The 112876-nt window shown below is 70.5% G+C and carries 107 protein-coding genes (2 of these 107 only partly in view); 73 read left to right on the top strand and 34 right to left on the bottom strand.

The annotated features are described in order from the left end of the window. On the bottom strand, positions 1–822 hold the 5' portion of the coding sequence (locus tag AQI70_RS17480) for a pyridoxal phosphate-dependent aminotransferase (protein ID WP_062150552.1). Its footprint begins 390 nt before the window's first position; 822 of the gene's 1212 nt are visible here — the first part of the coding sequence; the start codon lies at positions 820–822; its stop codon lies beyond the left edge, outside the window. A gap of 126 nt (positions 823–948) precedes the next feature. Here AQI70_RS17480 and AQI70_RS17475 point away from each other — a divergent pair, with 126 nt between their 5' ends. After that, positions 949–1845, top strand: coding sequence for a hypothetical protein (locus AQI70_RS17475; protein ID WP_244181701.1), 897 nt, complete (start codon positions 949–951; stop codon positions 1843–1845). 249 nt (positions 1846–2094) lie between these two features. Further along, complete coding sequence (locus tag AQI70_RS17470; RefSeq protein WP_062150548.1) at positions 2095–3024, top strand: S1 family peptidase; 930 nt, start codon at positions 2095–2097, stop codon at positions 3022–3024. Between the two features lie 4 nt (positions 3025–3028). Here the strand turns inward: AQI70_RS17470 and AQI70_RS17465 are convergent, their stop codons facing one another. After that, positions 3029–4651, bottom strand: a complete 1623-nt coding sequence (locus tag AQI70_RS17465; RefSeq protein ID WP_062150545.1) for an N-acyl-D-amino-acid deacylase family protein — start codon at positions 4649–4651, stop codon at positions 3029–3031. An 11-nt stretch (positions 4652–4662) separates the two neighbouring features. Then, a complete protein-coding gene (locus AQI70_RS17460) occupies positions 4663–5937 on the bottom strand; it encodes an amino acid deaminase (RefSeq protein WP_062150542.1) in 1275 nt (424 codons plus the stop codon). 135 nt (positions 5938–6072) lie between these two features. Here AQI70_RS17460 and AQI70_RS17455 point away from each other — a divergent pair, with 135 nt between their 5' ends. From AQI70_RS17455 to AQI70_RS17435, 5 genes are all read left to right on the top strand, one after another. Continuing rightward, a complete protein-coding gene (locus AQI70_RS17455) occupies positions 6073–7188 on the top strand; it encodes a sugar kinase (protein ID WP_062150539.1) in 1116 nt (371 codons plus the stop codon). Beyond that, positions 7185–7946: an IclR family transcriptional regulator gene (locus AQI70_RS17450; RefSeq protein WP_062150537.1), complete on the top strand. Its 762-nt coding sequence runs from the start codon at positions 7185–7187 to the stop codon at positions 7944–7946. The genes AQI70_RS17455 and AQI70_RS17450 overlap by 4 nt, the downstream gene beginning before the upstream one ends. Next, positions 7943–8353, top strand: a complete 411-nt coding sequence (locus AQI70_RS17445; RefSeq protein WP_003998317.1) for a RidA family protein — start codon at positions 7943–7945, stop codon at positions 8351–8353. Before AQI70_RS17450 ends, AQI70_RS17445 begins: the two co-directional genes overlap by 4 nt. 106 nt (positions 8354–8459) lie before the next feature. Then, a complete protein-coding gene (locus AQI70_RS17440) occupies positions 8460–9938 on the top strand; it encodes a GntP family permease (protein WP_062150534.1) in 1479 nt (492 codons plus the stop codon). 54 nt (positions 9939–9992) lie between these two features. Beyond that, positions 9993–10574, top strand: coding sequence for a hypothetical protein (locus AQI70_RS17435; protein ID WP_062150531.1), 582 nt, complete (start codon positions 9993–9995; stop codon positions 10572–10574). Here the strand turns inward: AQI70_RS17435 and AQI70_RS17430 are convergent, their stop codons facing one another. Further along, positions 10575–11927, bottom strand: coding sequence for a M14 family metallopeptidase (locus tag AQI70_RS17430; protein ID WP_062150528.1), 1353 nt, complete (start codon positions 11925–11927; stop codon positions 10575–10577). Between the two features lie 355 nt (positions 11928–12282). Here AQI70_RS17430 and AQI70_RS17425 point away from each other — a divergent pair, with 355 nt between their 5' ends. From AQI70_RS17425 to AQI70_RS17410, 4 genes are all read left to right on the top strand, one after another. Beyond that, positions 12283–14937 (top strand): ATP-binding protein, encoded by a 2655-nt coding sequence (locus tag AQI70_RS17425; protein ID WP_062150525.1) that lies wholly within the window; start codon positions 12283–12285, stop codon positions 14935–14937. An 84-nt stretch (positions 14938–15021) separates the two neighbouring features. Then, positions 15022–15936, top strand: coding sequence for an MEDS domain-containing protein (locus AQI70_RS17420; RefSeq protein WP_062150522.1), 915 nt, complete (start codon positions 15022–15024; stop codon positions 15934–15936). 168 nt (positions 15937–16104) lie between these two features. Beyond that, complete coding sequence (locus AQI70_RS17415) at positions 16105–16518, top strand: ATP-binding protein (RefSeq protein WP_003998311.1); 414 nt, start codon at positions 16105–16107, stop codon at positions 16516–16518. A 178-nt stretch (positions 16519–16696) separates the two neighbouring features. Further along, positions 16697–18016 carry an Nramp family divalent metal transporter gene (locus AQI70_RS17410; RefSeq protein ID WP_062150519.1) on the top strand — a complete coding sequence of 440 codons (1320 nt, stop codon included), beginning with the start codon at positions 16697–16699 and terminating at the stop codon, positions 18014–18016. Here the strand turns inward: AQI70_RS17410 and AQI70_RS17405 are convergent. Together AQI70_RS17405 and AQI70_RS17400 are read right to left on the bottom strand one after the other, a co-directional pair. After that, complete coding sequence (locus AQI70_RS17405) at positions 18013–19263, bottom strand: hypothetical protein (RefSeq protein ID WP_062150516.1); 1251 nt, start codon at positions 19261–19263, stop codon at positions 18013–18015. The two genes, AQI70_RS17410 and AQI70_RS17405, sit on opposite strands and share 4 nt — an antisense overlap. A gap of 55 nt (positions 19264–19318) precedes the next feature. After that, positions 19319–19834 carry a SigE family RNA polymerase sigma factor gene (locus AQI70_RS17400; protein WP_062150513.1) on the bottom strand — a complete coding sequence of 172 codons (516 nt, stop codon included), beginning with the start codon at positions 19832–19834 and terminating at the stop codon, positions 19319–19321. A 148-nt stretch (positions 19835–19982) separates the two neighbouring features. On the opposite strand from AQI70_RS17400, the gene AQI70_RS17395 reads away from it, so the two are divergent. Next, entirely contained in the window at positions 19983–20393 is a 411-nt protein-coding gene (locus AQI70_RS17395; RefSeq protein ID WP_062150510.1) for a hypothetical protein, read from the top strand. Positions 20394–20405: 12 nt separating this feature from the next. Here AQI70_RS17395 and AQI70_RS17390 read toward each other — a convergent pair whose 3' ends face one another. Beyond that, the gene (locus AQI70_RS17390; protein ID WP_062150507.1) at positions 20406–22109 is read right to left on the bottom strand and encodes a chitinase; all 1704 of its coding nucleotides are present in this window, start codon (positions 22107–22109) and stop codon (positions 20406–20408) included. A 288-nt stretch (positions 22110–22397) separates the two neighbouring features. Between AQI70_RS17390 and AQI70_RS17385 the strand changes: the two genes are divergently transcribed. Next, positions 22398–23207 carry a hypothetical protein gene (locus AQI70_RS17385; protein ID WP_244181733.1) on the top strand — a complete coding sequence of 270 codons (810 nt, stop codon included), beginning with the start codon at positions 22398–22400 and terminating at the stop codon, positions 23205–23207. A gap of 106 nt (positions 23208–23313) precedes the next feature. Here the strand turns inward: AQI70_RS17385 and AQI70_RS17380 are convergent, their stop codons facing one another. Then, complete coding sequence (locus AQI70_RS17380) at positions 23314–24258, bottom strand: RNA-guided endonuclease InsQ/TnpB family protein (protein WP_062150502.1); 945 nt, start codon at positions 24256–24258, stop codon at positions 23314–23316. A gap of 155 nt (positions 24259–24413) precedes the next feature. Here AQI70_RS17380 and cpaB point away from each other — a divergent pair, with 155 nt between their 5' ends. The 13 genes from cpaB to AQI70_RS17315 all read left to right on the top strand — a co-directional run bounded on the left by cpaB (position 24414) and on the right by AQI70_RS17315 (position 34779). Further along, a complete protein-coding gene (gene cpaB, locus AQI70_RS17375) occupies positions 24414–25121 on the top strand; it encodes a Flp pilus assembly protein CpaB (protein ID WP_062150499.1) in 708 nt (235 codons plus the stop codon). Between the two features lie 9 nt (positions 25122–25130). Beyond that, positions 25131–26393 (top strand): CpaE/TadZ family protein, encoded by a 1263-nt coding sequence (locus AQI70_RS17370; protein ID WP_062150496.1) that lies wholly within the window; start codon positions 25131–25133, stop codon positions 26391–26393. A 50-nt stretch (positions 26394–26443) separates the two neighbouring features. Then, positions 26444–26764 (top strand): septum formation initiator, encoded by a 321-nt coding sequence (locus AQI70_RS17365; RefSeq protein WP_062151902.1) that lies wholly within the window; start codon positions 26444–26446, stop codon positions 26762–26764. Position 26765: 1 nt separating this feature from the next. Then, positions 26766–27116 (top strand): TadE/TadG family type IV pilus assembly protein, encoded by a 351-nt coding sequence (locus tag AQI70_RS17360; RefSeq protein WP_062150493.1) that lies wholly within the window; start codon positions 26766–26768, stop codon positions 27114–27116. Positions 27117–27128: 12 nt separating this feature from the next. Then, positions 27129–28466, top strand: a complete 1338-nt coding sequence (locus AQI70_RS17355; protein ID WP_062150490.1) for a TadA family conjugal transfer-associated ATPase — start codon at positions 27129–27131, stop codon at positions 28464–28466. Positions 28467–28471: 5 nt separating this feature from the next. Then, complete coding sequence (locus tag AQI70_RS17350) at positions 28472–29419, top strand: type II secretion system F family protein (RefSeq protein ID WP_062150488.1); 948 nt, start codon at positions 28472–28474, stop codon at positions 29417–29419. A 21-nt stretch (positions 29420–29440) separates the two neighbouring features. Further along, positions 29441–30334: a DUF5936 domain-containing protein gene (locus AQI70_RS17345; protein ID WP_062150486.1), complete on the top strand. Its 894-nt coding sequence runs from the start codon at positions 29441–29443 to the stop codon at positions 30332–30334. 22 nt (positions 30335–30356) lie between these two features. Next, positions 30357–31796: a sensor histidine kinase gene (locus tag AQI70_RS17340; protein WP_079051379.1), complete on the top strand. Its 1440-nt coding sequence runs from the start codon at positions 30357–30359 to the stop codon at positions 31794–31796. After that, positions 31793–32539 (top strand): response regulator, encoded by a 747-nt coding sequence (locus tag AQI70_RS17335; RefSeq protein ID WP_062150483.1) that lies wholly within the window; start codon positions 31793–31795, stop codon positions 32537–32539. The genes AQI70_RS17340 and AQI70_RS17335 overlap by 4 nt, the downstream gene beginning before the upstream one ends. 147 nt (positions 32540–32686) lie before the next feature. Continuing rightward, positions 32687–32881, top strand: a complete 195-nt coding sequence (locus AQI70_RS17330; RefSeq protein ID WP_062150479.1) for a hypothetical protein — start codon at positions 32687–32689, stop codon at positions 32879–32881. After that, positions 32878–33546 (top strand): pilus assembly protein TadG-related protein, encoded by a 669-nt coding sequence (locus tag AQI70_RS17325; RefSeq protein ID WP_062151895.1) that lies wholly within the window; start codon positions 32878–32880, stop codon positions 33544–33546. The genes AQI70_RS17330 and AQI70_RS17325 overlap by 4 nt, the downstream gene beginning before the upstream one ends. Before the next feature lie 16 nt (positions 33547–33562). Continuing rightward, positions 33563–34141, top strand: a complete 579-nt coding sequence (locus AQI70_RS17320; protein WP_062150476.1) for a hypothetical protein — start codon at positions 33563–33565, stop codon at positions 34139–34141. Positions 34142–34149: 8 nt separating this feature from the next. Further along, positions 34150–34779, top strand: a complete 630-nt coding sequence (locus AQI70_RS17315; RefSeq protein WP_062150472.1) for an OmpA family protein — start codon at positions 34150–34152, stop codon at positions 34777–34779. A 17-nt stretch (positions 34780–34796) separates the two neighbouring features. Here the strand turns inward: AQI70_RS17315 and AQI70_RS17310 are convergent, their stop codons facing one another. Further along, the gene (locus AQI70_RS17310; RefSeq protein ID WP_062150469.1) at positions 34797–35162 is read right to left on the bottom strand and encodes a DUF192 domain-containing protein; all 366 of its coding nucleotides are present in this window, start codon (positions 35160–35162) and stop codon (positions 34797–34799) included. Between the two features lie 79 nt (positions 35163–35241). Here AQI70_RS17310 and AQI70_RS17305 point away from each other — a divergent pair, with 79 nt between their 5' ends. Further along, positions 35242–36120 (top strand): LLM class flavin-dependent oxidoreductase, encoded by an 879-nt coding sequence (locus AQI70_RS17305; protein ID WP_062150466.1) that lies wholly within the window; start codon positions 35242–35244, stop codon positions 36118–36120. A gap of 82 nt (positions 36121–36202) precedes the next feature. Here AQI70_RS17305 and AQI70_RS17300 read toward each other — a convergent pair whose 3' ends face one another. After that, complete coding sequence (locus AQI70_RS17300; protein WP_062150462.1) at positions 36203–36691, bottom strand: DinB family protein; 489 nt, start codon at positions 36689–36691, stop codon at positions 36203–36205. Positions 36692–36802: 111 nt separating this feature from the next. Between AQI70_RS17300 and AQI70_RS17295 the strand changes: the two genes are divergently transcribed. Continuing rightward, on the top strand, positions 36803–37597 hold the full coding sequence (locus tag AQI70_RS17295) for a methyltransferase domain-containing protein (RefSeq protein ID WP_062150459.1): 795 nt from the start codon (positions 36803–36805) through the stop codon (positions 37595–37597). 36 nt (positions 37598–37633) lie between these two features. Here AQI70_RS17295 and AQI70_RS17290 read toward each other — a convergent pair whose 3' ends face one another. After that, positions 37634–38845, bottom strand: coding sequence for a winged helix DNA-binding domain-containing protein (locus AQI70_RS17290; protein WP_062150456.1), 1212 nt, complete (start codon positions 38843–38845; stop codon positions 37634–37636). Positions 38846–39820: 975 nt separating this feature from the next. Here AQI70_RS17290 and AQI70_RS17285 point away from each other — a divergent pair. From AQI70_RS17285 to AQI70_RS17265, 5 genes are all read left to right on the top strand, one after another. After that, on the top strand, positions 39821–40159 hold the full coding sequence (locus AQI70_RS17285; protein WP_159042678.1) for a hypothetical protein: 339 nt from the start codon (positions 39821–39823) through the stop codon (positions 40157–40159). A 186-nt stretch (positions 40160–40345) separates the two neighbouring features. Then, positions 40346–41119, top strand: coding sequence for an isoprenyl transferase (locus AQI70_RS17280; RefSeq protein WP_062150451.1), 774 nt, complete (start codon positions 40346–40348; stop codon positions 41117–41119). 342 nt (positions 41120–41461) lie between these two features. Next, on the top strand, positions 41462–42787 hold the full coding sequence (locus AQI70_RS17275) for an RNA 5'-3' helicase PhoH2 (protein WP_062150449.1): 1326 nt from the start codon (positions 41462–41464) through the stop codon (positions 42785–42787). A 417-nt stretch (positions 42788–43204) separates the two neighbouring features. After that, on the top strand, positions 43205–43891 hold the full coding sequence (locus AQI70_RS17270; RefSeq protein WP_079051341.1) for an aggregation-promoting factor C-terminal-like domain-containing protein: 687 nt from the start codon (positions 43205–43207) through the stop codon (positions 43889–43891). A gap of 138 nt (positions 43892–44029) precedes the next feature. Then, positions 44030–45415, top strand: a complete 1386-nt coding sequence (locus tag AQI70_RS17265; protein ID WP_062150443.1) for an AI-2E family transporter — start codon at positions 44030–44032, stop codon at positions 45413–45415. 54 nt (positions 45416–45469) lie between these two features. On the opposite strand, the gene AQI70_RS17260 is transcribed toward AQI70_RS17265, so the two are convergent. Together AQI70_RS17260 and AQI70_RS17255 are read right to left on the bottom strand one after the other, a co-directional pair. Beyond that, positions 45470–46003 (bottom strand): alkyl hydroperoxide reductase, encoded by a 534-nt coding sequence (locus tag AQI70_RS17260; RefSeq protein ID WP_062150440.1) that lies wholly within the window; start codon positions 46001–46003, stop codon positions 45470–45472. A 5-nt stretch (positions 46004–46008) separates the two neighbouring features. Further along, positions 46009–46563, bottom strand: coding sequence for a peroxiredoxin (locus AQI70_RS17255; protein WP_062150437.1), 555 nt, complete (start codon positions 46561–46563; stop codon positions 46009–46011). Between the two features lie 152 nt (positions 46564–46715). On the opposite strand from AQI70_RS17255, the gene AQI70_RS17250 reads away from it, so the two are divergent. Next, the gene (locus AQI70_RS17250) at positions 46716–47663 is read left to right on the top strand and encodes a LysR substrate-binding domain-containing protein (protein ID WP_062150434.1); all 948 of its coding nucleotides are present in this window, start codon (positions 46716–46718) and stop codon (positions 47661–47663) included. A gap of 727 nt (positions 47664–48390) precedes the next feature. Here the strand turns inward: AQI70_RS17250 and AQI70_RS17245 are convergent. From AQI70_RS17245 to AQI70_RS17225, 5 genes are all read right to left on the bottom strand, one after another. After that, positions 48391–50724, bottom strand: coding sequence for an ABC transporter permease (locus tag AQI70_RS17245; protein ID WP_062150431.1), 2334 nt, complete (start codon positions 50722–50724; stop codon positions 48391–48393). After that, on the bottom strand, positions 50721–51410 hold the full coding sequence (locus tag AQI70_RS17240) for an ABC transporter ATP-binding protein (RefSeq protein ID WP_062150428.1): 690 nt from the start codon (positions 51408–51410) through the stop codon (positions 50721–50723). Before AQI70_RS17240 ends, AQI70_RS17245 begins: the two co-directional genes overlap by 4 nt. Then, positions 51407–51931, bottom strand: a complete 525-nt coding sequence (locus AQI70_RS17235; RefSeq protein WP_062150424.1) for a PadR family transcriptional regulator — start codon at positions 51929–51931, stop codon at positions 51407–51409. Before AQI70_RS17235 ends, AQI70_RS17240 begins: the two co-directional genes overlap by 4 nt. 105 nt (positions 51932–52036) lie before the next feature. Continuing rightward, complete coding sequence (locus AQI70_RS17230; protein WP_003998274.1) at positions 52037–52285, bottom strand: type II toxin-antitoxin system antitoxin; 249 nt, start codon at positions 52283–52285, stop codon at positions 52037–52039. After that, positions 52282–53217 (bottom strand): SPFH domain-containing protein, encoded by a 936-nt coding sequence (locus tag AQI70_RS17225; RefSeq protein WP_062150421.1) that lies wholly within the window; start codon positions 53215–53217, stop codon positions 52282–52284. Before AQI70_RS17225 ends, AQI70_RS17230 begins: the two co-directional genes overlap by 4 nt. 331 nt (positions 53218–53548) lie before the next feature. On the opposite strand from AQI70_RS17225, the gene AQI70_RS17220 reads away from it, so the two are divergent. Continuing rightward, positions 53549–55942, top strand: coding sequence for a transglycosylase domain-containing protein (locus AQI70_RS17220; RefSeq protein ID WP_062150419.1), 2394 nt, complete (start codon positions 53549–53551; stop codon positions 55940–55942). A gap of 83 nt (positions 55943–56025) precedes the next feature. Beyond that, positions 56026–56448 (top strand): hypothetical protein, encoded by a 423-nt coding sequence (locus AQI70_RS17215; RefSeq protein WP_062150416.1) that lies wholly within the window; start codon positions 56026–56028, stop codon positions 56446–56448. Between the two features lie 74 nt (positions 56449–56522). On the opposite strand, the gene AQI70_RS17210 is transcribed toward AQI70_RS17215, so the two are convergent. The 4 genes from AQI70_RS17210 to AQI70_RS17195 form a co-directional block, all read right to left on the bottom strand. Beyond that, entirely contained in the window at positions 56523–58649 is a 2127-nt protein-coding gene (locus AQI70_RS17210) for an ATP-binding SpoIIE family protein phosphatase (RefSeq protein WP_208607386.1), read from the bottom strand. Between the two features lie 277 nt (positions 58650–58926). Continuing rightward, on the bottom strand, positions 58927–59622 hold the full coding sequence (fomD, locus tag AQI70_RS17205) for a cytidylyl-2-hydroxypropylphosphonate hydrolase (RefSeq protein WP_062150408.1): 696 nt from the start codon (positions 59620–59622) through the stop codon (positions 58927–58929). Positions 59623–59705: 83 nt separating this feature from the next. Beyond that, complete coding sequence (locus tag AQI70_RS17200) at positions 59706–61091, bottom strand: class II fumarate hydratase (protein WP_062150405.1); 1386 nt, start codon at positions 61089–61091, stop codon at positions 59706–59708. A 304-nt stretch (positions 61092–61395) separates the two neighbouring features. Further along, a complete protein-coding gene (locus AQI70_RS17195) occupies positions 61396–63072 on the bottom strand; it encodes a fumarate hydratase (protein ID WP_107117016.1) in 1677 nt (558 codons plus the stop codon). 162 nt (positions 63073–63234) lie between these two features. Between AQI70_RS17195 and AQI70_RS17190 the strand changes: the two genes are divergently transcribed. Continuing rightward, complete coding sequence (locus AQI70_RS17190) at positions 63235–63915, top strand: DUF1707 SHOCT-like domain-containing protein (RefSeq protein ID WP_062150402.1); 681 nt, start codon at positions 63235–63237, stop codon at positions 63913–63915. A gap of 175 nt (positions 63916–64090) precedes the next feature. Continuing rightward, positions 64091–64468 carry a WhiB family transcriptional regulator gene (locus tag AQI70_RS17185; protein ID WP_078504059.1) on the top strand — a complete coding sequence of 126 codons (378 nt, stop codon included), beginning with the start codon at positions 64091–64093 and terminating at the stop codon, positions 64466–64468. Positions 64469–64540: 72 nt separating this feature from the next. Here AQI70_RS17185 and glpX read toward each other — a convergent pair whose 3' ends face one another. After that, positions 64541–65575 (bottom strand): class II fructose-bisphosphatase, encoded by a 1035-nt coding sequence (glpX, locus tag AQI70_RS17180; protein ID WP_062150399.1) that lies wholly within the window; start codon positions 65573–65575, stop codon positions 64541–64543. A gap of 127 nt (positions 65576–65702) precedes the next feature. Here glpX and AQI70_RS17175 point away from each other — a divergent pair, with 127 nt between their 5' ends. Continuing rightward, positions 65703–66224 carry a DUF4245 domain-containing protein gene (locus tag AQI70_RS17175; RefSeq protein ID WP_062150397.1) on the top strand — a complete coding sequence of 174 codons (522 nt, stop codon included), beginning with the start codon at positions 65703–65705 and terminating at the stop codon, positions 66222–66224. 67 nt (positions 66225–66291) lie between these two features. Here AQI70_RS17175 and AQI70_RS17170 read toward each other — a convergent pair whose 3' ends face one another. The 3 genes from AQI70_RS17170 to xseA form a co-directional block, all read right to left on the bottom strand. After that, positions 66292–66882, bottom strand: coding sequence for a malonic semialdehyde reductase (locus AQI70_RS17170; protein ID WP_003998261.1), 591 nt, complete (start codon positions 66880–66882; stop codon positions 66292–66294). 149 nt (positions 66883–67031) lie between these two features. Continuing rightward, a complete protein-coding gene (locus AQI70_RS17165) occupies positions 67032–67277 on the bottom strand; it encodes an exodeoxyribonuclease VII small subunit (protein ID WP_062150394.1) in 246 nt (81 codons plus the stop codon). Positions 67278–67286: 9 nt separating this feature from the next. Continuing rightward, positions 67287–68507, bottom strand: a complete 1221-nt coding sequence (xseA, locus tag AQI70_RS17160; RefSeq protein WP_062150387.1) for an exodeoxyribonuclease VII large subunit — start codon at positions 68505–68507, stop codon at positions 67287–67289. A gap of 156 nt (positions 68508–68663) precedes the next feature. Here xseA and AQI70_RS17155 point away from each other — a divergent pair, with 156 nt between their 5' ends. Then, positions 68664–69671: a 4-hydroxy-3-methylbut-2-enyl diphosphate reductase gene (locus AQI70_RS17155; RefSeq protein WP_107117015.1), complete on the top strand. Its 1008-nt coding sequence runs from the start codon at positions 68664–68666 to the stop codon at positions 69669–69671. 62 nt (positions 69672–69733) lie between these two features. After that, on the top strand, positions 69734–70483 hold the full coding sequence (gene ppgK / locus AQI70_RS17150; protein ID WP_062150381.1) for a polyphosphate--glucose phosphotransferase: 750 nt from the start codon (positions 69734–69736) through the stop codon (positions 70481–70483). 46 nt (positions 70484–70529) lie between these two features. Here ppgK and AQI70_RS37525 read toward each other — a convergent pair whose 3' ends face one another. Then, positions 70530–71177, bottom strand: a complete 648-nt coding sequence (locus AQI70_RS37525; RefSeq protein WP_079051340.1) for a DUF6542 domain-containing protein — start codon at positions 71175–71177, stop codon at positions 70530–70532. A gap of 356 nt (positions 71178–71533) precedes the next feature. Between AQI70_RS37525 and ychF the strand changes: the two genes are divergently transcribed. After that, positions 71534–72622: a redox-regulated ATPase YchF gene (gene ychF / locus AQI70_RS17140; protein ID WP_062150378.1), complete on the top strand. Its 1089-nt coding sequence runs from the start codon at positions 71534–71536 to the stop codon at positions 72620–72622. A 206-nt stretch (positions 72623–72828) separates the two neighbouring features. After that, positions 72829–73668 carry an RNA methyltransferase gene (locus AQI70_RS17135; protein WP_062150375.1) on the top strand — a complete coding sequence of 280 codons (840 nt, stop codon included), beginning with the start codon at positions 72829–72831 and terminating at the stop codon, positions 73666–73668. Here AQI70_RS17135 and AQI70_RS17130 read toward each other — a convergent pair. Together AQI70_RS17130 and AQI70_RS17125 are read right to left on the bottom strand one after the other, a co-directional pair. After that, on the bottom strand, positions 73640–74674 hold the full coding sequence (locus tag AQI70_RS17130) for a CgeB family protein (protein WP_107117014.1): 1035 nt from the start codon (positions 74672–74674) through the stop codon (positions 73640–73642). The two genes, AQI70_RS17135 and AQI70_RS17130, sit on opposite strands and share 29 nt — an antisense overlap. Before the next feature lie 115 nt (positions 74675–74789). Further along, on the bottom strand, positions 74790–75542 hold the full coding sequence (locus tag AQI70_RS17125) for an rRNA methyltransferase (protein ID WP_062150368.1): 753 nt from the start codon (positions 75540–75542) through the stop codon (positions 74790–74792). Between the two features lie 250 nt (positions 75543–75792). Between AQI70_RS17125 and AQI70_RS17120 the strand changes: the two genes are divergently transcribed. Then, positions 75793–76761 (top strand): NAD-dependent epimerase/dehydratase family protein, encoded by a 969-nt coding sequence (locus AQI70_RS17120; RefSeq protein ID WP_062150366.1) that lies wholly within the window; start codon positions 75793–75795, stop codon positions 76759–76761. Between the two features lies 1 nt (position 76762). Here the strand turns inward: AQI70_RS17120 and AQI70_RS17115 are convergent, their stop codons facing one another. Next, a complete protein-coding gene (locus tag AQI70_RS17115) occupies positions 76763–77596 on the bottom strand; it encodes a glycosyltransferase family A protein (protein ID WP_062150363.1) in 834 nt (277 codons plus the stop codon). 219 nt (positions 77597–77815) lie between these two features. Here AQI70_RS17115 and AQI70_RS17110 point away from each other — a divergent pair, with 219 nt between their 5' ends. Next, positions 77816–78883, top strand: a complete 1068-nt coding sequence (locus AQI70_RS17110; protein ID WP_244181699.1) for a GDSL-type esterase/lipase family protein — start codon at positions 77816–77818, stop codon at positions 78881–78883. 33 nt (positions 78884–78916) lie between these two features. Here AQI70_RS17110 and AQI70_RS39205 read toward each other — a convergent pair whose 3' ends face one another. Continuing rightward, the gene (locus AQI70_RS39205; RefSeq protein WP_062150356.1) at positions 78917–79168 is read right to left on the bottom strand and encodes a response regulator transcription factor; all 252 of its coding nucleotides are present in this window, start codon (positions 79166–79168) and stop codon (positions 78917–78919) included. 641 nt (positions 79169–79809) lie between these two features. Further along, positions 79810–80061, bottom strand: a complete 252-nt coding sequence (locus AQI70_RS17100) for a LuxR C-terminal-related transcriptional regulator (RefSeq protein WP_003998241.1) — start codon at positions 80059–80061, stop codon at positions 79810–79812. 482 nt (positions 80062–80543) lie between these two features. On the opposite strand from AQI70_RS17100, the gene AQI70_RS17095 reads away from it, so the two are divergent. The 25 genes from AQI70_RS17095 to AQI70_RS16975 all read left to right on the top strand — a co-directional run bounded on the left by AQI70_RS17095 (position 80544) and on the right by AQI70_RS16975 (position 107828). Beyond that, entirely contained in the window at positions 80544–80954 is a 411-nt protein-coding gene (locus AQI70_RS17095; RefSeq protein WP_062150353.1) for a cupin domain-containing protein, read from the top strand. Further along, entirely contained in the window at positions 80951–81646 is a 696-nt protein-coding gene (locus AQI70_RS17090) for an NAD-dependent epimerase/dehydratase family protein (protein WP_003998239.1), read from the top strand. The genes AQI70_RS17095 and AQI70_RS17090 overlap by 4 nt, the downstream gene beginning before the upstream one ends. Next, entirely contained in the window at positions 81643–82866 is a 1224-nt protein-coding gene (locus tag AQI70_RS17085; RefSeq protein ID WP_062150350.1) for a class I SAM-dependent methyltransferase, read from the top strand. The genes AQI70_RS17090 and AQI70_RS17085 overlap by 4 nt, the downstream gene beginning before the upstream one ends. 37 nt (positions 82867–82903) lie before the next feature. After that, positions 82904–84301: a cation:proton antiporter gene (locus AQI70_RS17080; RefSeq protein ID WP_244181698.1), complete on the top strand. Its 1398-nt coding sequence runs from the start codon at positions 82904–82906 to the stop codon at positions 84299–84301. Between the two features lie 150 nt (positions 84302–84451). Next, positions 84452–85486: a ketoacyl-ACP synthase III family protein gene (locus tag AQI70_RS17075; RefSeq protein WP_062150341.1), complete on the top strand. Its 1035-nt coding sequence runs from the start codon at positions 84452–84454 to the stop codon at positions 85484–85486. Next, positions 85483–89337 (top strand): type I polyketide synthase, encoded by a 3855-nt coding sequence (locus AQI70_RS17070; RefSeq protein ID WP_079051338.1) that lies wholly within the window; start codon positions 85483–85485, stop codon positions 89335–89337. Before AQI70_RS17075 ends, AQI70_RS17070 begins: the two co-directional genes overlap by 4 nt. Before the next feature lie 189 nt (positions 89338–89526). Continuing rightward, a complete protein-coding gene (locus tag AQI70_RS17065) occupies positions 89527–90594 on the top strand; it encodes a glucose-1-phosphate thymidylyltransferase (protein ID WP_062150338.1) in 1068 nt (355 codons plus the stop codon). A gap of 50 nt (positions 90595–90644) precedes the next feature. Next, positions 90645–91679, top strand: coding sequence for a dTDP-glucose 4,6-dehydratase (rfbB, locus tag AQI70_RS17060; RefSeq protein ID WP_062151887.1), 1035 nt, complete (start codon positions 90645–90647; stop codon positions 91677–91679). Between the two features lie 72 nt (positions 91680–91751). Then, positions 91752–92780, top strand: a complete 1029-nt coding sequence (locus AQI70_RS17055) for an NAD-dependent epimerase/dehydratase family protein (protein ID WP_062150335.1) — start codon at positions 91752–91754, stop codon at positions 92778–92780. Positions 92781–92886: 106 nt separating this feature from the next. Further along, complete coding sequence (locus tag AQI70_RS17050) at positions 92887–93555, top strand: class I SAM-dependent methyltransferase (protein WP_244181696.1); 669 nt, start codon at positions 92887–92889, stop codon at positions 93553–93555. Positions 93556–93589: 34 nt separating this feature from the next. After that, positions 93590–94261, top strand: coding sequence for a phytanoyl-CoA dioxygenase family protein (locus AQI70_RS17045; RefSeq protein ID WP_062150330.1), 672 nt, complete (start codon positions 93590–93592; stop codon positions 94259–94261). A 57-nt stretch (positions 94262–94318) separates the two neighbouring features. Further along, positions 94319–95611, top strand: coding sequence for a nucleotide disphospho-sugar-binding domain-containing protein (locus AQI70_RS17040; RefSeq protein ID WP_244181695.1), 1293 nt, complete (start codon positions 94319–94321; stop codon positions 95609–95611). After that, on the top strand, positions 95608–96621 hold the full coding sequence (locus AQI70_RS17035) for an NAD-dependent epimerase/dehydratase family protein (RefSeq protein ID WP_063801601.1): 1014 nt from the start codon (positions 95608–95610) through the stop codon (positions 96619–96621). The genes AQI70_RS17040 and AQI70_RS17035 overlap by 4 nt, the downstream gene beginning before the upstream one ends. After that, on the top strand, positions 96618–97340 hold the full coding sequence (locus AQI70_RS17030) for a class I SAM-dependent methyltransferase (RefSeq protein ID WP_062150324.1): 723 nt from the start codon (positions 96618–96620) through the stop codon (positions 97338–97340). Before AQI70_RS17035 ends, AQI70_RS17030 begins: the two co-directional genes overlap by 4 nt. Beyond that, positions 97337–98329 (top strand): aldo/keto reductase, encoded by a 993-nt coding sequence (locus AQI70_RS17025; protein ID WP_062150321.1) that lies wholly within the window; start codon positions 97337–97339, stop codon positions 98327–98329. Before AQI70_RS17030 ends, AQI70_RS17025 begins: the two co-directional genes overlap by 4 nt. 13 nt (positions 98330–98342) lie before the next feature. Next, positions 98343–99062, top strand: coding sequence for an FkbM family methyltransferase (locus AQI70_RS17020; protein ID WP_244181693.1), 720 nt, complete (start codon positions 98343–98345; stop codon positions 99060–99062). Further along, on the top strand, positions 99059–100003 hold the full coding sequence (locus tag AQI70_RS17015; protein WP_062150316.1) for a phytanoyl-CoA dioxygenase family protein: 945 nt from the start codon (positions 99059–99061) through the stop codon (positions 100001–100003). The genes AQI70_RS17020 and AQI70_RS17015 overlap by 4 nt, the downstream gene beginning before the upstream one ends. Next, complete coding sequence (locus AQI70_RS17010; RefSeq protein ID WP_062150302.1) at positions 99997–100833, top strand: class I SAM-dependent methyltransferase; 837 nt, start codon at positions 99997–99999, stop codon at positions 100831–100833. Before AQI70_RS17015 ends, AQI70_RS17010 begins: the two co-directional genes overlap by 7 nt. Then, on the top strand, positions 100830–102020 hold the full coding sequence (locus tag AQI70_RS17005) for a twitch domain-containing radical SAM protein (protein ID WP_062150299.1): 1191 nt from the start codon (positions 100830–100832) through the stop codon (positions 102018–102020). The genes AQI70_RS17010 and AQI70_RS17005 overlap by 4 nt, the downstream gene beginning before the upstream one ends. Then, positions 102017–102988: an ATP-binding cassette domain-containing protein gene (locus tag AQI70_RS17000; RefSeq protein ID WP_062150297.1), complete on the top strand. Its 972-nt coding sequence runs from the start codon at positions 102017–102019 to the stop codon at positions 102986–102988. The genes AQI70_RS17005 and AQI70_RS17000 overlap by 4 nt, the downstream gene beginning before the upstream one ends. Next, complete coding sequence (locus AQI70_RS16995; RefSeq protein ID WP_062150294.1) at positions 102985–103782, top strand: ABC transporter permease; 798 nt, start codon at positions 102985–102987, stop codon at positions 103780–103782. The genes AQI70_RS17000 and AQI70_RS16995 overlap by 4 nt, the downstream gene beginning before the upstream one ends. Continuing rightward, positions 103779–104783 (top strand): thiamine pyrophosphate-dependent dehydrogenase E1 component subunit alpha, encoded by a 1005-nt coding sequence (locus tag AQI70_RS16990; RefSeq protein WP_208607385.1) that lies wholly within the window; start codon positions 103779–103781, stop codon positions 104781–104783. The genes AQI70_RS16995 and AQI70_RS16990 overlap by 4 nt, the downstream gene beginning before the upstream one ends. Beyond that, positions 104783–105745, top strand: coding sequence for an alpha-ketoacid dehydrogenase subunit beta (locus tag AQI70_RS16985; protein ID WP_062150288.1), 963 nt, complete (start codon positions 104783–104785; stop codon positions 105743–105745). Before AQI70_RS16990 ends, AQI70_RS16985 begins: the two co-directional genes overlap by 1 nt. A gap of 38 nt (positions 105746–105783) precedes the next feature. Next, positions 105784–106803, top strand: coding sequence for a glycosyltransferase family 2 protein (locus tag AQI70_RS16980; protein WP_062150286.1), 1020 nt, complete (start codon positions 105784–105786; stop codon positions 106801–106803). Next, on the top strand, positions 106800–107828 hold the full coding sequence (locus AQI70_RS16975; RefSeq protein ID WP_244181691.1) for a glycosyltransferase family protein: 1029 nt from the start codon (positions 106800–106802) through the stop codon (positions 107826–107828). Before AQI70_RS16980 ends, AQI70_RS16975 begins: the two co-directional genes overlap by 4 nt. A 47-nt stretch (positions 107829–107875) precedes the next feature. Here the strand turns inward: AQI70_RS16975 and AQI70_RS16970 are convergent, their stop codons facing one another. Beyond that, positions 107876–108628 (bottom strand): phytanoyl-CoA dioxygenase family protein, encoded by a 753-nt coding sequence (locus AQI70_RS16970; protein WP_062150280.1) that lies wholly within the window; start codon positions 108626–108628, stop codon positions 107876–107878. 198 nt (positions 108629–108826) lie between these two features. Between AQI70_RS16970 and AQI70_RS40660 the strand changes: the two genes are divergently transcribed. Together AQI70_RS40660 and AQI70_RS16960 are read left to right on the top strand one after the other, a co-directional pair. Continuing rightward, on the top strand, positions 108827–109549 hold the full coding sequence (locus tag AQI70_RS40660) for an HAD family hydrolase (RefSeq protein WP_279616757.1): 723 nt from the start codon (positions 108827–108829) through the stop codon (positions 109547–109549). Further along, positions 109546–110478: an NAD-dependent epimerase/dehydratase family protein gene (locus AQI70_RS16960; protein ID WP_062150272.1), complete on the top strand. Its 933-nt coding sequence runs from the start codon at positions 109546–109548 to the stop codon at positions 110476–110478. The genes AQI70_RS40660 and AQI70_RS16960 overlap by 4 nt, the downstream gene beginning before the upstream one ends. Positions 110479–110555: 77 nt before the next feature. On the opposite strand, the gene AQI70_RS16955 is transcribed toward AQI70_RS16960, so the two are convergent. After that, entirely contained in the window at positions 110556–112013 is a 1458-nt protein-coding gene (locus AQI70_RS16955; protein WP_062150269.1) for an NAD(P)/FAD-dependent oxidoreductase, read from the bottom strand. 203 nt (positions 112014–112216) lie between these two features. Here AQI70_RS16955 and AQI70_RS16950 point away from each other — a divergent pair, with 203 nt between their 5' ends. Then, positions 112217–112876, top strand: the 5' portion of a protein-coding gene (locus tag AQI70_RS16950) for a phytanoyl-CoA dioxygenase family protein (protein WP_062150266.1). It continues 192 nt past the right edge of the window; 660 of the gene's 852 nt are visible here — the first part of the coding sequence; the start codon lies at positions 112217–112219; the stop codon falls past the right edge of the window.

Below are 112876 nucleotides of genomic sequence, written 5' to 3'. Positions count from 1 at the left end.
CAGCCGCATGTTCGCGAGGATGGTGAGGCCCTCGATGTAGGAGTCGGCGTGGGCGCGGGGGCCCGAGATCGACATCCATCCCACCCGGTACCCGGCGACCCGGTAGGCCTTGGACATGCCGTTGAAGGTGAGGGTGAGCAGGTCGGGCGCGACGGCGGCGGTCGGGGTGTGCGTGGCGCCGTCGTAGAGGATCTTGTCGTAGATCTCGTCCGAGCAGACCAGCAGATTGTGCCGCCGGGCGATGTCGGTGAGCCCGCGGAGCATGGCCTCGTCGTACACGGCCCCCGTCGGATTGTTGGGGTTGATGATGACGATGGCCTTGGTGCGATCGGTGACCTTGCGCTCGATGTCGGCGAGGTCGGGCATCCAGTCGGCCTGCTCGTCGCACCGGTAGTGCACGGCGGTGCCGCCGGACAGGGACACGGCGGCGGTCCACAGGGGGTAGTCGGGCGCGGGTACGAGGACCTCGTCCCCGTCGTCCAGCAGTCCCTGCATCGCCATGACGATCAGCTCGGAGACGCCGTTGCCGATGAAGACGTGCTCGACGTCGGTCTCGATGCCGAGGGTCTGGTTGTGCATGACGACGGCCCGGCGCGCGGCGAGCAGCCCCTTCGCGTCGCCGTACCCATGGGCCGACGACACATTGCGGAGGATGTCCTCCAGGATCTCGGGCGGGCACTCGAAGCCGAACGCGGCCGGATTTCCGGTGTTCAGCTTGAGGATCCGATGCCCCGCCGACTCGAGCCGCATCGCCTCCTCGAGCACCGGGCCCCGGATCTCGTAACAGACGTTGGCGAGCTTGGTCGACTGGATCACCTGCATGTCAAGGAGCTTAGGGCCCGGTAACGCACCTTGGGCCGTGTTTTCCGCCACGTGAGACGCGGGGGTTTGGGGTGATATCGCCGACGGCTGCCCCAGGAGCCTCTCCCGTCCCTACAATGCGCGCTCATGTCCAGGCCGCCTGAGCAGGAAAACGGCACTTACGGCGCAGACGGTGCGAACGGGGTGCGGGGTGTAAACGACGTCCACGGCGGAAACCGGCCGACCGGCGGGGCCGGCCTGCCGCCGAACGTGTACCACCCGCAGCCGACGGCGCCCCCTGCGTACGAGGGGTACGCGGACCCGGCGAGCGCGCACGGCTGGCAGAACGCGTACGACGAGACGGTGCAGCTGCCGCCGGTGGCGGACGCGGGCCCTGGGGCGGCCGACGGGGCGGCCTACGGCGGGGGTGGCGGGGCGAGCGCGACTGACGGCTACGGCTACGGCGCGGGCTCGGCTGGCGGCTACGACTACAGCTACAGCTACGGCGCGGACGACGACTACGGCTTCGGTGAGGAACGCGGTCGGCGGGCCGGCGGTGCCGGCCGGGGTTCGCGGCGCAAGCCCACCGCTTGGCGCCGAGGTCGTGTGGCGATGGTGGCCGGGGCGGTGGGGGCGGTGTCGGTGGCGGCGCTGATAGCCGGCTTCTCCCTCTCCGGCTCGTCGTCGGCGGGTGACCCGCAGAGCGAGCAGGACCGCACGAGCTCGACGGCGGAGGACTCGGCGACCGACTTCCCGGGAGGCGGCCCGGCCACGTCCCGCTCGCCGGAGCCGTCCCGCACGGAGACTCCGGACGCCACGGGGAGCCCCTCCGCGTCCGCCACCCCCACGGAGGGCGGCGCGGACGACAGACCCACGTCGACCCCCTCCACCACGAGCGCGGCCCCCTCCGTCACGAGCGTGGCCCCCTCCACCGCGAACGCGACCCCTTCGGCACCGACCACCACGGCGAGCGCGACGGCACCGGGCGGCGACGGCGACGACAAGCCGGGGCGAGGGCAGGGGAACACAAAGGGCCCCAGGTAGCCGGAGCCTGAATGCCCGAGGTGGTCGGAGCCTGAATGCCCGGCTGTGGTGATCTCATCGCCCTCTCGTGAACGTCCTGCGCCGCCACCCCGGCATCTCGATTCCCCGTGATAGGGAAACCCCTACGGCCCGAACTCGCCGGTAAGCAAGTCCTTGTCCCCACCCCCCTCTTGCGTGACAATGCGCATGACAAAAGTGCGGGTGACCGGAGATTCTTCGGTCACCTTCTTCGTATGAGGGGACCCCCACATGAGAAAACCTCTCGGCGCCGCCCTCCTCGCCCTGGCGATAGCCGGGGCCGGCGCCGCACCCGCGGTCGCGGCTCCTGTGGACACGGCCGGCTCGTTCGGCAAGAGCGTGGACGCGGACACGGCCCTGTCCACCGTCAGGGACGCCGTCACGTCCACCACAGAGAGCCTCAATCGCGCCCTGAACCCCTCGGTTCAGGCCGTGAACTTCGCGGGTACCGTCTCGCTCAGCAACTGCTCCGGCTCCGTCGTCCGCTTCCCGGACTCGGAGGACAACGACCCGGCGCTGGTGATGTCCAACGGCCACTGTCTGGAGACCGGCATGCCGGGGCCCGGTGAGGTCGTCGTCGACCGTGCCTCCAGCCGGACCTTCGGGCTCCTCAACGCGTCCGGTTCCCGGATCGGCACGCTGCGCGCCAACAAGATCGCCTACGGGACGATGACCGACACGGACGTGGCGATCTATCAGCTCACCACGACCTACGCCGAGATCAAGAGCAGGTACGGCATCAGCGCCCTCACCATGGCCGACACCCACCCGGCCGCCGGCACCGCCATCACCGTCGCCTCCGGCTACTGGAAGCGGCTGTACAACTGCAACATCGACGGGTTCGCGTACCGCCTCAAGGAAGGCGACTGGACCTTCAAGGACTCCGTCCGCTACACCTCCGCCTGCAACACCATCGGCGGCACCTCCGGCTCCCCCGTCATCGACCAGGCCACGAACCAGGTCGTCGCCGTCAACAACACCGGCAACGAGGACGGCCAGCGCTGCACGGTCAACAACCCGTGCGAGGTCGACGAGAGCGGCAACGTCACCGTCCGCCAGGGCATCAACTACGCCCAGCAGACCTACCAGATCCCCGCCTGCTTCGGCGTCGACAGCAAGCTCGACCTGAGCGCGAGCGGCTGCGTGCTGCCCAAGCCGTAACCGGCTAGGGGGTTCTGCGGATCGCCCGTCCCGCCAGCACGTCCGTCCGGTGGCCGTCCTCGATCACGAAACGGCCGTCGATCAGGACGTGCGGGATGCCCGTCGGTAGCGTGCGCGGCTCCTCGAACGTGGAGCCCGCCGCTACCGTCTCGGGGTCGAACAGCACCAGGTCCGCCCGATGGCCCTCACGGACCAGCCCCCGGTCAGGCAGCCGCAGCCGCGCCGCCGGGCGCGAGGTCAGATGGGCCACGCACTCCTCCAGGGACAGCACTCCCAACTCCCGCACGTACCGGCCGAGGTAGTGCGGAAACGTGCCGTACGCCCTCGGGTGCGGCTTCTCGCCCCGCAGGATGCCGTCCGAACCGCCCGTGTGGACGCGGTGCCGCATGATCGCCTGCACGTTCTCCTCGTGGCCGACGTGCTGGAGGATCGTCGAACCGAGCCGGTCCCGCAGGAGCAGGCGCCGAGCGGTCACCCAAGGGGCCTCGCCGCGTGCGTCCGCCGACTGCTGGACCGTACGGCCCACGAAATCCGCCAGAGAAGCGTCGCTCACGCCCGAGATCTCGATCGTGTCCCACTCGACCGGCACGCCGTGGCAGCCGTCCGCGCCGATGACCTCCATGTGGTGGCGGATGCGTTCGGCCGTCCCGTCGTCCGACAGCCGGGCCAGGACCGCCTCGGGGCCGCCCTCGCTCGCCCAACTCGGCAGCAGGGCCACGAGAGTGGTGCAGCCGGGGATGTAGGGATAGGTGTCGAGGGTGATGTCGGCACCCGACTCCAGCGCCTTGTCCAGGAGTGCCAGCAGCTCCGGTGCCCTGCCCTTGTTCACGCCGAAGTTCATGGTGGCGTGGGCCAGGTGGAGGGGGCAGCCCGCCTCCCTCGTCAGGGCCACCATCTCCTCGTACGCCTCCAGGGCCCCGGCCCCGTACGAGCGGTGGTGCGGGCAGTAGTAGCCGCCGTACGACGCCACCACCCGGCACAGCTCCGTCAGTTCCGCGTCCTCGGCGTACATGCCGGGCGTGTACGTCAGCCCGGACGACATGCCGACCGCGCCCTGCGCCATGCCCTCCGCGACCAACCGCCGCATCCGCTCCAGCTCGTCCGGCGTCGCCGCCCGGTCCTCCCAGCCGACGACGAGCGCGCGGACCGTCCCCTGCGGGATGAGGTAGGCCGCGTTCACGGCGATGCCCCGGCCTTCGAAACCGGCGTCGAGGCGGTCCAGGTACTCGCCCACCGTGCGCCAGTCGAAGTCGATGTCGTCACCGGAGCCGTTCCAGCCGGTGATCGCGCGGCGGACCTCCGCCAGGGTGCGGTCGTCGACGGGGGCGTACGACAGGCCGTCCTGGCCGATGACCTCCAGCGTCACGCCCTGCGCCGCCTTCGCGCTGTGGTCGGGGTCGCGCAGCAGCGCCAGGTCGCTGTGGGCGTGCATGTCGATGAAGCCGGGGGCCAGGACGAGGCCCTCCGCGTCCAGCTCCCGGCGCGCCTTGGGGCGTTGGCAGCCCGCCGCGGCGGCCTCCTTGACGATCGACACGATCCTGCCGCCAGCCACGACGACATCGGCGCGGTACGAGGGCTCACCGCTGCCGTCCACGACCTCCGCGTCCCGAATGACCAGGTCCTCCACGGCCGTACCTCCTAGAAGAACGTGCGGATGTAGTCGACGACCGTCCCGTCCGCCTCCGCGACCGGAATCAGCTGCCACTTGTCGAACGACGTGCACGGGTGGGACAGGCCCATGCCGAGCCAGTCCCCGACCTCCAGGTCCGCCTCCTCCGTCGTACGCAGCCAGGCGTGCTGGTCCGACAGGGCGGTCACCGAGATGCCGGTCGCCGGGCGTTCCGCACCGCCCTCCCGGCGGACCACCTGGGCGAACGGCAGGTCGAGGTCGTACGCCGCGTCCCGCTTGCCCGCGTTGACGAAGGCCTGGTCGGGGCAGGGCCGGGAGACCACCTGGGCCCAGAGGCGGAAGGCGGGTTCGAGGGCGCCCTCCTGCGGGACCCGGTTGAAGGGGGTCAGCTTGCGGTAGTGGCCGTCGTCGTGCGAGACGTACGCCCCCGAGCGCAGCAACTTCAGCACCGGCAGGGAGAGTTCGGGGATCTCGGCGAACACGTCCGCCACCGCGTCGAACCACGCGCTGCCGCCCGCGCTGACGACGATCTCCTCCAGCCCCGCGAAACGCCCCGCCTTGTCGAGGTCGACGGCGAGCGAGACCAGTCGGCGCAGCCATGCGTGCACCCGCTCGGAGTCGGCCTGCGGGACCTCGCCCTCGTACCCCGCGACCCCGACGAGCCGCAGCGTCGGCACGGCCGCCACCGCGTCCGCGACCGCCGCGCACTCCGCCTCCGTACGAACGCCGGTGCGGGCGCCTTCGCCGGCCGCCAGCTCGATCACGACGTCCAGCGGACGGACGGCCCCGGCGCTCCGCAGGGCCGCGTCCATGAGCTCCACGCCGCGCACGGAGTCGACGTAGCAGAGGAGACGGAAGGCGGGGTCGGCGGCCAGCTCGCCGGCGATCCAGCGCAGGGCAGCCGGATCCACCAGCTCGTTGGCGAGGAAGACCCGCTGGATGCCGTACGCGCGCGCCACCCGCACCTGGTGCGGGACCGCGAGCGTGATGCCCCAGGCGCCGTGTTCGATCTGCCGCCAGAACAGCTGGGGTGCCATGGAGGTCTTGCCGTGCGGGGCGAAGGCGAGGCCGTGCCGGACGGCGTAGGCCTCCATGAGGTCGAGGTTGTGCTCCAGGCGCTCGGCGGAGAGGGCCAGGACCGGGGTGGCGAAGCCGTCGGTGAAGAGGTTGCGGCGCTGGGCGGCCAGCTCGGCCACGGTCAGGCCGTCGGCGTCCGGGGGGAGGCCCTTGAAGCGGTGGTCGACACGTTCCTCGGCCAGGCGGGCGAGCGCCTCGTTGCTCATGGAACCTCCCTGATCTCGGTCGTTGCATGTCATGCAACGTCCATTGCGTATATCGCTTACGGCTGTCTAACATCTCGGCCAATCGCGGGTCAACGGAGCCGCGTTCCGCGAAACCGCCGAGGAGTTACGACGATCGTGACCATCACCGGACCCCGCAATGCCCCCGACGTCGTGGACGTCGTCGCGCTCGGCGAGTCCATGGTCACGTTCCTGCCGTCGCGACCGGGGCGCCTCGCCGATGTGCCGTCGTTCGAGCGGGGGATCGGGGGCGCGGAGTCCAATGTCGTGTGCGGGCTCGCCGCCGCGGGGCACGCGGTGCGGTGGGTGAGCCGGGTCGGGGCGGACGGGTTCGGGGATCACCTGGTCGGGGCGATCGGTTCCTGCGGCGTCGACGTGGCTTCCGTACGGCGGGATCCGGCGCGGCCGACGGGGGTGTACTTCCGCACGGCCGGCGACCGGGGGACGGACGCGCACGAGGTCGCCTACTACCGGGCGGGGTCGGCGGCGTCGGCGATGTCGGTGGCGAACGTGGACCTGACGGTGGTGCGGGCGGGGCGGGTGCTGCATCTGTCGGGGATCACGGCCGCCCTGTCACCGGAATGCCGGGGGCTGATGCGGGAGCTCGTCGCGCGCCGGCCGGGCGGTCCGCTCGTCTCCTTCGACGTCAACCACCGGCCCGGTCTGTGGCGGGACACCGACGGCCCGCAAGTGCTGCTGGAACTGGCGCGCCACTGCGACCTGGTCTTCGTGGGCACCGACGAGGCCGAGGCGGCCTGGGGGGTCACCGGGGGGCCGGAGGCGGTCCGTGCGTGGTTGCCGGAGCCGAGGGTGCTGGTGGTGAAGGACGGCGCGAAGGGAGCGACGGTCTACCAGCGGGGGAAGGGCGAGCCGTGTCGTCCGGCTGCGGGTGGTGGTGGGCCGGTCGCTCTCCCTGGGCCGGCGTCGCCGTCCGTCACCTTCGTGCCGGCGCCGAGCGTGACCGTCGTGGCCTCGACGGGCGCCGGTGACGCCTTCGCCGCCGGCTTCCTCTCCGCCACCCTCCGCGGGCTCCCCGCCCGCGACCGCCTCCGTCACGCCCACCTCTTCGCCGCCGCCACCCTCACCGCCCCCGGCGACCTCGCCCCGCCCCCCGCCCGCGGCCACGCCGACCGTCTGGCCGCCCTCGACGAGGCCGCGTGGGGGAGACTTCGACTCGGCCCCGGCTGGACGCAGGCCGCAGGAAGGGCCGACGAGGAGGTACGTACGCCATGAGCCAGACCGTCGACCGGGCGCTCAGCATCCTGCCGCTGCTCGCCGAGGGGCCCGCCGACCTCGGGCAGGTCGCCGACCGCCTCGGCGTCCACAAGTCCACGGCCCTGCGCCTCCTGCGCACCCTGCACGAGCACGGCATGGTCTACCGCCAGTCCGACCAGCGCTACCGCCTCGGCGCCCGCCTCATCGCCCTCGCCCAGGAGGCGATGGAGAACCTCGACATCCGCGAGATCGCCCACCCCCACCTCGTACGCCTCAACGAACAGTGCGGGCACACCGTGCACCTCGCCGTGTACGAGGAGGACGAGGTGCTGTACATCGACAAGGTGGAGAGCCGGTACCCGGTGCGGATGTACTCGCGGATCGGCAAGCCGGTCGCCATCACCGTCGCCGCCGTCGCGAAGCTGCTGCTCGCCGATCTGCCCGAGCACGAGCGCCGCGCGCTGGCGGACAAGCTCGACTATCCCCTGTACACGGCCCGTTCCACCCCCAACGCCCCGGCCTTCCTGCGGGAGTTGGAGAAGGTGCGCGAACAGGGCTGGGCCACCGACCTCGGTGGCCACGAGGAGTCCATCAACTGCGTCGCCGCGCCGATCCGCGGTGCCGACGGGCGGGTCGTCGCCGCGATGTCGGTCTCCGCGCCGAACGTCGTCGTCACCGCCGACGAACTCCTCAGTCTGCTCCCGCTGGTGCGCCGCACCGCCGACGACATCAGCGGCGAGTACTCCGGCAGAACCTCAGCGAAAGGCACCGTATGACCGAGAAGATCGCGCTCACCCCGAAGACCCACACGGCCCCTCCGGCGAAGTTCTCCCACGGTGTGAAGAAGGGGAACATCCTCCAGGTCGCGGGGCAGGTCGGCTTCCTCCCCGCGGTCGAGGGGCAGCCCCCGACGCCCGCCGGACCGACCCTGCGTGAGCAGACCCTCCAGACCCTCGCCAACGTCAAGGCGATCCTTGAGGAGGGCGGCGCCTCCTGGGAGGACGTCATGATGATCCGCGTCTATCTGACCGACGTCGCCCACTTCGCCGAGATGAACGAGATCTACAACGCCTACTTCGAGGCGCAGGGCCTGACCCAGCCGCCCGCCGCACGGACGACGGTCTACGTCGGTCTGCCCGCGGGCCTCCTCATCGAGATCGACGCGCTCGCCGTACTGGGCTGATCTCCTCTCGACTCCCGCACACCGTCAACGGTTCGGCGCCCGCCGGGGCGCCGTGCCGCGATCCCCCCTGCCCGAAAGCTCGATGTACTTACCCAGAGGACCCCCGATGCCCCATCCGCTCGCCGCGGCCGCCGCCCCCGAGACCCCACCCCACACCGGCGGCCTGCTCCTCCTGATCGACGGTACGGCCGGACTGCTGACCGTCGCCGCCATCGGCATCGCACTGCTCCTGTTCCTGATCATCAAGGCCCGCCTCCAGCCCTTCGTGGCCCTCCTCGCGGTCTCCACAGCCGTCGGCCTGATGGCCGGCCTCTCGGTCACCGAGCTCTTCGGCACGGTCCAGCGAAGCGACGCCGTGTCGACCATCGAGTCCGGCATGGGCGGCATCCTCGGTCATGTCGCGATCATCATCGGCCTGGGCACCATGCTCGGCGCGATCCTCGAAGTCAGCGGCGGGGCGGAGGTGCTGGCGTCGCGGCTGCTGAACCTCTTCGGCGAGCGGCGCGCCCCGCTCGCCATGGGCCTGACCGGCCTGATCTTCGGCATACCGGTCTTCTTCGACGTCGGCATCTTCGTCCTCGCGCCGATCGTGTACGCCGCCGCCAAGCGCTCGGGGAAGTCCATCCTCCTGTACTGCCTGCCCCTGCTCGCGGGCCTGTCGATGACCCATGCCTTCCTGCCCCCGCACCCGGGCCCGGTGGCGGCGGCCGGCCTGCTCCACGTGGACCTGGGCTGGGTCATCCTCATGGGCGTCGTCTGCGGCATCCCGGCGGTGCTGGCCGCGTGGGCGTTCTCGGCGTGGATCGGCCGCCGTGTCTTCGTGGCGGTCCCGCAGGACATGGTCGAGGCGGCGGCCGAGGCGAAGCTGGCCGTGGCCGAGGAGCAGCGCGGCGCCGGGGTCGAACCCCAGGAGAAGCCCGTTCCCCTCGGCACGGTCCTCGGCATCATCGGTACGCCGCTGGTGCTGATCCTCGCCGCCACCTTCTCCTCGATCGCCCTGGACCCCTCCACCACCCGCTCGGTGATCGAGTTCTTCGGCCACCCGTTCGTCGCCCTGACGATCGCCCTGCTCCTGGCGTACTACCTGCTGGGCATCCGGCGAGGCTGGTCCCGCAAGTCCCTGGAGACGGTGTCGACTTCCTCGCTCAAGCCCGTCGGCAACATCCTCCTGGTCGTCGGCGCGGGCGGTGTCTTCGGTGCCGTCCTCAAGGCCAGCGGCGTCGCCCAGGCCCTCTCCGACACCTTCAACGACGTCGGCCTGCCCGTGATCGTCCTCTCCTACCTGATCTCCGTGGTCCTCCGCGTCGCCCAGGGCTCGGCGACGGTGGCCATCGTCACGACAGCCGGCATCGTCGCCCCGCTCCTCGCCGCGGGCGACCACTCCCAGGCGTTCATCGCCCTGGTCATCATGGCCATTTCGGCAGGCTCGATCTTCGCCTCGCACGTCAACGACGGAGGCTTCTGGATCGTCGCCAAGTACTTCGGGATCAGCGAGCGGGACACGTTGAAGACGTGGACCGTGCTGGAAAGCGTCCTGTCGGTGGCCGGGTTCGCGGTGGCCGCGGTGTTGAGCGTGATCGTGTAACGATGCGGGGGCTGGTTGTGCGGGACACAGGGTTGTCGACCATACTGCTCCGCTGTGGAGCAGCGCATAGGTTCAGGCAGCCGGCCCCTGGAGGGCGCCGGATTCGACCCGGCTTTCATCCCCGGGCTCACCTCGCCCGCGTCCGTCGCGCCGGAGGACGTGAAGAAGGAGGACGCGGCCGAGGAGGCCGTCTCCGAGGAGGCCGTCTCGGAGAAGGCAGTCTCCGAGAAGACGGTCCTGGAGGCCGCCAGCGACGAGACCTCCGACGAGGCCGAGACGGAGGCCGATGAGGAGGCGCCCGTCGACGGTCCCGTGTTCGAGGCCGCCGACCGGCGGGCCCGTATCGTCGCCGACCACAAGGGCGTACGGCTCTCCCTGGACGACCAGGAGTGCGAGTTCCGCTGGGACGAGATCGGCGCCGTCGAGACGGAGACCGCGAGGTTCGGGAAGCGTTACACCGTCACGGTGCACACTCCTGACCGCCGCTGGTACCCGATCGAGATCGAGGCGACGGCCAGGAGCCGCTTCAAGGAGTGGGACGAGCAGCTGGACGCGGTCCTCGACGCCTACTTCGAAGACGGCGCCGAAGAAGCGGACGCCGAAGCGGCGGACACCGAGGAAGCCGACGTCAAGTAACTACCGGCAGTACTGGGCTTCCTTGCCGATGGACCGGTACATGCAGTCGGCGTTCTCCAGCAACTGCAGAACGGCATCCCGGTTCCGGGACGTCTCCCGCTCGATCACCTCGTCGGGCGGGTAGAAGCCCCCGCCCGAACTGGACCTCGGGTACATCTCGAAGGTGTACCCGAAGATCTTCTGGCTGCCCCACAGCCAGTCGTCGATCGACCCGTCGGTGATGTACAGGTCGCTGGACTGCTCCGCCGTATAGCCGTTGCTCGCGGCCATCTTCTGCCCGACCGCGGCGAAGGCGTTGCGGTCGTCGGCGGTCATCCCGGTCGTGGTGTCGGAGTAGGTGTAGCCGAAGGGCCACAGCACCAGCTCGCTGTAGGTGTGGAAGTCGACCCCGGCCTTGATCTGCTGCACGCCGCCCACGACCCGGCTGCGCACGAAGTTCGCGACCACCTTGACCTCGGGCGCGGACTCCGCGGACGCACCCCGGTACGTGTCCGAGGACGGCGAACCCGACGAGCCGCCGCAGCAGCCCCACCGGTAGTTCCAGTTCCGGTTCAGGTCGGTCCCGACGTACGAGGAACCGGAGTTGGGCTGCCGGTTCTTGCGCCACGACCGGTAGGAGCCTGTGGCGATGTCGTACTCGCCGCCGTCCGGGTTGAGGTCGGGGATGATCCAGATCTCGCGGTTGTTCACCATGTTGGTGACCCGGGAGTCGCTGCCGTAGTCGGAGGTCAGCTCGCGCAGCAGATAGAGCGCCATCTCGACGGTGAGGTGCTCACGGGCGTGCTGGTGGTGGGTGAAGAGGACCTCCGGCTCGGACTCGTCGGTCGCCACGTTGTCGCTGATCTTGATGGCGACGATGTTCCGGCCCTGGTACGACTGGCCGATCACGCGCTGGCTCGCGATGGAGGAGTTGGCCGAGACGAGCGTATTGATCTCGCTCGTCATCTCCGCGTAGTTGTGGTAGCGCGAGTCGCCGGACGGGAAGTCGTGGATGCGGATGTCGTCCTCGCCGGCCGACCGGTCGGGGACCGCGCCGAGCCGGGTGACGTCGTAGCCGAGGGCTCGCAGCTTCTTGATCTGGTCCGCGCGGCCGGAGACGACGACACCGTGGCCGTGGACCTCGTCCACGGTCACCCCCGTCTGCTGAAGTGCCGTGCGGTCCTTGGCGGTCGAGTGCATATGGATCTCGTACTGCCGGACGTCGTCGGCCGAAGGGGCGGCCTTGGCCGCGCTGTCGGCGTTCGCGGACTCGTTCCCGGTGAGGGGTGCCGCGAGGGTGAGGGCGAGCAGGGCGGCGAGGGCGGCGGTTCGTCTGCCGCCGCGGGCGCCTGAGCCGCGTATGCGAAGTCGCATGAAGTCTCCTTGTGGGAGTGGGGGGTGGGGTTCAGTGCGACGTACTTGGTGCGGGTGCGGCGCTCATGGTGCGGCCATGGCATGAACCGGTCAAGGGTGGGGGGACGGTTGATGGCGTGAACCATTCGAAAATCAGCCGCGCAGTGTACGCGGGCGGCCTTCGTGCGGAGCGGTCGCCGGAGAAGTCCACCCGGGGGTGTGACCCCGGCGTGCGGGCCGGTGCGGGGCCGGGGGAGGGTGAGGGTCCGCGCAAGGGGGGAGCGGTGGGAGCGGCGGGAGTGGCGGGGAACGGCGCGCCCTCCGGCTCCCCGGCTCCTCGTCTCCTTTCGACAACACCCCAGAGGAACGGCTGATCATGGGCGGATCAGCGCCACGCCGGGATCATCAGCTGCCGGTCGAGACGACCAGCTTCGTCGACCGGCGCGGCGAACTCGCCGTGGGCCGCGAGCTGTTGGCCCGAGCACGGCTGGTCACGCTGACCGGGCCCGGCGGGGTCGGCAAGACCCGCCTCGCCGCACGTATCGCGGCCGGCGCGCGGCGCGCCTTCCCGGACGGTGTGCGGATGGTGCACCTCTCCGGCCTGGACGACCCGGCGCTCGTCCCGCTCGCCGCCGCCGACGCGCTCGACCTGCACGACCACTCCGCGCGGCCGCCGCTGCGGGCGCTGGTGGAACAGGTGCGGGACCGTCGGCTGCTCCTGCTGATCGACAACTGCGAACACCTGCTGCCGGCCTGCGCCGAACTCGCCGCGGCCCTGCTGCACGGCACGACCGGCGTACGGATCCTCGCCACCAGCCGCCACCGGCTGGGCCTCACCGAGGAACACCTCCTGGACGTACGGCCGCTGCCGGTCCCCGACCCGGACGGCGACCTCTCCGCTCCCGAGGGCTACCCGGCCCTGGCCCTGTTCGCGGACCGGGCCGCCGCCGTGGTCCCCGGCTTCCGGCTGACCGCCGCCAACCGCGCGTCCGTCGCCCGCCTCTGCCGTCGCCTCGACGGCCTCCCCCTCGCCATCGAACTCGCCGCCGTCCGCATGCGCGTCCTCGACGTCACCCAGCTCCTCGACCGCCTCGACGACCGCTACCGCCTCCTCAGCGGCGGGAGCCCCGCGGCCCTGCCCCGCCACCAGACCCTGCGGGCCGCAGTCGACTGGAGCCATGAACTGTGCACCGAGCGGGAGCAGTTGGTGTGGGCGCGGCTGTCGGTGCTGGCGGGGAGCTTTGATCTGGAGACGGCGGAGGCGGTGTGCGCGGACGGGGCTTCTTGGACTGCGGAGGCGGTGTGCGCGGGCGGGGCTTCTTGGACTGCGGAGGCTGTGTGCGCGGGCGGGGCTTCCTGGCCGACCGAGGTGAGAGGCGAGTCGGGCCTCTTGGCCGACCGAGTCGGGTGGTGGGTGGGCGAGGACGGGGGTCTGGGGGCGGAGCCCCCAGCGGGGTCCAGGGGCGGAGCCCCTGGCGGGGCCGAAGGGGCAGCGCCCCTGGAGGACGGGACGGGTAGGGGCGGCGGGGGCGAGAAAACCCGGGCGGCCACCACCCCTCGCCTCCACCCCGACGACGTCCTCGACGCCATCACCGGCCTCATCGACAAATCCGTACTGTCCCGCGAGGACGGCCCCGACGGCATCCGCTACCGCCTCCTCGACACCCTCCGCCACTACGGCCTGGACCGGCTGCGCCGGCAACCCGGCGAGGAGCCCGCGGCCCGCCGCCGCCAGCGGGACTGGATGCTGCGGCGCGCCGCCGCCTGCGAGCGGGCCTGGTTCGGGCCGGGCCAGCGCGAGATCGTCGCCCGCCTGCGCGCCGACCAGGACAACCTGCGCACCGCCCTCGACTTCAGCCTCACCGCCCCCGACGAACGCCTCGCCGGCCTGCGCCTCGCCGGCACCCTGTGGTTCTACTGGCACGCCTGCGGCGCCCCCCGCGAGGGCCGCTACTGGCTCGACCGCGCCCTGGCCGCCAACCCGGAGCCGACCCGGGAACGCGCCCGCGGCCTGTGGATCGCGGGACTCCTCGCAGCCGCCACCCATGACCTCACCGAAGGCCTCGCCCGCGCCCGCGACGCCCACGCCCTGGCCCGTGACCTCGGCGACGAGGCGGAGGCGGCCCATGCCGAGTACGTCATCGGCGTCATCACCCTGTTCCTGAACGACCTGCCGACCGCGCTGCGGCACTTCGAGGCCAGCGTCGCCCGCGGCCCCGTCCCCGGCCAGCACCTCAGCCTGCACGGCCTCGACCAGGTCGAACTCGCCTGCGCCCTGGGCTTCCTGGGCGAGGCCGAGCGCGCCGTAGAGGTCTGCGAGCGGGCGCGCCGGATGTGCGAACGGCACGGCGAGGAGTGGGTGCACTCGTACGTCCTGCGGATGCTCGCCCTCGCCCACACCGTGCAGCGCGACTGGCGCCGGGCAGAGCACCACGCCCGGCACGCCCTGCGTCTCAAACTCGCCGTCCACGACGTCACCGGCATCGCCCTCACCCTCGACCTGCTGGCCCGCATCGCCACGGAGACCGGCGACCACGAACGCGCGGCCGTCCTGCTCGGCGCCGCCGACCGCACCTGGGCCGGCATCGACCGCGACCGCTGGGGCTCGAAGGCCCTCAACTCGACCCGCCACGACAGCGAGACCAGCGCGCGTGAGGCCCTGCCCCGCCCCGACTACCAACGGGCGTACGAACGCGGCGCCGGACTCGGCCTCGCGGAGACCGTCGACTACGCCGTCCACGACGGCAGACAGCCCCAACGCCCCACCACCGCACGGAAGCCGAACGGCCGCCCCCGCCCCGCGCACCCCACGACGGGCGTCCGCCTCACCGCATCCGCGACCGGCGTGCGCCTCACCCGCCGCGAGAACGAGGTCGCCGAACTCGTCGCCCAGGGACTCGCCAACCAGCAGATCGCCGATCGCCTGGTCATCGCCCGCCGCACCGCCGAAGGCCACGTCGAACGCATCCTCGGCAAGCTCGGCTTCAGCAACCGCAGCCAGATCGCGGCCTGGGTCGCGGCCCAACGCTGAGGCCTCCGGCGGTGGGGCTCCCCCCACCCCGACAACCCGCCCAGACCCACCGCCCACCACCCACCGCCAAGGAGACCCACCCCCATGACCCCCCAACCCGCCCCACCCGACACCCCCTTCGACCACCGCATGACCGTCTTCGCCAGCGACGACGAGTTCCTCGCCACCGCCCTGCCCTTCCTCACCGAAGCCCTCGCCGCCCCCGGTGAACCCCCGCCCGTCGTCATCGCCGCGCCCGGCAACCTGGACCTCCTGCGGGACGCCCTCGGTGTCGACGCCAAGGACGTCGGTCTCGTTCCGCACACCGAGTGGTACACCGGCTCCGCGGCCAACGCGATCGCCCAGGGCGCCGGTTATCTCGCGGCGCACGGCGGTCCCGGCGGTCGTATCCATCTGCTCATGGAACCCGTCTGGGGCGGCCGGGCGGGCCGCTCGCCGCGGGAGACCGCCGAGTGGATCCGTTACGAGGCCCTCGCCAACCTCCTCTTCGCCCCGCTCGCGACGACGGCCCTGTGCGCCTACGACTCCCGCGTCGCGGGCCCCGCGATCGTCGCCGCCGCCCGCCGTGCCCACCCCGGCACCGGTGTGTACGAGGACCCCGTCCGTCTCGCCGCGGAACTCGACGCCGTACCGCTGCCCCCGCAGCCCGCCGACGCCGTGCGCCTTCCCGGCCCGGTCCCCGCCGCCGAGGCCGTGCGCGGCTGGGCGGCCGACCGGGGACTGCCGGCCGCGGACGCGGAGCTGTTCGCCATGGCCGTCACCGAGGCGGCCGCCGCCCTCGGCCCGCTCGACGGTGTGCGGCTGTGGGGCGAGGCCCCGGCCTGCGTGTGCGAACTGCGTGCCGCGCAGCGCCTCGACGACCCGCTGGCGGGCTTCGTACCGCCGCCGAGCACGGAACTGGAACCCGGGCAGGGGCTGTGGTTCGCGCGCCAGGTGTGCGCGTACGTCGACGTCCGCGACGACCGGGAGGGGGCGAGCGTACGACTTCAATACGAGTAGCGGAGTGCGGGCGGCGGGTTCCCGCGCAGGTGGGAAGCAGGTATGGAATCAGGTATTCCTCCCCGTGTTCCGTACTCCCGCACCCGCCACCCTGGACCCATGCTGCACCTCTACGGGGCGCGCTTCCCTGACCCCGGCCCTCAGTACGGTTCCTACCCCCAGCCGCCCATGGGGGCGGGCCATCTGAGCGTCGAGTACGACCCCCGCCCCTCCGCGGTCCGTGAGGCACGCGCGGAGGTCCGCCGGCAGCTGGAGGGATGGGGTCTCGCGGACCTGGACGACGTGGCGGACGTGGCCGAGCTGCTGGTGAGCGAGCTGGCCACGAACGCCCTGCTGCACTCGGCGAGCCGTTTCCGGCTCACCCTGTTCGCGGCGCACGGAATCCTGCGCTGCGAGGTCCAGGACGCCGGCCGGCGGGTTCCGGCGGTGCTGGAGGCGGGCGCCTCGGAGAGCGGCCGAGGGATGTTCCTGGTGGATGCGCTTGCCCGGCGCTGGGGCTGCCACCAGGACGGGCCGGGCAAGACCGTGTGGTTCGAGCTCGGCACGTGCGGGTCCGACGACTGTGGTCGGCGACGGTCGTAGCGCCCGCGAGTTCCGGATGGCACCACGCCATCCCCTGGAACGACAGCCCGGGCCCCGGCGGCGCACCACCCAGCCGCCGGGGCCCGCTCCTCGGTCCGGCAAACCCCCGTGAGCACATTGGGTGGAGAACGCGCACGCCCTCTTGTCCCACCGGCGCCTTTGGGCTTTCTTGACCACCATGGCGGACACCACGGGAAACACAGCGGCACCACAGGCCGGCGAGGCGGACTCCCGGCCCCGCAAGTCCAGTTGGCGGTACATCGGCCCGGGCATCGTCGTCGCGGCGACCGGCGTCGGCGCGGGCGACCTGGTCGCCACCCTCATCGCGGGCAGCAACTTCGGCTACACCCTGCTCTGGGCGGCGATCATCGGCTGCCTGGTCAAGATCTCCCTCGCCGAGGCGGCGGGCCGCTGGCACCTGTCCACCGGCCGCACCCTCTTCGAAGGCTGGGCGAGCCTCGGCCGCTGGACCACGTACTTCTTCGTGGTCTACGCCGTGATCTGGGGCTTCGTCTACGGCGCGGCGGCGATGTCGTCGAGCGCGCTGCCCCTGCAGGCGCTGTTCCCGAACGTGATGGACCTCGAATGGTGGGGCGTGGCCTGCGGACTGGTCGGTCTCGTCTTCGTCTGGTTCAACAAGTACGCCGTCTTCGAGAAGGTCATGACGGTCCTGGTCGGCGTCATGTTCGTGGTGACGGTGTACCTGGCGATCCGCGTCACCCCGAACATCCCGGACGCCTTCGCCGGACTGCTGCCCGTCCTGCCCGACGAGAAGGACTCGATCCTCAACACCCTCGGCTTGATCGGCGGCGTCGGCGGCACCATCACCCTCGCCGCGTACGGCTACTGGGTCAATGCCAAGGGCTGGACCAACACCGGCTGGATGAAGGTCATGCGGCTCGACAACCGGGTCGCCTACGCCACGACCGGCATCTTCGTCATCGCGATGCTGTTCGTCGGCGCCGAGCTGCTGCACTCCGCGAACATCGCCATCGCCAGTGGCGACAAGGGCCTGATCCAGCTCGGCTCCATCCTGGAGGACGAGTACGGCACGGCGACGGCCAAGTTCTTCCTGATCGGCTTCTTCGCCACCTCCTTCACCTCGCTCATCGGCGTCTGGCACGGCGTGAGCCTGATGTTCGCGGACTTCGTGGCCCGCTACCGCACCCGCGAGGAGGCGAAGGGCGAGGAGGTCGCCTCGGGTGCGCGGGAGCGCTCCTGGCCCTTCCGCGCCTACCTGCTGTGGCTGACCTTCCCGCCCATCGTCCTGCTCTTCCAGGGCCAGCCCTTTCGCCTGATCATCATCTACGGCGTCCTGGGCGCGGCCTTCCTGCCGTTCCTCGCCGGCACCCTGATCTGGCTCCTCAACTCCTCGCGCACCCCGCGGGAGTGGCGCAACGGCCCGGTGAGCAATGCGATGCTCGCCATCGCGGGCCTGCTGTTCCTGGTGCTGTGCGTGAAGCAGATCTGGGACCAGCCGTGGGCGGAGTTCTTCTAACGGAACCGGTCCCACTTCGGGCTGAGGGCGATCTCCCGGAGCTGTTCCCTGGTCAGCGCGGGGGTCGGGCGGGTGGGGGCGTCGTGCTGGGTCCCGGCGTTGAAGGCGCTGATGACGACACGGAAGCCGTCCGTGCGGAGGGTGTCGACGGTCCACATCACGGAACCCTCGACACCCTTGTCGCCGCCGCTCTCACGGGCGACGACCTTCGTGCCGTCGGGGAGGGTCTCGGAGTCGGCTCCGAAGAGCTCGTCGGCGACGTCCCCCATGCCGTGCTGGACGTCGATCTGCACGTAGCTCCTGCCCTTGCCGTCGTCGAGGACGAGGTACGTGTAGTCCTCGCCCTTCTCGACGACGTCGAGGCCCTTCGGGAGGAGCGGGACGAGGGTGTTCAGGACCGAGTCCACGCCGGGCTCGACGGCGTGGCTCGGCGCGGCGCTCGCCGTCGGCTGCTTCGGGTCCTCGGGGATGAACTCGACGTACTTGCGCCACACCTGGGCCGTCACCAACTCCTTCAACTGGGCGGTGGACAGCGGGGGTTCACTCCTGCTGACGGGCGCGTCCTTCTCGGCGGCGGCGTTCCACTCGCTGACGGAGACGTGCTGTCCGGCCGGGGTGACCAGGTCGGCCGACCACAGTTTGGTGTCGACGCGCCGGTCGGGATACTCGTACCCCTGGAACAGCCTGAGCAGCGAACCGTCGGGCAGCCGGGTGGCGACGCAACTGTCGTGCGGGACCAGCGTCCGGTCCGGGCAGTCGGTCGTCTCGCGGGCATGGTCGCTGCCGGGCTCGATCCGGTTCAGGCTGACGCCGACGGCCCCGGGGCCCTTGCCGTCGTCGTACACGAGGCGGACGTACGGCGGCAGCGGCGAGTCCCCGGTGCCCCGTGCCTCCTGGTCGCTGAACTTGCCCTCGGGGAGCAGCCCTTCGAGTGTTGTGATCAGTTCGCGGCTCGTCAGGGGCATGGCGGACGGCGTGCCGGACGGCTGCTCGGCCACGCTGGAGCTCGACGGCAGCGGGTCGGCCGCGCCGCCCCAGGGCACGATCAGCGCCCCGCCCACTCCGACCAGCGCGATCCCGGCCGCGCCCCCCGCCACGGCGGCCCGCCGCCTGAGCCGCAGCCGCCGCCCGCGTGCCCGGCCGGCGGCCACGAGAGCGGCCCGGTCGGCGTCGAAGCCGCTGCCGATGTCATGCAGGGCGTCACTGAGCCGCCCTTCGAACCGATCCTCGTCGTGCTCAACGGACATGGCGCAACCACCGTCTCTCGAAACTCAAGGGTTCAGGGATGTCAGGGAGGGTGAGTCAGGGCGTCGCGTACTCGCCGAGGTCCTCCGCGAGCAGCTCACGAAGCCGCCCGAGGGCACGCGTGCACCGCGTCCGGACCGCCGCGGAACTGGCGTTCAACGCGTCGGCGGTCTCCTCGACGGACCGGTCCTCCCAGTACCGCAGGACGACCACGGCCCGGTCCTTGGCGGGCAGCCGGCCGAGCGCCTGGAGCAGGGTCAGCCGCAGCGACAGGTCACTGTGCCCGCCGTCGTCCGCCGCCCGGTCGGGAATCGCGTCCGTGGCCCGTTCGGTGCTGCTGCGCCGGCGCTGATGGGCGAGGAAGGTGCGGGTGAGGACCGTCTGCGCGTACCCGGCGGGGTTCCCGGCCCGGGACACCCGTCCCCAGCGGACGTAGATCCGGCCGAGGGTCTCCTGGACGAGATCCTCGGCGAGATGGGTGTCCCCGGCGGTCAGCAGACAGGCCGACCGGTACAGATGCCCGGCCCTGGCCACCGCGAACTCCGCGTACTCGTCCGCGCGGGCCTGTCTCATGCGCTCCCCCTGCTGCTGTGTGCCGGCTGTCGGTGAGGTCCTCACTTCACTGATGCGGTGAGGCAGGGAGAATGTTTCACCGCAGCAGGAAAAACTCACCGCGCGCGCGAGCGCGGGGAGCGAGAACCGAGGACCGAGGACCCGACGGATGACCGAGCAGCCACCCCCACCCGGCCCGGGCTTCGGCCCGCCCCCACCGCAGTACGCGCCACAGTACGCGCCGCAGCACGCGCCCCCGCAGCCCTCGTACGCCCCCGCTGCCCCCCAAGCCGCCCCGGTCGGCCCGGAGTTCCTGGCGGTGGACAAACGCAACGCGGTCGTCGTCGACGCGTCCGGCGTCGTCTTCGAGATGTCCGGCCTCACGATCGAGTTCCACTGGCCCGAGATCCGCGGTGTCCACTACAAGGCGAGCCCCGACGGCAAGGCCCTGATGGTCGCCGTGGTCCACATGGACGGACGGTTCTTCGAGTGCGTGGTGGAGGCCAAGCCCCGGGCACGGCTGCAGGAATGGTTCGCGCAGCTTGCCTGGGTGCTCGGCCATTACCGTCCGACGGGGTGAGGTCAACGACCCCTACGGCAGCCCGTGCACATGCGGCCCCACCGCGTTCGACCACGCGTTGCCCGCCGCGGCGTCCCAGTTCGTCGACCAGGTCATCGCGCCCCGCAGGTCGGGGTAGGTCCGCGACGGCTTGAAGGACCCGCACCCGGTTCCCCTGGTCAGGCAGTCCAGGGCGCTGTTCACGACGGACGGCGACACGTACCCGCTGCCCGCGGCCCGCGTCGACGCCGGCAGCCCCAGCCCGACCTGGGACGGGGCGAGACCGCCCTCCAGCTGGATGCAGGCCAGGGCGGTCAGGAAGTCCACCGAGCCCTGGCTGTAGACCTTGCCGTCGCAGCCCAGCATGGATCCGCTGTTGTAGTACTGCATGTTGACGACGGTGAGGATGTCCTTGATGTTCAGCGCGGTCCGGAAGTAGGAGTTCGACGTCGACTGCATGTCGATGGTCTGCGGCGCCATCGTGATGATCAGTGACGAGCCCGCCTGCGCCGACAGGGACCGCAGCGCCTGCGTCATGTAGGTCGCGTTGAGGCCGTTCTCCAGGTCGATGTCGACGCCGTCGAAGCCGTACGTCCGCATCAGGGAGTACACCGAGTTCGCGAAGTTCGTCGCCGACGCGGAGTCGTTCACCGTCACCGTGCCGCGCTCACCGCCCACCGAGATGACGACCTTCTTCCCGGCGGACTGCTTGGCCCTGATGTCGGCCTTGAACTGGTCCACTGTGTAGCCGCCCAGCCCGGCCGAGTCCAGGGTGAAGGTCACCGCGCCCGGCGTCGGGGTCGCGTCCGCGAAGGCGACGGCGATGATGTCGTACTGGGACGGGACGTCGGCGAGCTTCTGGACCGTCGCGCCGTTGTCGAAGTTCTGCCAGTAACCGGTGACCGCGTGCTTGGGCAGGGCGGGCCCGGGGCCGGTCGGCGCGCTCGTCCTCCCCGTCACCGCCGCCGACTTCGGCGACTCACCGGCCGCGTTGGCCGCCGTGACCTGGAAGGAGTACGACGTCGAGGCCGCGAGCCCGGTCACGGTCGCCGAGGTGCCGGTCACCGCGGTCACCTTCGTACCGTCGCGGTAGACGTGGTAGCCGGTCGCGCCCGGGACGGTGTTCCAGGCGAGGGAGACGGACGAGGAGGTCGTGCCCGAGACCGTCAGCCCGCTCGGCGCCCCGGGGACGGTGGGGGAGGGGCCGGTGCCGCCGCCGTCGGGGCCGTACACCGACACGTCGTCCGCGTAGTAGGCCGCCTGTCCGTACCAGCCGTGCGTGTACACCGCGACGGAGGTGGTGGAGGCACCGGTGGTGAACGTGGTCGACAGCTGCTTCCAGCTCGCCGAGTCCGGCGTCCAGGTCGACACGTCCGTGGTGCCCGTGCCCGTTACGCCCAGGTAGGTGTAGCCGCCCTGCACCCATGCGCTCAGCGTGTACGTCGAGTTCGGGCGGACGGCCACCGTCTGGACGCACCGGGCGTGGTCCTGCCCGGCCGGGGTCGCCTTCAGCGCGGCCGTGCCGCCGTGCACCGGTGAGGAGACGGTCGTACCGCTGTTCGCGGAGCACGTCCAGTTGCTCAGGCCGGACTCGAAGCCGGCGTTCCGGGCGTTGTTGACGTCCGCCGCGGACGCGTGGCCGGCGGGGAGGAAGGTGAGGGCGAGGGCGGCGGTGACCGCTCCCGCCCAGAGGCGGGCCGGCCCGGTGGGCCGCCCGAACCAGCTGTGTATGGACATGACAAGAGACATGCGAACAACTTGGTCCAGACCAATTCGACTGTCAAGGGATTCCGGTCGTGGAGGATTTGTGTGCGTGAACTGCCCCGTTTTGGCGTGAGTTGTGCGAAGGGAGTCCCTGTCGGCTACAGAAACGCTGTTCTCCGGCCATCGAGCCGTGGATACAGTGCTGAGATAGTCACGCAATGAAGTCATCTCGGTGCACCGGGGTAACGCCCGACGCACCGGACCGGGGCGGGAAACGGGGAGCTGCGCGTGCCAACTGCCATTGCTGTGACCAGCGCCGACATGGCGCTGCCGGCACACGACGAGCGAACCGTGCCCGCCGTCGTGCTCCAGGAGCTCGACCGGGAGCCCCTGGAGCGGTCGTTGGCGGGCATGCAGGCGCTGGTCGAGCAGTACGGCCATGTGATCGTCGTCTGCTCGCAGGCCGCCCCGCGCGGTGTGGAGCAGCGGCTGCGTACCGTACGGTCCCTGCTGGAGAGCGACCGTATCGCCCTGTTCCGCCCCGAACTGCCCCCTCTCGGACTCGCCGTCCTGGCCCGCCAGTTGCGGCAGCTCGCCTCCTGTGACCTCAGCCCCGGCGTCCTCGCCTCGGCCGGCCGGCTGCTCACCCACTACATCCACGCCGGGGCGCTCCTCGGCTCCGTCACCAGACTCGACCGCGTCCCCGTCGGCCTCAAGTCGCACGCCAAGTCCTGGGTGCCCGGCAGCCAGTTCGGCGTCCTCGCCCACCCGACCCCGCAACTGGTCCGGATCGGCCCCGGAGCCACCCTCACCGGCCCCGAGTTCGGCACGTCGATGCTGGTCGCCCAGGGACAGCTCCAGTCCGACTGGGTCAGCGCCACCCTGGCCCGGGCCTGGAACGCGCAGGGCCTGCGCGAGGCGGTTCTGCCCGCCGAATCGACGGCCTGGTGGGGGACGGCCAAGCTGATCGAGTTCTGCGCCTTTCTGCCCGACCTGTCGGTGCTTTACCAGCTCGTCACCTCGGTACGGCAGAACTCCTGCCACTGGTGCGGCATAGACGTCATCGGCGACCGCTGCGTCTTCTGCTCCGCCACCCCACCCGTCCACGAACAACCGGCCCGCGCGGGCTGACCGGACCCCGGCCGCTCAAGGCCCCCGGCCCAACCGACCGATCCCCCCAAACCGAATGAGGTCGCACGGTTCTTGACTTCCTCCCCCTCGTGGTTGAGGGGGACTCCTACGGCTCGCGCCGTGGGGTTTTCTGCTTCCTCGCCGACTGCCCGCCCGGAGTTCTCCGTTGAGGTCTTACACCAGCTCCACAGACAGACGCCGCCAGCCCGGCGGCCAGAAGGTTCTTTGCCGCGTTCACGTCCCGGTCATGGGTCGTTCCACAGTTGCCGCACGTCCATGTGCGGACGTTCAGCGGCATCTCCGGCTGGAGGGCGCCGCAGGCGGAACACAACTTGGACGAGGGGAAGAAGCGGTCCGCTGCGACCACGTCCCGCCCATACCAGTCGGCCTTGTACTCCAGCATGCTCCGGAACTCGGACCACGCGACATCGCTGATGGCGCGGGCGAGGCTCCGGTTCTTGACCATGTTGCGCACGGTCAGGTCCTCGATCACGAGCGTTTGGTTCTCGCGCAGGAGTCGAGTGGTCAGCTTGTGCAGGCCGACGTCGATGCCGACTGCCGCATCGGTGGCCGCGAGCGGTTTCACATTGGGGTCCTCGCAGAGCAGGGAGACGTACCAGCGGCCACCGCTGTCCCGGATCACGGTCACCGTGGTCGGCGTGGCCCCGTCGGGAAGGGGGCGCGACCAGACGATGTCCAGCGGGGCGGCCATCTTTGCACGGAACTTCTTCTTCACCTTGAAGCGCGGGTACTTGGCGCGTTTGGCGAAGAAGTTCACGAATGCGGTCTGCAGGTGCCGCAGTGCCTGCTGCAACGGAACGGAGGAGACCTCGCCCAGGTAGGCCAGATCCTGGGTCTTCTTCCATGTCGTGAGCATGGCCGAGGTCTGGTTGTAGTTGACACGTTCCTGCCGCGCCCATGCTTCGGTGCGCGCGGCGAGCGCCATGTTGCAGACCTTGCGCACGCATCCGAACGTGCGCGTCAGCTCGGCTGCCTGCGCATCCGTCGGATAAAAGCGGTACTTGAAAGCCCGCTTCACGTGAGTGGCCATGCCTCACAAACCAACATGTCAACATGTCAACATACGCTGCTAGTTGATGACGGACGCCGATCGGCCCAGAAAGCGAATCGGCATTCCCTGTCCTGCTCCACAGGAGTCCGTTACCTCCCCCGCCTGAAGGCGGGGGTGTCCATGGAGGAATACCGATGAACTCCCGTCAGCGCCGCGGCGTGATACTCCTGCTCCTGTCGGTCCTCTGCGCCCTCGGCGCCTTCGCCGGCGTCCTCTCCGTCATCAGCGACGTGAAGTCCAAGGTCGGTCCCGAGGTCACCGCCTACCGGGTCAAGACGAGCGTGCCCCCTTACACGCAGCTCAGCGCGAGCCAGTTCGAGAAGATCGACATGCCCGAGCGGTGGCTGTCGCAGAACGCGGTCACCGACCTCCGCGAGATCCGGGGCAAGATCGCCGTCACCACCCTGCGGGAGGGCTCCCTGCTGCAGAGCGACATGATCGTCGACCAGCCCGCCCTGCGGACGGGCGAGCAGGAGGTCGCCATCATGATCGACGCGGCGACCGGTGTCGCCGGCAAGATCACCCCGGGTTCCAGCGTCAACGTCTACGCCACCTTCGAGGGGCAGCGCGACGGCGACCCCGACCAGTCCAAGCTCATCGTGGAGAACGCCCGGGTCATCGACGTGGGCGAGCTGACCGCGCTCAGGCCCGACGAGGACGACCGCGACCGCGAGCCCACCGACGCCGTCCCGATCACCTTCGCCCTGAAGACCATCGACGCCCAGCGCATCACGTACGCCGAGTCGTTCGCGCAGGAGGTCCGGCTCGCGCTGGTGGCGCCCGGCGGCGACTCCGACATCGACGCGACGGACCGTACCTACGAACTCGCCAAGGACAAGTGAGAGGCCCGCATGCCCACGAGGATCCTCCCGGCCGTCGGCGACGCGGACGCGGTCCGGTCCCTCACGACGCTGCTCAGCCAGCTGCCCGACGCCGAGCCGGTGGCCCCGGTGACCGACTCCACCCAGCTCGTCGACACCCTCGCGCGCCTGGCCGCCGAGTCGGTCGACGAACTGCCCGAGGTCGTCGTCGTCCACGAACGCATCGGCCCCGTCCCGGCCCTGGAGCTCATCCGCGAGGTCGCCCTGCGCTTCCCGGCGGTGGGCGTCATCCTGGTGACCTCCGACGCCGGCCCCGGCCTGTTCCAGGCCGCCATGGACTACGGCGCCCGGGGCCTGGTGGCCCTGCCACTGCACTACGAGGAACTGGCCAGCCGGGTCCACGCGGTGGCCCAGTGGTCGGTGGGCGTACGGCGGCACCTGGGCGCCGGCGGCGATGTGTTCAGCGGCGTCGGCGGCACGGTCGTGACGGTCAGCGGCGCCAAGGGCGGGGTGGGGGCCACCCTCACGGCCATCCAACTGGCCCTGGCGGCCCAGGCGTCCGGCCGCGGCACCGCCCTGCTCGACATGGACCTCCAGACCGGCGACATCGCCTCCTACCTGGACATCCAGTTCCGCCGCTCGGTCGTCGACCTCGCCGCCATCAACGACATCTCCCCGCGCGTGCTGGCGGACGCCGTGTTCCGGCACGACACGGGCGTCGCGCTGCTGCTCGCCCCCGGCGACGGCGAACGCGGCGAGGAGGTCACCGACCGCGCCGCCCGCCACATCGTCAGCGCCCTGCGCTCCCGCTACGAGGTCGTCGTCATCGACTGCGGCGCCCAGCTGACCGGCGCGAGCGCCGCCGCCGTGGAGATGGCCGACACGGCGCTCCTCGTCACCACCCCGGACGTGGTGGCGGTCCGCGGTGCCAAGCGCACGGTGCGGATGTGGGACCGGCTGCAGATCCGCAAGGCGGAGGAGACCACGATCGTCGTCAACCGCCACTCGCGCGGCACGGAGATCCAGCCCGCCCTGATCCAGAAGATCACCGGCACCGGGATCGCCGCCACCGCGATCCCCGCCAACTTCAAGGAACTCCAGGCCGCGGTCGACGCCGGGCGGGTGCACGAGCTGGACGGCAAGGGGGCGGTCAAGCAGGCCCTGTGGGCGCTCGCCGGGGAGCTGGGCCTGGTCAAGGGCACCGAGGCGGCCGCCGGGCGCGGGAACGGCAGGGCGCGCGGCGGGGACCGGGCGGCGCTGACCTTCCGCAGGCGGAAGGAGATCGGGAGGTGAGGCGGCGGCTCAGGGACGACCGGGGTCAGGTGACCGTCGAGTTCCTCGGCATGACCCCGCTGATCATCCTGACCCTGGTGCTGCTGTGGCAGTGCGTGCTGCTCGGGTACACCTACACGCTCGCCGGGAACGCCGCGGACCAGGCGGCGCGGGCCGGGGCGGCCTCCGAGGGGCAGGCGGCCTGCGAGGAGGCGGGACTTCGGCATCTGCCGGGCGCGTGGGAGGGCGGCGCCGGCGTGGAGTGCGGTGCGAGCGGCGGCTATGTCACCGCCGACGTGACCCTGGAGGTGCCCGTCCTCTTCCCCGGCTCGATCGGCTTCCCGTTCACGGTCGAGGGCCACGCGGGTGCCGTGCAGGAGGAGAAGGACTGACATGTCGTACGACGGAAGAGTCCGGGACCGCGGCCAGGTCGCCATCGAGTACCTCGGGTTCATCCCGATCCTGATCCTCGTCGCCATGGCGGGCGTACAGCTCGGCCTGATCGCCTACACCGCCCAGCAGGCCGGTACGGCGGCCCGGGCGGGGGCGCGGGCGGCCTCGCTGGACGAGAGCGCGCAGGACGGCTGTGTGAACGCGATCAGCGACTGGCTGTCCGTCACCTGCGTCCCCGCGGAAGGCGGCGACGAGGTCACCGTCACCGCCACCGTCGAGATCCCCTCGATCGTCCCCGGCTGGAACTTCGACCCCGCCCGCAAGACCGCGACCATGCCGCTCGACCACTGAACGAGGATCCACATGAGCCTGAGGTCACGCATCAACGCCCCCGAGGAGAACGCCGGCCGGGGCGAGGACGGCCATCTGGTCGCCTCCTACCGGGCCAAGCTCCTGGAGGAGATCGACCTCGCGGAGATGAGCTCGCTGGCCGCCGCCGAGCGCCGGGCCCGGCTGGAGCGGGTCCTCGGCCACATCATCAGCCGTGAGGGCCCGGTGCTGTCGACGGTCGAGCGCTCGCAGCTGATCCGCAGGGTCGTCGACGAGGCCCTCGGCCTGGGCATCCTGGAGCCGCTGCTGGAGGACGCGTCGATCACCGAGATCATGGTGAACGGCCCGGACGCGATCTTCGTGGAACGGGCCGGCCGGGTCGAGCAGTTGCCGCTGCGCTTCCCCTCCCACGACCAGCTGATGCAGACGATCGAGCGGATCGTCTCGACGGTGAACCGGCGGGTGGACGAGTCGAACCCGATGGTGGACGCCCGCCTGCCGTCCGGCGAGCGCGTGAACGTCATCATCCCGCCGCTGTCCCTGACCGGCGCGACCCTGACGATCCGCCGCTTCCCGCGCTCCTTCACGCTCCACGAGATGATCGGCCTCGGCTCGCTCGACGAGCACATGGTGTACCTGCTCGCCGGGCTGGTGCAGGCCAAGTTCAACATCATCGTCTCGGGCGCGACGGGCACGGGAAAGACGACCCTGCTCAACGCGTTGTCGGGCCTGATCCCCGAGACCGAGCGCATCATCACCATCGAGGACTCCGCCGAACTCCAGCTCCAGCAGTCCCATGTGATCCGCCTGGAGTCCCGCCCCCCGAACGTCGAGGGCAAGGGTCAGGTCACCATCCGCGACCTGGTCCGCAACTCCCTGCGGATGCGCCCCGACCGGATCGTCGTCGGTGAGGTCCGCGGCGGGGAGTCCCTCGACATGCTCCAGGCGATGTCGACGGGCCACGACGGCTCCCTCGCCACCGTGCACGCCAACAGCACGGAGGACGCGTTGATGCGCCTGAAGACCCTGGCGTCGATGTCGGACGTGTCCGTCCCCTTCGAGGCGCTGCACGACCAGATCAACAGCGCGGTGGACGTGATCATCCAGCTGACCCGCTTCCCGGACGGCGCCCGCAGGATCACCGAGATCGCGATCCTGGACAGCCACGGCGCGGAGCCGTACCGCCTGGCGACGGTGGCCCGCTTCAACGCCCAGCCCATGATGCCGGACGGCCGCGTCCACGGCGCCTTCGCGTACTTCCCGCTCCCACGCCGCACCGCCGACCGCCTCTACATGGCGAGCCAGCCCATACCCCAGGCCTTCGGCGTCGCCCAGTCCCCACTAGAGCTCGCCACCCGAGAAGCCAGGTAGGACCCATGGACCTGCAGACCCGCATCACGCTCACCACCGGCGTCGCCCTGCTGACCTGCACGCTGGCCGTACTGGGCGTCCACACCTACGCATCCGGACGAGCACGGCGCCAGGCCCTGGTGGAGCGTCTCACCGCCGCCGGCCAACTCCCCGGAGCGGGTGGCCGCCGACGTCGCTTCGCCGACCTGGACCGCCGACTGCGCCGTACCAAGCCGGGCAAGCAGCTGGAACTCCGGCTGGCGGCGACGGGCCTGGACGTCACGCCCGGAGAGTTCTTCGTCTACATGCTGGCGACGGTGGCCGGCCTGTGGCTGGTCGGACAGGCGACGCTGGCGCCCTTCTTCGGCCCGATCGCGGGTCTGCTGGGGGTGTGGGCGGCGGTTCAGTTCCTCAACTGGCAACGCCAGAAGAGGATCGAGAAGTTCATCAACCAGCTCCCCGAACTGGCCCGCATCCTCGCCAACGCCGCCCACGCGGGCCTGGCCCTGCGCACGGCCATCGGGCTGGCCGCGGAGGAACTGGAGGCCCCGGCCGGCGAGGAACTGGCAAAGGTCTCCAACCAGCTGGTCCTGGGCGCCTCGATGGACGACGCCCTGGGCGAACTCGCGGAACGCCTCCCGTCCCGCGAACTGGTCGTCCTGGTCACCACGCTGGTGCTGTCGAACCGGGCGGGCGGCCAGGTGGTCAGCGCCCTGCGCAACCTCACCGAGACGCTGGAGGAGCGCAAGGAGACCCGACGTGAGGTCCGTACACAGCTCTCCCAGGTGAGCATGACGTCGTACGCGGTCCCGGTGCTGGGCATCGGATCCCTGTTCCTGATGAACGGGGTCAAGGACGGTGCCCTGGACCGCATGACGGCTTCGCCGTACGGCCAGGCGGCGGTGCTGGTCGCGTTCGGGCTGTACGCCGTGGGCTTCGTCCTGATCCGCCGCCTTTCGCGGATCGACGTCTGAGGGCCGAGGGGAAACCGACTAATGGGACTGGGACTTGTCCTCGCCACGGTGATGGCCCTGAGCGTGTGGGGCGTCTTCGCGGGCATCCGCATGTACCGGGCGGAGGCGAAACTGCCCGGCGACCTGGCGCTGGCACTGGAGATCGGCGCGACCCGCACCGGCGCGGTGGACTCGGTGATCGACCGGCTGGGCATGCGCTACGCCCCGGCCGTGCTGCGGCTGATGGGCCCGAAGCTGGTGGCCAGGTACCGCCGCAAGATCGACCTCGCGGGCAACCCCGGCGGCCTGACCATCGACCGCTATGCGGCGCGGCGGGCGGTGTACGGCTTCCTGGGCGCGCTCGGCTTCCTGGTGTTCCTGCTCCGGGGCCAGGTACTGGTGGCGTTGCTGCTGCTGGCCTTCGGCGCGTTCTGGACGGAGGTGGGCATCTGGTCGGCCATCCGGATCCGGAAGGACGAGATCGAACGAACCCTGCCGGACTTCCTGGACGTGCTCGCGGTGGTGGTGAGCGCGGGCCTGGGCTTCCGCCAGGCGCTCGACCGGGTCGCCTCGAAGTACGAGGGCCCCTGGGCCGACGAACTCCGCATCACCCTGCGCCAGATGGACCTCGGCATGAGCCGCCGCCAGGCCTTCGCGGAACTGCGGCGGAGGAACGACTCCGAACAGGTCGCGATGTTCGTGACGGCGCTTCAGCAGGGGGAGGAGCTGGGCGCACCGATCGTCGACACGCTGGTGGCGCTGGCGAAGGACATGCGCCGGACCGACGCGCAGAACGCCCGCCGCAAGGCGGCTCGGGCGGTGCCCAGGGCCACGCTGATGATCACGACGTTCATGGTCCCGGCGACGATGATCCTGCTGGGGGCGGGGCTGTTGCTGGGGTCCGGGACGGACTTCGGATCGCTCACGGGGGAGTAGGGGAGGGGGCCGTATGGCAGGCATGCCGGTGCGGATGGGTACGGCGACGGGGATGACGGCTGCCGGTGTCAGTACCGGTGTCAGTACCGCTGTCGGTGCCGGTGCCGGTGCCGGTGCCGGTTCCGGTGCCGGGCTCCTGCGACGCCGCTGGCCGTCCCGGCAGTCGGGGGCGTCCGAGCGGTCCGGGACGCCTGAGCGGTCGGGGACGCCCGAGCGGGGCGCGACGATCCCCCTGCAGATAAACGCCCTTCAGGCGCTGTGCCGCCAGGTCTTCGGCTTCCGTCTGGCCATGATCGCCCTGTCGGCACCCGCGGCCCTGCTCAACGCGGCGCCGGGCCTGGGCACCCGGCTGGTGGGGGCGTCGGTGGTGGTGACGTTCATGGGCTCCTACGCCCTGTTCCGCGACTGGGAACGCTTCGGCCCGCTCCTCCTGCGCCACCCCACCCTCCTGGCGGCGGACACCGTCTTCACCTCCCTCCTCCTCGTCTCCGCGGGCCCCGACACCACCCTCGCCTACGTCAGCGTCTGCACCCCGCTACTCGCCGGCATCGTCTACGGCTACCGGGGCGCGGCGGTGTTCGCCAGCGCCCAGTCCCTGATGCTGCTGCTGTCCTACGCGATCGACCGGGAGGCACAGACGGGGAGCGGACTGGCGGAGAAACTCCTCCTGCCGGGCCTGTGCGTCATCACCGGCGCACTCGGCTCCTCCCTGCGCAACCTCATGCTCCGCTTCGGCACGGCCACCCAGGCACTGACGGCGGTCCAGGCCCGCCTGGCGGTCACGGAAGCGGTCAGCGCGGAACGGGCCCGGCTGGCCCGCGAGATGCACGACTCGGTGGCGAAGACGCTGCACGGCGTGGCACTGGCGGCGGAGGGCCTGGCGGTGTCGGCGGCGTCGGCGGCCATGGACCCGTCCCGTGTCCGCCGGCAGGCGGAGCTGGTGTCCCGCGCGGCCCGCCGGGCCGCCGCCGAGTCCCGGGAACTCCTGGCGGACCTGCGCCGCGAGTCCGACCCGGACCACGCCACCGACCTCACCTCGGAGCTGTCCGCCCGCACCGAGGACTTCACGGCCCGCACCGGCCTGCGGGCCACGTACGACTCCACGGGCGAGGATCCCCTGCCCCCCGTCCCGCCGGCCGTGGCCCGTCACCTCGTCACCATCACCGAGGAGGCCATGGAGAACGCCCACCGGCACGCGAGAGCGACCCGGGTCGAGGTACGGGCGGGCGTCGAGGCCGACGTGCTCCGCCTGACGGTCCGGGACGACGGCGAGGGCCTGCCGCCGGGCACGACCCTCGAACACCTCCGCCGAACAGGCCACTTCGGCCTCCTGGGCATGACGGAACGAGCCGCCTCGATAGGCGCCCGCCTCCACATCGGCAGGGGCAGGCAGGCGCGCGGCACAGAAATCCGCCTGGAACTCCCGTTGGCAGCCCTGACGACGACGAAGGCGACCAAGTGAACAAGTCGCAGCCACCGTCGCCCACCGCGCCCCTCCGGATCGTGGTGGCCGACGACAACCCGGTGGTCCGAGCGGGCCTGACGGCCCTCCTCTCCACCCACGCGGACATAAGGGTCGTAGCCGAGGCGACGAACGGCCACGAGGCCCAGGAGGCGGCCCGCCACCACCGCCCCGACGTGATCCTCCTGGACGTCCGGATGCCGGGCATGGACGGCATCGAGGCACTCCCGCACCTCGTGCGTACGGCTCCGGTCATGATGCTGACGTACAGCGGCGAGTCGGAGACGGTCCGGGAGGCCCTGCGCCGAGGGGCCGCCGGCTACCTGATCCACGGGGAGTTCACGGCGGACGAACTGGTCGAGGCCGTACGGGACATCAAGCGGGGCAGGTCCCGCCTCACGCCTACCGCCGCGGCAGCCCTCGCGCAAGCAAACGCCGAATCCCCAACTGTCGCAGGGAATTTGGCGGAACGGCTTTCGCAAGTGCAACCGGGTGTGGGACAGTCGTCGTCATACAGGTCGCGGTTCCAGCTGAGCAGGAGGGAGGCGGAGATCATGGACCTCATCGCATCGGGCATGAACAACCAGCAGATCGCCGCCACCTGCTTCATCAGCGAGAAGACGGTCAAGAACCACATCAACCGGATCTTCGCCAAACTCCACAGCACCAGCCGCGCGGAAGCCGCCGCCAAATGGCTGGGCACGGCCCCGGGTTACCCCCAGGACCGAGGTGACCGGCGATGACACGGCGATGGTTTTCGGCCGGGGCCCGGAATTGGGCCCAGGGACCCTCTGGTGTTCCGGGCATTCCCGCATACGTTTCTCACAGGACTTCTCACCAGTCTTGCGAGCCCGGAGCTCTACGAGAGCTCGACACCAGAGGGGAACCCCATGAGCAACTGGATCAACACCACCGTCGCCTACCTCCGCTCCCGCACCGCTCGCAAGGACGAGGGGCAGACGGCGGTGGAGTATCTGGGGATCATCGCGGTGGTGGTGGCGATCGTGCTGGCCATTACGGGGACGAGCATCGGTCAGACGATCTACGACGCGATCGTGAGCAAGATCGACGAGGTCATCGGCTGACGCGGCCCGGCAGGCACAGCGACGCAGGGCAGGCTTTCCCCATCTACATCACGGTGGTGGCGGGCCTGCTCTTTCTCGCGTTCGCCTACCTTGCGGTCGGTCAGGCCGCAACGAACCGGAACGGTGCCCAGACGGCAGCGGACGCGGCGGCGCTCGCGGCGGCGCTGGACACCCGCGACCAGCTCGCGGACATGTGGCTGGACGACGTACTCGACCCGGCGAAGTGGCAGGACATCTTCGAGGGCGATGTGGCGGGGCTCGACATGTCGTGCTGGCGCGCGGATCAGCTCGCCGCGCGGAACAACGCCCATGTGGAGGTCTGCGACCCCGGGCTGTTGAGCTACGACGTCGAAGTCGAGACGGACAAACCCATCGGAGACTCCATCGTCCCCGAAACGGCGGGCTGGAAATCGAAGGCGTCCGCCACCGCCGTGATCGAGTCCCGCTGCACGTTCGCATTCCCCGGTGAGGACGGCGAGGACGGGGAGGGCGACGCGGGGAACGGCGACGGGGACGGCGATGGGAACGACGTCCTGCCCCTGCCGCAGCTGACCTGCGGGGAGGACGAGAGCTGGGACCCGGACCCGGACGACCCGAGTACGCTCCCGGGCCCCGAGGACCTCTTCGACGTCCATCTGGCCGACCCACAAGCGAACGACGACTGACGAAGGAAGCAGAAGCATGAGCATGCGGTTCACCACGAAGGCCCGCAGGGGGATGGTCGCAGTGGGCGTTGCGGCTGGACTGGCCCTCGGCGTGGCCGGCTGCGGTGGCGGAGGCGACGACGACAAGCAGCCGCAGGCCTCGGCTTCCGCTTCCAGGACCGGTGGGTCGAACCCGAGTGCTCAGGAGGGGACGGACCAGCCGCTGGCCGAACTCAAGGGCGAGAACGGTCTGCTCCTGAAGATCACCTCTGCTCAGCGTGACTCAGGCGGATTCGTCACCGTGAGCGGCGAGCTGAAGAACGACGGCGACGACGCGGTCCGGGTCCCGGTGCGCACAGCGGGCGACGAGACCGAGATCACCAGGCACGGCCCGTCGCTGGGTGGCGCCACCCTCGTGGACTCGGCGAGCAAGAAGCGCTACTACGTACTGCGCGACACCGACGGCCGCCCCCTGACAACGACGGGCATGCCGAGGATCGAGGCAGGCGCGTCCATCCCCGTGTTCATGCAGTTCCCGTCACCGCCCACCGACACCGCCGAAGTCACCTTCCAGCTGCCCACCTTCGCCAGCGCCGCGATCACGATCTCCGGGTGAGGCCGACGATGACCCGCGCCCCCCGCCTCACTCTGACCCTCACCACGGCCACGGTCCTGGTCGCCACGACCATCCTCGGCGCCACCACGGCCGACGCGGCCGACGACCCCAGCGTCCCGCCCGGCACCGAGGCGACCGCCACCGCCCCCGTCGAGGTGGACGCCAACGACCCCGACCTCAAGATCCCCGAGGGCGCGACTCTCGCCGAGCCCAAGGTCCTGGACATCAAGCAGGTGGTGGAGGACCAGACCGGCGAAGAACGCCGCGAGGACACCAACGCGGACGTGAAGTTCGCACTCCAGGCGGAGGTCCTCTTCCCCAAGGACAGCGCCAAGCTGACCGGCGAGGCGAAGGCCCGTATCTCAGAGATCGCGCAGGAGATCAAAACCCAGAACGCCACAAGGATCCGCGTCTTCGGCTTCACGGACAACCTCGGCTCCGCGGCCCACGGCGACGTCCTTTCCCGGCAACGCGCGAACGCCGTACAGGGGATCCTGGAGTCCGAACTGAACGACTCCACGGTCACGTACGAGGTGCGCGGCTACGGCGAGCAGTACCCCATCTCCTCGAACGAGACGGAAGCCGGCCGTAAGAAGAACCGAAGGGTGGAGGTGTCGTTCCCGCGCTCGGAGAGCTGAGGGTGAGGACCGGCCGGTCAATCGGCCCGCACCGTCACCCGCCCCCCGACCCGCACCCCCCACCCCGCCATGGCCCAGCCCCCCGCCTCCAGCACATGCCGCGCGCGGAGCCGAGGCAGTCCCAGGCGTCCCGGCTTCATGGTGCGTACGGCGATGACGTTCAGCCGTCGGTCCAGGTAGGCGACATCGATGGGGAACCGCATGCCGAAGGTGTGGACGCTGTTGGCCGGGGACAGCAGGAGCGCCCCGTCGACGGTGTCCCGTCCGAGCAGTCCTTTCGTGCGGGCCCGATACGACGAGGCTATCTCCAGGGGAACCGAGACGTCACCGCGCTCCCCGTGAACGACCAACGTCCTGTGCCCATCACGCCATCGTCGCCGCATTCCCCGGTGCCTCCTTGGTCTCGTGCACAGCCACATGACTCTGTTGTCCGCCGAGTGCAGGCCGGGTAGGAAGGACCTCATGACCGGACTCGGCGCAGTATTTCGTCCCCAACTCGCCCCCGAACGACTCCGATCCGTCGCCCGGCTCGCCGACGAGGCAGGTCTCGAAGAGCTGTGGCTCTGGGAGGACTGTTTCCGGGAGGGAGGGATCTCCACCGCCGCGGCCGCCCTCGCCTGGACCGAGCGGATCAAGGTCGGCATCGGGCTGCTGCCCGTCCCGTTGCGGAACGTCGCCGTCACCGCCATGGAGGCGGCCACCCTGCACCGTATGTTCCCGGGCCGTCCGGTCCTCGCCGTCGGGCATGGGGTGCAGGACTGGATGGGGCAGGTGGGGGCTCGGGCCGAGTCGCCGGTGACGTTGCTGCGGGAGCACCTCCTCGCCCTGCGCGCCCTGCTCAGCGGGCAGCGAGTCACCACCGAGGGCCGGTACGTCAAGCTCGACGACGTCGCACTCGACTGGCCGCCCGCCGAGCCGGTGCCCGTTATCGCCGGGGTCACCGGGCCCCGCTCGCTGCGGCTCGCCGGAGAGGCCGCCGACGGGACGCTGCTCACCGCCTCGGCCTCGCCCGAGGTGGTACGGCGGGCACGGCAACTCATCGACGAGGGGCGCGAGTCGGCCGGACGTGCCGATGGCGAGCGGCATCAGGTCGTCGTGTATCTGCTGGCCGCCACCGGTCCCGACGCGGCTGCCCGGGTCAGGGCCGAGCTCGTCGCGGAGGGCCTCGAATCCGTGCCGGACCTCGGTGTCGCCGGGGACGCGGGTGCCGTGGCCAAGGCCGTCCAGCGGCTCGCGGACGCCGGGGCCGACACCGTGGTGCTGCAGCCGACGGGGGACGAGCCGGACGCGGAGGGATTCGTGCGGTTCGTGGCAGAGGAAGTACGGCCGCTGGTTCCGTGACCGGAGCCCCGCCCCCTGGCCGCCGTTGCTGTGTTCCGTAATCTCGCGCCCGCCCCGACGCCCCGCCGCCTCGCTCGCCCGCTCACTCCCGCCGGTGATCCCCCGCCATACCGTCGATCAGCTCCCGCACGATGTCCATGTGCCCCGCATGCCGGGCCGTCTCCTCGATCATGTGGACGAGGACCCAGCGCAGGGTGACGGAATGGTCCCGCCACGACGGCCGGCCGACGGCGTCGAGGGGCAGTTCGGTGATCATGCGGTCGGCGGCGGCGCGGGCACGGCCGTAGAACGCGACGATCTGCGCCGTCGTCTCGCCCTCGCCCGCCCGCATGTCCTCGCCCTTGTACGGGTCGAACCACAAAGACTCCACCGCACCGCCGAAGGTCTCCACGAACCAGCCGTACTCCACCGACGCCAGGTGCTTCACCAGACCGAGCAGGCTCGTGCCCGACGGGGTCATCGGGCGGCGCAGCTGCTCGTCGTCCAGCCCCTCCAGCTTCCACAGCACCGCGTCCCGCACCCGGTTCAGGCTCGCGTGCAGCGTCTCCTTCTCCCCGCCCGCGTACGGCATGCCCGATGTGTCATCGCCGGATTTCGCCGGGGCAGTGCCCGGTTCCCGAGGCTTCGTCATGCCGCGAGAAATTAGCAGCGCCCACTGACAACGCCCTGAGACGATCACCGTATGAAGGAAGCGCAGCACACCCGTACCTTCGAGGACCTCGTCGCCGAGGGCGCCGCCGTCCCCACCGAGGGCTGGGACTTCTCCTGGTTCGAGGGGCGCGCCACCGAGGCCCGGCCGTCCTGGGGATACGCCACGTCCCTCGCCGAGCGGCTCTCGCGAGCCACCGCGGCCCTCGACATCCAGACCGGGGGAGGAGAGGTGCTCGACTTCGCCCTGCGCCGTGCCGCCCCCGACATCCCCGCCCTCGTCGCCGTCACCGAGGGCTGGCCGCCCAATGTCGCCAAGGCCACGGCACTCCTCCGCCCGCACGGCGTCCCGGTCGTCGCCTGCCCCGAGGACGCCCCGCTGCCCTTCGCCGACGCGGCTTTCGACCTCGTCGTCAGCCGCCACCCGGTCACCCCGCACTGGGCCGAGATCGCCCGCGTCCTCCAGCCCGGCGGCACCTACTTCGCCCAGCATGTCGGCCCGCGCAGCGTCTTCGAGCTCGTCGAGTACTTCCTCGGCCCACTGCCCGAGGAGCAGAGCGCCAACCGCCACCCCGACCGTGAGCGCGCCGATGCCGAGGCCGCCGGGCTCGACATCGTCGACCTGCGGGCGGAGCGGCTGCGCATGGAGTTCCACGACATCGCCGCCGTCGTCCACTTTCTGCGGAAGGTGGTGTGGATGGTGCCCGGCTTCACCGTCGAGGAGTACCGGCCCCGACTCCGCGCCCTGCACGAGCGGATCGTCTCCGACGGCCCCTTCGTCGCGCACAGCACCCGGCACCTCGTCGAGGCCCGCAAGCCCACCGCCTGACCCGCCGTCGGCGCGCCCCGCACACCTGCGGCCTCCTCACGCGTGCGGGCCGACCGTCACCTTCCCGACCACCAGCTCCGCCTTCGCCTCCAGCACTTCGCCCACCCGCTCCACCTGCTCGCCCAACTCCCGCTCCTGCCCTGCCGACAGGCGCCGTCCGACCGGCTCCACCGTGACGGTCGTACGACGGCCCCGGCGCCGCTGGTGCCAGACCCCGGCCACTACGCCGTCCACCAGCAGCACGGGATAGTTCCCCGCCTGGCCGCCCGCGAGCGCCCGCCGGTACGCCTCCCCGGGGAACAGCGACTCCCGCGGCTGCGCGGCGATGGCGTACGCGTCGAAGTACGGCAGCAACCGCACACCACGCACCGGCCCGTCCGGGAACCCGGTGTCCCGCGCCGCCACCCAGGCCGCCGCCCCCTCGAAGGCGACCTCCTCGACCTCCCCGGCCTCCGCCAGCTCCGTGAACAGGGCGGCCGCCCAACCCGTCGGCGCTGCCAGCCACTTGGCGAAGTGCTGCGGCGTCGCCGGGCCGTACGCGCGCAGATACCGTCGGACCAGCTCCCGCAGCGCCTCCTTCCCCGGCGCCGGATCGAACCGCGGCGGTCGTGTGTACGTCACCTTCCGCCCCCGGTTCGGGCCGAAGCACAGCGCGCCCGACCAGCCGGCCCGGTGCATCACCTGCCGCCAGCGCGGCCACAGGTCCTGGAAGGCGGGCATCACCAGGTCACCGGCCCAGGAACCGGTGCGGGCGACCACCGCCTCGCCCAGTTCCTCGACGGTCAGACACACCCCCTCCAGGGCATCCCCGATCGCCGCCACGATCTGCTCCGCCTGTTCCTCCGTCACCCGCACGTCCGGCGGGAACGGGCTCGGGCCCACGGGAACCGCGGTCAGCGCCGCGCACCACAGCGGCAGGCCGGCGGCGGGCAGCAGATGCACGGTTCCGCGCGGGCCGAACGTCTTCACCAGCGAGCGGTCGTCCCAGAGGGCGGCCCGGACGTCCGCCTGCGTCACCCCGACGGCCCGCACGCCCACCGACACCTCGGCCGCGGACAGCACCTGCGCATGCGCGCCCAGCATCGCCCCGACCACCTCGGCGACCGGCGTCCCCCGCCCGGCGGGACGCGCCAGGAACTGCCGCTCCAACCGCCGCGCACTGGCCTCGGCCCACGTAACCGCACGGTCAGCCCGATCAGCCCGATCAGCCCGGCCCACCTGGTTCGTCCTGCTCGCCTTGGAGGTCATAGGGCGACGTTAGGCCGAATATAGGTCAGTTCTTGTCCGCTGCTGCGGCCGACTACGTCTGAGTGCCCGCCCGCTTGGTGCAAACCATGCATCCCTGCCCGAAGACACGCGGCCCCCTGCGCATCCAAGGGGGCGCAAGCTTTTCCACATTGTTATGACGGCTGACTCGCTTTCCCTTCGCTGCTCGCGTAGGTTCAGACCAAGGCAATTCGCGTAAGCAAAGCTGCGCGGCGGCACCGCGCAGTGGAGGGGGCTGCGCGGTGCCGTGCGCTCTTGCGCGGCCCTGTTGGACGCGCGTCGCCTGGAATCCGCTTCTGGCCTGCGTGGCCGCAGGTGCCGTCAAGCGGACGTTCGCGCTCGGGGTCACCCGGGGGAGGGAAGTGCGGACAAGTCGCCGAGCAGGCCTCAAGGTGCGCCAAATCCTCTGGATCCGGCTGTATCCCACCCGTTTCCCCTGGGAATCCGCCTCGATCCAGCCGTGAACCGGCCATGAAAGCGCCCTCTCGGGGCCACCGGCCCGTCGCCGAGCGATTCCGGAGAGTAATTGATGCATGCCGATGCGCGCAGCATCCCTTACGAAGGGTTATGGTGGAAGCCCCCCCTCGGGCCGGTCCGTCTCCCCCCCACGGACCGGCCCGTTTTCTTTGCCCCCGGCCGGCCCGTTCTCCCGCCCCGAACCGTCGGCCGGTCTTCGCCCGCGACCCGCGCACTAGAGTCCGGTCCATGTCGAACGATCATCCGACTCCGCCGGGCCCGTACGGCTCATCCGGCTCGCAGGGCGCCCACGGTTCACAGGGTCCGTACGGCGCAGAGGGTCCCTACGGTGCAGAGAGTCCGTACGGGGCCCAGGCCCCGTACGGTCCTCCCCACAGCCCGCAAGCCCACTACAGCCAGCCGGGCCCGTACGGCCAGCCAAGCCCGTACGGCCACCCCTACCCCTACGCCCCGATGCCGCCCCTCACCATGCCGGGCTCCGTGCGCGCCGCACAGATCGTGATCTGGGTGATGGCGGCCTCCGGTCTGCTGTTCACCTTCGTCGTGGCCGCCGCCTCCGGCGCCGAGGCGTCCGGGCGGTTCTTCTCCTCGTTCCTGCTGACCGTTCCGCTCACCATCCTGGCCTTCCAGTACCCGAGGGCGGGCAACGGCGTCCGCGTCGCCTCCATCGTCCTGGCCGGCGTGCAGATCGTGTTCGGCCTGGGCTCGCTGGCCAACCGCAACCCCGGCGGCCTCATCGCCCTCGCCGGTGCCATCACCGTCGTGGTGCTGCTGGCGCAGAGCGCCGCGAGCCAGTGGTTCCGCCGCCCCCGGCCCTGAGAGCCTGTGTCACCCGTTGGCCGTCACCGGGGGCGACAGGGGTAGGCTTCGCCTCCGGGGACCGCCATACGGACAGGGATCGCCCTCGACCGCGCCGCGACCACCGCCGCGCACCGACCCATCGCGACCACCGCGACCACGCCGGGGCCGCGCCTGTCCGATCCGTACGGAGGGGCTGACAATCACGTGAACCTGCGCGACAAGCTGCGTGGCCTGCTGGTCAGGCTGTACGCACGCCGGGTGGAGGGCCACCTGGACCACGCTCAGGTGCCCAAGCACATCGGCGTGATCATGGACGGCAACCGGCGCTGGGCGAAGGCGGCGGGCTCCTCCACCGTGCATGGTCACCGGGCCGGTGCCGACAAGATCGAGGAGTTCCTCGGCTGGTGCACCGAGACGGACGTCGAGGTCGTCACCCTCTGGCTGCTGTCGACGGACAACTTCGACCGGCCGCAGGAGGAACTCGGCCCGCTCCTCGGGATCATCGAGGACGTCGTCCGCTCCCTCGCCGCCGACGGCCGCTGGCGGGTGCACCACGTCGGCACGCTCGACCTGCTGCCGGCGGGGATGCAGCGGACCCTCAAGGAGGCCGAGGAGTCCACCGCCCACGTCGACGGGATACTCGTCAACGTCGCCATCGGCTACGGCGGCCGCCAGGAGATCGCCGACGCCGTGCGGTCGATGCTGCTCGACGCCCAGGAGAAGGGCACCTCCATGGAGGAGCTCGCCGAGGCCGTCGACATCGACATGATCGGCCGGCACCTCTACACCGGCGACCAGCCCGACCCCGACCTCGTGATCCGCACCAGCGGCGAGCAGCGGCTGTCCGGATTCATGCTCTGGCAGACGGCCCACTCGGAGTACTACTTCTGCGAGGTCTTCTGGCCCGCCTTCCGCAAGGTGGACTTCCTGCGCGCCCTGCGCGACTACGCGGCCCGGCACCGGCGTTACGGCGGCTGAGCCCTTTTCGGCCAGTCATCGCCGTACTCGAAGAGCCGGAAGGCACTCACTCCGGGACGGAAGTAACAAGGAGTTCACCAGCGCGCCGACATATGCGCTGGCATGGCACCGCATGTTCGAGGGCATAAGCCAAGCAGGTCGACGCCCGAACCACGGGTGTCGTATCTCAGCGGGCGGCGCCGGAGCCGTCCGCCCGGGAGGCCCTTTGCACCAGCCCGACCGTGCGGTCACGGCACGGACGAAGCAGTGGAGGGCCGGTTTTCGGCCCGTGCAGGGCGGCCGACGACCGGTCCAGCTCCACTCCGTCGCTCCCCGACCTCATCCGAGGGGGTACGTCCTTCCGTGGTGACCAGCGCAAAGCGCCACAAGCCAGACCGGCGCACCTACGTTCTCGACACCAGCGTCCTGCTGGCCGACCCGAACGCCCTGAGCCGCTTCGACGAGCACGAGGTGGTGCTCCCCATCGTCGTGGTGACGGAACTGGAGGCCAAGCGGCACCATCCCGAACTCGGTTACTTCGCCCGGCAGGCACTGCGCCTGCTCGACGACTACCGGGTGCGGTACGGCCGTCTCGACGCCCCCATCCCGACCGGGGACCTCGGGGGGACCGTGCGTGTCGAGCTCAACCACTCGGACCCCAGCGTGCTGCCCAGCGGCTACCGCCTGGGGGACAACGACTCACGTATCCTCGCGGTCGCCCGCAATCTGCAGGCCGAGGGGTTCGACGTCACCGTCGTGTCGAAGGACCTGCCGCTCAGGATCAAGGCCTCGTCCGTCGGTCTCCTCGCCGAGGAGTACCGCGCCGAGCTCGCCATCACGGAGAACTCCGGCTGGACCGGAATGTCCGAACTGACCCTGCCCGGCGAGCAGGTGGACATCCTCTTCGAGGAAGGGCATGTCCACGTCCCCGAAGCCGTCGGGATGCCCGTGCACACCGGGCTGACGATCCACTCCGAGCGTGGCAAGGCGCTGGGCCGGATCACGCCCGAGGGCAACGTCCGTCTGGTGCGCGGCGACCGGGAGGCCTTCGGTATCAAGGGCCGCAGCGCCGAGCAGCGCATCGCGCTCGACCTGCTGCTCGACCCGGACGTCGGGATCGTGTCCATGGGCGGCCGGGCCGGCACCGGCAAGTCTGCGCTGGCGCTGTGCGCGGGGCTGGAGGCGGTGCTGGAGCGCCGTCAGCACCAGAAGGTGATGGTCTTCCGGCCGCTGTACGCGGTGGGCGGGCAGGAGCTCGGGTATCTGCCCGGCACCGAGGCCGAGAAGATGAGCCCCTGGGCGCAGGCGGTCTTCGACACGCTCTCCGCGGTCACCAGCCGCGAGGTCATCGAAGAGGTCACCGCGCGGGGAATGCTGGAGGTGCTCCCTCTCACGCACATCCGCGGGCGCTCGCTGCACGACGCATTTGTGATCGTGGACGAGGCGCAGTCGCTGGAAAGGAATGTGCTTCTGACTGTTCTGTCCCGAATTGGTGCTAACTCGCGGGTGGTTCTGACCCATGATGTGGCCCAGCGGGACAATCTCAGGGTCGGGCGCTACGACGGTGTCGTCGCCGTAGTGGAGAAGCTCAAGGGGCATCCGCTCTTCGCGCACGTGACGCTGAATCGGTCCGAGAGGTCCCAGATCGCGGCCCTTGTGACCGAAATGCTCGAAGAAGGTCAGATCTAAGAAGTAAGGCCCAATCGGGCCTGGTTACGCAGCAGTTGGCGCCGTCCGAAAAGGTGAAGAGCCTAGTCGGGCGGCGCCTCGGTGTGTGCCGCTTTCCGTAAATCCCTGGGACAAACAAGGTGTGAGCTTTCACACGCAACGCGGAATTGCCTTGCGGCGTCCGGTTACGGCAGAGTCTCACTCCTGTCAGGCCCCGCATACGACACACCTGTACCCCCAGCGGTACGGAACCGCAGCAACACCACGGCTAACTCCATAGCGTCGTCGTATGCCGCCCGAGTACCACGCGGCGCTCCCCGTTCGGGAGTTGCCCACCGGGTCCGTGCCTCCCGTGACCCCGCAGTTGGGAGGCCAGCGCCAGGGGCACGATTGCGTCCGCCAGGGTCACCGAAGCGGGCGATGCTGGAAGGAAACCGTGTGAGTCCGATTTCGGTCAGGGGATTCGCAGTGGCCTCGGCCACCGCGGTCACCGCTGTCGGAAGCGTCGTCGGCGTTGCCTCGGGCAGCACCGCGCAGAACAACGACGCCGAGGCGACGGCAGCCGATTCGACGCTCCTCGCGGACATACCCGCGGGCCAGCAGGCCCAGGTGCAGACCGAGTCCCTGACGGCCCAGGCCAATGTCCAGGCCATCGCCGCGGACGCGAGCGCCAAGAAGGATGCTGAGGAGGCGGCCCGCAAGGCTGCCGCCCAGACCGCGATCGAGAAGAAGGTAGCCGCCGAGAAGGCGGCGCAGGCGGCCAAGGAGCGCGAAGAGGCAGAGGCGAAGGCCTCCCGGTCCTCCTCCGCGGACTTCCCCGTCCAGGGCTCGTACACCATCGAGCAGATCCAGGCGATGGCGCGCCAGATGGTCCCGGCCGACCAGTTCCAGTGCTTCAGCAACATCGTGGACCACGAGTCCGACTGGAACTACCGGGCCGTCAACCCCTCGTCGGGCGCCTACGGCCTCTTCCAGGCGCTGCCCGGTTCCAAGATGTCGTCCGTCGGCTCCGACTGGCAGACGAACCCGGCCACCCAGATCAAGTGGGGCCTCAACTACATGAACGAGCGGTACGACAGCCCGTGTGGCGCCTGGTCGTTCTGGCAGGCCAACCACTGGTACTGAGCCACCGCTCAACCCTGCAGGGCCCCTCACCGTCCTTCGGTGAGGGGCTTTCGCTCGTGTCCGTGCAACGCCATGTACGGTCGGACGAGGCGACTCCAGAGGGGAGTGGTGAGGCGAGACGGGGGAAGAGGACGGAACATGTCGCGAGTGCCAGGGTGGCTCGGCCGGCTCGGTGCCGGACTGACCGAGATGAGCGAGCGGTTGGACGAGCGCCGCGCCGCGGTGGAACGCGAGAGCGCCGAACTCGAGTTGGAGCGGCGGTCCGCCGCCGACGCCGCGCCTGACTCCGCTGCCGACGACATCCCTCCGCCGCCCGCCGGGCACGTCCCACGGCCCCCCGACTACGCGCCCGCGGTGCCGCCGCCCCGCCGCACCGACCCCGCGCACGTCGTGCCGTGGGGCGTCCGGGTCGCGGCGGAGGCCGGCTGGCGGCTGCTGGTGCTGGCCGGCACCGTCTGGGTGCTGATGCGGGTCATCAGCGCCGTACAGCTGGTGGTGCTGGCGTTCGTCATCGCCCTGCTCCTCACCGCGCTGATGCAGCCCTCGGTGGCCTGGCTGACGCGGCGCGGTGTGCCGCGCGGGCCCGCCACCGCCCTGACCGCGATCCTCGGGTTCGTCGTCATCGGGCTGATGGGCTGGTTCGTGACCTGGCAGGTCATGGAGAACATCGACAACCTCTCCGACCAGGTCCAGGACGGCATCGACGAGCTGCGCAACTGGCTGCTCAACAGCCCCTTCCACGTCACCGACAAGCAGATCAACGAGATCGCCGAGAACCTCCGGGAGGCGATCGGCGCCAACACCGACGAGATCACCTCGGCCGGTCTGGAAGGCGTCACGGTCGTCGTCGAGGCCCTCACCGGCATCCTGCTGGCGGCCTTCTCGACCCTCTTCCTCCTCTACGACGGCAAGCGCGTCTGGGAGTGGACGCTGAAGCTCGTGCCGGCCGCGGCCCGGCCGGGCGTCGCCGGCGCCGGTCCGCGGGCGTGGGCGACGCTCACGGCGTATGTGCGCGGCACGGTCCTCGTCGCCCTGATCGACGCCGTCTTCATCGGCATCGGCATCTACTTCCTCGATGTGCCGATGGCCGTCCCGCTGGCCGTGTTCATCTTCCTGTTCTCCTTCATCCCGCTCGTCGGCGCGGTGGCGTCCGGTGCGCTGGCGGTGGTCGTGGCGCTGGTGACACAGGGCGTCTTCACCGCCGTCATGACCCTCGCGGTCGTCCTCGCCGTGCAGCAGATCGAGGGGCACGTCCTCCAGCCGTTCATCCTGGGACGCGCGGTCCGCGTCCACCCGCTGGCCGTGGTGCTGTCGGTCGCGGCCGGGGGCATGGTGGCGGGGATCGGCGGCGCGGTGGTGGCCGTACCGCTGGTGGCGGTGTCGAACACGATCGTGGGGTATCTGCGGGCGTACTCGCAGGAGACGGCGCTGCGCTACGCGCCCGAGCCGAGGGGAGCGACAGCGGTGGATGCGGCTGCCGTGGACCCACCGACGTCCGACGACAGGCCGGTGGCGGAGCGATGACAAGGGCCCGTTCACCCTCAGGGTGAACGGGCCCCGGCGTTTCCCGGCGCAGGACTACTCCGCCAGAACCGCCTCCGCCTCCAGCGTCGTACCGACCGCCTGGATCACAGACGCGATCTTGAACGCCTCCTGGACCGTCTCGCGGTCCACGCCCGCCTTGCGCAGCACCTGCTCGTGCGAGTCGAGGCACATGCCGCAGCCGTTGATGGCCGACACCGCGAAGGACCACAGCTCGAAGTCGACCTTGTCGACCCCGGGGTTGCCGATGACGTTCATCCGCAGACCCGCGCGCAGGTTGCCGTACTCGTGGTCGGACAGCAGATGCCGGGTGCGGTAGAAGACGTTGTTCATCGCCATCACCGCGGCGGCGGACTTGGCCGCGTTGTACGCCTCCGGCGTGAGGTTCGCCTTCGCCTCCGGCTCCAGCTCGCGCAGCACGATCGGGGAACGCGCGGCGATCGCGGTGGCGAGCACCGTGCCCCACAGCTGCTGCGCCGGGAGGTCGGAGTTGCCGATGACCGAGCCCAGGTTGAGCTTCAGGTCCTTGGCGTAGTCCGGTATGCGGGACTTCAGGGAGTCGAGGGACATGTCAGTCACTCTCCGGCGAGGAGCTTGACCGGGTCCAGGGTCTCGTCGCCCTTGCTCCAGTTGCACGGGCACAGCTCGTCCGTCTGGAGGGCGTCCAGAACCCGCAGAACCTCCTTGGGGTTACGGCCGACGGAGCCGGCGGTCACCATGGAGAACTGGATCTCGTTGTTCTGGTCGACGATGAACACCGCGCGCTTGGCGAAGCCGTCCTCGCCCTCGATGCCGAGGTCGCGCATCAGCTCGTGCTTGGAGTCGGCCATCATCGGGAACGGCAGGTCGCGCAGGTCGTCGTGGTCCTTGCGCCAGGCGTGGTGGACGAACTCGGAGTCGCCGGAGAAGCCGAGGACCTGGGCGTCGCGGTCGGCGAACTCGTCGTTCAGCTTGCCGAAGGCGGCGATCTCGGTGGGGCACACGAAGGTGAAGTCCTTGGGCCAGGCGAAGATCACCTTCCACTTGCCCTCGTAGGTCTTGTGGTTGATCTTCTCGAACTCCTTGCCCTTCTCCAGCGAGACGCAGGCGGTCAGTTCGAACTCGGGGAACTTGTCACCGACAGTGAGCACACGCTCTCCTTGCAGCGAAGAGACACCCGTTCGGTACAGGCGTCTCCCTTGGGTTGGACCTTACCGATCCTGGCACAGGGTGCATTGATACGGGAAATAGCTACACTCGGTCAGGTTGATCGGAGGTACCTATTGATGATCGTGGGCAAGAGATGACCTCGGGCAAGAAGCGCCAGCCCAGCCTCGCCCAGCTGCGGGCCTTCGCCGCCGTCGCCGAGCACCTCCACTTCCGGGACGCGGCCGCCGCGATCGGCATGAGCCAGCCCGCGCTGTCGGGTGCCGTGTCCGCCCTGGAGGAGGCCCTCGGGGTGACGCTCCTGGAGCGTACGACCCGCAAGGTGCTGCTCTCGCCGGCCGGCGAGCGGCTGGCCGTACGGGCGAAGGCGGTACTGGTGGCGGTCGGGGCGCTGATGGAGGAGGCGGAGGCGGTCCGGGCCCCGTTCACCGGTGCCCTCCGGCTCGGTGTCATCCCCACCGTCGCCCCCTACCTCCTGCCCACCGTCCTGCGCCTCGTCCACGACCGCTATCCGCACCTCGACCTCCAGGTGCACGAGGAGCAGACCGCCAGCCTCGTCGAGGGGCTCACCCACGGCCGCCTGGACCTGCTCCTGCTCGCCGTCCCCCTCGGCGTGCCCGGTGTCGTCGAACTGCCCCTCTTCGACGAGGACTTCGTGCTGGTCACCCCGCTGGACCACTGGCTGGGCGGCCGGGAGGGCATCCCGCGCGAGGCCCTGAAGGAGCTGAACCTGCTGCTCCTGGACGAGGGGCACTGCCTGCGCGACCAGGCGCTCGACATCTGCCGGGAGGCGGGCCGCGCGGACGCGCCGGTGACCACGACGGCCGCCGGACTGTCCACCCTCGTCCAGCTCGTCGCGGGCGGCCTGGGCTGCACCCTGCTGCCGCGCACCGCCCTCAGGCTGGAGACGACCCGCAGCAGCCAGCTCCTCACCGGCTACTTCGCCGACCCGGCCCCCACCCGCCGCATCGCCCTCGGCATGCGGACCGGGGCGGCGCGCGGCGGGGAGTACGAGGAGCTGGCGGGTGCCTTGCGTGAGGCGTTGCGGGCTTTGCCTGTGCGGGTGTTGGGGGGCGGTGTCTGAGGGCGGCGAGCCGGGTGTGGGCCGGCTGTCGGTCTGTGGTGGCCCCTGCCGTGGCGGGCCCTCGGTGGGTCACTGTCGGTTACTTCGTGGACCCGGCTTCCGCTGGCGCGTGGCCCTCGCCAGGGGGGCGGGGGTGGTCGTGTGGCGGGGAGTGGGAGGGGTTGGCGGGTGCCTTGCGTGAGGCGTTGCGGGCTTTGCCTGTGCGGGTGTTGGGGGGCGGTGTCTGAGGGCGGCGAGCCGGGTGTGGGCCGGCTGTCGGTCTGTGGCGGCCCCTGCCGTGGCGGGCCCTCGGTGGGTCACTGTCGGTTACTTCGTGGACCCGGCTTCCACCGGCGCGTGGCCCTCGCCAGGGGGGCGGGGGAGTGGGCGGGGTTGGCGGGTGCCTTGCGTGAGGCGTTGCGGGCTTTGTCTGTGCGGGTGTTGGGGGCGGTGCCTGAGTGCCGGTCCGCGGTGGTTCACCTGGTGCGCAGGTCGTCCGGCTGGTCTGTCGGGGCGGGTCGCGGGGATGCGCCGGTGGCCGTCACGGCTGCGGGGGCTGTCGACGTTGGTGCGGCTTGTCGCGGGTGGCCTTGGCTGCACTTGCTGCCGCTTATCGCCCTCAAGCCGGCTTCTCACCGGGGGAGTAGCAGGGGCTGGCCGCTGCCCTGCATGCGGCCGTGCGGCCGTGCGGGCCTTGCGCGGCCGGGGATTGGGGGGGGCCGACGCCTGAGTGTCGGCCCCCGGGTGTTCACTCCGTGCGCAGGCCGTCCGGGCGCATCAGGCGCAGCAGGGGCGGCAGGCTGAGCAGCGTCACCGCGAGGACGACCGCGGCGCCGACACCGGTCATCGACAGCACGCTCGCCCAGTCCACCTGGACCGGCGTGTCCGTCATGCGCAGCAGGACCGCGCCCAGCGCCATGCCCCCCACCGACGCCAGCAGCAGTCCCAGGCCGATCGGGATCGCCGTCTGCCAGAGCACCGACAGGCTCAGCGTGCTGCGCCGGGTGCCGAAGGCGACCAGGGACGACAGCAGCTTCTTGCGCTCGCGCAGCTGCTCCAGCTGCGACACCAGCAGACTCGCGCCGATCAGCACCAGCACACAGGTGGCGCCGATGAACAGGCCGGTGCGGATGGCGGTGAACTGGTCGGACCGCTCGGTGGAGGTCCACACCATCGGGTCGGCGAAGGGATCGATCCGCGCCGCCGTGTTCCGCACGTACTCGCGCACGTCCGGTACGGACTCGTCGAGCCGCAGATAGACCTCTCCGGCCACCGCCTGCGCCGCCCGCTCGGACAGGGCGCTCGGGGTCAGCAGCAAACCGCCGCGCTTGAAGCCGGTCGGGTCCTTGACCGAGGGGGCCTCCTTCAGGTTCTGCGGCACGGTCCAGGCGACCGGCGTCGTCTTCTCGTACTCGGAGGACGGGTCGAAGTACACCGTCCGGCCGGGCTTGGCGAGCTGGGCCCCGTCCTCGTCGTACTCGCCGCCCGTGGCCACGAAGGCGTCGCCCTCGCGGCACGACGGCAGCGACGCCACCTCGCGCAGCGACGCGCAGTCTCCGACCGTCACCTGCGTGAAGTGGTCGGCCTCATGGGCCCGGTCGCCGACGTATCCCTCGGAGTAGCCGAAGACCCTGTCCACGCCCTTGGTCCCGGCGAGCTTCTCCTTGACCGAGTCGAGTGGCACTCCCTGCGGCACATGCACCTGCATCTGGACGCGGGACACGTCCTGGCCCGTGCTCTCGGTGTAGTCGCCCGCGACGCCGGAGAACAGCATCTGCAGGGCGATCGCCCCGGCCACCGCGACCGCGATGCCGTTGACCATGCGGGCCGCCGTGCCGCTGCTCAGCTGCAGCCTGCGCACGGCCAGTTGCCAGGCCACCCCGCCCGAGCCGAGCCGGGCGACGACCGCTTCGACGATCCAGGGCAGCAGCGCGGTCACACCGACCAGCAGCAGCATGACGCCCCCGATGACGAGGTACTGGTTGAACTCGCCTCCGTCCCGGCCCTGCCCGACCATGGTGTAGAGCATCGCCAGTCCGGCCAGCGGCATCAGCAGCCGCCACCACAGCCGGCGCCGCGAGGGCTTGGCCGTACGCACCACACCGAGCGGCTCGATCACCACACCGCGCAGCGCGAACTGGGTGACCAGCACGGCGGCGGCCGGGACCGCGACGGCGACCAGCAGCGCCAGCAGGGGCGAGGGGTTCAGATAGCTGGGGAACACGCTGTACCCGAAGGCCTCGACCGAACCGGCGATCTGACGGCCGACCAGGAAGAAGACGGTGCCGAAGACCAGCCCCAGCGCCGCGCCCGCCATCGCTTCGCCCGCGGCCACCCGCCGGGTCATCCGACCGTCGGAGCCGACCAGCCGGAGCGCCGCCAGCCGCCGGTCCCGCCGCTCGCCGCCGAACCGTACGGCCGCGGCGATGAACACGGCGACCGGGGTCAGCAGCACCACGAAGACGACGAGGATGAGCAGCAGCAGGATCGGGTCCATCCGCTCGGACGACGTCGGGTTCGGATCCCCGAACCGGTCGATACGGGTCACCGGGCCGTCGTCGACCTTCGGCGCGAGACCCTCGCCGCCCCGGTAGAAGGCGAGCTCGGTCGAGCCGATCAGCCCCTCCTCGCCGATGGTCCCGACGATCCGGTCCGGCAGCCGCTCCCGCAGCAGCTTCCCGTCGTCCGACTCCAGCAGCCGCTTCAGCGCGGGGGAGACGACCATCTCGCCCACCGCGGGCAACTCCCGCACCCCTGGGGGCAGCGGTGCCCGCGGCCCCTCGGGTTCCAGTGCCCGCCCGCGGACGTCCTGGTCGCGGAAGGACGTACCGGCGTCCGCGACCACCAGGGTGTCGTCGCCCTTCTTCAGCGTGGTGTCGCCGTAGGTGATGTCGGTGCGCGCCGCCTCCCGGTCGTGGCGCACCGCCAGCGCGTTCGGGATCGCGGTCGTCAGCAGCAGCAGCGCCACCCCGAGGCCGACCCCGACGGCCGTCAGCAGGGCCCGAACCCAGCCCTCGCGTCCGCCGGCGAAGGCGAACCGGACCCCCATGGCCAGATCCTTGGCCCACTGACCCAGGTTCATACGACGCGCTCCATGTCCCGGGACTTGCCGTCCCGTACGACGATCTCGCGGTCGGAGTAGGCGGCGACCCGCGCCTCGTGCGTGACGAGGACGACGGCGGCGTTGGTCGACCGGGCGGCATCCGTCAGCAGTTCCATCACGCGCTCGCCGTTGAGGGAGTCGAGCGCGCCGGTCGGCTCGTCGGCGAAGAGCACACGCGGGTTGGTGACCAGCGCGCGGGCGACGGCGACACGCTGCCCCTGACCGCCGGAGACCTCACCGGGCCGCTTCTTCCTGAGGTCGTCGACCTCCAGCCGCTCCATCCAGGACAGGGCGGCCTTCTCGGCCTCCTTGCGGGAGACGCCGTTCAGCCGCAGCGGCAGGGCGACGTTCTCGACGCACGTCAGCTCGGGCACCAGCTGCCCGAACTGGAAGACGAATCCGAACTCGGAGCGTCTGAGCGCACTGCGCTGGGCGTCGTTCATGGTGGCGAGCTCGCGCCCGTTGTAGGTGATGGAGCCCGAGTCGGGCGGCACGATCCCGGCGAGACAGTGCAGCAACGTCGACTTGCCGGAGCCCGAGGGCCCCATCACGGCGACGACCTCGCCGGGGTGGATGGAGAACTCGGCGCCGTCCAGCGCGACGGTCGGGCCGTAGGCCTTGCGCAGCTCTTCGGCCGCGAGCAGGGAACCGGGAGGCGCGGTCACTTGGCCACCACCTCCGCCAGCTTGTCGAGGCGCGCGGCGGTGAGCTCCAGCCAGCGCAGATCGGCCTCCAGGTGGAACAGGGCGTGGTCGCAGATCAGCTGGTCGGCCAGGTCGCCCTTGCGCTTGCGGTCGGTGAGGATCCGCATCATGCGCAGATGCTCGGCGCGCTGGGTGTCGAGGATGTCGGCGGCGTCGCGCCGGGTGAGCAGCGCGAGGACGACCTTCGTGTAGAGGGTCGACTGCAGATACGGCTCGGGCTTCTCGGGCGTCGCGAGCCAGCGCTGCACGTCGGTGATCCCGGCGTCGGTGATCGCGTACCGCTTCCGCTCGGGGCCGCCGCCCGGCTCGATCCCGTCGACCTCGACGAGCCCGTTCTTCAGCAGGCGGGACATCGTCGAGTAGACCTGGCCGTAGTGCAGCGGCCGGTCGTGACCGAACTTCTCGTCGAAGGCCCGCTTCAGGTCGTAACCGTGGCGGGGGCCCGACTCCAGGAGCCCTAGAAGGGTGTGACCGATGGACATGCCGAGGACTCTACACGGGGTGTATACGCCCCGTGTATACACCGAGTGCGCACGCCCTGGCGGTGGGTGTGTCGGCCCTGGTGGGGGCCGATTGTCACGGTTCTGCTACTGGGACCCGGAGGGGTTCGCGGGAGGTCGGCCGCGGCGTGGAATCGGCTTGGCCTCGCCCGGCAGCCGCCCCGCCTCCGCGAGCGCGCGCCGCAGCAGGAACTCGATCTGTGCGTTGGCCGACCGCAGGTCGTCGCTCGCCCACCGGGCCAGCGCCTCGTACACGGACGGGTCGAGCCGCAGCAGCACCTGCTTGCGCTGCTGCGGCCGGCGCTGCGGGGCCGCACCCCCGGCGGGATCCGTCACTGGTAGAGCGTCCCGGTGTTGAGGACGGGCTGCGGGGACCTGTCACCGCACAGCACCACCATCAGGTTCGACACCATCGCCGCCTTCCGCTCCTCGTCCAGCTCCACGATGCCCTGCTCGGAGATCCGCGCGAGCGCCGCCTCCACCATGCCCACCGCTCCGTCGACGATCTGCCGCCGCGCCGCGACGACCGCCCCGGCCTGCTGCCGTTGCAGCATCGCGGAGGCGATCTCGGGAGCGTACGCGAGATGCGTGAAGCGCGACTCGATGATCTGCACCCCGGCCGCCTCCACGCGCGCGTGCAGTTCGGCGGCGAGCTTCTCGGTGATCTCCTCGGCGTTGCCGCGCAGCGAGAGGCCGGCCTCGTCATGGGCGTCGTACGGGTACTCGATGGCGATGTGCCGCACGGCCGCCTCGGTCTGGGTGGACACGAACTCCAGGAAGTCGTCCACCTCGAACGTGGCCTGTGCGGTGTCCTCGACCTTCCACACCACCACCGCGGCGAGCTCGATCGGGTTGCCGTAGGCGTCGTTGACCTTCAGGACCGCCGTCTCGTGGTTGCGGACCCGGGTCGAGATCTTCGTACGGGACGTGAAGGGGTTCACCCAGCGCAGCCCGTCCTGCCGGATCGTCCCCCGGTACCGCCCGAAGAGCTGGACGACCCGCGCCTCGCCCGGCGCGACCATGTTCAGCCCGGACATGGCCAGGAGGGCGGCTGTGCCGACCAGGATGCCGGTGATGATCAGCGCCGCCTTGCCGCCGGCCCCGGAGACGGCCGTGGCGCTCGCGATCAGCCCCGCGCCGAGCAGCAGTCCGACGAGTCCCAGCAGCAGGGCGAGGCCGCCGCCGATGCTGTGGGCCGTGAACTCGCGCACGCGTGGTGCGGGCAGGTCGGGCAGGTCGGCGGTGATGGTCGTGCGGTCGGCAGACATGGGCGATTCCCCCGTTTCATCCACTTCATCTACTTCGTCCACGAAGCCTTCATCCATGAAGCCTTAATCCACGAAGCCTTAATCCACGACGCCGCGGGCGGCTTCCCCTAGCTTCGTACTATCTAAGTGATATCACTTTACCCCGGGCGAGCAACCCTATGCAGCCCTCAGCCGTCGGTTCCGATGGGACAGGTGCTGATTGTCACGTCCGTAAAAGCCCGGATCGGCAGTCCTTTGTCACAACTTCCGGTGTTAGCTTTCTGAGCTGACCTGAGCGGCGAACCAGTGTGGCGGGAGCGCACACAAGAGCGAAGCGGAGCTGAACGGACCCATGGGACGAGCGGAAGAGAGACGAGCGCGGCAGCGTGGTGGCCGCCGCGCGGCGCCCCGGCGTTCGTCCGCGGCGCCGTCGGCCGCCGTGGGCGGTGACGCGCCCACCGTGGTGGGCCCGCCCGTCACGGGAGGCCGGGCCGCGGCCCGCCGTGCGGCCAAGGGCGGCGGCAAGGGAGGCGACGGCAAGGGGCGGATACGCCGGCTCTTCACCTGGAAGAAGATCCTCGGCACGTTCCTGGGCGTCTGCCTTCTGGGCATCGGCGGCTTCATCGCGCTCTACCTGTACGTGGACGTGCCCGACAACAACGCGGCCGCCCAGGCCGCCCAGCGCCAGAGCAACGTCTACAAGTACAGCGACGGCGCGGTCCTGGCCCGTGACGGCAAGGTCAACCGCGAGATCGTGGACCTGTCCAAGGTGCCGAAGAAGGTCCGGTACACCTTCGTCGCGGCGGAGAACAAGAGCTTCTACCACGACAGCGGCATCGACCTGAAGGGCACGGCCCGCGGTCTGCTCAACACGCTGATGGGCAAGGGCGCGCAGGGTGGTTCGACGATCACCCAGCAGTACGTCAAGAACTACTACCTCAGCCAGGAACAGACCATCAGCCGCAAGCTCAAGGAGATGGTCATCTCCTTGAAGGTGGACCGGCAGATGTCCAAGGACGACATCCTCGCCGGTTACATCAACACCAGCTACTACGGCCGCGGCGCCTACGGCATCCAGGCCGCCGCCCAGGCCTACTACCGCGTCGACGCCGAGAAGCTGAGTGTCGCGCAGGGCGCGTACCTCGCCGCGCTGCTCCAGGCGCCGAGTCAGTACGACTGGCACGCCGCGTCCGACACCGGCAAGCGCCTGGTGGAGGCCCGCTGGAACTACGTCCTGGACAACATGGTCGAGGAGGGCTGGCTCGACAAGGCCAGCCGCCAGGCCATGCGGTTCCGGCCGCCGCTGGAGCCGAAGCCCACCGCCGGCCTGGCCGGCCAGAAGGGCTATCTGGTCGAGCTCGCCAACCAGCAGCTCATCGACCAGCTGGTGAAGCAGGAGGGCATCCCGCGCTCCCAGGCCGAGGCCGAGGTCGTCGACCAGGGCTGGACCATCACCCTGAACATCGACAAGAAGAAGCAGGCCCAGCTGGAGAAGGCCGTGAAGGCCCAGCTGACCAGCAAGCTCGACCCGAAGAAGCGCAAGGTCGACGCCAACGTCCAGGCCGGCGCGGTCTCCGTCGACCCCAAGACGGGCAAGGTCGTCGCCCTGTACGGCGGCGTGGACTACTTCAAGCACTACACGAGCAACGCGACCCGCGCCGACTACCAGCCCGCCTCGACGTTCAAGCCGGTGATCCTCGCCGCCGCCCTGGAGGAGAACGCCCAGACCCAGGACGGCAAGCCGATCACCGCGAACACCATCTACGACGGCACCAGCAAGCGGCCGGTGGTGGACAACGGCAGCAAGGTCGGGTTCGCCCCCGAGAACGAGGACGACCGCAACTACGGCGACATCACCGTCCAGACGGCGATGAACAAGTCCGTGAACTCCGTCTTCGCGCAGATGGGCGTCGACGTCGGCATGAAGAACGTCCTGGACGTGGCCGGCAAGCTCGGCATGGACACCACCAACCTGCAGGCCGTACCCGCGCAGACCCTGGGCACCATGGGCGCGAGCCCGCTGCAGATGGCCGGGGTGTACGCCACCCTCGACAACCACGGCAAGCAGGTCACCCCGAGCATCATCAAGACCGCCGAGCACAACAGCAAGGCGGTCACGATGCCCGACCCGATCGGCGAGCAGGTCATCAGCCGCGAGGCCGCGGACAGCGTGACCTCGGTGCTGACGGGCGTGGTCGACGACGGTACGGCCCAGCAGGCCGTGGCGAACAACCCCAAGCGGGACGGTCAGAAGGTGGCCGGCAAGACGGGTACGTCCGACGACAACAAGTCGGCCTGGTTCACCGGCTACACACCCGACCTGGTCACCTCGGTGGGCCTGTTCGGCGAGGACGAGAAGACCCGCGCCCAGACCAAGATGTACGGCGCCGGCGGCGAGGAACGCGTCAACGGCGGTGGCTTCCCGGCGGAGATCTGGGCGGCGTACATGTTCGGCGTGACCAACGGGGACGCCGAGTTCGACCTGGACACCGACCAGGGCGCCGCCGTCCAGCCGACCTGGACGCCGACGCCGACTCCGACGCCGACGACGAAGGAGCCGACGGAGGAGCCGACGACCGAGGAGCCTTCCGAGACGCCTACCACCGAGGAGCCTTCGGAGACGCCTACCACCGAGGAGCCTTCGGAGACGCCGACGACCGAGGAACCGACGCTGGATCCGACGGCCCAGCCGACGGACGACCCCACGTTGGACCCGGTCAGACCCGGCAACGGTCAGCAGCGGTGAGAAGGGCGCCCGGCGGCAGGCCGGGCGCCCTTCTCGTACGATCGGACGATCGCAATGATCGACTGATTCGTCAGGGGGATTTCGTGTTACGAGCAGCCGCACTCGTGCTCGGCGCCGTCATGCTTGCCGCAACTGCCGCCTGCACCACCGAGGACAGCGCGAAGCCGGACAGGAACGCGGTGCTGGAGACCCTGCCGGCGGACCCGGACGAGGCGCGGTCGAAGAAGACCGCGCAGGAGTTCCGGGACTGGGTGGCCGAGCACGGGGACGCGCAGGAGAAGAGCGCGGTGCGGCGGGTCGTCCGGGTCCTCGGTGAGGGGGACGAGCCCACCGGTGACGCCTACGTCTCCACGGACATCAACGGCGGGAAGACCCAGGTGAAGGACCCGCTGGCGGCCGCGCAGGCCGTCGCCCGGGCCTTTGCCGACTGGAAGGCCGCGGAACAGGGCCGGGTGTCGGTGTACGACGTGTTCGGCAACGCGGTCGTCACCGGCCACGAGTTCTGAACCGGCCACGTCGTCCGACGGGCTGGCGAGGGCCGGTCCCCGCAACCGGGAACCGGCCCTCGCCGGGTGCGTGCTCAGCTCCGGTTCAGCTCGAACCAGACCACCTTGCCGGTGCTCAGCCGTGTCGCGCCCCACCGCCGGGCCAGCCGGTTCACCAGGTACAGGCCCCGGCCGCCCTCGTCGGTGGCCCTCGCCTGCCGCAGCCGCGGCAGCTGGGGCACGTCGTCGCCGACCTCGCAGCGCAGGACGTCGGTGCGCAGCAGACGCAGGGTCACCGGGCGGGAGGCGTAGCGGACGGCGTTGGTCACGACCTCGCTGACCAGCAGCTCGACCGAGTCGGTGAGTTCCTCCAGACCCCAGCGGGCCAGGGCACGCCGGGCCAGCCGGCGGGCCCGGCCCGGCGCCGCGTCCTCCGGCTCCAGGAACCAGTACGCCACGTCGCTCGGCGCGATCCCGTCGAAGCGGGCGGCGAGCAGCGCAATGTCGTCGTCCCGGTCGCCCGGGCCGAGCATGTCCAGCACCTCGTCGCAGAGGGCTTCCAGGGGCGGCGGATGGTCGGGTCCGGTGAGCTGGGCGGTGGCGGCCAGCTTCTCGCGCAGCTGCTCTATGCCGGTCCAGACGTCGCGCAGCCGGGACTCGACCAGGCCGTCGGTGTAGAGGAGCAGGGTCGCCCCGGCCGGCGCGTCCAGCTCCACGGCCTCGAAGTCGACGCCGCCCACGCCGATCGGCGCGCCCGCCGGCACCCGCAGCACCTCCGCCCGGCCGCCCAGGTGCAGCAGAACGGGCGGCGGATGGCCGGCGTTGGCGATGGTGATGCGGTGCGAGACGGGGTCGTAGACGGCGTACAGGCAGGTCGCCATGCGGTCGGTGCCCAGCCGCTGGGCCTGCTCGTCGAGGTGGTGCAGGACCTCCTGCGGGGGCAGATCGAGCCCGGCGAGGGTCTGGGCCGTGGTGCGCAGCTGGCCCATGATCGCCGCCGACGTCATGGAGTGGCCCATGACGTCACCGACCACCAGGGCGACCCGGCTGCCCGGCAGAGGGATGGCGTCGTACCAGTCACCGCCCACCCGCGCGGTCTCGGCGGCCGGGAGGTAGCGCGAGGCGAGCCGTACGCCGGTCGGACGCGGCAGCGTCTCCGGCAGCATCGTCCGCTGCAACTCGTCGGCGATGTACGCCTCACGGCCGTACAGCACCGCCTTGTCGATGCCGAGCGCGCTGTGCGTGGCGAGCTGGGCGGCGACCAGGAGGTCGTCCGGCTCGAAGGCCAGACGGTCCGGGCGGCGCAGGAACACCGCGGCGCCGATGACTCGGCGGCGGCCACGCAGCGGGGCGAGGATCGCGCGCTGACCGTCGGGGATGATCGACTCGCCGTCCTCGCCGAGGAGTTCCGGCAGGGCGGCGCGGGCGGCGGGCGCGTCGGCGAAGACCGGCCGTACGCCGCGCAGCACCTCGGCGAGCGCGCCGCCGGGCCGCACCTCGCACAGTTCGGCGGTGAGGCTGGACAGTTCGGACAGCTCGGTCGGCTCCGGCTGCTGCTGTGCAGCCATGAAGCCGCCCTCGGTGTCCCGCTCCTCCGGGATGCGGTCGGTGCGGCGCAGCCGCAGCACGACGGGCCCGGTCGGCCGCTCGTCGCCGACCGGCAGCGGGTCGCGCAGATAGACGAGGATCGCGTCGGAGAAGGTCGGCACGGTCGCCCGGCACAGCCCCATCACGATCTCGTCCAGGTCGATGCCGCGGGCGATGCGCCGGGTGGCGGCGCCCACGAAGCGCAGCCGGTCGCCGTCCCGCCGCATCGGCGTGGGCCGCCCCGGCGGCAGCCCCTGCCCGGTGCGCCGCTCGGCGGACGTCTGCGGCGGCTCAGCGCCCGGCTGGGGCGGGATGGCCTCCGGAACGGGCCGCGGCCGGTGGGTGTCGGGCTCGGCGGCGACGGAGGGCTGCGAGTGCTCGGGGCCGTTGCCGGCGATGTCTGAGGGCTCCTTGCTCGGGCCGGACGGCGCGGTGGTGCCCGGCGTGGAAGGGGTCTCTCCGGTGCGTGCCTGTGGGGGTAAGGCGGTGCCGCCGGCGGAGATGTGCGGCGGCGTGGAGTGCGTCGTCGACGGTGTCGAGGTACGCACGAGCGCCCCGCGGGGCTCCGCGGGGTCGACGCCCGTCTCGGGGCGCTCGAAGGAGGTCGGCTGCTCCGTCACGCCTTTCGAATCCATCCGTCCGGGGCTGCGCGCCATGCGTGCAGTTCGTCCCGTCGAGATTCCGATACCCGGAATACGTGCCCCAGGAACGGAATTCCCGCGTGGCCAGAGGCAGTTCCTGTGCCGCCGGTGGACGGCCCGCCGCTACCGGCATCGCCCTGGTAACCCTCGCTCACGTCCTGCCGCCCCTCGGTGACGATCGGTCAAGCCCTGCGCGCACTCCGGCAGTTGCCCCTGCGCGCCCTTGCGGAGGACGATCCTACGTTTCTTGCCCGGGGGCGCATCAAGGGTCTCATGAGGACATGTGCGCGGGCGTGCGGTCCCAGTCCTCAGGCAAAGAAGGTACAGCCCAGGAGGGGTCCGGGCGCCAGTGCTGCCAGCCGTCCGAGAACGGCGGGCCCCAGGCGCGGATCACCTCCACCGCGCCGCGCCCCGCCTCCCGCACCCGCGCGGCGAGCCGGTCGTCCATCAGCCCGTCCCGCGTGGCCTGCGCGAACTCGTCCTCGTCCCGCCAGTGCCAACTGCGGTCCGGGTGCACGGAGATGTCGAGGAAGTGGTCCTCGGAGTCCACCCCGCCCGCCCAACGGACCAGCGGCTCCTCAAGGTTCACGTACCAGTTCTTGAACTGCCACCCGGGCTCCCAGAACAACCACACCGACCACGGCTGGCCCGGCCGCGCCAGTTTCAGCACACCGGTCCCGAACCACCGGTCGCGCTGGACGGAACGCGGCTTGGTGTACCGGCTCTCAAGCGGCTCCAGGTGGACGGGCGTTCCGTCGGCGAGCACCGGCCTGACGCACTCCGTCCCCGGGGCCAGCCATACGGCGAGTATCTCCTCGTCGTCCCGTACGACGGTGACGGGGCGCGCGATGTGGAAGTGCCGGCCGGCGTTCTCCCGGTACCGCCACAGGATCTGCGTCCCGGGGGCCCAGGATCCCGTCGCCCCGCCCGCTTCCGCTTCCGTCGTCACCGCTCCGCCGTCTGCCATGAACAGATATTAGGTGCCACAGGCATACGACGCTGCGGCGCCCGTGATGGTTCTCGCCGCAGCGCCGACCGCGCGGGAACTCGTTACGGCCGTGTCATCCGCAGGACATCGAGGGCCGCGTCCAACTGCTCGACCGTGAGGTCACCACGCTCCACGTACCCGCTCTCCAGGACGACCTGGCGGATCGTCTTCCGCTCCGCGAGAGCCTTCTTGGCGACCTTCGCGGCCTCCTCGTACCCGATGTACTTGTTGAGCGGCGTGACGACGGAGGGCGACGACTCGGCGTATTCCCGGGCCCGTTCGCGGTGGGCGACGATGCCGTCGACGGTCCGGTCGGCCAGCAGCCGGGAGGCGTTGGCGAGCAGCCGGATGGACTCCAGGACGTTCTTCGCGATGACCGGAAGCATCACGTTCAGCTCGAAGTTGCCCGCCGCTCCGGCCGTGGCCACGGTGGCGTCGTTGCCGATGACCTGCGCGGCGACCATGAGAACGGCCTCCGGAACGACCGGGTTGACCTTGCCGGGCATGATCGAGGACCCCGGCTGGAGATCGGGCAGGGAGATCTCGGCGAGCCCGGTACGCGGCCCGGACGACATCCAGCGCAGATCGTTGGCGATCTTCGTGAGCCCAACGGCGATGGTCCGCAGCTGCCCACTGGTCTCGACGATGCCGTCCCGCGCGCCCTGCGCCTCGAAGTGGTCCCGCGCCTCGGTGAGCGGCAGCCCGGTGGCGCGGGCCACCTCCTCGATGACGGCGGCGGAGAAGCCGGGAGGTGTGTTGATGCCGGTGCCGACGGCCGTACCGCCGAGGGGGAGTTCGGCGAGGCGGGGGAGCGAGGCGCCCAGCCGCTCGACGCCGTACCGCACCTGGGCGGCGTACCCGCCGAACTCCTGCCCCAGCGTCACGGGCGTGGCGTCCATGAGATGGGTCCGCCCCGACTTCACGACGTCGGCGAACTCCTCGGCCTTGCGCTCCAGGGAGGCGGCGAGGTGCTCCAGCGCCGGGACGAGATCGCGGGTGACGGCGGCGGTGGCGGCGATGTGGATGGAGGAGGGGAAGACGTCGTTGGACGACTGGGACGCGTTGACGTGGTCGTTGGGGTGGACGTCCCGTCCGAGGCGCTCGCTCGCGAGGGTGGCGATCACCTCGTTGGTGTTCATGTTGGACGAGGTCCCCGACCCGGTCTGGAACACGTCGACGGGGAAGTGCTCGTCCCACCGCCCCTCGGCGACCTCTTGGGAAGCTTCCTGGATCGCCTCGGCGACGTCCTTGTCGAGCACCCCGAGCCGCGCGTTCACCTTGGCGGCGGCGCCCTTGATGCGGGCGAGGGCCTCGATGTGGGCGCGCTCGATGCGCTGGCCCGAGATGGGGAAGTTCTCGACGGCACGCTGGGTCTGGGCGCGCCACTTCGCTTCGGCGGGGACTCGTACCTCGCCCATGGAGTCGTGCTCGATGCGGTAGTCGCTCATACCCGGTACAGCGTGGGGGTGGGTGCGGTTGTTCCGGGGGTTGGTCCGCTCGGGGGAGGCTTTCTCGCCCCCGCCGCCCCTACCCGTCCCATCCCTGGGGGCTGCCACCCCCAGACCCCCCCTTCGGCCCTGAAGGGGCCTCGTCCTCAAACGCCGGACGGGCTGAAAAACCAGCCCCTCCGGCGTTTGAGGAGCGGGGGTCCAGGGGGCGGAGCCCCCTGGCGGGGTCGCAGGGGCGGAGCCCCTGGGGGATGGGACGGGTAGGGGCGGCGGGGGCGAAAACCGTCCCGCCGCACCCGAGGTGCTACGCCAGCCCGGGCCCCCGCACCGGAATCGACGTGAACGTCGGCTCAGGCGCCGGATCCTGGAAGAAGTCGTTGCCCTTGTCGTCGACCACGATGAACGCCGGGAAGTCCTCCACCTCGATCTTCCACACGGCCTCCATGCCGAGCTCCTCGTACTCGACGACCTCGACCTTCTTGATGCAGTCCTGGGCGAGCCGGGCCGCAGGCCCGCCGATGGACCCCAGATAGAACCCGCCGTGGGCGTTGCACGCGTCGGTGACCTGCTTGCTGCGGTTGCCCTTGGCCAGCATGACCTTGGAGCCGCCCGCCGCCTGGAACTGCTCGACGTAGGAGTCCATGCGGCCGGCGGTCGTGGGCCCGAAGGAACCGGACGCATAGCCCTCCGGCGTCTTGGCCGGCCCCGCGTAGTACACCGGGTGGTCCTTCAGGTACTGCGGCATCTCCTCACCCGCGTCCAGCCGCTCCTTGATCTTGGCATGCGCGATGTCGCGGGCCACGACCAGCGGCCCGGTCAGCGAAAGCCGCGTCTTCACCGGGTACTTGGTCAGCTCGGCGAGGATCTCGTCCATCGGCTGGTTGAGGTCGATCTTGACGACGTCGCCGTCCGACTCCAGGTGCTCGTCGGTCGTCTCCGGCAGGAACCGCGCCGGGTCCGTCTCCAGCTGCTCCAGGAAGACACCCTCCGCCGTGATCTTCGCGACGGCCTGACGGTCGGCGGAGCAGGACACGGCGATCGCGACGGGACACGACGCACCGTGCCGCGGCAGCCGCACCACCCGCACGTCGTGGCAGAAGTACTTGCCGCCGAACTGCGCCCCGATCCCGATCTTCTGCGTCAGCTCGAAGACCTTCTCCTCCAGCTCCTTGTCCCGGAAGCCGTGCCCGAGCGGCGAGCCCTCGGCCGGGATCTCGTCCAGGTAGTGGGCGGAGGCGTACTTCGCGGTCTTCAGCGCGTACTCGGCGGACGTACCGCCCACGACGATCGCCAGGTGGTACGGCGGGCAGGCGGCCGTACCCAGCGAACGGATCTTCTCCTCCAGGAACTTCATCATGGAGGCCTCGTTCAGGACGGCCTTCGTCTCCTGGTACAGGAAGGACTTGTTGGCCGAGCCGCCGCCCTTCGCCATGAAGAGGAACTTGTAGGCGCCGCCGTCGGTGGCGTACAGCTCGATCTGGGCCGGCAGGTTCGAGCCGGTGTTCTTCTCCTCCCACATGGTGAGCGGAGCCATCTGCGAGTAGCGGAGGTTGAGCTTGGTGTACGCGTCGTAGACGCCGCGGCTGAGGGCCTCCTCGTCCCCGCCCTCGGTCAGCACGTTCTGTCCGCGCTTGCCCATCACGATCGCCGTGCCGGTGTCCTGGCACATCGGCAGCACGCCCGCCGCCGCGATGTTCGCGTTCTTCAGCAGGTCCAGGGCGACGAACTTGTCGTTGCTCGACGCCTCGGGGTCGTCGATGATGCGCCGCAGCTGCGCCAGGTGGGCCGGCCGCAGATAGTGCTGGATGTCGTGGATGGCCTCCTCGGCCAGCTTGCGCAGCGCCTCGGGCTCCACCTTGAGGAACGTCCGCCCGTCGGCCTCGAAGGTGGAGACACCCTCGGAGGTCACCAGCCGGTACGGGGTGGTGTCCTCTCCCATGGGGAGCAGATCGGTGTACGCGAACTCAGGCATGTCGCCCATTCCTCACTCGACAGACAGCGCGGCTGACCTCCATTGGCAGCGCCCACCAGCGTAGAACCTGCCACTGACGGCGAGCTTGTGAGGTAAGGCTCAGTTCGACGACCGCCGAACGAACCCGCGTGGGGGCTATCGCGATCTATCGTGTTTCGGTACGCTGCTGCGGTGGACCTTCAGAAGCAGACCGCGCCCGCCGCCACCGAGCTCCGCGCCTCCGACGCCGATCGCGACCGGGTCGCCGACATCCTGCGCGACGCCCTGGCCGAGGGCCGCCTCACCGCCGACGAGCACGCCGAGCGCGTGGAGGGCGTGCTGGCCGCCAAGACGGTCGGCGAACTGGATGTCTTCATACGGGACCTGCCCGCCGCCCACGAGCGGCCCGCGCCCTACCTCCGCGCCCCCAGCCGCCCCGCACCCGTCGCGATACCGGCCGACCCCGACGAGAGCGTGGTCGCGGTCTTCAGCGGCGCCGTCCGCAAGGGCCGCTGGCGCGCCGGCCGCCGTATCCATGCGTACGCGCTCTTCGGCAGCGTCGAGATAGACCTCAGCGAGGCGCTCTTCGAGTACCAGCAGGTCGTGATCCGGGCGATCGCGGTCTTCGGCAACGTCGAGGTCCGCGTCCCGGAGAACGTCTCGCTGCGCGGCACGGGAGGCGGTGTGCTCGGCAACTTCGAGGTGGACACCCTCGACGCGGAGGACCCCGAGGCGCCGGTCGTCCACGTCGACGGCTGGGCCGTCCTGGGCAACATCGAGGGCCGGCCGAAGCGCGGGAAGCTCGTCGCGGACATTCTCGACCGTGTGCAGCGCAAGGCCGACAAGAGTTTGCGCAAGCATCTGGATCGTTGACGGTTGTGAATCGGGCCGCCTCTCACCCGGCCTTTCGGGCTTCCAGGGAGCCGTATATCGGCGCGGGGCACCCCCCGAAATCCAGCGGTTCGGAACTGACTGCATAGGCGCGCGTACAGCGGGTAGACCTTGCTGCATCGTCTCTCGCTCGCGAAGCCGTCGTCAGGAGTAGACCGTGCTGCAACCGCCGCATTCGTCCCTGCAGGTAGCTGCCGTTCCGGCCCAGCGGGTGCCAGTGCGAGACAGGGACCAAGACGCCCCATGGCACACAGAAGCCGTGTGCCGGCGCGACGAGGCCGGCCTGTTCTTCGCCCCCTCCAAGGAGCCCACCGCAGCCCGACTCTCCCGCGAGGAGGCGGCCAAGCGCGTCTGCGCCCGCTGCCCGGTCATGGTGGAGTGCCGTGAACACGCCCTGCTCCAGCCCGAGCCGTACGGCGTCTGGGGCGGCCTCACCGCGGCGGAGCGCCGAGTGGTCCTGGCAAGGCGCCGCCGTCGCGAAATGGAACTGAAGAAGGCGGCGCGGGCGGCGAACCGCATAGCGCAGGCGGGTTAAGGACGAAGAAGGGCGCCCCCTCCGCACCGGGGGCGCCCATTTCTGTCGGCCTGTCGGCCCGTCGGCGCTATTTCACTTCGCCCTGTCGAAGTCGATCGCGCTGTAAGCCCGCAGCTTGCTCAGCCGGTGCTCGGAATCGATCCGCCGCACCGTGCCCGACTTCGACCGCATCACGATCGAGTCGGTCGTCGCGGTCTCCGACCGGTAGCGCACGCCCCGCAGCAACTCACCGTCGGTGATGCCGGTGGCGACGAAGAACACGTTGTCCCCGGCGACCAGGTCATCGGTGAGCAGCACCCGGTCCAGGTCGTGCCCGGCGTCGATCGCCCGCTGCCGCTCCTCGTCGTCCTTCGGCCACAGCTTGCCCTGGATGGTTCCGCCGAGGCACTTCACGGCACAGGCCGAGATGATCCCCTCCGGCGTACCGCCGATGCCGAGCAGCATGTCGACGCCGGTGCCCTCACGCAGCGCGTAGATCGAGCCGGCGACATCACCGTCGGAGATCAGCTTGATGCGCGCACCGGCGTCCCGGATCTCCTTGATGATGCCCTCGTGCCGCGGCCGGTCCAGGATGACGACGGTGACGTCCTCCGGCGTGGACCGCTTGGCCTTGGCCACCCGCCGGATGTTCACGGACACGGGTGCGTTGATGTCGACGAAGTCGGCGGCTTCGGGGCCGGTGACCAGCTTGTCCATGTAGAAGACGGCCGACGGGTCGAACATGGACCCGCGGTCGGCCGCGGCCAGCACGGAGATCGCGTTGGGCATGCCCTTCGCGGTCAGGGTGGTCCCGTCGATCGGGTCGACGGCGATGTCGCACTCGGCCCCGGTCCCGTCGCCGACCCGCTCCCCGTTGAAGAGCATCGGCGCCTCGTCCTTCTCGCCCTCACCGATGACGACGACGCCGTTCATCGACACGGTGTGGACGAGGGTCCGCATGGCGCGCACCGCGGCACCGTCGGCGCCGTTCTTGTCGCCGCGCCCGACCCAGCGGCCCGCGGCCATCGCCGCCGCTTCGGTCACACGGACCAGTTCCAGGGCGAGGTTGCGGTCGGGGGCTTCTCGGGGTACTTCGAGCTCGGACGGCAAATGATGATTCTCGGTCATCGGAGCGCACCTTTCTGATACGACGACGGCCGGATGAGGGTGACGCCCTGACTCTATCCCCGGGCAGCCAGAATGAGCAGGGGGCCCCACGGATGAGCAGGCGGGGGTACCTGCGACGATAGGGGGCGTGGCAGGTACGAACGGTAAGCAGAAGTCGGTCCGCAACATGGTCCTCTCCCTCGGAGTGACCCTGCTCGCGGCGGGAGTCATGTATCTCTTCGTTCCCCATGACGACAGCGCTCCCGACCTGCCGCGGGTCGACTACCGCATCGAGCTGCTGACGGCCCGCCGCGCGGCGTCCTACCCGGTGGCCGCGCCCCAGGGCCTGCCCGAGTCCTGGAAGCCGACCTCCGTCCGCTTCCAGGGCGACGACTTCGACGCCTGGCATCTGGGCTTCCACACCCCCGACGGGCAGTACGTCCAGGTTCAGCAGTCGACCGAGAAGCCGTCGACGTTCATCGACGAGGCCACCCAGGGCGGGCGGGAGACGAAGGTCACCCAGAAGATCGGCGACCGGACGTGGACGCGGTACACGGGTGGCCGGTACGACGCGCTGGTGCACCAGGAGCAGGGCGCGACGACCGTGGTGGCGGGCACGGGCTCGTACGAGCAGCTGACGCGCATGGCGAAGGCCCTGAAGGCGGAGTGACCGCAGGGACGACATGACGAAGGCCCCCGGCGCTGCCGCCGGGGGCCTGCGTCTGGGTGCAGTCGGTTCAGACCGTGGTGACGACCTGGTCGTACGCCAGGCGCGGGGAGCGCGGGTACCAGGCGTCGGGGCCCGGCTTGCCGATGTTGACGACCATCAGCGGGGTGTGGTCGTCGTCCAGGAACTCCTTGCGGACGCCCTCGAAGTCGAAGCCGGTCATCGGGCCGGCGGCGAGACCGGCGGCGCGCACGCCGACGATGAAGTACGCGGCCTGGAGGGCGGCGTTCATACCGGCGGCGCCCTCGCGGGCCGCACGCTCGCTGAAGAAGAGGTCCTTGGCCTGCGGGAAGGCCGGGAAGAGGTGCGGCAGCTCCTCGTGGAACTCGTTGTCCGCGGAGAGGATCGCGACCAGCGGGGCGGCGGCGGTCTTGGCCTGGTTGCCCTCGGCCATGTGCCGCACAAGACGCTCACGGGCCTCGGCGGAGCGGACCAGGGTGATGCGCAGCGGGGTCTGGTTGAAGGCGGTGGGGCCGTACTTGACCAGGTCGTAGATCGCCTGGATCTGCTCCTCGGTCACCGGCTCGTCGGTGAAGGCGTTCGCGGTACGGGCCTCGCGGAAGAGCAGGTCCTGGGCGGCGGGGTCAAGGACGAGAGACATGCGTGAACCTTCTCGATAGGTGCGTCGTGCGTAAGCGGACCGGGGACCGGGGACCGGTTAACGGTGTCGACGGTACGCGAGACAAGTTCAAGCTTCAACAAATAGAATGGTGTCGTGACCCGCTTCACAACACTCACCCCGACGGGGTGCTACGAATCCCCCTCGCCGTCCCCCCGCCCGGCCTCGGCCTCGGCCTCCTCGGCCAGCGCCGCGTCCAGCCGCGCCCGAGCCCCGTCCAGCCAGCGCCGGCACACCTTGGCCAGCTCCTCGCCCCGCTCCCACAGCGCCAGGGACTCCTCCAGCGTCGTACCGCCCGCCTCCAGCCGCCGTACGACCTCGATCAGCTCGTCCCGGGCCTGCTCGTACCCCAGTGCCTCTTCCACCTTGCTGGTCATTCGCCCACCCTATGCATCGGCTCGTGCGTCGACTCGTACGGAGAACTCACCCTCGGCGACCCGCGCCCGCAGCGCCTCGTCCGCCGTCACCTCACCCGGGTCCCGGACCACATGCCCGTCGGCCTTCTGCAGCACCGCATACCCGCGCTTCAGGGTCGCCGCGGGGGAGAGGGCCACCACACGCGCGCGCGTGTGCGTCAGCTCCGACTCGGCGCGGTCGAGGAGATGGCCGAGGCAGCGGCGGCTCCGGTCCAGCAGCGCGGCCACGTGATCGGCGCGTTCGTCGATCATCCGGTGCGGATCCTCTATCGCGGGCCGCGCGAGGGCATGGGCGAGCCCGCGCTCCTCACGCTCGACGAACGCCTCGACGCACCGCCGCGCCCGGTCGCGCAGCATCCGCACCCGCTCGTACTCCTCGCCCACATCCGGTACGACCTTCTTCGCGGCGTCGGTGGGGGTGGAGGCACGCAGGTCGGCGACGTAGTCGAGGAGCGGGTTGTCGGGCTCGTGGCCGATCGCGGAGACGACGGGCGTACGGCAGGAGGCGACGGCCCGGACGAGCTGCTCGTCCGAGAAGGGCAGCAGATCCTCGACGCTGCCGCCCCCACGGGCGACGATGATCACATCCACCGCGTCGATCTCGTCGAGCTCCTTGACCGCCTGCACGACCTGCGGGACGGCGTGCACCCCCTGCACGGGGACGTTGCGCACCTCGAAGCGGACGGCGGGCCAGCGGTGCCGGGCGTTCTCCAGGACGTCCCGCTCGGCGGCCGAGGCCCGTCCGCAGACCAGACCGACGAGCTGGGGCAGGAAGGGCAGCGGCTTCTTCCGCTCCGGCGCGAAGAGTCCCTCGGCGGCGAGCGCCTTCTTCAGCATCTCCAGCCGGGCGAGCAGCTCACCGACGCCGACGGGCCTTATCTCGGCGGCGCGCAGGGAGAGCTGGCCGCGCGGGGCGTACCACTCGGGCTTGGCGAGTACGACGACCCGGGCGCCCTCGCTCACCACGTCGGCGACGGCGTCGAACACCTGCCGGTAGCAGGTCACGCTGACGGAGATGTCGTACGACGGATCCCGCAACGTCAGAAACACCACGCCGGCCCCGGGCCGCCGCGACAACTGCGTGATCTGCCCCTCGACCCACACCGCCCCGAGCCGGTCGATCCACCCCCCGATGAGCCGCGACACCTCACCGACGGGCAGGGGGGATTCGGGAGACGTGTTCACAGCCATGCGCCGAGCGTAACGGCCGCCACCGACAACCAAGGGCTCCGCTTCTCAGTGGCGGTCCCGCCCGTAGCACCGTTTCCCACCCCTCACAGCGCACCATCCGTCTCCCCACGCACCCGGCACCCACGCGATCGTTGACCCGCCCGAACGCCCCCTACGATGGGGTGCATGACTGCTTCGCCTGGCCGCCGTGTCCTGCTCGCCGCCCCCCGTGGCTACTGCGCGGGTGTGGACCGCGCCGTGATCGCCGTCGAGAAAGCCCTGGAGCAGTACGGCGCTCCGGTGTACGTCCGGCACGAGATCGTCCACAACAAGTACGTCGTGCAGACCCTGGAGAAGAAGGGCGCCATCTTCGTCGAGCAGACGGAGGAGGTCCCGCCGGGCAACATCGTCATGTTCTCGGCGCACGGCGTGGCCCCCGTCGTCCACGAAGAGGCCGAGCGAGGCAGGCTCGCCACCATCGACGCGACCTGCCCGCTGGTCACCAAGGTCCACAAGGAAGCCGTCCGCTTCGCCAAGGAGGATTACGACATCCTCCTGATCGGGCACGAGGGCCACGAAGAGGTCATCGGCACGTCCGGCGAGGCCCCCGACCACATCCAGCTCGTCGACGGGCCGAAGGACGTCGCCAAGGTCGAGGTCCGCGATCCCTCGAAGGTGGTGTGGCTGTCGCAGACCACCCTCTCCGTCGACGAGACCATGGAGACCGTCGACGCGCTGAAGGAGAAGTTCCCGCAGCTCATCTCCCCGCCCAGCGACGACATCTGCTACGCCACCCAGAACCGCCAGCTCGCGGTGAAGCAGATGGGCGCCGAGGCCGAGCTGGTCATCGTGGTCGGCTCCCGCAACTCCTCCAACTCCAAGCGGCTGGTGGAGGTCGCCAAGCTCGCCGGCGCGCGCGAGGCGTACCTCGTGGACTTCGCCGACGAGATCGACGAGGCCTGGCTGGAGGGCGTGACCACGGTCGGCGTCACCTCCGGCGCCTCCGTCCCGGAGGTCCTGGTCGAGCAGGTCCTGGAGTGGCTCGCCCAGCGCGGCTACGCGGACGTCGAACTCGTCAAGGCGGCCGAGGAGTCCATCACCTTCTCCCTGCCGAAGGAGCTGCGCCGCGACCTGCGCGAGGAGGCGGCGGCCCTGATCGCCGAGCGCACCGGCTCCGGCGACTGAGGTACGCCGCACCGCCGGTCCTCGCCGTCGTGACCGTCAGTCCTCCGTCGTAACGTAGGGCCATGCAGATCTTCGGCGTGGACATCGGCGGATCCGGGATCAAGGGCGCCCCGGTGGACCTGGACAGGGGCGACCTCGCCCAGGAGCGCTTCAAGGTGCTCACTCCGCAGCCGGCCACGCCCGACGGCGTGGCCGACGGCGTGAAGCAGGTCGTCGAGCACTACGGCTGGACCGGGCCGGTCGGGCTCACCTTCCCCGGCGTGGTCACCGACGGATCCACCATCCGTACGGCGGCGAACGTCGACAGAAGCTGGATCGACACGGACGCGCGCGCGTTGTTCAGCGACCGCCTCGGCGGCCTCCCGGTGACGGTGGTCAACGACGCGGACGCGGCCGGCGTCGCCGAGATGCACTTCGGCGCGGGCCGCGACCGCCGGGGCACCGTGATCCTCCTCACCTTCGGCACGGGCATCGGCAGCGCGCTGTTCATCGACGGCGCCCTGGTCCCCAACACCGAGCTGGGCCACCTCGAACTCCATGGCCATGACGCCGAGAAGCGCGCCTCCAGCAAGGCCAGGGAGGACGAGGAGCTGAGCTGGGAGCACTGGGCCCGCCGCGTCCAGAAGTACCTCGCCCATGTCGAGATGCTGTTCTCCCCGGAGCTGTTCATCATCGGCGGCGGGGTGAGCCGGAAGTCCCACAAGTTCCTGCACCACATCGAGGGCATCAAGGCGGAGATCGTCCCGGCCCAGCTGCAGAACAACGCGGGGATCGTCGGGGCGGCGATGCGGGCGGCGGAGAAGGACGGCTAGGCACCGCGACGCCGGGATGATCCAAACGACAGGGCCCGGCGGGCGGTCACCTGGACCGGCGGCGGGCCGCGGCCCGGCGGGCCAGCAGGCGGATCTTCCGTGCGGTCACGATGAGACCGGCGATCAGCGTCCCCCCGTACAGCCACCCGGCCTGGGTGGCGAGGGCGGTGAAGAGCCCCATCAGGTGCCCGCCGATCCCCCCGCCGCTGTCGGCCACCGGCACCAGCCCCACGGCGAAGGCGATGGGTACCACCACCGGCGCGGTCGCCAGGTCGCCCCTGCGCACCCACACCGCCGTCAGGACGCACACGGGCAGGAACAGCACGCTGTACAGCGTGAGCGACGACCCGAACAGCAGCGAGTCGAGGTAGCCGAGCAGGAGCATCACGGCGCCGCAGAACAGGCCGCCGCCCAGTCCGGTCAGCCGGGGGTTGGGAAACCGGCGCAGGGCCTGTGCCGCGGGGGGCGGTCCGGGGCGCCGTACCGCCGCGGGCGACGGGGCCTTACGGGCCGTACCAGGGCGGCGCTGGGGGACGGGCCGGGTGGAGCGGGCGGGCCGGGGCGGCTGGGCGGGCCTGGAGGACCGGGCGGGCCAGCCGTCCCGGCCCGGACCGCTCCCGCCTCGCGCGAAACCGCCGTCGCCGCGCGCCGCACCGCTCCCGCCTGGAATGAGTCCGCTCCCGCCTCGCTGCATACCGTTTTCACCCCGCCCCGCACCACCACCCCCGCCGCGAGCGACACCCCGCCCGCCCCGCGCCGCCTGCGACGGCAACGGCGTCGGCGTACCGTGTCGCGCTTCGTACCCGGCGGGTCGCGTCCTGTGTGGCTCCACTGGACCAACTTAGGTCGGCTTATGTGCCGAATCGCCCATCAGACACGCCGTGGGGCGGACCTTGGCCATGTGTTCGATACGGCACCGGGGCCGGGCCCGGCACGCCGTAGACTGGTGGATCGGCCCGTGCGTCTGCATCATCTGCACCGAAGATCGAAGAAGGACCGGGGCCCAGCCCAGCCAGCCCTGAAGTCCTCTCACGTACGGGAAGTCGCAACGTGTCGCTCACGATCGGAATCGTCGGTCTGCCGAATGTCGGCAAGTCGACCCTGTTCAACGCCCTGACCAAGAACGACGTGCTGGCGGCCAACTACCCGTTCGCCACGATCGAGCCCAACATCGGAGTGGTCGGTGTCCCCGACGCCCGCCTGACGAAGTTGGCCGAGATCTTCTCCTCGCAGCGCATCCTCCCGGCGACCGTCGACTTCGTCGACATCGCCGGCATCGTGCGCGGCGCCTCCGAGGGCGAGGGCCTGGGCAACAAGTTCCTGGCGAACATCCGTGAGTCCGACGCGATCTGCCAGGTCATCCGCGCCTTCAAGGACGAGAACGTCGTCCATGTCGACGGCAAGGTCTCGCCCAAGGACGACATCGAGACGATCAACACCGAGCTGATCCTCGCGGACCTCCAGACGATCGAGAAGGTCCTGCCCCGCCTCCAGAAGGACTCGCGGATCAAGAAGGACCTCGCGCCGAAGGTGAAGGCCGTCGAGGAGGCCAAGGAGATCCTGGAGAAGGGCGACACCCTCTTCGCCCACGGCATCGTCCAGGGCACCGAGCGCAACGAGCTGCTGCACGACCTGCACCTGCTCACCACCAAGCCCTTCCTCTACGTCTTCAACGTCGACGAGGACGAGCTGATCGACGAGGACTTCAAGAACGAGCAGCGCGCCCTGGTCGCCCCCGCCGAGGCCATCTTCCTCAACGCCAAGCTGGAGTCCGACCTCGCCGAGCTCGACGAGGACGAGGCCCTCGAACTCCTCCAGTCCGTCGGCCAGGACGAGCCCGGCCTCGCCACCCTCGCCCGCGTCGGCTTCAACACCCTCGGCCTGCAGACCTACCTGACGGCCGGCCCCAAGGAATCCCGCGCCTGGACCATCAAGAAGGGCGCCACCGCCCCCGAGGCCGCCGGCGTCATCCACACCGACTTCCAGAAGGGCTTCATCAAGGCGGAGGTCATCTCCTTCACCGACCTGGTGGAGACCGGCTCCGTCGCCGAGGCCCGCGCGAAGGGCAAGGCGCGTATGGAGGGCAAGGACTATGTGATGCAGGACGGGGACGTGGTGGAGTTCCGCTTCAACGTGTGAGCGGATGAAATAACACCACGTCGCTGACCTGGCAAACATGCAAGTCAGAAGGGGCCGGGCTCTCAGGAGCCCGGCCCCTTCATCGATCCCGTGCGACGTCACGGCAGCCCCCTGACCAGCCTCAAGGCGGCGGGCGCGCAGTCATTTTGTAAGTGCCCGGAGCGGAGGATAGGCTCCTTCGAATGGCAAGATCACGTGGAGAGCGGATGCCGGCGGCTCGGCGGATCACCTCACGCAACGCTCGTTTCCAGCAGTGGCAGGCACTGCTCGGCAACCGCAACAAGCGCACGCGCGCCGGTGAGTTCCTGGTTATGGGAGTCCGCCCGATCTCGCTCGCGGTGGAGCACGGCTGGCCCGTACGCACGCTTCTCTACGACGGACAGCGGGAGCTGTCGAAGTGGGCGCGGGAGCTTCTTCGTACGGTGCGGACGGAGCAGATCGCGATGGCCCCGGACCTGCTGATGGAGCTGGGGGAGAAGAACGAGGCACCGCCCGAGGTGGTCGCCGTCGTGGAGATGCCCGCCGACGACCTCGACCGGATCCCGGTCCGGGAGGACTTCCTGGGCGTAGTGTTCGACCGGCCGACCAGTCCGGGGAACATCGGCAGCATCATTCGCTCGGCGGATGCCCTGGGCGCCCACGGGCTGATCGTGGCGGGGCACGCCGCCGACGTCTACGACCCGAAATCGGTCCGGTCGAGCACCGGCTCGCTGTTCTCCCTGCCCGCCGTCCGGGTGCCGTCACCGGGCGAGGTGATGGACTGGGTGGAGGCCCGCCGGGCCGCCGGCACCCCGATCGTCCTGGTCGGTACGGACGAGCACGGCGACTGCGACGTGTTCGACTTCGACTTCACCCAGCCGACCCTGCTGCTGATCGGCAATGAGACAGCCGGGCTCAGCAACGCCTGGCGTACGTTGTGCGACTACACGGTCAGCATCCCGATGACCGGCTCCGCGAGTTCGCTGAACGCGGCGAACGCCGCGACCGCGATCCTCTATGAAGCCGTTCGGCAGCGGATCAGCGGAAGAACCGCAGCAACTCCCTGAGCAGCCGGGGGTAGTTGTACCTGGCCCGCGCCCGGTCCTGGATCTGCCCCACGATCTCCGCGTGCCGCTCGAAGTCGCCTGCCAGACGGCCCAACGTGGCAGCGGGATCCGAGCCCAGCGTCAGAGCCTCGACGTCACCCTCGTACACGGAGGACATGAATTCCGCTTCGGGCGGCAGCACCGGCAGGGAGCCCGACGCGAGTGTCTCGAGCATCCGGGCCGTGAACAGCCCCGTGTCGGCCACGAGCGGGCTGACCAGCACCGGCGTGATGACGGCCCGCCCCATCTCGGTGACGACATGCCCGAACGGCACCGGCGGCTGGACCTCGACGCCGCTCAGCCGTTCCGGCTCCCCGGAGGTGATGTCCTCGAAGCCGGGGCAGGTCTCCCCGTCCCACCACCGCCCGCAGACCCGAATCCGCCGCAGCCGGGCCTGTCTGGCGGCTTCCACGACCTCGATGAACGGCTTCCACCGCCCCCAGTTGCTGCCGATGTACTGCAGCTCGTAGTCCCGCTCCGGACCGAGCTCCCGTGGATGCCGTACCAGCTGGGGCATTCCGAAACAGGGGAAGAACTCTGCCCCGTCGGGCAGGGGGCCCGTCAACTTGGGCTGCAGGACGAGGTCACTGAGCGCGGAGTAGAGCCGTCGCCAATTCTCGATCGAGTGGGTGCCGACGGAGCTGTCGTCGGCGGTGGCGACACCGCCCCAGTGGCCGTCGAAATCGATTATCAGGCGCCGGTCCCTGGGAAACGAGCAGGCCAGTTCGATCTGCTCGTCCGACAGATACTGCCGGGCCTCGAACATGAACACCAGATGTGTTCCCCAGCGCACGTCCGGCTCCACCGGAAGATGCCGCGGGATCTGCTCGTCCATCCGCGAAAGCGGGCCGCTGACCCGGACCTCACAGCCCGCTTCACCCGCCGCCTCCACATAGGCGGCAACGGTCTGGCTGAATCCCGCCTGCCAATGAAAATTCCCGGCTACGAGCACCCGGGCTTCCGCCATTCCGCCCTCCAAAGGACACACCTGTAGCCACCACTGGCGCTGTGAGTCTAGAGAAAAGGAACTGGGGAAAACACTGGAGAAAACACTGGGGAAAAAATTCAGCCGGGACCGCCGCTCAGGGGCAGGCCTCCAGCACATCGGCTGCCCGGACCAGTACGGCCGACCGGGTGCCGATCTTCAGCCGCTCCAGGGCCCGTACGGGAGCCACCGGGATCTTACGGCTGCGGTCGGTGACGGCGATCACCGCATGCGCGGGCAGCGCCGACGCGAGCGAACGCAGCAGGCCCGCCACCGGCTGCCCGGGCACCTGCCCTTCCCAGTGCGTGCGCTCGCCGTACGGCAGGTCGGTCAGCACGACATCGGGCGCGGACCCGGCGATGACGGCGGACAGCGCACGCGGATCGAAGACGTCCGCGGTGCGGATGGCGCACGGCAGCGCACCGCCCTCCGCCGTCAGGCGCTCCCGCAGCCGGCGGGCGGCCTGCGCGGCCTCCAGATAGGAGGGCTTCCCGAAACGCTCGCTCTGCTCCCGCCGTTCGAGCTCGCGCGCGGTCAGCCCGGCCGGTGAGAGCAGGGCGAGATTCTTCGCCGCGAGCTCCAGCGGGGCGGGATCCACATCGGAGGCGATCACCTGCCGCAGCGAGCGCCGGTGCAGCAGCCCCAGCACCGTCAGTAGGTAACCGCTGCCGCAGCACGGGTCCCACAGCGTCACCGGACCGTCGCCCGGGAGGCGGGCAACGGCCCGCTGGAAGATCTCGGTCGCCAGGCGGACGGGGAAGGCGGGGTAACCCGGCGCGGAGTGGAGCACGACACCGCAGGCGAGGTCGGAACTGTCGATCCGCTCCACGGCGTGGCGGTACGCACTCACCTGTCCACTCCCCAGTACTTCGGAACCGCCTCCGTCGCAGCCCTGAAGCGATCATAGTGCCGCGGCCCCGGGGGAGCTCGCCGCTGCCGCCGGACGGACCGGTCACCGGCGCCTCCGAGGGCTGTCGGTCGTCCCAGGTGAAGCCGGGTGGCCGGCGCGGTCACCGCGCCGAATCTCTGAGGTTTTCCCGAATGTGCCCCGACCTACGATTGCCGCACTCCGATGCCGTAGTTGCGAGGAAGGGCGGGCCATGTCCATGTTCCCGGGGTTCTCAGCCGGAACACGTCTGCTGGTGACCGGAGGGGCGGGCTTCATCGGCTCGCACGTGGTCGACGCCTTCCTGGAGGCCGGGGCCGAGGTCACCGTGGTGGACGACCTGACCACCGGTGACCCGGAACGTCTGGACCCACGTGCGATCATCCGTCGCGTCGACGTGACCGATGCCGCCGCCCTCGACGAGGCCGTGCGGTCGGCACGCCCCGACGTCATCTGCCATCTCGCGGCCCAGATCGACGTCCGGGTCTCGGTGGCCACACCGGCCGTCGACGCGCGGGTCAACGTGGAGGGCACCATCAACGTGCTGGAAGCGGCGCACGCCGTCGGGGCGCGGGTCGTGTTCGCCTCCACCGGCGGGGCGCTCTACGGGGAAGGCGTTCCGGTCCCGACGAACGAGGACACGCTGCCCAGGCCGGGGGCGCCCTACGGCACGGCCAAGTACTGCGCGGAGCAGTACATCGGCCTGTTCAACCGGCTGCACGGAACCGAGCACAGCGTGCTGCGGCTCGGCAACGTGTACGGACCCCGGCAGAGCCCGGGCGGTGAGGCGGGCGTCATCGCCATCTACTGCGGGCTGGCGTCCGAGGGCGCAGTGCCCACGGTGTTCGGCGACGGTTCGCAGACCCGCGACTACGTGTACGTCGGAGACGTCGCCGCGGCGTTCGTCGCCGCCGTACGGCACCGTCGGCCCGGCGTCTGGAACATCGGCACGGGCAAGGGAAGCACGGTGCTGGAGGTCCTCGACCACATCGCCGCCGCCTCCGGGCGCGACCTGCGTCCCCGTTTCGCGCCCCGCCGGCCGGGCGAGATCCAGCACAGCACCCTGGACGTCACTCGCGTCGCCGCCGACCTGGGCTGGACCGCGTCCGTCCCGCTGGAGAAGGGCATCGCCGCCACCTACGCCTGGGTCCGTTCCGGCTCGCCCGTCCGGCAGCAGGCCTGACTCACTTGCGCAGGCGCAGCAGGAGTCCGTGGCCGACGCCGATCGCGGTGGCGGCCCCGTACACGCAGAACAGCAGTGGTGTGCAGCGCGACTCCGGTGCGGTGCGGTGCCGGGTCAGCTCCTTGCGGAGTCCCGCCACCGACTGGTGCCGCCGCGCCTCCGAACGCCCCTGCCAGTAGGCCCGGCGCAGGAGGTAGCGGAGGGTGAGCCGGCCGGGGTCGACATCGTGGACGACCGCGTGCTCGGGCAGCAGGCACTCGCGCGCACCCGCCTCCTTCATCAGCGCGATGAAGGAAGTGTCCTCACCGGACTGCAGGTTGCCGCCGGTGCGGCTCAGGTCCAGGTCGAAGGTGAGGCCCTGGCGGCGCGCGAAGTCGGCGTCGACGCCCATGCAGGCGCCCCAGATCTTGATGTCCCCGCGGTCGCGGTGCCAGCCGACGAGGTGGAACTGCCCCGAGGACAGGAACCAGGGCAGCCGGCGGAGCTCTCGCGGCGGTCGCAGCCGCGCACCGACCACGTGCGCCCCGGCGCGGAACGCGGCGCGGACGGCGTCCACGGCGGAGGCCTCCAGCCGCACGTCGTCGTCCACGAACAGCACGTGCCGGTCGGCCCATTCCCGCAGCACCGTGTTACGGGACGCCGACAGCCCTCGCGTGGCCCCCAGGATGCGCATCGTCCCCCCGGCCTCGTTCACCTGGGTGGCGACCTTCTCGGCCTCAGGTGTCACCGGCCGGTCCAGCAGCACGACGTATTCGTCACCGTTCAACTGGTCGAGGTTGTGCCGCAGATGCCGGCGGACGTTCTCCAGACGGAAGGCACAGACCGCCACCACCATTGGACGCCGCCCGGGGGTGTTCCGGTCCGCAGTCTCTTTCTTGTCCACAGTCACTCCAGTATGGCTGCGTTCCGCCGGCGGGAGCACTCGCGAGTGCCAGTCGTCATTCATCGTATGAACTGCTTTCTAAGAAATGTGCTAAAGAATCGGCGGCTCCGACCGCATTGGCGCTGTTAGTCTCGAAGCGTCGGCCTACCAGAACGACTGGACAGGTGAGGGATGTTGGAAGCAGGGCGCCTCATTCGGGCGAACGACCCGGTGCTGACCTATCGCGGCGCGGTCTCCCTCCAGGAGGTCGACGGTGGAATAGCGCCCTGGCGAATACCTTTCCAGGAACGGCACCTGTTCTTTCCCGAGGGCGGCGTGGGACGCGCTGCGATGCCGTCGGGGGTGCGGGTCACTTTCCGGACCGACGCCGAGGGGCTCGCATTCCGGTACGCGGCCCGTCCTGCTCCCGAGATGCCGGGCCCGCCCGAGACGGCGCACGTCGACGTACGAGTGGACGGCAAGCCGGTCGCCAGCCTCCCCCTGGTGACCGACCGGGAGGTCCACACGTGCCGGGTCGGGGCACTGCCGGGCGGCAGCGACCGCCTTGTGGAGCTGTGGCTGCCCGCCCTGAACCAGTTCGTCCTGCACGGCGTGGAGTTACCGGCAGGCGCCGAGGTGGGCCGGGACACCCATACCGCGCCCCGCTGGGTCCACTACGGGGCCTCCGAGTCGCAGGGCAGAGGGGCGCTGTCGCCCACCCGGAACTGGACCGCGACCGTCGCCACCGAACTCGGGCTGGACCTGACCTCGCTGGCGATCGGGGCGGGCTGCTACCTCCAGCCGCTCTTCGCGACCCTGCTCCGCGACCTGCCCGCCGATCTGATCACGTGCATGGTCGGCATGAACATCTATGGCACGCGTGCCCTGAACCAGTTCACCTACCGGCCGAACCTGGTCGGGCTGGTCCGGATCATCCGGGAGCGACACCCCTCGACCCCGCTGGTCATCGCGTCCCACCACTACTCGCCCTGGCACGACCCGTTGGAAGGAGACGGATACCTGTCCTTGACGGAGGTCCGGGAGCAGACCCGTGAGGTGGTCGATCTGCTGCGCGCGGCCGGTGACGAGAACGTCCACTACGTCCACGGCCCGAGCCTCGCCGGCCCCGAAACCGCCCACCTGTACGTCGAGCCGCGGTACACCGATCCGCTGCACTTCAACCAGGAGGGGCACGACCTGCTGGCGGCCGCTTTCCAACGGAAGCTCGTGGAACTGGTGCCGGACCTGGTGCGGTCCTGACTCCCGGACTTTCCCCGCAAGGCACTGAAGAGCCTAGGAATCCGCGGACGTATCGGGGGGATGGTCGGATCCTTCTGAATCGCCGATGTGTCCGGGAAGCCCATGGGCGAAGGCAACCAGTCCGGCCTGAAGACGGGACTCGACCCCGAGCTTCGCCAGTATCTGGGCCATATGAGCCTTGATGGTGCGCTCGGTGACCCCGAGCAGCGCGGCGATCTCACGGTTGGAGTAGCCGTGGCTCAGCAGCAGGAAGACCTGGAGCTCGCGCTCGGAGAGTAAATGCACCTGGCTCAGCCCTTCCAGCCAGGGGAACTGGTCCTCGTGGAGAAATCGATCGTCGCCAGAATCACTGGAATCGCAGCCGGAATATGGCAAAGTCTGGCCCCCGTATGAGCGTGTGGTCCTTGCATGCCCTAAGAGGTCATCCGACGCATCGAGTATCAAGGCACCGAAAGGGCGCCACCGCTGAACTATGAAGACGTGAGGCGATACCACCCATGCGACGAATGGTCCTGGACATTACTCATCTTGATCATCTTATCGCATCTATGGCCGGGTTGGGGCGCCTTGGTGCCGCCTACTGTCGTGAGCAGGGCCCGCCGAGGCGTGGGCAAGGCGGATAAGGCCGCCCGTGCCCGGTGTGCACACGGCAATCGCGCCGCACGGAAGGAAGGTGGCTTCACGTCCGTCCGGCGCCACCGCGCCCGGGCGCCGGTGATGCACCTCGAAGAATCCGGCATCCCGGCGGCCACCCCGCCCTGAAACGGGGCGCGTCACCTGCTTTGGTCGGCCGGCCTGCCCGCCCCGTAATCAACGGATCGTTGCGGGCGATATCAAAACCCGTTTCGACAAGCTTTCGCATTGGCGACATGCGCGTTTTGTCCAGCTCGGCGACGAAGGCGCCCGCTACCGCCCGTGGCAGCGGGTCAATTGACGCGTTCCTGCAGAACCCTGGGGGGCCATACCTCGGATCTCAGGATTCCCAGCGCGTAGGCCTTGGCGACGAGGGCGGTGCGGTTGGGCACCCGGAAGCGCTCCATCATCTTGCTGACGTGGTACTCGACCCCCTGGCGGCTGAGGTAGAGCTTGCTTGCGATGCAGGTGGTGCGCTCACCTGCGGCGATGCGTTCGATGATCTTGGCGTCCAGGCTGGATAAGGTCGTGGGGGCGGTTCTCACCCGGTACTCCCTGGGGGAAGAGTGCTGAGAGGTGTCGAGAGCGCCGGAGCGGGACCAGGCACCGGCGGCTGACTCCTTTGTACCCAACACTCGTTCACCAGGAGTAGTGGACTTTTGTTCAGGTGGCAGTCGCAGTTCTTGGACATTGGGTTGTTCGAGCAAATGGGGCGGGTTTCGGGGGGCCTGCGGCCAGGTGACCGGACTTCACGATCATGACGGCCGGCAAGGGGCTGCGCCTGCCGAGTAGTTGAGGCGCTCCGGGCCGTAACGGGCCCGTCCTGCGCTGTGGCTGCCCGTTACGGCCCCGAAACCGCGGGTAACAGGCATCTGGCCGGCCGGAAAACTCGCGGGACGTCACGCGGTGTTGCCGGCGGACGAGACCCGAATCATGGGCGCCGCCGACAGGACTAGAAATTTCCTTACACGTGCCCGACTTATCCTCGACGCCTGCGAATCTGTGGCGTGGAACGAGTGGAGACGGCATGAAAATCGATGTGCTGCGGCCGACCTGTAACCTGGATACGGTGCGGGACGGGCGCGGCGGAATTTTCACCTGGGTCCCCCCGGAGCCCATCCTGGAATTCAATATGCTGCACCTGTACCCGGGAAAGGTGCGCGGCCTGCATTATCACCCGCACTTTGTCGAATACCTGCTGTTCGTCGAGGGCTCAGGCGTGCTGATCACCAAGGACGACGCCGAAGACCCCAACTGCAAAGAGGAATTCATCCACGTCTCGCGCGGGGTCTGCACCAGGACGCCGGCCGGGGTCATGCACTCCGTCCACGCCATCTCATCCCTGACGTTCATCGCCATGCTCACCAAGCCCTGGGACGAATGCGATCCGCCGCTGGTTCAGGTCGAGCCGCTGCCGCACACGCTGGAGCGCCCGTGAGGGTCGCGGTGGTCGGCGCCGGGGGGTTCGTCGGCACGGCCGTCACCCGGGCACTGGGTTCCGCGGCCATTCCCGTGACTCGTGCCAACTACGAGGAGGCACGCCGTAGCGGCCCCTTCGACGTTCTGGTCAACGCGGCCTGCCCCTCCCGGCGTTACTGGGCCCGGCAGCACCCCGACGACGACCGCCGCGAGACGGTCGACAAGACCCGGGCGCTCCTTCGCGACTGGGAGTGGGACCGCTTCGTCCAGATCAGCACCATCTCCGCGCGCACCCAGCTGGACACCCCGTACGGCCGGAACCGGGCCGAGGCCGAGGAGCTCTGCGCGGGCCATCTGGTCGTCCGCCTGGGCCCCATGTACGGCGACAGCAACACCAAGGGCGTTCTCATCGACATCCTCGAAGAGCAGCCGGTCTACGCGCACGGCGAGTCGCGCCAGAGCTTCGCGCCGGTCGAGTGGTGCGGCGGCTGGGTGGCCTCCCACCTCGACGCCGAGGGGCTGTGGGAGGTGGGGGCGCGGACGACGGTCAGCCTGCGGGAGATCAGGGACGCGGTCGGTTCGCGTTCCGTCTTCGCCGGCGCCCGCAAGGACGACCAGTTCCCCCTGGTCAGCGAACCCGACTGGCCGGACGCCGCAGATGTCATCGGCTGGCTCAGGGCCCGTAGCCGAGCACTGACTGGAGAATCATGAGCACGACCGGTCACTCGACCGTCATCGACCGTTGCCGGATCTGCGACAACACCGAGTTGCTGCCCGTGCTCGACCTCGGACCGCAGGCCCTCACCGGCGTGTTCCCGCGGACCCGCGGCGAGGACGTGCCGTACGTTCCGCTGGAGCTGGTGCGCTGCTCGCCCAGCGGGTGCGAACTGGTGCAGCTGCGCCACACCGCCGACTTCGGCCTCATGTACGGCGAGGGCTACGGCTACCGGTCCAGCCTCAACCGCTCCATGGCGGACCACCTGCGCGGCAAGGTCGCCGCCATCACCAGCCTGGTCGACCTCGGCCCCGGCGACCTGGTCGTGGACATCGGCAGCAACGACGGCACCCTGCTGGCGGCCTACCCCGCCGACGGGCCCTCCCTGGTCGGTGTGGACCCCGCCGCCACCGTCTTCGCCGCGTCCTACCCGCCGGGCGTCGAGCTGATCCCCGACTTCTTCGCATACGACCTGCTCGGCGGGCGCCGCGCCAAGGTCGTCACCTCGATCGCGATGTTCTACGACCTGCCGCGTCCCATGGAGTTCATGCGGGAGGTCGGGCGCCTGCTGACGGACGACGGCATCTGGGTGACCGAGCAGAGCTATCTGCCCGCGATGCTCCATGCCTGCGCCTACGACGTGGTCTGCCACGAGCACCTGGACTACTACGGGCTGCGCCAGATCGAGTGGATGGCCGAGCGCACCGGCCTGAAGGTGGTGGATGCCGAGCTGACCCCCGTCTACGGCGGAAGCCTCTCGCTCGTGCTGGCCCGCCGCGGCTCCTCTCGCCAGGTCAACGAGCCGGCGCTGGCCCGCATCCGCGCCGGGGAGACGGACCTGCCCTACGCGGAGTTCGCCCGGCGGACCGAGGAGTCCCGTGACCGACTCCTGGAATTCCTCACCGCCTCACGGGACAAGGGGCTGCACACCCTTGGCTACGGCGCCTCGACGAAGGGCAACGTCATCCTGCAGTACTGCGGCCTGGACGAGACGCTCCTGCCCTGCATCGCCGAGGTGAACGAGGACAAGTTCGGCTGCTACACGCCCGGCACGAACATCCCGATCGTCTCCGAGGAGGAGGCCCGGGCGCTTGAGCCCGACCAGTTCCTGGTCCTCCCTTGGATCTACCGGGACGCGATGGTCGCCCGGGAACGCGACTTCCTGGCCTCGGGAGGCAGCCTGGTCTTTCCGCTGCCCACGCTGGAAGTCGTGTGATCCGGTGGCAGAGGTGAAATCGCGCGGCACTACCCGCGTGCTTGCCGTGTGCCTGCTGTCGGTGCTGCCGCTGCTGGCCGCGGCCCTGCTGCTGTGGCACGGGACCACGGGCAAGGACGACGCGGAGCGACCTGAGTCCGGGAGTGCCACGCCGGGGGGTGCGCCGCATGTCGAGGCGTGGCAGTTGCTGCTCGCCCTCGCCGTGGTGGTAGCCGTCGCGCGGGCCTGCGGAGCGCTGGTCAGCCGGCACTTGGCCCAGCCACGCGTGGTGGGCGAGATGATCTCCGGGATCGTCCTCGGCCCTTCGGTGCTCGGCCTCGTCGCCCCCGGGGTCTACGACGCCCTCTTCCCCGCCGCCCTCCACTCCTACCTCAACCTCGTCGCCCAGATCGGGCTGGCGCTGTTCATGTTCCTGATCGGCATGGAGTTCGGTGACACCCACCATGAAGGCGCGGGCCGCACCGGGGCCGCCGTAGGAATCGTCGGCGTCTGCGTGTCGTTCGCCCTCGGCTGTGCCCTGGGATACGCGCTGTACACCGGCTATGCCCCGGACGGCGTCGGCTTCCTGCCGTTCACCCTCTTCCTGGGCATCGCCATGAGCGTGACCGCCTTCCCCGTGCTGGCGCGGCTGCTGATGGAACGCGGGATGCTCCAGTCCCGGGCGGGGACCTACGCCATCGTGGGAGCCGCCACCGCCGATCTCGCCTGCTGGCTGCTGCTCGCGGGTCTCGTCGCCCTGTTGCGCGGCGGTTCGCCCCTGGGCGTGCTGCGCACCCTCGCGCTCACCGCGGTCTTCTTCGGCGTCATGGTGGTGCTCGTCCGCCCCGCCCTGCGGCGCGTCCTGGAGCGGCCGGAGCGCCGGCTCCCCGACGGCGGCGTGCTCACGCTGATCATCCCCGGCGTCCTGCTGTCCGCGGTCGCCACCGAGCTCATAGGCATCCATCTCATCTTCGGCGCCTTCCTGTTCGGCGCCATCTGCCCGAAGACCGCGCCGGCCCTGGTGGACGCCCGCGGCAAACTGCAGGAACTCGTCACCGCCGTACTGTTGCCGCCGTTCTTCGCCTCGGTCGGCCTGAAGACCGACCTGCTGCAACTCGGCCAGGGCGGCGGCGCCCTGTGGGTGTGGGCCGGCGTCGCTCTGCTGGTGGCCGTCGTCGGCAAACTGGCGGGCAGCGCGGCGGCAGCGGCGCTGATGTCGGTGGAGCGCGTCGACGCCCTGCGCATCGGCGTGCTCATGAACTGCCGCGGACTGACCGAGCTGGTGATCCTCACCATCGGGCTCGAACTCGGCGTTCTGACACCGGCGTTGTTCACCATGCTGGTCATCGTCACCCTGTGCGCCACCGTCATGACCGCGCCGCTGCTCGACCTGCTCGACCGCGCCGAGGCGCGCACCGCGCCCGCCCGTACAAAAGCGAGTTCCGTCACTCGCTGACGAGGGCGCGGCGAATTCTGCCCGGGAAACGCCGGGGCGGGTCTAGGTGATTCCCTCAAGAATACCGACAAAACGCTGACTATGATCGTCAACAGAATGCAGATTTGTGCGCGCCGGGTCCAGTAAGCCTGAAAACAGGGAGGTGGGTTGGTGCACATAGCCGACCTGTACATCGGTGCTCTCGGCGTCTTCGTACCGCCCGTGGTGAGCGTCGAATGGGCCGTGGAACGCGGCCTCTATCCGGCCGAAGAGGCCGAGGCACACGAGCTCGGCGGAGTCGCCATAGCCGGCGACGTCCCCCCTCCGGAAATGGCCTTGCGGGCGGCGCAACAGGCGGTGAAGAGGTGGGGCGGATCGCCGACGGAATTCGATCTGCTGCTGTATGCGAGCACGTGGCACCAGGGCCCGGACGGCTGGCCGCCCCAGGCGTACCTGCAGCGGCACCTGGTGGGCGGGGACATGCTCGCCCTGGAGATCAGGCAGGGCTGCAACGGCGTGTTCAGCGCGCTGGAACTCGCCGTCGGCTACCTGCAGGCCGATCCGAACCGCACGAGCGCGCTGATCGTCGCCGCCGACAACTACGGAACGCCGCTGATCGACCGGTGGCGGATGGGCCCCGGCTTCATCGGCGGCGACGCCGCCTCCGCCCTGGTGCTGACCAAGCGGCCCGGCTTCGCCCGGCTCTGCTCGGTGGCCTCCAAGGGGCTGCCGGAGATCGAGTCGCTGCACCGCGGTGACGAGCCGTTGTTCCCGCCGAGCATCACCCGGGGCCGTCCCACCGACTTCAGCGCCCGTATCGGCCAGCAGTTCGCCACCCGCAGCCCCGCCTCCGTCGCGATGGCCGAGATCCAGGACCACATGACGGACGTGGCCGAGCGCGCCCTGGCCGGGGCCGGCATCGGGATGGCGGACGTCGCCCGCGTCTCCTTCATGAACTACTCACGCGAAGTGGTCGAGCAGCGCTGCATGGCGGCCTGGGGACTGCCGCTGTCCCGGTCGACCTGGGAATTCGGCCGGGAGATCGGCCACTGCGGGGCCAGCGACCACCTGCTGTCCATGGAACACCTCGTACGGACCGGTGAGCTCGCCCCCGGCGACCACGTCCTGCAACTCGCCACGGCCCCGGGCCTGGTGGTGTCCAGCGCCGTCCTTCAGGTTCTCGAATCGCCGGACTGGGACGAATGATGAATACCGGCAACGACGAACGGAATATGCCCGTGATATCCCTTGATCGCCCGGCGGACTCCCTCTCTCCGGTGGCCGTGGTCGGGATCGGATGCCGGTTCCCTGGTGGCGTCAACTCGCCCGGGGAATTCTGGGACCTGTTGACGGCCGGACGTAACACCGTCGGCGAGATGCCCCCCGACCGCTGGGAAGAGTACCGGGACTTCGGTCCGCGGTTCGATGCGGCGCTGCGGACGGCGATTCGCTCCGGCAGTTTCCTGGACCACGACATCGCGGGTTTCGACGCCAAATTCTTCGGCATCTCGCCGCGCGAGGCCGAGCTGATGGACCCGCAGCAGCGCCTCATGCTGGAGGTGGCCTGGCAGGCGCTGGAGCACGCGGGCATCCCGCCGCACACGCTGGCAGGGACCGACACCGGTGTGTTCGCCGGGGTCTGCACCTACGACTATGGCGCGGGCCGGCTGGAAGACCTGCCGAACATCGACGCATGGACGGGGATCGGCGCGGCGGTGTGCGCCGTGTCCAACCGCGTCTCCCACGCGCTCGACCTGCGCGGGCCCAGCCTCTCCATCGACACCGCGTGCTCGGCCTCCCTGGTGGCGCTGCACACCGCCGCGCAGAGCCTGCGGCTCGGCGAGTGCACCGTGGCGCTGGCCGGGGGCGTCAACCTGCTGGTGTCACCGGGCCAGACGATCGCCCTGGGCACGGCCGGCGCGCTGGCGCCCGACGGCCGGAGCAAGCCGTTCGCCGCGTCGGCCGACGGCTACGGCCGCGGCGAGGGCTGCGGCGTCCTGGTCCTGAAGCTGCTGACGGACGCCGTACGCGACGGTGACCGGGTGCTGGCGGTGCTGCGTGGCAGCGCCGTCAACCAGGACGGGCGTACCAACGGCATCATGGCCCCCTGCGGGCAGGCCCAGGAGCACGTCATGAGGCGCGCCCTGACGGCCGCGGGCGTCGCTGCCGACACCGTTGACTTCGTCGAGGCCCACGGCACCGGTACCCGCCTCGGCGACCCCATGGAGATCGGCGCGATCGCCGCGGTCTACGGACGTGACCGCTCCGGCCAGGAGCCGTGCGCGGTCGGGTCGGTGAAGTCCAACATCGGGCATCTGGAGGGGGCCGCCGGGGTCGCCGGGGTCATCAAGGCGATCCTCGCCCTCGACGAGGACCAGATCCCGGCCAGCCTGCTGGACGGCGACCCGAACCCCGAGATCGACTGGGCCGGCCTCGACATCCGGCTGGCGACCCGGGCCCTGCCGTGGCCCGAGCGTCCGCACCCCCGCCGGGCGGCTGTGTCCGGTTTCGGCTACGGCGGCACCGTGGCCCATGTGGTCCTCGAACAGGCGCCCACCGCGCCCGCCCGCCCCGCGCCGGAGCCGGCCGGAACCCTGTTCCCGGTGTCCGCCGCCTCCCCGGAGGCGCTCCGCGACCGCGCGGCCGCGCTCGCCGAGCGGGTCGAGGAGGGCGCGGACCTGGCCTCGGTCGGGCACACCCTGGCCCATCGGCAGTCCCCGCTGGTCCACCGGGCAGCCGTCGTGGCGGCCGACCGTGACGAACTGGCCGCCGGGCTGCGCGCGCTGGCCACCCAGGAGCCCGCGCCCGGTCTCGTCACCGGGGCCGCGCTGCAGGATGCCGGCCGTCCCGTCTGGGTGTTCTCGGGTCACGGTTCCCAGTGGGCCGGGATGGGCCGCGAACTGCTGGAAGCCGAGCCGGTCTTCGCCGAGGTGATCGACGAACTGGAGCCGGTGTTCAAGGAGGAGATCGGGTTCTCGCCCCGGCAGATGCTGCTGGAGGGCGACCACACCGAGGTCGACGGCGCCCAGACCATGATCTTCGCGATGCAGCTCGGGCTCGCCGCGCTGTGGCGGTCACGGGGCGTCGAGCCCGCCGCTGTCATCGGCCACTCGGTCGGTGAGATCGCCGCCGCCGTCACCGCCGGGGCGCTGACCGTGACCGACGGGGCCCGGCTGATCTGCCGTAGGTCGCTGCTGCTGCGCGAGGCCGCGGGGCGTGGCGCGATGGCGATGGTCAGCCTGCCCTTCGACGAGGCCGCCGAGCGGCTCGCGGGCAACGACGCGGTCGTCGCGGCCATCGCGTCCTCGACGACGTCCACCGTGATCTCCGGTGACCCCGGGGAGGTGGACAAGGTCGTCGGCCGCTGGACCGACGAGGGGCTGGTCGTACGGCGGGTCGCCTCCGACGTGGCCTTCCACAGCCCGCACATGGACCCCCTGCTCGACCGGCTGCGCGCGGCCGCCGACGAGCTGAGTCCCAGCGCACCGCACACGCCGCTCTACACGACGGCGCTCGCGGACCCGCGGGCCACGGTGACCGCCGACGGCGCGTACTGGGCGGCGAACCTGCGCAACCCGGTGCGGCTCGCCGCCGCGATCACCGCCGCGGCCGAGGACGGCCACCGGGCGTTCGTCGAGCTGTCCCCGCACCCCGTGGTCGCGCACTCGATCCACGAGACGCTGGCCGAACGCGGCGTGGAGGACGTGTTCGTCGGACCGACGCTACGGCGCAACCAGCCCGAGGTCCGGACGTTCCGCGCCGCCGTGGGCGCGGCCCACTGCCACGGCGTGAGCGTGGACTGGTCGGCGCTCCAACCGAACGGGAACCTCGAAGCCCTGCCGCCCTACCCCTGGCAGCACCGCCCGCTGTGGCGTTCCATCGCCGGGGCGCGAGCGGCCGAGCGCGGCCACGACGTCGACTCGCACACGCTGCTGGGCACGCCCGGCGGCGTCGCGGGCAGCGACCTGCGGCTGTGGCACAGCACGCTGGACGACGACAGCCGCCCATACCCGGGCAGCCACGCCCTCAACGGTGTGGAGATCGTCCCGGCCGCCGTGCTGGCGGTCACGTTCCTGGCGGCCGGCGCCGAGGGCGAAGAGCGCCGCGCCCTCCAGGACATGACGATGACCCACCCGGTGCTGACGGCGGGTCAGCGGCAGATCCAGGTCGTCCGTGAGGGCGAGGTGGTGCGGCTGGCCTCCCGTACGGTCGCGGACGCCGCCGACCCGAACCCCGCCTGGCTCGTCCATGCCGAGGCCCGGACGGCCGCGCCGGACCTCGCCGGTCTGGCGGCGCGGTCGCTGCTGGACCCGGGCGAGCACCGGCTCGAACCGGCCGACCCCGGCCTGGTCTCCCGGCGGCTGGCCGAGGTGGGCGTACCCTCGACCGGTTTCGAATGGAGCGTCGAGCGCCTGTCCGCCGGCCTCGGTGTGCTGCACGCTCAGGTGCTCTCGCCCGACGCCACGTCCTGGGCCCCGCTGCTGGACGCTGTGATGTCGATCGCGCCCGCCGCCTTCGTGGGCCTCCCGCAGCTTCGCATGGTCGTGCACATCGACGAGATCACCGTCGACGGCGCGCCACCGGAGGCGGCGAGGGTGGAGGTCGCGCTCGATCCCCGCGTCGCCGACACCGTGCACGCCCTGGTCACGGACCGGGACGGCCGCCCGGTGGCGAGCCTGCGCGGCCTGCGCTACCCGGTGGTCGAGCAGCCGGCCGCACCGGACACCGACGAGCCGGGCGGCAACGCGGAGGCGGACGCGGTGTCGTTCGCGGGTCTGTCGCCGGACGAGCTGCGTTCCCGGGTGCTCGACGAGGTGCGCGAGCAGATCGCGCAGGAGATGCGACTCGCCCCCACGGCCCTCCACGTTCGCCGCCCGCTGGTGGAGCAGGGGCTCGACTCGGTGATGACGGTGGTGGTCCGCCGCCGGCTGGAGAAGCGCCTCGGCCGGGACGTGCCGGCCAACATCTTCTGGAAGCTGCCCACCATCAGCGACATCGTCGATCACCTGACCGAACGCCTCACGGAACACCCGACGGCGGACGGCCATGCGTCCTGAACGCACGGACTCCGTAACTCATGGCAGTAGGGGACGGCGGGGTGAAAGGGCCGCGCCAGACGGCCCGGAAACCTAGGGAAAACCTGAAAAACACGCCAGTACGATCGTTGTTGGGCGGAGACATTCGATGCCATCTGGAGTTCCCTTGAAACGACCTGATCTGACGGCGCTGACCGCAAGGTGTGGGATATGAAGGCGCTCATATTGGTGGGCGGGGTTGGCTCGAGGCTGCGGCCGATAACGCATACCCAGGCCAAACAACTGGTCCCGGTGGCCAATAGAACTGTTCTCTCCTATGTACTGGATTCCATCAAGGAGGCCGGAATATCGGAGGTCGGGATTGTCGTCGGGGCGACCGCGGCGGAGATCCAGGCTTCCGTGGGAGACGGCGCGGAGTTCGGCCTGGACGTCACCTACATCCAGCAGGACGCCCCGCGCGGGCTGGCCGACGCCGTGCTCGTGTCCCGTGACTTCCTCGGCGACGACGACTTCGTCATGTACCTGGGCGACAACTACGTCGTGGACGGCATCGTCGACTTCGTGGCGGACTTCCGCCGCGACAAGCCCGCCGCGCAGGTCATGCTCGCCCGGGTCGCCGACCCGCGCAGGTTCGGCGTGGCCGAACTGGACGAGAACGGCCGGGTGACCGCGGTCGTGGAGAAGCCCCAGGACCCCAGGAGCGACCTGGCGATCGTCGGCGTGTACGCCTTCAGCTCGGCCGTGCACGAGGCCGTGGCCGGCATCCGGCCCTCCTGGCGGAACGAGCTGGAGATCACCGACGCCCTGCAGTGGCTGGCCGACCACGGGCACGAGGTCGGCTCCACGGTGATCGACCGGTACTGGAAGGACGTCGCGAGCGTCACCGACGTCCTGGAGATGAACCGGCACCTGCTGGAGTCCCTGGAGACCCGCATCGACGGCGAGGTGGACGAGGCCAGCGAACTGGTGGGCCGAGTCGTGGTGGAGGCGGGGGCGAAGATCTCCGGCTCCCGCATCGTCGGTCCCGCCGTCATCGGCCCGGACACGGTGGTGCAGGACTCCTACCTCGGTCCCTTCACCTCCATCGAGGGCAACTGCCGGGTCGCGCACAGCGAGATCCAGTACTCGATCGTTCTGCGTGGCGCTTCGATCGAGGGAGTCGCCCGTGTCGAGGACTCGGTGATCGGCCGGGAGACCGAGGTGAACGCCGCCCCCCGGACGTCGACCGCGCACCGGCTGGTGCTGGGAGACCACAGCCGGGTCCAGGTCGGCGGTTGAACAGGCTTCCGGAGGCGGGGGACGCGACGGTGAAGGCGGCTTACGGGGACATGCGAGACGGCAGCGCGGGTGCGGAACGGAGACGGCACGTCCTGGTCATCGGTGGAGCGGGCTTCATCGGCTCCCAGTACGTGCGCGAACTGGTCCGGGACGGCGATCCGGCGCGGGTGACCGTGCTGGACAAGCTGACCTACGCCGGGAACCTGGCGAACCTGGAGCCGGTCGCCGGCCGGTACACCTTCGTGCACGGCGACATCTGCGACGCCCGGCTGCTCGCCGAGGTGGTCCCCGGCCACGATCTGGTGGTCAACTTCGCGGCCGAGTCGCACGTCGACCGGTCGATCGCCGACGCGGCGCCGTTCATACGTACCAATGTGCAGGGCGTCCAGGCACTCATGCAGGTGTGCCTGGAGGCCGGCACGGCCAGGATCGTGCAGGTCTCCACCGACGAGGTGTACGGCAGCATCGAGACGGGCTCCTGGGACGAGGACGCGCCGATCGCCCCCAACTCGCCCTACGCGGCGTCCAAGGCGGGCGGCGACATGGTCGCCCTCGCCTACGCCCGCACTCATGGGCTGCCGGTGAGCGTGACGCGGTGCGGCAACAACTACGGGCCCTATCAGTTCCCGGAGAAGGTCGTTCCGCTGTTCACCACCCGGCTGCTGGACGGCCACAGCATCCCGCTGTACGGGGATGGCGGCAACGTCCGGGACTGGGTGCACGTGTCCGACCACGTGCGGGGCATCCGGCTGGTCGCCGAACGCGGCCTGCCGGGGCAGGTCTACCACATCGCGGGCTCGGCCGAGCTGACCAATCTGGAACTGACGCAACAACTGCTGGACGCCCTGGGTGCCGGCTGGGACCGGGTCGAGCGTGTACCTGACCGCAAGGGACACGACCGGCGCTACTCGCTCTGCGACGCCCGCCTCGGCGCGCTCGGCTACGCACCCCGGGTGTCGTTCGAGCAAGGCCTCGCCGACACCGTGCGCTGGTACGCCGAGAACCGGGACTGGTGGGAGCCGTTGAACGAGCGCGCGCTGTCCGACGGTATGGCTCTGGCCGGTGCCGACAGCACCCATGACTAGGGGAGACGCCGCCCGCGGGCTTCCCCTTCGCTGACCGAATTCTTTGTTTCGCGTTATTTTCCAGGAGATTTGATGGCGCACTGTCTGGTGACCGGCGGAGCCGGCTTCATCGGCTCGCACGTGGCGGAGGCTCTGATCAGCCGCGGGCACCGGGTATCGGTCCTCGACGACCTCAGCGGCGGCAGCGCCGAGCGTGTCCCCGAGGGCGCGGAGCTGTTCACCGGGTCGGTGACCGATGTGGAGCTGGTCGACAGGCTCTTCGCCGAGCAGCGATTCGACCACGTCTTCCACTTCGCGGCGTTCGCGGCGGAGGCGATCAGCCACTCGGTGAAGAGCCTCAACTACGGCACCAACGTGATGGGCAGCGTGAACCTCATCAACGCGGCGCTGCGAACCGGCGTTTCGTTCTTCTGTTTCGCGTCCTCCGTCGCGGTGTACGGGCACGGCGAGACCCCGATGCGGGAGTCGTCGATCCCGGTACCGGCCGACAGTTACGGCAACGCGAAACTCACGGTCGAGCGCGAGCTGGAAACGACGATGCGGACCCAGGGCCTGCCCTTCACCGCATTCCGTATGCACAACGTGTACGGCGAATGGCAGAACATGCGCGACCCCTATCGCAATGCGGTTGCCATTTTCTTCAACCAGATCCTGCGCGGTGAGCCGATCTCGGTCTACGGCGACGGCGGTCAGGTGCGGGCGTTCAGCTACGTCAAGGACATCGTGGACGTCATCGTGCGCGCCCCCGAGACGGAGAAGGCCTGGGGCCGGGCCTTCAACGTCGGCTCGTCCCGCACCAACACCGTGCTGGAGCTGGCCCAGGCCGTGCGTGCGGCGGCCGGCGTCCCCAGCCACCCCATCGCGCACCTGCCCGCCCGGGACGAGGTGATGGTCGCCTACACCGCCACCGAGGAGGCCCGCGAGGTCTTCGGCGACTGGGCGGACACCCCGCTGGCGGACGGGCTCGCCCGGACCGCCGCGTGGGCCGCCTCCGTCGGCCCCGCCGAACTGCGCTCCTCCTTCGAGATCGAGATCGGCGGAGAGCGCGTCCCGGAGTGGGCGCAGTGTGTGGCCGACCGGCTGAGCGCCGCCGACCGGTGATCCCCAGCCCAAGCCTGTCTCGCTTGGAAGCGCCCCTGACAGTGGAGGTAAGGCAACAGTGAACGATCTTGAGATTCGGCGTCGGGTACGTGAACTCGAGCCGTGGGTGAACGACTTTGTGTACAACGGGGTCCGGTACGCCACCGCCTCCACGCGCGACTACCTGCTGAGCCAGCCGCCCCAGGAGCGGGCCGACGCGTTCTTCGCGGCGTTCCCGGGGGCCAAGCGCGTCCTGGAGCTCGGCGCGCTGGAGGGCGCGGACACCCTGGCGATGTCCGGGCAGCCCGGCGTCGAGATCCTCGCCCTGGAGGGCCGCGAAGAGAACCTGCGCCGTGCCGAGTTCGTCATGGAGGTGCACGGCGTCACCAACGTGGAACTCCGGCTCGCCGACGTGGAGTCGATGGAGTTCGCCGAACTCGGCCACTTCGACGCCACGCTCTGCGCAGGGCTCCTTTACCACGTGCAGCGGCCCTGGGAGCTGCTCGCCGACATCGGCTCCGTCTCCGACTGCCTCTATCTCTCCACCCACTACTGGGGCAGCTCGGACGGGATGACCGACCTCGACGGCTACGCGGTCCACCCCGTCCGCGAAGACCACCCCGAGCCCCAGGCCCGCGGCCTCAGCGTCGACGTGCGCTGGCTGGACCGGCCGTCGCTGATGCGCGCCCTGGAGCGGGCGGGCTTCACCGACGTCGAGGTGCTGCACGAGCGGGCCACGGCAGAGGTCTGCGACATCGTCGCGGCCTGCCGCAAGGCCGGCGTGCCCCGCTCGTGACGCTGCCCGGACGAGGCGAAAGGAGGACGCATCCATGACCACGGCGACACTGGACCGGGCCGCGGCGATCGAGCGGTTCCGACGGGACGGCTTCGCGAACGCGGGCCCGGTTCTCGCCCCGGACGCGATCGCTCGTCTCAAGGCGGGCGCCGAACGGCTCATCACCCGCTTCACCGACGAGGGCCTGCGCTCCGACGACTACTGGAACTTCCCCGTCGAGGGCGATGAGCGTCCCGTCCTCTACCGCGTACACAACCTGGAGAAGCAGGACTGGGCCCCGGAACGGGACCTGCTGCACCGCGAGGAACTGGCGCAGCTCGCCGCCGCGTTCGTGGACGGGCCGGTCGTGCCCACCGCCTACGCGCTCGTCCTCAAGGAGCCGTACCGGGCCGCGGAGGTGCCCTGGCACCGCGACCGCGTCAACGTCGGCCCGCGCACGGTCTGCAATCTGAGCATCTGCCTGGATGACGCCGGACCGCACAACGGATGCCTGGAGGCGGTTCCGGGATCGCACCTGCTCCCCGACGACGCCGAGGTGGCGAAGGTGCGCGCGGCCGGACCCGTGGTTCCGGTCCCGGTCAGCCAGGGCGACGTGGTGGTGCACGACGTCCGGCTCGTCCACGGTTCGGGCCCGAACGCCAACGGCAGTTGGCGGCGGACCATCGTCATCGAGTACGCCGACCCGGCCGCACCGCCGGCGCCCTGAGCGCTGCGCCGCCGAGCGCCAGGCAGACATCGAACGGCAGGTCAGGGAGTCTTTCGGATGAGGATTATGTTCACCGCCTCGAACTGGGCGGGACATTACATGTGCATGGTGCCCCTGGCCTGGGCGCTGCGCGCCGCGGGACACGAGATCCGGGTGGCGTGCCCGCCGTCGCAGGAACGCGGGGTCGCCGCGACCGGCCTGATGCCGGTCCCGGTGCTCGACGCGCCGGACATGATGGAAAGCGCCCGGCTGGCGTTCTATGTGCAGGCCATGTACACACCGCCGCAGTCCGGTCCGCGGCCGCTGCCGCTGCACCCGTTCACCGGGCAGCCGATGCAGTCGCTCAACGACTTCGACGCCGGCGACCTGCGCGACTTCTGGAAGAAGTCGATCGACGCGGTCCAGCGCAGCTATGACAACGCGGTGAGCTTCGGCGACCACTGGCGGCCCGATCTGGTGGTGCACGACATCATGGCCGTCGAGGGCGCACTGGTCGCCGCGCTCCGGGGCGTGCCGAGCGTCTATGTGTCGCCCGGGTTCATCGGCACCGTGGAGACCGAGCCGGGGCTCGACCTGGTCTCGGCGGACCCGCTGTCGTGCTTCGAGAAGTACGGCGTCGAGTGGGGCCGCGACCGGATCCAGTACGCGGTGGACCCCTCGCCGGACGTGGCGGTGCCGCCGCTGGGCGACGCGCTGCGGCTGCCCATGCGCTACGTGCCCTACAACGGCGCCCAGGGCGCGGACCCGTGGCAGCTGGGGCCGATCCGGGGCAGACGCGTGTGCATCGTCTGGGGCAACTCGGCCTCGGGCATCTTCGGCGCCGACGTACCGGCGCTGCGGCATGCCATCGACGCGGCGGTGCGGCAGGGCGCGGAGGTGGTCCTCACGGCGCCGCAGGAACAGGTGGAGGAGCTGGGAGCGCTGCCGGCCGGCGTCCGGGTGCTGCGCAACTGCCCGCTGGAGCTCATCCTCCCGTACTGCGACCTGCTGGTGCACCACGGCAGCGCCAACTGCTACATGAACGGCATCGTGGCGGGGATTCCGCAGCTGTCCCTCGCCCTCAACTACGACACGCTGATCTGCGGCCGCCGTATCGACCCCGTCGGCGCGACCCTGACCCTGTCCGGCCTGGAGGCCACGGCCGAGAAGGTCGAGGAGGCGCTGCGTGCGGTGCTGTTCGACCACCGCTACCGCCGGGCGGCGGAGAAACTGCGGGACGGCGTCGAGCGGGCACCTTCGCCCGCCGTGGTCGCCGGGCTGCTGACCCGCCTCGTGGCGGACGGCGGGCTGTCGGCAAAGGACGTCGCCGAGGCCGTGGACAACGCCACCGAGGCTCGGAGGAGCGCGTGACAATCGGGCTGAAGAAGGGACAGCGGGCCGTCGTCACCGGGGGTGCCGGCTTCATCGGCTCCCACCTGTGCGAACGGCTCATCGAGCGGGGTCTGTCGGTGACCTGCGTGGACAACCTGTCCACCGGCAGGATCGCGAACCTCGACGCGCTCGCCGGCGAGGAGCGGTTCACGCTGCTGCGGGCCGACGTGACCGAGCCGTTCTCCGTCGAGGGGCCGGTCCACCACGTCGTCCACCTGGCGTCGCCGGCCTCCCCCCTGGACTATCTGGCGCTGCCGCTGGAGACGCTGCGGGTCGGCTCGGCCGGGACCGAGAACGCGCTGCGGCTGGCGGTGGCGCACGGCGCCCGCTTCGTGGTCGCCTCCACCTCGGAGATCTACGGGGATCCCGCCGAGCACCCGCAGTCCGAGAGCTACTGGGGCAACGTCAACCCGATCGGCCCGCGTTCGGTGTACGACGAGGCCAAACGGTTCACCGAGGCGCTGACCGCCGCCTACGCGCGCACGCTGGGCGCGGACACCGGCATTGCCCGCCTGTTCAACTCCTACGGGCCGCGGATGCGCCGCGACGACGGGCGGGTGGTGCCGACCTTCATCGATCAGGCGCTCGCCGGACTGCCGCTCACCATCAACGGGAGCGGCGCCCAGACCCGGTCGCTGTGCTACGTCGAGGACACGGTGCGGGGACTGCTGGCCCTGATGGACTCGTCCTTCCCGGGCCCGGTCAACATCGGCGCGACCGGTGAGATGACCGTCCGTGAGATCGCGGAGGCGATCGCCGCACTCGCGGGAGTGGAGCTGCGGACCGAGTTCCGCGCGTCGGCGGAGGACGAGCCCGGCCGGCGCTGCCCCGACATCGAGACCGCCAGGACGAAGCTGGGCTGGAAGCCCGAGGTGCCGCTCGCCGAGGGGCTCAAGCGCACCCTGCTCTGGTGGGAGAGCACCTACCCGCAGGACATGGCCCACGACGGCGTGAACGGTTCGAGCGACATCAGGAGTGGAGCGGCATGACAAGCCAGACACCGGCCGGCAAGGGGGTGCGGATGCCCCGGAGCGTCGAGGAACTCAACGTGGTCTGGGAGTGGGACGACCCCGAGGGAATGCAGGTGCGGCTCGCGGGCTATCAGCCCCGTGACGAGTATCTGCGCGACCGCGCCGAGCGGATCGACCAGTTGGCCGCAGCGCTGTCCCTGAACCCGGACACCGATCTGTTCGAGATCGGCAGCGGCGAGGGCGTCATGGCCCGTGAGCTGGCGCCCCGGGTCAACAGCCTGCTGTGCGCGGACGTCAGCCTGTCGTTCCTGGAGAAGACCCGCGCCACCTGTGAGGGCCGCCCCAACGTCACCTACCACCACATCCGGAACGACTACCTGGCCGGACTTCCGGACGCCTCCTTCGACGCCGGATTCGCGCTCAACGTCTTCATCCACCTGAACGCCTTCGAGGTCTACCTCTACCTGCGCGAGATCCGGCGGGTGCTGCGGCCCGGCGGCCGATTCCTCTTCAACTACCTGGACTTCGGCGAGGTCACCAGGCCGCAGTTCCACGAGTACGTCAAGAGCTACCCCGGGGCGCACCCGGTCGCCGTCAAGGGATTCATGTCCTGGCTCGGCACCGACGTGGTCCGCAAGCTCGCGGCGGAGGCCGGGCTGACACCGGTACCCGGGTCGCACGACGACCAGGGCGGCGTCTGCTTCCTCACCCTGTGCAGGGAACAGGAGGCTGCGTGAGGTACCGCACGCTGGGACGGCAAGGCCCCGAGGTCTCCTCCGTCTGCCTGGGCACCTGGGCGCTGAGCGGGTTCTGGGGCAGCCGGACCGAGCCGGCCGTCGAGGCGGTCCGGCGCGCGTTCGACCTGGGCGTCAACTTCTTCGACACCGCGCACGCCTATGGCGCGGGCATGGCCGAGGCGGGACTGGCCCGCGGCCTGGGCGACCTGCTGCGCACCCGTCGCTCCGACATCGTCATCTCGACGAAGGGCGGCCTGGAGCTGCGGGGCGACGGTGTGGTCCGCAACAGCGACGCCGGCTTCCTGCGCGCCAACCTGACCGACAGCCTGCGCTCGCTGGGGACCGACTACGTGGACGTGTTCCTGGTCCACTGGCCCGACCCGAGGGTCCCGCTGGCCGAAACGGCGGGTGCGCTGGCGGGATTCGTGGAGGAAGGGCTCGCCCGGTACGTGGGCGTCTCCAACTTCACCGTCGAGGAAATGGCCGAATTCTCCTCCGTCGTCACCCCGCAGGTCGCCCAGGTGCCGTTCAACATGCTCGACCGCGGCATCGAGAAGCAGGTACTGCCGCACTGTGACGCTGCCGGGATCGGCGTCATGGGGTGGTCGGCGCTCGCGCACGGGGTGCTGGCGGGAGCGCTCCGTCCCGGCCAGGTGTTCCCGCCCGACGACTGGCGCGCCTACTCCCCGACCTTCCAGGGCGAACGCTTCGCCAAGCTGCTCGCGGCCGTGGACCGGCTGCAGGAGTTCGCCGCCGAACGCGGGCACAGTGTCGCCCAGCTCGCGCTTGCCTGGGTGCTGGCCCACCCCTCCGGAGTCATCCCGGTCATCGGCGCCCAGCTTCCCGAGCACCTGGAGGACAGCGTCCGGGCCGTGGACCTCGACCTCGACGAGGCCGAGATGCGCGCCCTGGACGAACTGCTGGCCGACGCGCCCGAGCTGGACGGCAGCGGGGACCAACCGCCCGCGCGCGAAGAGAGGTCGGTCTGAGGTGGCCACGGAGATGCCCGTCCCCCAGCTCAACGACTGGTACGACCAGTTGACCGTCGAGATCATCGAGCGGGTCTGCGCCCCCGACTCCGGCTGTCTGGACATCGGTGCCGGCGGCGGCGAGATCCTCACGCACATGCGCCGGGCCGCCCCGCGGGGCCGGCACTTCGCGGTCGAGCCGCTGCCGCAGTACGCCGAACAGCTGCGCCGCGACTTCCCCGAGGTCACGGTATGGCAGGCCGCCGCGGCCGCCACCCCTGGCCGGGACAGCTTCGTCCACGTGGTCTCCAACCCCGGCTACAGCGGCTTGCGCCGCCGTCCGTACGACCGCGCCGACGAGACCCTGGAAGAGATCGCGGTGGACACCGTACGTCTGGACGACGTCGTCCCCGAGGAGGCCCGCGTGGACCTGGTGAAGGTGGACGTGGAGGGCGGCGAGGTGGGCGCCCTGCGCGGGGCGGCCGAGCTGCTGCGCCGGCAGTCCCCCGTGGTGGTCTTCGAACACGGCGGCGACCACGCGATGCGCGACTACGGCACCACCAGCGACGACCTGTGGGCGCTGCTGGTCGACGACCTCGGCTACACGCTGTACACCCTGCCGGGCTGGCTGGCGGCGGAACCGGGCCTCGACCGGGCCGCCTTCGCCGCCGAGCTGCGCGCGCAGTGGTACTTCGTCGCCGATCGCGGGCCCCTGTCCGCCCGTTCCCCCCGAGGAGAAGTGCATTCGTCATGACCGATACAACTGCCCCCTCCCTCGCCTCCCTCGCGGTCCCCGAATGCCATATCCGGGAGACCGGCCTGCTTCCGGAGCACGTCACCGCCTTCCGGCGGCAGGGTGTGCTGGCCGTGCGCGGCCTGCTGAGCCCCGCCGAACTGGAGTCGGTGCAGGAGGCGGCGACCGGCCTGATCGACGACGCCTGGCGCACCCGGTCCATGCACGACACCATCTGGACGCTGGAGCCCCACGAGCCCGACGCGGCCCCGGTCCGCATCGAGTACGTCATGGACAAGTCCCCGGTGATGGCCCGGCTGGCGGGCCATCCGCTGCTACTGCGCGCCATGGAGACCCTGGTCGGGCCGAACTTCATCCCCACCTGGGACAGCATGGTGTTCAAGACCACCGCGGGCGCGCCCCGGCTGGCCTGGCACCGTGACGGCCAGATGTACTCCGACGCGGTCGCCGTCACCGGCGGCGGTCGCGTCATCGACGTGGGCATCTACCTCGACCACGCGCCCGAGGACAACTGTGTCTGGGCCATCCCGCAGTCCAACTACTGGGAGGACGAGCAGGTCACCGAGACCGCCGACCGGCTCAACGCCACCGAGTGGGACGCGACCGGGGCCGTCCCCGCCGTGATGCGGCCGGGCGACGCCCTGCTGCACAACATCCTGACACTGCACGGCGCCCCGGCGGTGGTGGGCAAGCAGCGCAGGGTCGTCTACTACGAGTACCGGCCCGGCGAGGTGGAGCGTCAGCTCGGCCCGCACGTGCCCGAGTACGTGGGGCTCAAGCAGCAGGTGCTGCGCGCGTGCCTGGAGCAGCGGGCCGCGTCCGGGGAGCACCAGGACGAGGAGCCCTTCGAGTACCGCCCGGTGGAGCAGTACCGGCTGTGGGACGAGTCCCCCGCGATCTCCGGCCTGCGGTTCCCGCACGGGGAGTACTGGCGGTGGTGAACCTGCTGAGCCGCCTGCCGCTGCTGGGCGCGCTCGCCCCGGCGCCGGCGCGCCCGGGCAGCGAGCCCACTGCGGAGGAGGTCATCGCCGAGCGCTTCCGGGAGCGGACCGATCCGCGCCCCGGCGACTGGGCCTACGCCCATCTGCTCGACCTGCGCAACGCGCTGGCCGAGCAACTCGCCGGGGCGTCGGGGCGCTGGCTCGACTTCGGCGCGGGCACCTCGCCGTACCGCGACCTGCTCCCCGGCGCCCGGCTGGAGACGGCCGAGATGCGCGGCGGCGAGGACCTGACGGCGGATCACGAGCTCGACGAGGCCGGGCTGTGCGGCCTTCCGGACGGCTCGTTCGACGGTGTGCTCTCCACCCAGGTCCTGGAACACGTGACGGACCCGGACCTGCATCTGCGCGAGGCGCTCCGGCTGCTGCGGCCGGGCGGCAGGCTGGTGCTGTCCACGCATGGCGTCTGGGAGGAGCACGGCGGGCAGGACCTGTGGCGCTGGACCGCCGACGGACTCGCGGCCCAGGCCGAGCGGGCCGGGTTCACCGTGGACCGCACGGTCAAGCTCACCTGCGGACCGCGCGGTCTGCTGCTCCTGCTGCGCTACCACGGCCGGGAGCACGGCTGGCCGGCGGGCGGTCCGGTGGGGCTGCTGCTGCGGACCCTGGCCCTGGCCGACCGGCTGCGCCCGCGCCTCGTCGACGACTACCTCGACCGGGTCTTCGCCGACCGGGGCCGCGTCGAGGGCCCGGCCGAGCCGTTCTACCTGGACATCCTGCTGACCGCCAGCAAGCCGTGCGAGCCGGAGAAGCCGGAGAGGGACGCGATATGACCCAGCCCCCGCCCAGTCCCACCATGTGTGTGCTGCCGTGGATCCACCTGTGCGCCTCCATCGACGGTGTCTACGGCCGCTGCTGTGTGGACGACTCGATGTACCACAACGAGCTGTACGAATCCGAGGCGGAGCCGGTCTTCAAGCTCAACGCCGACGCTGTCGGCTGCGCGCCCAACTCCCGCCACGCACCGGACAATCCCGATGAGGTAAGAGGGCTGACCGAGGCGTTCAACAGCCCCAACATGCGGCGGACCCGGCTGGCGATGCTGGCCGGCGAGCGCGTGTCCGCGTGCGACTACTGCTATCACCGCGAGGACCGGGGCGCGACGTCCTACCGGCAGAGCATCAACGAGCGGTTCGCCGACACGGTGGACTTCGCCGATCTGGCCGAACGTACCGCCCCCGACGGCTCGTTCGAGGAGTTCCCCTTCTTCCTCGACATCCGGTTCGGCAACACCTGCAACCTGCGGTGCGTGATGTGCGCCTACCCGGTCAGCTCCGGCTGGGGTGCCAAGAAGCGCCCGAAATGGTCGTCCGCGGTGATCGACCCGTACCGGGAGGACGAGGAGCTGTGGGCGACGCTGCGCGAGAACGCCCATCTCATCCGGCGGCTGTACTTCGCGGGCGGCGAGCCGTTCATGCAGCCCGGCCACTTCGCGATGCTGGACCTGCTGATCGAGACCGGCAACGCGGGAAACGTCGACATCGTCTACAACTCCAACCTCACGGTGCTGCCGGAGAAGGTCTTCGACCGCTTCCCGCACTTCAAGAGCGTCGGGATCGGCGCGTCCTGCGACGGCGTCGGCGAGGTCTTCGAGCGCATCCGCCAGCCCGCGAAGTGGGACGTCTTCGTCGCGAACGTACGCCGTGCCAAGACCGAGGTGAACCTGTGGCTCCAGGTCGCCCCGCAGCGGCTGAACCTGTGGGGACTGCGGGACCTGCTGCTCTTCGCCCGCGAGGAGGGCCTCGACGCGGACCTGGCCAATGTCGTGCAGTGGCCCGACGACCTGTCGGTCGCCAATCTCCCGGACGAGGAGAAGCGACGGGCGACCGTCGAGCTGACCGAACTCGCCGAGTGGTGCGACGGCCTGGACTGGACCAAGCCCGCCGCCCATCTGCGGGCGCTGAGCGCGTTCATGAACGCCGCGGACCCGTCCGAACTGATCGCCGAAGGAGGAGTATGAGCGGGTCGGCGAAAGCTGCCCTGGTCGCCGAGGGGCTGCGCAAGACCTACGGATCCGAGACAGCGCTGGACGGGTTCGACCTCGTCGTGCCCGAGGGCACCGTGTGCGCCCTGCTCGGTCCCAACGGCGCGGGCAAGACCACCGCCGTACGCATCCTGAGCACCCTGCTCAAGCCGGACGGCGGCCGTGCCCTGGTGGCCGGCCACGATGTGACCCGCGAGGCCGCCGAGGTGCGCCGGAACATCGGCGTCACCGGCCAGTACCCGGCGGTCGAGGAGATCCTGACCGGCCGCGAGAACCTGGAGATGTGGGGCCGCCTCTACCACGTGGGCCGCAGGGAGGCGCAGCGCCGTACGGAAGAACTGCTGGAGCAGTTCGACCTGACCGAAGCCGCCGACAAGCGGCTCAAGCACTACTCGGGCGGTATGCGGCGCAGGCTCGACCTGGCCGCCGGATTCTTCACCGTGCCCAAGGTGCTCTTCCTGGACGAGCCCACCACCGGCCTCGACCCGCGCAACCGCAACGAGGTCTGGAAGATGGTCCGTTCGATGGTCGAGCAGGGCACGACCGTGCTGCTCACCACGCAGTACCTGGAGGAGGCCGACCGGCTCGCCGACCAGATCTCGGTGATCGACGCGGGCCGCGGGGTCGTCGAGGGCACCCCCGAGACCCTGAAGTCCCTTGTGGGCGGCGACCGGATCGTGGTGACCCTGGCGGGCACCGCGGACCTGGCGGCCGCCGCGGCTCAGGTCGCCCGCTTCACGGGGACCGAGCCCGAGGTGGACGCCGAGGCCCGCCGCATCGACGCGCCGGTACGCGACCGGGTCGGCGACCTCGTGGAGATCGTGCAGATGCTGCGCGGGCAGGGCCACGGCGTGGTCGACGTGTCGCTGCGCCGCCCGACGCTGGATGACGTGTTCCTGCACGCGACCAACCGTGCCGGTCGAAGGAAGGAGCCGGTCGGATGATGGCCGTGCTGGGAAGGGCCCGCTGGGCCGTCACCGACGGCTGGGTGGTCGGCCGCGCCAACATGATCAACTGGCGGCGCAATCCCGGGCTGATCTTCTACTGCATGATGTTCCCGATCATGACGGTGGTCTTCGGGTACGTGTTCGGCAGCGCCATGTCCGTGGCGGGCGGCGGGGACTACCGCGAGTTCCTGATGCCGGGGCTGTTCGGACAGGCGATGATGTTCGGTGTCGTCACCAGCATGCTGGCCGTCACCAGCGCGGTCTCCCGGGGCGTGACCGACCGGTTCCGCTCGATGCCGATGGCGCAGTCGGGCGTCGCGCTGGGCCGCAGCTTCGCCGACATGTTCAGCTCGCTGATCGAGCTCACGATCCTCCTCGGCTGCGGACTGCTGGTCGGCTGGCGCTGGCACGAGGGCCCCGGCAAGGCGCTGGCGGCGCTCGGGCTGCTGCTGCTGTGGCGCTACTCGCTCATCTGGGTCGGGATCTACCTGGGGCTGCTGCTGCCCCCGGAGGCCGCCGGGGCGGCGTATGTGCCGCTGCTGCCCTTGACGATGCTGGCGAACACCTTCGTCTCGCCGGAGAAGATGCCCGGCTGGCTGGGCGCCATCGCGGAGTGGAACCCGCTGTCCTCCACGGTGTCCGCCTGCCGGGAGCTGTTCGGCAATCCGGGCGTCACGGGCGGCTCCTGGGTCGCCGAGCACGCGATCGAGCTGGCCGTCGCCTGGCCCGTACTGCTGCTGGTGCTCTTCGTGCCGCTGTCGGTGCGCCGCTACCGGACGCTCAGCCGATGACCACGGAAGAAGGGAAACCGGCGATGAGCGCCGAACCGCGCGCCGTCCGGCTCTACCGGACCATGCGCCTGATCAGGGAATTTGAAGAACGCTGCCTGGCGATGTCGCTGTCCGGGGAGATCGTCGGCGGCATCCACCCCTACATCGGCCAGGAGGCGGTGGCCGCCGGGATCTGCGCGGCGCTCACCGAGGACGACGTCGTCACCAGCACCCATCGCGGCCATGGCCACGTCCTCGCCAAGGGAGCCGACCCGAAGCGGATGCTGGCCGAGCTGTGCGGCACGACCGCCGGCCTGAACCGGGGCCGCGGCGGCTCGATGCACGCCGCCGACGTCAGCCTCGGCGTCTATGGCGCCAACGGCATCGTGGGGGCGGGCGCCCCCATCGCCGCCGGTGCGGCCTGGTCGTTCCAGCGGCGCGGCGACGGCCGGGTGGCGGTGGCCTTCTTCGGCGACGGTGCGCTCAGCCAGGGCGTGGTGCTGGAGGCGTTCAACCTGGCGGCCCTGTGGCAGCTGCCGGTGGTGTTCGTCTGCGAGAACAACGGCTACGCGACCAGCCTGCCGCTGAACCGGGCGCTGGCCGGCGACCCGGTGGAAAGGGCGGCAGGGTTCGGCCTGACGGCGCGCGCGGTGGACGGAATGGACGCCGACGCCGTCGCCGACGCGGCCGCCGAGGCCGTCGAACGCTGCCGCCGGGGCGGCGGTCCGGCCTTCCTGGAATGCCGCACCTACCGGTTCAACGGCCACCACTCCTTCGAGGAGCAGGTGGGGCTGAACTACCGGGACGACGCCGAGGTCGGCGAGTGGCGTGCGCGTGACCCGCTGCGCACCCAGAGCACCCGCGTGGACGGTGCGACGGCCGGCGCCATCGACGCCGAGATCAGCACGCTGATCGACGAGGCCGTGGAGTTCGCCCGCGCGGGCCGGGCCCCCGACCCCGCCGAGGCGCTGCACCACCTTTATGCCGACGGCACGACCCCACGGCCCGGAGTGATGATCTGATGGCTGCACTTGCGTACATCACCGCGCTGAACCAGGCGCTCCACGACGAGATGGCGCGCGACGACCGTGTCTGCGTCTTCGGCGAGGACGTGCGGATCGGCCTCACCCAGGTCGCCAAGGGCCTGCACGACCGCTTCGGCGACGGACGCGTCGTCGACACCCCCCTGTCGGAGCAGGCCTTCACCAGCCTGGCCACCGGCGCGGCGATGGCGGGGCAGCGACCGGTCGTGGAGTACCAGATCCCCTCGCTGCTCTATCTGGTGTTCGAGCAGATCGCCAACCAGGCGCACAAGTTCTCGCTGATGACCGGTGGGCAGGTGGAGGTCCCGGTCACCTATCTGGTGCCGGGCTCCGGTTCGCGCTCGGGCATGGCCGGCCAGCACTCCGACCATCCCTACAGCCTGTTCGCACACGTCGGCATCAAGACGGTCCTGCCCGCCACCGCCTCGGACGCCTATGGCCTGTTGCTCTCGGCGGTCCGTGACCCGGACCCGGTGGCCGTCTTCGCGCCGAGCGCGCTGATGGGCACGGTCGAGGAGGTCTCCGGCGAGCTGGGCCCGGTGCCGCTCGGGTCGGCCCGGATCCACCGCACGGGCGAGGACGTCACCGTCGTCGCCACCGGCCAGTGCGTGCATGTCGCCCTGGCCGTCGCGGAGGCCATGGCGGACGAGGCGTCGATCGAGGTGGTGGATCCGCGCACGATCTACCCGGTGGACTGGGAGACGATCCGGGCGTCGGCGGAGAAGACCGGACGGCTGGTCGTCATCGATGACGCCAACCGGATGTGCGGGTTCGGCGGTGAGGTGCTGGCCACCGCGGCGGAGCAGTTCGATCTGACGGCCCGGCCCCGGCGGGTGACCCGGCCGGACGGCGCGGTCATCCCCTACGCGCTCGTGCTCGACCAGGCGTTGCTGCCGGACGCGGCCCAGCTGACCGACGCGATCCGTGCCGTCCTGAAGTGACGCGGCACGACGAGGCCCTGACTCGAACGGGAGAGAAGATGAATTCCGAGCGTCGGCCGCGGGTCGTGACGATCACCGTCGGGACCAACGAGCTGCGCTGGCTGGACCGGTGTCTCGGCTCCTTGCTGGACAGCGACACCACCGGCTTCGACCTGGAGGTCTGCTACGTCGACAACGACTCGGCGGACGGCAGTGTCGAGCATGTGCGCGCGACCTGGCCCGCGGTGACGATCATCCGCAACGACCGCAATCTGGGCTTCGCCGGGGCGAACAACGTCGGCATCCGTCAGGCCCTGGAGTCCGGCGCGGACTACGTGTTCCTCGTCAACCCCGACACCTGGACGCCGCCCGACCTGGTGCGCGGACTCACCGAACTGGCCGAGGAATGGCCGGAGTACGGCATCGTCGGCCCGCTGCAGTACCGCTACGACCCCGACTCCACGGCGCTCGACGAGTTCAACGAGTGGACGCACACGGCCCTGTGGCTGGGCGAGCAGCACGCCTTCGCCGGCGACGGGATCGCCCACCCTTCCCCGGCGGGGCTGCCGAAGGGGCGGGCCCCACGGACGCTTGAGCACGCCTATGTGCAGGGTTCGGCGCTCTTCGCCCGGACCGCGATGCTGCGCGAGATCGGGCTGCTCGACGAGGTGCTGCACACCTACTACGAAGAGACCGACCTGTGCCGCCGGGCCCGCTGGGCGGGCTGGCGGGTGGCCCTGCACCTGGACCTGGGCATCCAGCACCGGGGCGGCGGCGGGGCGACCGTGGCCAGCACGTACAGCCGGGTCCACATGCGGCGCAACCGCTACTACTACCTCTTCACCGACGTCGACTGGCACCCGGCGAAGGCCGCCCGGCTCGCCGGGCGCTGGCTCGTGGCGGACCTCATGGGCCGCAGCGTCGTCGGCCGTGTCCCGGCCGCGACCGGAGCGCGGGAGACCATCGAGGCGCTGCGCTGGCTCGCCGACCGGGTGCCGACCATGCGGTCCCGCCGCCGGGATCACCGCGCGCTGCGCGCTCGCGGCGGGCGCGGCGCGGCGAAGGGGGCGTCCCGATGAGGCCGTTGAAGGTCGCGCTGGTCAACATCCCGCTGCGGGTCCCGGGCGGCGATGCCTGGATCTCCGTACCCCCACAGGGATACGGCGGCATCCAGTGGGTCGTCGCCAACCTGATGGACGGGCTGCTGGAACTCGGCCACGAGGTCTTCCTGCTGGGTGCCCCGGGCAGCCCGGCCGGACGCCCGGGGCTGACCGTCGTGCCGGTGGGCGAGCCGGAGGAGATCCAGCAGTGGCTGCGGACCGCGGGTGTCGACGTGGTCCACGACCACAGCGGCGGTGTCATCGGCCCGGCCGGGCTGCCACCGGGCACCGCCTTCATCAGCTCGCACCACTTCACCACCCGGCCGGTCAACCCCGTCGGCTGTACCTACAGTTCCCGGGCGCAGCGCGCCCACTGCGGGGGCGGCGACGACGCGCCCGTGATCCCGATTCCGGTCGACCCGGCGCGCTACCGGTCCGCCGCGGACGAGGTGGCCAAGGAGGATTTCCTGCTCTTCATGGGGCGGGTCTCGCCGCACAAGGGGGCGCTGGAGGCGGCGGCGTTCGCGCACGCCTGCGGTCGGCGCCTGGTGCTGGCCGGGCCCGCCTGGGAGCCGGACTACTTCGACGAGATCACTCGCCGGTACGGCTCGACCGTCGAGCCGATCGGTGAGGTGGGCGGCGAGCGGCGGCTCGACCTGCTCGCCTCCGCACACGCGGTGCTGGCCATGTCCCAGGCGGTCACCGGGCCGTGGGGCGGCATCTGGTGCGAGCCGGGTGCGACGGTGGTCTCCGAGGCCGCCGTGAGCGGCACTCCCCTCGTGGGCACGGGCAACGGCTGTCTGGCCGAGATCGTGCCCTCGGTCGGCAAAGTCGTGGGATACGGCACCGACTTCGCGCCCGACGAAGCACGCCGGACCCTGGAAGGGCTGCCGGCATCCGACGAGGTCCGGCGTGCGGCGGTCCGGCTGTGGGGCCATGTGACGATCGCCGAGCGGTATGTGGAGCAGTACCGCAGGCTGCTGTCCGGAGTGACCTGGAAGTGAGGAGCCGAGGTCCGGAGCGGGTATACCGCCCGGGCCTCGGCACGTCGTCAGCGCTTGTCCAGCCAGGGGCGCGGCTCGGGGTCGGCGACCTCTTCGGCCGCCCCCATGAAGACCAGCACATAGGCCCGGCGCGTCTGGTCGGTGAGATTGGGGCCCGCGTAGTGCGGAGCGCGCAGGGCGTGCACCACGGCCTCACCCGAGGCGAGGGGGACGGGCACCCCGGCGGCCGGGTCCACCGCGTCGGTCACCAGCCCCCGGATACGGTCGTCGTCGTCGATGTGCCGGTGCGGCAGCACGGGACCCAGGTGCGCGCCGGGCACATAGTGCAGGCAGCCGCTGTCCACGGTGGCCTCGTCCAGCGGGGTCCATATGCTGAGCCCGCGCCGGCGCCAGCGCGGGTCCATGTAGCCCTCGTCCTGGTGCCAGGGCGTTGCTGCGCCGTAGTTCGGCGGCTTCAGAATGGCGTGCCCATAGAAGTCGAGCTCGTCCTCCGGGATGTCCAGCAGCTGCGCGGCGATCGCCCGGCACCGCTGGAAATGCGCGCTCTCGACCAGCTCGGGGACGAATTTCTCCGGGCGCACGATCTGCGGCAACCGGGCCGGCTTGTCGGAATCCTGGCGGCCGGCGATGTCGAAGTAGTCGCCCGTAGTGAAGTCGGCGTGCTCGGAGAACAGGCGATCGTAGACACCACGCAGCCACTCCAGCTCCGTGTCGTCCACGAGCCGCGGCAGCGATGCGAATCCGTCGGCCTGGAAGGCTGCGCGGTGCTCCTCGTCGATCACAGTTTCCACGGCCCCCATACGGCGGCTCCTTTCGTCAGGCATTTGAGGTGAACGATACGTTCCTCCCCGGAATATGGCATCGGCTTTAGCCGGAGAATAGTGAATTGACTAGACTCTTGCCGGTAGCGGTGAATCTCTGGCCGTCGGGCGGCGCTCCCATTGATGCGCGTGTAATACTCTCGGCGCGACGTATGTAAAATACGGGAGCGGGTTGCTATGACTGGACACAGTGCGATTGCGTTGGATGTCGGAGGCGTCATCTACTACGACGAGCCTTTCGAACTGGCTTGGCTTCAGGGGACCTTCGACCTTGCGGTCACCGCTGATCCGAGTGTCACCCTCCGCGATTTCATCGAGGACACCGAGCGTTTCTATCTGGACGGGAAAACGCCGGCGGAGCGACCGGGCATTCTCTCTTCGGCAGCGGCCGACGAGAGCTGGGTCCGGGTTCGACGGGCCTGGCGGGAACTGGCCCAGGAGATTCCTGGTTCGATTGCGGCGGTCACGGCCCTCGCCCGCGAAATGCCGACGACGGTGGTCGCGAATCAGCCGCCCGAGTGCGCCGACGTACTCGCTGAATGGGGGCTGACCGCCGTCCTGGAGACGGTGGTCCTCGACTGCTTCGAAGGGGTCGCCAAGCCCGATCCACGGCTGCTGGGCATCGCCCTGGCCCGGCTCGGCCTACCCCCCGGCGAGCTGCTGGTGGTGGGCAACCGTGTCGACCACGACGTGGCACCCGCCCGTTCCCTGGGCTGCCCGGCGGTGTTCGTGCTGCCGGAGGACGGCTACCGCAGGCCACCGGGCGTCCATCCGGACCTCACCCGGGCTTACCGCGCCCTGCGCGCGGTCCGTACCGTGCCTCCGGGGGACGACGTGCCGCGGGTCGCCTCCCTCGCCGACCTGGCCGCGTCGCCCCTGGCGCGCCTCGGTGCGCTGTGACCACGGCGGACCTGCTGCCCGGGGACCGTACGGCGGTGATCGGGGCGACGGGTTTCATCGGATCCCGGCTGACGGCCCGGCTCACCGCTGACGGCCCGCGCGCGCCGGCCGCCTTCAACCGGGCGTTCCCGCCGGTGGTCGGCGGCCGGGCCGCCCCGGGACTGGCGGAGGCCGACATCGTCTACTTCCTGGCCGCCGGCCTGAGTCCGGTCCTCGCCGAACGGCGGCCCGACCTGGTGGAGGCCGAACGCCGACTGCTGGTCGAGGTGCTGGAGGCGTTGTCCAGAGCGGGACACCGCCCGGTGTTCGTACTGGCCAGCTCGGGCGGGGCGGTCTATGCGCCCGAGGTCGAGCCGCCGTACCGGGAGACCAGCCCGACCCGGCCCGATTCCGTCTACGGGCACGCCAAGCTCCGCCTCGAACGCGAGCTGTGCCGGCACTCGGATGCCGTCCGTGCCGTGGTCGCGCGGTTGAGCAATGTCTACGGTCCCGGCCAGCGCGCCCTGCGCGGGTTCGGCGTGCTGCCGCACTGGCTGACGGCGGCCGCCCGGGGCGAGCCCGTGCGGGTGTTCGGCGATCCGCATGTGGTCCGGGACTATGTCCACGTCGACGACGTCACCCGGTTCCTGCTCGCGCTGCGCAGCCGGGTCGGCGGCGGCCGGCTGCCCGCCGTGGTGAACGTCGGCTCGGGCGTGCCCACTTCGCTGAGCGGCCTGCTGGAGATCGTGTCCGGTGTGACCGGCGGCTCCGTCGCGGTGCGCTGGGAGCGGGGGCGGTCCTTCGACCGGCAGGGCAACTGGCTGGATGTCGCACGGGCCCGCGCCGAACTCGACTGGCGGGCCGCCATCCCCCTGACCGAGGGTGTCCGGCAGTGCTGGGAGCGCGTGCTCCACGACGCCGGCCGGGCCCCTTCCGCCTCGACGCGTTAGACGCGTCGGCGGACGGAGCGATGCCGGGCTCCACCCTCGTACCCACCGAGTGGTGAAGCCCGGCATCAACGCTGTGATCAGGGCCTGGACCGGCCGATTCCCAGCGTCGGGCTGGTCACCAGGTAGAGCCCCGTGGCGGGGTCGTAGAGGTCGTGGGCGTCCATCTTGCCGGGAGCCTCGCTGACCGGTGCGGCGGGTGTCCCGGCCGCCGCCATCAAACGGGCGTTCTCGGCCGCAGCGAGCAACTGGCGGACGGAGTTGTCCTCCGGCAGGGCGTCGGCCTGGGCGTGCGCCTGCTGGGCGCGGTCCTCGTGCGTGCCGGTGACGGCGTCGTGGATGTCGGCGAGTCCCGCGACCAGTTCGGCGAAGGCCACCGCGCCGTCGACCTGCTCGTACTCGGCCGTGGCGCGCTCCGGGGTCATCGCGTCGGCCAGCCCGAAGTAGGCGGCCTTGCCGGCCTGTTGCTGGTACACGCCGGACACCAGGGTGAACAGCCGCTGGTAGGCGTTGCGGTAGAGCGACTCGTAGAACGCCCCGGCCTCCTCCTCCATGACGTCCTTGTTCACCGTGGCGAGCACGGACGTCGCGGCCAGCATGCCGCTGTAGAGCGCCAGGTGGACGCCGGTGGACAGCAGCGGGTCGAGGAAGCAGGCGGCGTCGCCGGCGAGGTAGTAGCCGGGGCCGTGGAAGCTGTCGGCGACGTAGGAGAAGTCCTGCTCCACCCGTGCGCCCGGCTGGTAGACGCCGTTCGCCATGAGGTCGCGCACGGTCGGGGATTCCTCGACCAGCGAGGCCAGCATCGCCTCCAGGTCGGCGTGTTCCCGGCGGCGCTCCAGGAACCGGTCCTGGTGGCAGACGAAACCGACGCTGTACCGGTCCCCGCGCAGCGGGATCACCCAGTACCAGCCGTCCGGGGCGCTGATGACGTTGATGCCCCCTGTGGGCGAACTGGGCAGCAGGGAGCCGCCCTGCCAGTAGCCCCAGATCGCGACGTTGCGGAAGATCTCGTGCGGGCGGCGGTTCTTCAGGTGCTTGGAGATGACGCCGGCCCGGCCGGAGGCGTCGATGACGTAGTCGAACTCCTCGCTGACCAGCTCACCGGTGTCGGGGTCCAGCCACTCCGCCCCTGCCGCGCGGTCGCCGTCGAACAGCACGCGCTTGACCGTGACGCCCTCGGTGACGTCGGCGCCCTGCTTGACCGCGTTCTTCAGGAGCACGTGGTCGAAGTCGTCTCGGTCGACCTGCCAGGAGCGGACGTCGGGACCGAAGATCTTCGGCCAGTCGATCGCCCAGTCCTCCTTGCCCCAGCGCAGCAGCACGCCGTTCTTGACCGTGTAACCGCGGGAGTCGACCTCCTCCAGCGCGCCGACGAGGTCGATGATGGTGCGGCACGAGGAGGCGATCGACTCGCCGATGTGGTAGCGCGGGAAAGTCTCCCGTTCCAGTAGCTTCACGGACATGCCGGCCTTGCTGAGCAAGGAGGCCGCCGTGGATCCCGCCGGCCCACCGCCGATCACGAGCACTTTTTTGGACATGGAGCTCCCCACTGATAATTCAGGTTTCACGTCGCGGCGCATTGCGGATAGAAATGAACATCCGGCACGGGTAATTGTGAAATACTTCTCCGAGTGTAGTCGCGACGCTCTAGTGGAATCTCTAGTTCTTCTTCATGCGCGACTATGTAGCATCCGCTTCGGGATTAGTGCCGAGCTCGGCGACCGTCCTGTAAAGGAGCGTGATGGGAACCCGCGTACTGACCGAGGCGCAGCTTGAGAGCTTCGTCTCCGACGGCTTCATCCACTTGCCGGGTGCGTTCCCCGCGGAGCTCGCCGAAGAGGCGTGCGCCCTGCTGTGGCGGCAACTGGACATGGACCCCGACGACCCGGCCACCTGGACGCGGGAAGTGGTCCGGCTGGGGGTGCGCGACGACGACGTGTTCCTGCGCGCCGCCAACACCCCGACGCTGCACGCCGCCTACGACCAGCTCGCCGGGGAGGGCCGGTGGCAGCCGCTGACGCAGGTCGGCACGTTCCCGGTGCGGTTTCCCGTGACGAAGCGGCCCGAGGAGACCGAGGACTACGGCTGGCACATCGACGCCAGCTTCCTGGCCGAGGACGCGGACGCCGACCGGGACTGGTCCGGTGAGCTGGACGTGATCCCGCCGGACTACGACAAGGTCTTCCGCTACAACGTGTGGTCCCGTGGCCGGGCGCTGCTGCTCCTGCTCCTGTTCTCGGACACCGGCGAGGAGGACGCGCCCACGCTGATCCGCGCCGGCTCCCACCTGGACGTGCCGCCGCTGCTGGAGCCGTATGGCGCGGAGGGCACCTACCTGGAGGCCGGGGAGGTGGGACGGGACCGGCCGCTCAGGTCGGCGACGGGGAAGGCCGGGGACGCC

Origin of the sequence: Streptomyces curacoi (genome assembly GCF_001513975.1) — a bacterium.
Taxonomy (GTDB): Bacteria; Actinomycetota; Actinomycetes; order Streptomycetales; family Streptomycetaceae; genus Streptomyces; species Streptomyces curacoi.
Note: the sequence above shows the minus strand (reverse complement) of the source record. Positions and strands in the feature narration are given on the sequence as shown.

What these genes read in the sequence shown, in the direction of transcription:
- AQI70_RS16980 (WP_062150286.1), top strand. Translation starts at nt 105,784, where the DNA reads ATGAATTCCGAGCGTCGGCCGCGGGTCGTGACGATCACCGTCGGGACC.
- AQI70_RS17395 (WP_062150510.1), top strand. Translation starts at nt 19,983, where the DNA reads ATGACCGAGCAGCCACCCCCACCCGGCCCGGGCTTCGGCCCGCCCCCA.
- cpaB (WP_062150499.1), top strand. Translation starts at nt 24,414, where the DNA reads ATGAACTCCCGTCAGCGCCGCGGCGTGATACTCCTGCTCCTGTCGGTC.
- AQI70_RS17440 (WP_062150534.1), top strand. Translation starts at nt 8,460, where the DNA reads ATGCCCCATCCGCTCGCCGCGGCCGCCGCCCCCGAGACCCCACCCCAC.
- ppgK (WP_062150381.1), top strand. Translation starts at nt 69,734, where the DNA reads ATGCAGATCTTCGGCGTGGACATCGGCGGATCCGGGATCAAGGGCGCC.
- AQI70_RS16970 (WP_062150280.1), bottom strand. Translation starts at nt 108,628, where the DNA reads ATGGGGGCCGTGGAAACTGTGATCGACGAGGAGCACCGCGCAGCCTTC.
- AQI70_RS17015 (WP_062150316.1), top strand. Translation starts at nt 99,059, where the DNA reads ATGACCGATACAACTGCCCCCTCCCTCGCCTCCCTCGCGGTCCCCGAA.
- AQI70_RS16975 (WP_244181691.1), top strand. Translation starts at nt 106,800, where the DNA reads ATGAGGCCGTTGAAGGTCGCGCTGGTCAACATCCCGCTGCGGGTCCCG.
- AQI70_RS17450 (WP_062150537.1), top strand. Translation starts at nt 7,185, where the DNA reads ATGAGCCAGACCGTCGACCGGGCGCTCAGCATCCTGCCGCTGCTCGCC.
- AQI70_RS17005 (WP_062150299.1), top strand. Translation starts at nt 100,830, where the DNA reads ATGACCCAGCCCCCGCCCAGTCCCACCATGTGTGTGCTGCCGTGGATC.
- AQI70_RS37525 (WP_079051340.1), bottom strand. Translation starts at nt 71,177, where the DNA reads ATGCAGCGAGGCGGGAGCGGACTCATTCCAGGCGGGAGCGGTGCGGCG.
- AQI70_RS17095 (WP_062150353.1), top strand. Translation starts at nt 80,544, where the DNA reads ATGAAAATCGATGTGCTGCGGCCGACCTGTAACCTGGATACGGTGCGG.
- AQI70_RS17365 (WP_062151902.1), top strand. Translation starts at nt 26,444, where the DNA reads ATGACCCCGCTGATCATCCTGACCCTGGTGCTGCTGTGGCAGTGCGTG.
- AQI70_RS17045 (WP_062150330.1), top strand. Translation starts at nt 93,590, where the DNA reads ATGACCACGGCGACACTGGACCGGGCCGCGGCGATCGAGCGGTTCCGA.
- AQI70_RS17300 (WP_062150462.1), bottom strand. Translation starts at nt 36,691, where the DNA reads ATGCCGTACGCGGGCGGGGAGAAGGAGACGCTGCACGCGAGCCTGAAC.
- AQI70_RS17370 (WP_062150496.1), top strand. Translation starts at nt 25,131, where the DNA reads ATGCCCACGAGGATCCTCCCGGCCGTCGGCGACGCGGACGCGGTCCGG.
- AQI70_RS17340 (WP_079051379.1), top strand. Translation starts at nt 30,357, where the DNA reads ATGCCGGTGCGGATGGGTACGGCGACGGGGATGACGGCTGCCGGTGTC.
- AQI70_RS17210 (WP_208607386.1), bottom strand. Translation starts at nt 58,649, where the DNA reads ATGGATTCGAAAGGCGTGACGGAGCAGCCGACCTCCTTCGAGCGCCCC.
- AQI70_RS17430 (WP_062150528.1), bottom strand. Translation starts at nt 11,927, where the DNA reads ATGCGACTTCGCATACGCGGCTCAGGCGCCCGCGGCGGCAGACGAACC.
- AQI70_RS17445 (WP_003998317.1), top strand. Translation starts at nt 7,943, where the DNA reads ATGACCGAGAAGATCGCGCTCACCCCGAAGACCCACACGGCCCCTCCG.
- AQI70_RS17155 (WP_107117015.1), top strand. Translation starts at nt 68,664, where the DNA reads ATGGGGTGCATGACTGCTTCGCCTGGCCGCCGTGTCCTGCTCGCCGCC.
- AQI70_RS17115 (WP_062150363.1), bottom strand. Translation starts at nt 77,596, where the DNA reads ATGGTGGTGGCGGTCTGTGCCTTCCGTCTGGAGAACGTCCGCCGGCAT.
- glpX (WP_062150399.1), bottom strand. Translation starts at nt 65,575, where the DNA reads ATGACCGAGAATCATCATTTGCCGTCCGAGCTCGAAGTACCCCGAGAA.
- AQI70_RS17295 (WP_062150459.1), top strand. Translation starts at nt 36,803, where the DNA reads ATGAAGGAAGCGCAGCACACCCGTACCTTCGAGGACCTCGTCGCCGAG.
- AQI70_RS17245 (WP_062150431.1), bottom strand. Translation starts at nt 50,724, where the DNA reads ATGAACCTGGGTCAGTGGGCCAAGGATCTGGCCATGGGGGTCCGGTTC.
- AQI70_RS16955 (WP_062150269.1), bottom strand. Translation starts at nt 112,013, where the DNA reads ATGTCCAAAAAAGTGCTCGTGATCGGCGGTGGGCCGGCGGGATCCACG.
- AQI70_RS17235 (WP_062150424.1), bottom strand. Translation starts at nt 51,931, where the DNA reads ATGTCCATCGGTCACACCCTTCTAGGGCTCCTGGAGTCGGGCCCCCGC.
- AQI70_RS17290 (WP_062150456.1), bottom strand. Translation starts at nt 38,845, where the DNA reads ATGACCTCCAAGGCGAGCAGGACGAACCAGGTGGGCCGGGCTGATCGG.
- AQI70_RS40660 (WP_279616757.1), top strand. Translation starts at nt 108,827, where the DNA reads ATGACTGGACACAGTGCGATTGCGTTGGATGTCGGAGGCGTCATCTAC.
- AQI70_RS17000 (WP_062150297.1), top strand. Translation starts at nt 102,017, where the DNA reads ATGAGCGGGTCGGCGAAAGCTGCCCTGGTCGCCGAGGGGCTGCGCAAG.
- AQI70_RS16990 (WP_208607385.1), top strand. Translation starts at nt 103,779, where the DNA reads ATGACCACGGAAGAAGGGAAACCGGCGATGAGCGCCGAACCGCGCGCC.
- AQI70_RS17385 (WP_244181733.1), top strand. Translation starts at nt 22,398, where the DNA reads ATGGCGCTGCCGGCACACGACGAGCGAACCGTGCCCGCCGTCGTGCTC.
- AQI70_RS17425 (WP_062150525.1), top strand. Translation starts at nt 12,283, where the DNA reads ATGGGCGGATCAGCGCCACGCCGGGATCATCAGCTGCCGGTCGAGACG.
- AQI70_RS17350 (WP_062150488.1), top strand. Translation starts at nt 28,472, where the DNA reads ATGGACCTGCAGACCCGCATCACGCTCACCACCGGCGTCGCCCTGCTG.
- AQI70_RS17065 (WP_062150338.1), top strand. Translation starts at nt 89,527, where the DNA reads ATGAAGGCGCTCATATTGGTGGGCGGGGTTGGCTCGAGGCTGCGGCCG.
- AQI70_RS16995 (WP_062150294.1), top strand. Translation starts at nt 102,985, where the DNA reads ATGATGGCCGTGCTGGGAAGGGCCCGCTGGGCCGTCACCGACGGCTGG.
- AQI70_RS17400 (WP_062150513.1), bottom strand. Translation starts at nt 19,834, where the DNA reads ATGAGACAGGCCCGCGCGGACGAGTACGCGGAGTTCGCGGTGGCCAGG.
- AQI70_RS17030 (WP_062150324.1), top strand. Translation starts at nt 96,618, where the DNA reads ATGACAAGCCAGACACCGGCCGGCAAGGGGGTGCGGATGCCCCGGAGC.
- AQI70_RS17250 (WP_062150434.1), top strand. Translation starts at nt 46,716, where the DNA reads ATGACCTCGGGCAAGAAGCGCCAGCCCAGCCTCGCCCAGCTGCGGGCC.
- AQI70_RS17200 (WP_062150405.1), bottom strand. Translation starts at nt 61,091, where the DNA reads ATGAGCGACTACCGCATCGAGCACGACTCCATGGGCGAGGTACGAGTC.
- AQI70_RS17420 (WP_062150522.1), top strand. Translation starts at nt 15,022, where the DNA reads ATGACCCCCCAACCCGCCCCACCCGACACCCCCTTCGACCACCGCATG.
- AQI70_RS17330 (WP_062150479.1), top strand. Translation starts at nt 32,687, where the DNA reads ATGAGCAACTGGATCAACACCACCGTCGCCTACCTCCGCTCCCGCACC.
- AQI70_RS16985 (WP_062150288.1), top strand. Translation starts at nt 104,783, where the DNA reads ATGGCTGCACTTGCGTACATCACCGCGCTGAACCAGGCGCTCCACGAC.
- AQI70_RS17310 (WP_062150469.1), bottom strand. Translation starts at nt 35,162, where the DNA reads ATGCGGCGACGATGGCGTGATGGGCACAGGACGTTGGTCGTTCACGGG.
- AQI70_RS17320 (WP_062150476.1), top strand. Translation starts at nt 33,563, where the DNA reads ATGAGCATGCGGTTCACCACGAAGGCCCGCAGGGGGATGGTCGCAGTG.
- AQI70_RS17460 (WP_062150542.1), bottom strand. Translation starts at nt 5,937, where the DNA reads ATGAGCAACGAGGCGCTCGCCCGCCTGGCCGAGGAACGTGTCGACCAC.
- AQI70_RS17305 (WP_062150466.1), top strand. Translation starts at nt 35,242, where the DNA reads ATGACCGGACTCGGCGCAGTATTTCGTCCCCAACTCGCCCCCGAACGA.
- AQI70_RS17070 (WP_079051338.1), top strand. Translation starts at nt 85,483, where the DNA reads ATGATGAATACCGGCAACGACGAACGGAATATGCCCGTGATATCCCTT.
- xseA (WP_062150387.1), bottom strand. Translation starts at nt 68,507, where the DNA reads ATGGCTGTGAACACGTCTCCCGAATCCCCCCTGCCCGTCGGTGAGGTG.
- AQI70_RS17110 (WP_244181699.1), top strand. Translation starts at nt 77,816, where the DNA reads ATGTTGGAAGCAGGGCGCCTCATTCGGGCGAACGACCCGGTGCTGACC.
- AQI70_RS17170 (WP_003998261.1), bottom strand. Translation starts at nt 66,882, where the DNA reads ATGTCTCTCGTCCTTGACCCCGCCGCCCAGGACCTGCTCTTCCGCGAG.
- AQI70_RS17040 (WP_244181695.1), top strand. Translation starts at nt 94,319, where the DNA reads ATGAGGATTATGTTCACCGCCTCGAACTGGGCGGGACATTACATGTGC.
- AQI70_RS17135 (WP_062150375.1), top strand. Translation starts at nt 72,829, where the DNA reads ATGCCGGCGGCTCGGCGGATCACCTCACGCAACGCTCGTTTCCAGCAG.
- AQI70_RS17470 (WP_062150548.1), top strand. Translation starts at nt 2,095, where the DNA reads ATGAGAAAACCTCTCGGCGCCGCCCTCCTCGCCCTGGCGATAGCCGGG.
- AQI70_RS17195 (WP_107117016.1), bottom strand. Translation starts at nt 63,072, where the DNA reads ATGGGCGACATGCCTGAGTTCGCGTACACCGATCTGCTCCCCATGGGA.
- AQI70_RS17085 (WP_062150350.1), top strand. Translation starts at nt 81,643, where the DNA reads ATGAGCACGACCGGTCACTCGACCGTCATCGACCGTTGCCGGATCTGC.
- AQI70_RS17380 (WP_062150502.1), bottom strand. Translation starts at nt 24,258, where the DNA reads ATGGCCACTCACGTGAAGCGGGCTTTCAAGTACCGCTTTTATCCGACG.
- AQI70_RS17260 (WP_062150440.1), bottom strand. Translation starts at nt 46,003, where the DNA reads ATGTCCCTCGACTCCCTGAAGTCCCGCATACCGGACTACGCCAAGGAC.
- AQI70_RS17315 (WP_062150472.1), top strand. Translation starts at nt 34,150, where the DNA reads ATGACCCGCGCCCCCCGCCTCACTCTGACCCTCACCACGGCCACGGTC.
- AQI70_RS17345 (WP_062150486.1), top strand. Translation starts at nt 29,441, where the DNA reads ATGGGACTGGGACTTGTCCTCGCCACGGTGATGGCCCTGAGCGTGTGG.
- AQI70_RS17390 (WP_062150507.1), bottom strand. Translation starts at nt 22,109, where the DNA reads ATGTCCATACACAGCTGGTTCGGGCGGCCCACCGGGCCGGCCCGCCTC.
- AQI70_RS17220 (WP_062150419.1), top strand. Translation starts at nt 53,549, where the DNA reads ATGGGACGAGCGGAAGAGAGACGAGCGCGGCAGCGTGGTGGCCGCCGC.
- AQI70_RS17265 (WP_062150443.1), top strand. Translation starts at nt 44,030, where the DNA reads ATGTCGCGAGTGCCAGGGTGGCTCGGCCGGCTCGGTGCCGGACTGACC.
- AQI70_RS17120 (WP_062150366.1), top strand. Translation starts at nt 75,793, where the DNA reads ATGTCCATGTTCCCGGGGTTCTCAGCCGGAACACGTCTGCTGGTGACC.
- AQI70_RS17165 (WP_062150394.1), bottom strand. Translation starts at nt 67,277, where the DNA reads ATGACCAGCAAGGTGGAAGAGGCACTGGGGTACGAGCAGGCCCGGGAC.
- AQI70_RS17130 (WP_107117014.1), bottom strand. Translation starts at nt 74,674, where the DNA reads ATGGCGGAAGCCCGGGTGCTCGTAGCCGGGAATTTTCATTGGCAGGCG.
- AQI70_RS17055 (WP_062150335.1), top strand. Translation starts at nt 91,752, where the DNA reads ATGGCGCACTGTCTGGTGACCGGCGGAGCCGGCTTCATCGGCTCGCAC.
- AQI70_RS17405 (WP_062150516.1), bottom strand. Translation starts at nt 19,263, where the DNA reads ATGTCCGTTGAGCACGACGAGGATCGGTTCGAAGGGCGGCTCAGTGAC.
- AQI70_RS17415 (WP_003998311.1), top strand. Translation starts at nt 16,105, where the DNA reads ATGGGGGCGGGCCATCTGAGCGTCGAGTACGACCCCCGCCCCTCCGCG.
- AQI70_RS17410 (WP_062150519.1), top strand. Translation starts at nt 16,697, where the DNA reads ATGGCGGACACCACGGGAAACACAGCGGCACCACAGGCCGGCGAGGCG.
- AQI70_RS17020 (WP_244181693.1), top strand. Translation starts at nt 98,343, where the DNA reads ATGCCCGTCCCCCAGCTCAACGACTGGTACGACCAGTTGACCGTCGAG.
- AQI70_RS17360 (WP_062150493.1), top strand. Translation starts at nt 26,766, where the DNA reads ATGTCGTACGACGGAAGAGTCCGGGACCGCGGCCAGGTCGCCATCGAG.
- rfbB (WP_062151887.1), top strand. Translation starts at nt 90,645, where the DNA reads ATGCGAGACGGCAGCGCGGGTGCGGAACGGAGACGGCACGTCCTGGTC.
- AQI70_RS17475 (WP_244181701.1), top strand. Translation starts at nt 949, where the DNA reads ATGTCCAGGCCGCCTGAGCAGGAAAACGGCACTTACGGCGCAGACGGT.
- AQI70_RS17355 (WP_062150490.1), top strand. Translation starts at nt 27,129, where the DNA reads ATGAGCCTGAGGTCACGCATCAACGCCCCCGAGGAGAACGCCGGCCGG.
- AQI70_RS17225 (WP_062150421.1), bottom strand. Translation starts at nt 53,217, where the DNA reads ATGTCTGCCGACCGCACGACCATCACCGCCGACCTGCCCGACCTGCCC.
- fomD (WP_062150408.1), bottom strand. Translation starts at nt 59,622, where the DNA reads ATGGCAGACGGCGGAGCGGTGACGACGGAAGCGGAAGCGGGCGGGGCG.